This is a genomic window from Erysipelothrix aquatica, assembly GCF_009828775.2.
Classification (GTDB): domain Bacteria; phylum Bacillota_I; class Bacilli_A; order Erysipelotrichales; family Erysipelotrichaceae; genus Erysipelothrix; species Erysipelothrix aquatica.
In genome coordinates, this window is sequence record NZ_WTSY02000004.1 from 1 (window position 1) to 96,058 (window position 96,058).

Consider the following 96,058-nt stretch of genomic DNA (forward strand, 5'->3'; position numbering starts at 1 on the left):
CATCTTGAAATTGACTCAATAATCGGTAAGAAAAATGAAAGCGCGGCAATAATATCAATCGTCGATCGATGTTCCAGAATGAATTGGCTGATCAAGGCTGAATATCGGTTAGACTACTATACATCCTCATTAATTAGAAAATTTATAGAAGAAAATAAAATAGTAACGAAATCAATAACTGTTGATAATGGATTAGAGTTTAATACAATGGGAATTACTGCAAAACGACTCGGTGTAAAACTCTATAAGTGTGATCCTTACTGTTCTTTTCAGCGTGGTTCCAATGAACGAGCCAACGCGATAGTCAGAAGATTTATTCCTAAAGGAAAGTCACTTTACAACATTGGACAACAATATCTTGATGACATTGCCTTTAAAATCAACTCAATGCCTCGCAAAATGTTTGACTTTAAAACTGCTTATGAGATAGAATTTTTAAAAATGAATAGTGGTGCGGTTGAGATTTGATAAAAGAAAAAAGGCTCCTGACGGAGTCTTTTTTATTTGATTAATAAGAAATACGCGAGTACGATAAGTCCCAAGACAATGCGGTAGTATCCAAAGACTTTGAAATCGTTCTTTTTGATGTATCCCAGTAAAAGTTTAATGACAATCACTGAGACGATAAAAGCTGTTGCCATACCTGTAAAGAGGATAACGTACTCCATTAGGGTAAAGTTAAATCCTATTTTTACAATCTTGAGTAAACTTGCTCCAAACATGACAGGGATTGACATAAAGAACGTAAACTCTGCTGCGACAACACGTGACACACCAATAAGCAATGCCCCAACAATCGTTGCCCCTGAACGGGATGTTCCTGGGAAGACTGCAGCGATTAATTGGAAGAGTCCAATAATCATTGCTGTTTGGTACGTAATCTGTGAGATCTTTGTAACTTTAGGTTTACGACCCACATTGCGATTTTCCACCACAATGAAGAAAATCCCGAATAGAATGAGCATGATCGCAACTGTTACGGGATTGTAGAAGAGTGCTTCAAACACATCATCAAACAAAATTCCAATAATTGCTGCAGGTAAACATGCAAAGACAATCTTCATCCACATTGACATTATTTCTGGTTCAACATGTAGTTTTCCATTTTTAGATTTAAACGGATTCAGCTTATGCCAGTAAATTAATACAACGGCCAATACTGCCCCCAACTGAATTACCACCAAGAATAAACTCATAAACTCAGGTGATACGTTTAATTTTAAAAATTCATCAACGAGAATCATATGACCTGTACTACTGATTGGCAACCATTCAGTAACACCTTCCACAATTCCCAAGAAGATGGCTTTTAAAATTTCGATAATATATTCCATATTGCCTCCTGGTAATTTCCATACTTCGTTATTTTACCATATATTTAGAATCAGTTCCTTGCTTCACTTGAAATTTCGTGGAAACTTAAAACATGACGCCGTAACAGCGTCATGTTTTTTATTGAAGTATGGATGTTCTGGGTTTTATTTGTGTGTCACTTGCTTAGGCTGAATCTGGCTATTAACAATCAAGGAAACAATAATCCCAATCACCGTTTCCACAACACGCGATACCATATAAATCAACATGCCATCGAGACTTTGGTTGTGCGACATGAGGACTGAAAGTACCAAAATCGCTGACATTGAAGTTGCATATTCGCTAAAACTTAGCACTTTCGCCATTGTCATATCTACAAAAAGCACCAATGTTACAAGTAGAATATACGGCATTGTATTGGGACGTATGCCAAAGTAAAACGTTGTTACCAGAAAAATACCACCCAAAGTCCCGCCAAAAACAGTTCCCTTCACTCGGTTTATTCCATGCGTAACGGAATGCTCAGGTGTTGTCTTCATTATCAATACAGCAGCAATTGCTGCATAAAAGGGCGTATCATAACCAACCATGTAAGCAATAATTAAACAGATAAAAACTGCAATGGTTGTTTTCACAATCCGGAGTCCTGGAATATACTTTTTCATAGATGTACCTCGTTAATACTAGTATACCACAACCTATTTTTGACTTAATGCCCTTTGGACAAAAAAAGCAGGTTTCCCTGCTCTCCTTTTCTTACTTCAAATTTCTAAGTATCTCGCGTAACACTGGCATCCCAAAGACTTCATATTTTTCCTTAAATGCCGCCACTTCTTCTTTCGAATACAAAGACTCATCCAGAACAATAGCATGCGCCGGAAGGTGACGTACATTAGTAACCTTTACGTCTATTATCACCGGAACTTGAGTACCTTTTGACTTCTTGAGTGCATCCATAAGTTCATCGTATGTTTCGACATGATAACCCACACCACCACATGCTTCCGCAAATTTGGCATAATCCATTGGTGTTAAATCAACCCCAAGGGTATCGTTGTTTTCCATTTCTTGGGCAACTTGTATGAAGCCATACGACTCATTACAAATAACGATGTTTACCATCGGTAAGTTATATTTTAACTGGGTCATGTATTCTTGCATCATCATTGCGAATGCACCATCACCACTTAGGGTGTATACTTCACGTTCGGGATAACTAAGACGTGCAGCAATTCCGCCTGGTGTTCCTATCCCCATCGTTGCAAAGATACCTGAAGTCGTAAGTTTTTGTTTTCCTGTAAACATGAGCTCGCGGGAAGACAAGATGACATTATTTCCAACATCAACAATGAAAATCGCATCATCATCCGCAGTTTCATTCAAAGCTTTCATTATGGGTTCTGGACGCATCGGAACCGATAGATCATTTTCAAAATGATGAATCCAGTCTAACCAATTATTTCGGTTAATTTGATTCGCTTTCAACCATTGGGTTGGTGCTATTGCCTGTCCTTTTTCAATAATCTCGCGCATCACTGCCTTAGAATCTCCAAGTATCCCGACCGTTGCAGGTAAACGTTTCCCAATTGTTTTGGGATCAATATTGATTTGAATGGACTGGATATCTTGAGGGAACATTTCACGTCCAAACGGATACTCTGCCCCAACCATCACAATTAAGTCGGTATCTTGAATCGCTTCATTGGATGACTTAGAACCCAATCGTCCTAATTGTCCCATCATATTAGGATGAGCATCGGGCATTGCACCTTTACCTAAAAATGTGAGTACAACAGGCATCGCAAATTTTTCAGAGAGTTCTCGTAACTCATCTTGAGCGTGATGCGTCCCCCGTCCTGCAAAAATAACAGGGCGCTTTGCTTCTTGAATTAAGTGTACTGCTTTATCAATATCAACCGCACGATGTTGGGGATATGCTTTTTCAAATGCATTGGCACTTGAAATATAGTTATCATCAATTTCTGTGTAGCCGACGTCAACGGGAACATGGACGATTGCGACGCCATTTTCGCGATATGCTGTCCGAATCGCGTTATCAATTACAAAAGGTAATTGTTCTGCCTCAGTAACAAATCGATTAAAGACAGAGACATCGGAATAGAGCGGAACAGGATCCATCTCTTGGAAATAATCCGTACCTAAATTACGAGTATGCGTGGAACCGGTGATGACCAGCATCGGAACACGATCGAACTTGGCATCGTACATGCCATTAATTAAGTGTGTATGACCTGGACCACCTGATCCAAAACATACACCAATTTTCCCCGTTAGTTTCGCGTCAACACTTGCGGCAAGGGCACCCGCTTCTTCATGTCGAACTTGAATATATTGCAATTTGTCTTCGTAAACTTTTAAGGCACCCATTAATGAATTTGTTGAACTTCCGGGAATACCGTAAATGTGATCAACATCCCATTCTGTTAATATCCGTACCATTGCTTCTGCTGCTTGAATTTTTTTCATAGATTTGTTCCTCCTGATAAAAGTATGGTATCAAAATATAGTGTTTTTAAATGACACATGTCCTTAACACCTTCATATAAGGCACAAACGTCATGTGTCCGTATAGAAACTCCCCCTTTCGGTGCAAAAAAAGACGCAATTGCGTCTTACCAGTTTATGTGTGGATTATTTCGTTGTTGTGATTCTGCTTCATAGAATGCGGCACGTTCGCGCTTCGCAAGCTGATTCACAAGATTACCTGGAAAAGTATCTATCGTTGAATTAAGCGATTCAACTTTATGATTATATAAACGGCGGGCCGCTTGAATATGCTCCTCCGCATCAGTCAACCCACGTTGAAGATTAAGGAATTGTTGGTCCGCTTTAAGCTCAGGATAGCTTTAAGCTCAGGATAGCTTTCAGCAAGGGCTAGCAATTGTGACTGAACCGCAAGCACATCTTGATCATATGTGGCACGATTGGTTCCAGGCATCGTTCTTAAGGCAGCAACCTGTTCAAAAATAGCACGCTCGTGGGAAGCATAGCCTTTTACCGTTTCTACCAAGTTAGGGATGAGGCTATAGCGTTTTGCTAACGCGACATCTATGCCCGATGACGCTTCCAAGACTTGATTTGAACGTGAAACAATCGCATTAAAGCTATAAATGAATACTCCCACCAATACAAGTATCACAAATCCTAAGATGTTCATCACGACCCCCTAAAATAGTCTTTGTTTTCTGTTAGTGTATCAATAATATACTGAATTGATTCAATTTCAAGGCGTATCTCTTGAAGATAGCTCTCGTCAATGTCCGAAAAAATATTGGGTTCCATTGCATCCCTTGATGAATAGATACCTAAATAAACAACCCCATCTTTTAAGACCATGCTTAGTTCATGTCCAAGCCGCGTACGAAATGCATTTATTTTCTCCATAAAATGGGGTGTAAAAATACGATATGCTTCCTGCTCATCATTGGTAAAGGTCGCCCATTGATCGTTGAAACGGTCATCCTCAAACTTAATTTTACGAGACCGTTCTGTTTTGGGGCCATCACTAAATCTGTTGAACCAGCCCGCATCACGAATTCGAACATATCCACTCGTCTCTTTATGAAAATCAAATTTGATGACTTGTCCATGAAAATAGGTTGTCGTGATTGTTGTCTTGCCTGTGCTTGTCACATTTTGAGAAAGTACATCAGCACGTTCGAATGACACACCTGCATAATCTGCTCGTACAAAGTCGTTAGAATGATACTGGTTACCTGTTTCCATAACGCCTAACTCACGCATTGCATCCCGATCAAAACCGCGCGACGCGTCATAGACTACATGGTTGAATGCCGATTCAAACATTGATTTGTTTACCAATGTTTTGACATTTTCTTTATAGGTCCGAATTTTAGGCTTAATTAAGAGTGTCGATACCACAAATAACACAAACATCCATACAATGAATGAAAGAATTGTAAACGAAGACATACTTCGGCCAAATGGACCTTTGCCTAGGGTACTTGCTACTGCAAAGAGAAAAATAGTGACACAAAGCATAATCCCCGCCACCACAAGCATTGTTCGCGTGACGTCATCACGAAGTGGTTTTAGCTTCTTGTTGATTTCATCGATATTCATAGTTGGACCTCGACTTCGTTATTTTGCTTCTTCTTGGTCTTCATAATGCAACACATTGAGGACCGCATCCATACTTATTTTATTGATAATGCTTTTGACCAAAAGGTCTAACTCTTGACCACCACGGTAATCCGCTGCTGTAAAGTAACGAATACGGTGCTCATTAATCATTCGGAAGACTTTCTCTTTGTCTTTAGTGATTGGATTATAGACACCTACGGAGTGGCCACCATTCATATTAACAAGACGCATGCATGGAATATCCGTATCGCTATCTCCAATATAGATCATATTCGTAAATGGTATACGATGCTCTCCGGGTTTATAATAACTGTTTACTTCAGCATCGTTAACATCCAAAACGCCTTTTTCAATTCGAAAGAGAAACTGTGTTTTATTCGTATAATTTATTGCTTGAGCTGGCCATACTGCGAGTCCATTCTCATCGTAAAAAAACGAACTTGCATAGATACGTTTGAACACACCTCTTTCGCCTAACACTGTACCTTCAATCATTTCTTTTAATCCAGAAGAAATAATGTAGTGTTCGATGTCGATCCCCATAAGATCACCGTATTGATCAATACGTTCAAACCATTGTTCTACTCCTGGAAACAATTCAATTTTTGACCCATAATCGAGTAAACTCTCACGATTAAAGATATGTTTTCCTCGTGATGCCTCCATCATTTTGTACATGTAGGACAAGTTGGTGTCCATTTCGAAAGTTTTGGCCATCTCATTTACTTCGGTCCAGAAATCCTTAACATCATACCCAATCGACTGGATGAAGCCTTGGGCTTGCATATCATCAGGGGTTAATGTCTTGTCAAAGTCATAGCAAATAGCTACAACTGGTCTATCTTCAGGTTTTCGTTTCATAGTTCACCTCTCTAGGTCTATTTTATCACTTTTTCACATTTTTCGATACTGTTGAAAAAGACTCGCTTTCGCGAGTCTACATTATGCTACTGGTTTAAATTTTCCGAAGTCCGGGAATTCTAATTTTACAGCGTCATCATAACCGTTATAAACAACCTTGACGTTTGTGGTCACCGTTTCGCCTTCAGACTCAACCGTCACCGCAACATCTAATGTTTTAAATTCAAATGTATCAGAAATTGTCATATCAAATTTAACATCTTTAATTTTAACTGCTTCTGTTTCAGGTGTGTTCATTGCTTCTTCCAATGCTTTCACAACTTCGGCTTCCATGCCTGTTACGGTAAAGGCATAACCATCAGCTGTCTTGGTTGCAATCATTCCATTGAGAGATTCTTCAGTGAACTTAAATTCGTTCAAATCCGTTAAGTTCATTAATTTGGATATTTGACCAAACTCATCATTTGAAGCGACATCGTTAATCTTAAACTTTACAGCGTCTGACATTGGGCTTTCGATATACCCAACCCCATCTTTAGCGTACATTTTTGATTCCATATTAATGTCGTTTTTACCGATTTTAAAGGATGCAATGAATTGTAAATCTTGAGCACCTTTGAAATTTTTATTTCCTGCATACGTTGCAGATCCGGTTAGCGTTTCTTTGACATCACCAAGATTTATCTGAAAATCTGTAGATGCTGTTACGTCAATTAATTCGTGGGAGCGATGATTCTCGAGCGCTTTGTTGAAGACTTCGACTTTATTGAAGTCTGCGGGTTTTGCGCTGCATCCTGCAAGTGCAAGTCCGACTAATAATAATGCCATTATTTTTTTCATATTGAGCATTACCTCCTGTATGACTAGTATACGCTTCTTGGCGTTGACGTACGCGAACAAAAATGTCACTTAACGACACCATAAAAAAAACCCTTGATTGCTCAAGGGTTAATGTATCGATTGATTGCGTTCTGTGAAGCCATCGAGATACCACGCTGCATAAGCAACATCTCGATCCCCCATTTTTATGATTGCATATGGATTGTATCCAACTTCGATTAGGCGTTCCTTTTTGTACAAAAAATCAGCTTCGTTGTCACAGAAAATATAACTGTGATGGACATTGCGATCAATAGTACGGATAAACTCTGTAAAGATTTTCGTGACACGTTCTAAGTCTTCAAATGTTCGATCATGAAACACATCACGATCGCTTATTTCAAATTTCAAGACCGTCACAGTACCTTCGTTAGACATTGATAGCCGTGCCTCATAGACCTCATTTCCCATAATAAGTTCCATATCTGCATAAGCGGCACGGTACGATAAGCCTTCAATCATCGCATTCAATTTTCCTTCAAAAGAATCTGTACGCCAATCATTTGTATCGCCATCGTGTGGGTAAGTTAGCATAATATTATCTGCATACTCATTTAATAGGTCCAACGTATTTTCCACTTCAATCATGAGGTTATCATCATTCTCAATTACAATTCCTAATCCAATAAATGTATCCATCATCAATCCTCATTTCTACTCAAAGCATTATATCACGCTTTAAGTTTATCCCCAATTAAAATACTTGGAGTTTAACGAATTTCGTTTGGACTTTCGTTTGTTGTATTGAATGATTTTAGAGATGCAAGTGCCACTTCGACCATATCAGACACCGCTTGATCTGTATAGAATGCAGAGTGAGGTGTTACAATCACATTCTTGTGACTGTTAAGAATAGCAAGGTGGTGGTTTGCGTATGTTTTATTTCGTAAGTCTGTATGGACTATTCCAATTTCATTTGGGAAGACATCCAATCCACAAGCACCAACATGACCTGATTCAATACTTTCGATTAAAGCATCCGTATCAATGAGTTCAGCACGTGCACAGTTAATAATTGCAACACCTGGTTTTGTCATTGCTAATGTTTCTTTGTTGATAAGGTGGTATGTACTATCAAGTAATGGTGTATGAAGTGTAATAACATCTGCTTCTCGAAGTAATGTTTCTAATGGTACATAGCTCACTTTATCTTTAATTGATGCATTTTCATAAACATCATATGCTAAAATCCGACCATTGAATCCGCTGAGGTTTTCAACAACTGCTGCACCAATACGTCCTGTTCCAACAACACCAAATGTTAAGTTGTGCATTTCTTTTCCTTGAAGTCCTGCCAATGAATGGTCATGTGCAGCACCTCGAAGCATCATCGTTTTCATGTTGCGAATCGACATCAAGATAAGCATCACGGTAAAGTCTGCAACACAGTATGGTGAATAGGTTGCATTTGAAAAGCGAAGTCCGAGTTCTTTGAGCGCTTCCATATCGACATTGTTGAATCCTGCACTTCGTGATGCTAAGAATTTAACACCATTTGCTTTTAAAGCTTCAAGTACAGGGCGGCTTGCATCACAGTTTCCTAAGAATGTGACTGCTTCAAAACCTTCACTTTGTGCGACATTACTCATGCCTAATTGTTCATTAATATATGTTATTTCGAGTCCCATTGATGCCTCGAATTGGTGAAATGCAGCGATCTCATCGGGACGGACTGCGTATGCTAAAATTTTCATGTTTTTATCTCCTTATTTGAAATCTACAAAGTAATCTTGTGGTTCAACCATTTTTAGTTTCTTTTCAAAAATATAGGTTGAGACATAGCTCATAGCAACTGGTACAACAACGAATGCAACAACAGCAATCAATAGTTGATCCATACCATAGCCAACAATATTTAAGTGATTAATTGGTCCAATTAATCCACTAATACCAAATCCAGCACTTGCAGGTGTACCTTGAATCATCAATAAGCCCGCGACAGCACCGGTGACTGCTGCATTTAGAATAATTGGTAACATCATTTTCGGCTTTTTAATCATGTTTGCCATTTGCATTTTTGGTGATCCTAAGAAGTGTGCAATGCTGGTTCCAAATCCATTAACACTAAAGCCTGCAACAGCAAGGCCAAATCCAGCAGCACAAATTCCTAAGTTTGCAGCTCCTGAGGCAACACCTGTTAGTGAAATTGCCATTGCAACACCTGCTGTTGAGAGTGGTGATACAATCATAACAGCGAAGGTAATTGAAATAAGGATTCCTGCAACGATTGGTGTGAAGCTTGTAAAGCTATTAACCATTGCTCCTACAAATCCTGTAACAGATGCAACATAAGGTAACATAAATAAGCCAAGTCCACCAACTCCTACAGTTACGATTGTTGGAATTAAAAGAATTGAGTATGCCTTGAAACGACTTCCAATTAATTGCATAACGTAAACTGCAATTCCCGCAACAATTCCTGCGTTAATGACATCCCCGATTCCTACTAATGCGAGCATGCCGTCTTTGAATACAAAGGCACCTGATCCGATAGCCGTTGTAATCGCAAGTGTTGCTGATTGAATTGGCGTTAATTTGAATTGCATTGCAATCGTGAGTCCCATAATGACTGCAAGTAAGCGTGTTGCGATGGTTGTTATATTAACAACTTCAGTCCAGTTTAGTGCTTTTGCTACTTCCCCTAATAGCGCACCAGGAATTAATGCAACGACGATACCGACGCTCATTCCTGTCAATACTTTATTGATAAACGATTTAAAACTTTCCTTTTCCATATGCCCTCCTGGCGACAATTGTTATTGTCTTCACAAACAATGTTAAGGCATTCCCTTAGGGCATGGACAATCATTCTTAAACAATTCGAACTTGAATTTCTTGAATCATTTCTGCGTCAGCATTCACAAATGTGTAATCGATGAGGCTAAAATCATAGAAATTGCCGATCGGTTGATACCCATTTTCAAGGCACCAATCGGATAGCATTTGAACTGATTTTTCGTCAAAGTAGCCGCCTTTTTTGTACATACACGCATATTTACCGCCTTCTGCGTATATTTTATCAATATTCTCGATGCTTTCGGGTAGCTCAATAAACGCTCCAATTTTAGCGTACATTTCTGATTTATTGTTATCATCCTGGACTGAAACGGTACCATATGGCATTTGTGAAAATTTGTTCAAAGTATTCAAAGTTTTCAAAATTCGACGGTATGCAAGCATGACTCCCAGTGATTTTTCTTCTGGGTTGGCATACTCCACCGCAAATTCACGATCTTTGAAAAACTTAATATTGGGACGATACAAGTCTCTTTCATCCACTAAATCAGCCTGCTTATAGAAATCAAGGAGGTACCTAAGGTCATCCTTTTTGCGACGTAATGCTTCCATTTCTAGGGTAACCTCTTGTAATCGACGTTCCAGTTCTGTGATGAGCATTGTCATATTTCGATTTTCAAGCAGCTCACCAATCTCTACGAGCGTAAAACCTAAGTCTTTTAAGTAAATTATTTGTTTTAAATACGGAAATTGTTCGCGAACATAATAGCGATATCCTGTATCTTCATCAATTTGTTTGGGGACAAACAAACCGATACGATCATAGTAAAGCAATGTTTTTTTACTGATGCTGTGAAGTTGAGCAACTTCGGTAATCATAAAGAGTCGTTCCATAGTCGATACCTCATCGAACTCACACCTTAATTTTAACAGGTCATGCCGTTAGGCAGTGGAAATCACTGATTGAATTTTTTTATAGGTATGGCTTCGTTTCTTTCTATTTGGGGGTGGTCATGCTTTCGCATAAAGTCTTATAGATTGCGTTGAGTGCATGCTCGAGTTGTGCATTCGTAATACGTGTAATCGTGATACGAATGCCTTTTTTAGTTTCATGGGGATGATAATACGATTTTTCAATTGAAGAGACACTGATCGTTTGTTGTTTTAATTTCGCTATTACCCCATCAACGTCAATCAATTCATTAACAAAAATAGTGGAATAGTATCCCGATTGGGCTGGGAGGTGCCATGCTATCGTTGGATCCCATTTTCGGGTAATCATATTTAAAGTCTTTATTTTTTCATGCAAGCGATCGGATAATGTTCCCGCGTTGTTTTGGAGAATATCGCTTCGGATTGCGGCTTCAAGGGTTGCTTGTGAAACTAAAGATGGCATTTGGTAGGATGTAAAATAGGAATGCTCAATCGCTTCTTTAAATGTGTCAAGCAAGGCATCGCATACAACCGCATAACCAATTCTTATAAAGGGAAAGAGTTTTGAGTAACTCTTAAGATATACACATTTGTCAAAGTTAGCATAATAGTAAAGGGGCTCATATTTGGGAATATGAAAGGAGTCATTAAAATAGTCATCCTCAATAATATAAACGTCATAACGGTGCGCTAGTTCCATAATGCGACGACGCTGACTCGCAGGTAACACTGTTCCCAATGGGTTATGATTGCGGGGTACGACATAAAAAAATTTTATAGGCTCCGTTTTGAAAAGTAGTTCTAAACGGTCCATATCCAGTCCGTTTTCGTCGCGCGCAATCGTTAATACAGGTGCTCCATGGCTATGTAAAAGTTTATTTGCAAATGAAAATGTTGGTGATTCGACCAAAATTTTGGTTTTTTTATTTGGAAAAGTCATTTGGGTAAATAGCGTCAACATTTGAATTACACCTTGCGTGAGAAAAATATTGCGGGGTTTTGTATAGATATGAAAATCATTGAGATAATCCGCCAACAATCGAGTTAGTGAGAGGACTCCACGAATCTCTTGTTCGAGTGAACTCTTCCGATACGATTCCAACGCAACATTTAAAACATGTTTTGCTTCGGTAATTGAAAATGCATCGACTACTGGATTCCCTGAACTCAAATCGTACGCAATGTTTTCATCATGTTGGTACTGTTGCAGATCATTTGCGACATAATAACCACTTTGGGCTTTTGCATAAATGATGTGTTCATTCCGAAGGGTGTCATAAGCCTTGAGAACGGTCCCCTTGCTGCAGGCATACCGGTTCATCATTTCATGAAGTGAGGGTAATTTATCACCATACAATAAATACCCATCCCCAATTTCCTGTTTTACATCAAATACTATTTGTTCATATCGTTTCATAGCTATCTCCATTTGCCTTATCATACCACATTTTTGTACCAGTACAGTTGCATATTCCTATTCTTGATGTGGTAATTTCACTCGGCTATAGTATGTGGTGTAAGGGCTAACAACGGCCGAGTTAGTCAGTGCTACATCGATAAGGAGAAAATTAGATGGGATTAATCATGAAATGGTTGGAAGATAAATTTCTTCCAATAGCAGTGAAATTAAGTAACCTTCGTTATTTAGTTGCACTTCGTGATGGTTTTATTGCTATTATGCCTATTAGCATGTTTGGAGCGCTTAACATTATGGTTAAAGAAATCCTCCTCACACCAACATCACTATTCGGTGCATCATTGAATAAATGGTCTTTCTATGCAGAAAATATACAGCCGTTTTTCGACAGTGTATTATTACCGATTTCTAACCAAATTTGGTGGGGATCGCTCGCATTAGGAATTGTATTTACAGTATTTACGATTTCGTATAAACTTGCGGAATTTGACAAACAAGACTCACTCACTGCAGGTGTTCTCGCAGTTGTTTCATACTTTATGCTACTACCACAACAAGCAGGCCCTGATGCTGCATGGGGAACAGTATCATGGACATCGTTCAACTCAGAAGCGATTTTTACAGGTATTATTGTTGCGATTGTATCAACTGAAGTCTTTATGTTTATGAATCGTAAGGGTTGGGTAATTAAAATGCCAGAACAAGTCCCACCCGCAGTATCACGAGCATTTAGTGCCGTTATTCCTGCTGGTGTTGTCATGTTTATGTTTGGAATCTTCTCATATCTTACTTTAACAGTTCTTGGAACAACGTTAAAAGATATTATTAACACTTCCATTCAGATTCCACTTACAAGCCTTGGACAATCACCGTTTACCTTGATTTTAATTACACTTATTTCACAGGTTTTATGGTTCTTTGGATTGCATGGTTCCTTAATTGTTGGACCGGTTCTTGATACGATGTACTCTGCATCACTATCACAGAATGCTGAAGCAGTCTTAGTACACGGTGTGCAAGCACCCAATGCAATCACGCGAAATATTATTGATCTCTATGGGATGGCGGGAGGATCTGGTGCAACATTAGCGTTAATTATCGCAATCTTCATCATTTCGAAACGTGCAGACTACCGAGAGTTGGCGAAATTGTCATTAATGCCCGGTGTCTTCCAAATCAACGAGCCCGTTATTTATGGGTTACCGATTGTCTTGAATCCTGTACTTGCAATACCATTTATTATTATTCCACCGATTATGGTTACGATAGGTTGGTTCTTTACAGCAGTGATCCCATTTGCGGGACGTGTCTATATTGCCCCACCGTGGGTCGTACCACCAATTCTGAATACATTCTTAGCTACAGGAGGAAGTCTCAGTGCCACCTTCCTATCCATCTGTACATTGGCTTTATCAGTAGTTATTTATATTCCATTTGTAAACTTAGCAAATAAAATGGATTAACGTTTCCACAAACGTAGAAATAGGAGATTTTTATGAAACGATTTTTAGGAATAGATGTTGGCGGCAGTTCGATTAAATATGGCGTCTACAACGATCAGGGGATTGCATATGCTGACGAACAAGGTCAGTGTGTGACACCCAAAACGTCTCTAGACGATTTTGTTAATCAAGTTGTTGATATTATTGTGGGTTACCCAGATCTTGACGGTGTCGGACTGAGCATTCCCGGTGGTGTCAATACGGATACCCAATCGATTATTGAAGGTGGTGCGGTCCCAGTAATTGGGGGATCAGACCTGAGTGACATTCTTAAGGCACGCACAGAATTCGAGATTGTGATTGAAAATGACGCAAACTGTGTGGCCTTGGCAGAAAAATGGATTGGTAATGGTGTTGATGCACGTAACCTTGTCTGTATTACCATCGGTAGTGGTATCGGTGGTGGAATCATCTTAAACCACGAACTTTACACTGGCAGTAATTTCTTTGCTGGCGAGTTCGGATATATGATTCATCGTGAATTCGAAGATTATGCAGATATCGAGATTATGAGTGCAACCAGTGCTTCGATCCCCATGATTAAAATGGTCGCAAATGCCAAAAATGTTCCTTACGAATCGTTAGACGGTAAAAAAGTCTTCGCAATGCTAGATGCATGCGATCCAGATGTTGAAGCTATCTATAAGCGCTGGATCCGGGCTCTGGCAACCGGTGTTCTTAACATCGGCTTTGCCCTTGATCCCGATACAATATTGATTGGTGGCGGTGTAAGCGCAGTACCACGAATCGTTAATGATATTCGAGATCAAGTGGCACATATGAACAAATACTCAAAACATTGGCACATCGATGTTTGCAAGCAATTCAATGATGCTGGAAAAATCGGTGCCGCTTACAATATTATGATGAAGGTGACAAAACATGAAAAAGCTTAAAGTCGTTACAATTGGAGGGGGTAGCAGTTATACTCCTGAACTCGTTGAAGGTTTCATCTTACGTTATGATTCACTTCCAATCACAGAATTATGGCTCGTTGATATTGAAGAAGGTAAAGAAAAACTTGAAATTGTTGGAAAACTTGCACAGCGTATGGTTGAAAAAGCAGGTCTACCAATCAAAGTCATTTTAAGCCTTGATCGTCGCGAGGCACTGAAAGATGCAGACTTTGTAACTACCCAAATGCGGGTCGGCCAAATTGATGCACGTATCTTGGATGAGCGAATTCCAATTTCACATGGCATGATTGGGCAAGAAACGAATGGTGCTGGAGGCATGTTCAAAGCCTTTCGAACGATTCCTGTAATCTTAGACATTGTGAAAGATATTCAAGAACTCTGTCCTGATGCATGGATGATTAACTTTACGAACCCTGCGGGAATGGTTACTGAAGCAATCACTCGTTATACCGATTTTAAACGTACTATCGGTTTGTGTAATGTGCCTGTCGATATGAAGTTCCACTTTGCGAAGATTCTTGACGTCGACTATAACGCTTTGACGTTGCAATTGAGTGGCTTGAATCATCATGTCTTTATCACTGATATCTTCCATAACAACACCAGTGTCTTCGATACAGTCATCGAAAACTATATCCAAAAAGGTTCTGAAACTTTAGAAATGAAAAACTTTAGTACCTTGGCATATACACCTGAATTTATCAAAGGACTTAACGCAATTCCATGTCCTTACCATAACTACTACTATTTCACGCAAGAGCAATTAGCAAAGAACATTGAAGAGTTTAACAATGGAACCGTTCGTGGTGAAGTTGTACAAAAACTGGAAACAGAATTGTTCGAACAATACAAAGATGTGAATCTTGCCGTGAAACCAAAACAATTAGAATTACGCGGTGGTGCGCACTATTCTGATGCAGCATGTAGTTTGATTGATTCAATTTACAATGATCGTCAAGACATTCAATATGTTAATACATTAAATAACGGGGCCATCTCGAATCTTCCTTCAGACACCGTTATCGAAGTTGCTGCAACCATCACAAAAGATGGACCTGTTCCAATTCCTGTGGGAACCCTACGCCCTGCGATAAATGGAACAGTTCAAAACATTAAGGCATTTGAACTAATGACTATTGAAGCAGCCATCACTGGAAATACAGATCTTGCGATCACTGCGCTAAGCAGTAACCCTTTGTGCCCAAGTTCATACAAGGCACGTGAAGTTGTACTTGAGATGTTGGATGCTCATAAAGCTTACCTTCCTCAGTTCTTCAAATAATAAAAAACTCTGTTTCGTCATTTGACAAACAGAGTTTTTTTACATAAGATAGCCAATTATTATGAGGTTGCCATCACATTAGTTTTCCACTTATCGTGAATTACTATTCCCGCATGCGATAGACGTTTAGCATTATCGTTATGTTTTATTGTGCCATCAGATACCATTATGCCCACCAACATAAATGTATCTATGAACGCTCGAACCGCGCTAAAGTCCCAAGAACCTTAACAATGATTCTTTTGAATTATAACTTACTACAACCACTTTGCGGGTATGACGTCATCACTACAGCGAAATATGTCATCAAATGATTAAAATACCGTCGGACCTTGTCTTACTGATATTCATTGAAAATCAAGAACGATGGAAACTTTGGATCAAATGCGGTTGATTTGGGCGGCATAATCGCGCGCTTACTCGAGACAAATAAGACCTCCTCTTTGGAGATTGGTGCAAGCTCTAGCTGTACCGCTTGAATGTTGTGCTTGCATTTATCTTTGCATGATTTGGAACTTATATAGTACTCTAACTGGCTTGTATCATAAATTCCGAAAGCTTGTGACAGTATCTGCGTATTAAGTCTGTAGACATCATTATTCCAAAAATCATCCGATTCTAGATCAATCAATTTAACATTAACACTTTCAGTACCACGGCTCACTCGTACCACCCCTTTTGTCAATGGGGCGCTTGCATCAGATACTTCAAACTGATTTTTAATGAATGTCATTGCTTTAGCAAACAATGCATCATCGACTTGCGGAATCATGCGATCAATGCTATTAATTTCGATATCATCAATACTCATTAAGCAACTAAAGATTGTGCCTTTACGACGCCACAAAGAACTTGTATAGAGACGGTGATGACCATCACCTACTATAAGTGTCTCAATAACACTGAGTCGTTGCATAATGAGTTCGGCGTTGGCTTCATTGAAAATATGAACTGCCATTGTATCCATTTGAATTGTCTCATGGTCGTATGTATCGACAATATTTTTCAATTGTAAATCCGTTGGACTCATCAAAAATACCGGTGCCGTTTCTGCATTATATGCTTTAAGATTGCTGAGCATTCCCTGAATGATATCTGGCAACACAAGTTCATGGGTAATCAAATTACCCTCTGTATAATCACTCATGTCTACATTACAGATGACGCAATACTTCTCATCTCTTTCAACAATATATACAACATTCTCATAGGCTACAATGGCTTGCTCGTTTAGTTTGTCTTTCTCTTCTTGATTGAGAAAGCGGGTCTTATCATCAAAGTTAATGCAGTCGTCGGTTATCTTTGCAAGATTGATAAAGTCAGGTCCATAAATATGCCCACTTACATTCAAGTGGCTTTTTTTTAGAGGCGAAAGTTTCATGATTTGCGCTCCATGATGCTGCGTAGTCCATCCACAAGAATTTTATTTTCTTCAGGACGTTTTACTGCAATTCGAATAAACTCTTTCTTAAAGCCAGCTTTTGTTGATAAGTCTTTAATAAAAACATTATGCAGATCAAGGAGTTCTTCGGTAACACTTTGTGCTGTATGATCACCCAAAATTTCAATCATAATGTAGTTTGCCTGAGATGGGTAGACTTTGAGGTTCGGAATTGTATTCAACTGATCTACATAGTCGCGACGAACAGCCCTAAACTGAACCATTGCCTGTTTGAAGTCTTTCTTATACTTATCCACAATCTGCATGTAGTATTCTCCAAAGGAGTTGATGTTCCAAATGGACACATCTTTTTTAATATGGGCAATCATTGATGTATCTGCCGTTGCTAGGATGCCAAGACGGAATCCAGGTACGCCATACGATTTCGAAATACTTTTAACTAAGTACAAATTTGGATATGTATCTAAAATATCTGATTTTAAGAGAGTACCGGCATCATTGCTTTCTGCAAAATCGATGAATGACTCATCGAGGATGAGTCGAATATTTTTTTCCTGACACCATTTGACTAGTTTTATAACGTTCTCGTGTGTAATGTAGTTTCCTGAAGGATTATCCGGATTAATCAATATCAGTGAATCAAGGTGCTTATCTTCATAGAAATCGACCAGTGTTGCTGTATCGTATTGATAATCAACAACTGAGCTATCAAAAGGTATGACCTGCATATGACCACAGCGATTTGGATATTCTTCGAAAGTTGGTGTGATAACCCCAATATTGCCTTCTAGAGTTTCCATTAAAGATTTAATAAGTTCCGCAGCACCATTTCCGATTACAATTTGTTCCGGACGAATTCCAAAATGTTTGGCTGCTAATAATGTATTAACGCCCATACCCGATGGATAATCACGTACCAGACGATCAAAATTTGCTTTTACTTCATCCAGCAGACGCTCATTCGGGTAGAAAGGATTCACGAGATAACAGAAGTCTATCAATTGTGGATAACGCCAGTATCCGCCATAACGTTTTTGCATTAAATCCAGTTTCTGACGTGCTGTTTGTGCGAACATAACCTGCGCGATATCAAGATCTTGAACATCATCAATTTCATACCATGTGATGCCATCATTAAGGACAGCCTTAAATGAAACATCGGATAATTCAACCACAAACTTCAGCACGTTTTCGTAGTATTCATTAACGCCAGATGCCTTCATGTAAGCTTCCATAAACGGGACATACACGTTTTTCGAAAATTCTTTACTGAACTTATAAATATTGATTGTTTTGTAGTAAGTATCAGTATGTTGATAATTGAATGCTTGCTTGCCGATAAAATCAGTAATTGTTTTTTCATCATCAAGTGTTACAACGGTTCCATCCATCCATGCTTCGTATTTTGATACAAGAGCACTATTTGGATTTGAATCATTAAGAATGACGTCAAGCAATGCTTCATCAAAGATTAAGTCTGATTCGAGAAGAATCGTGTCCGATTCCAGTAACGCCTCATGTGCTAAGTAAAGCGAATAAATATTATTCGTTTGATCATAGATTTCATTTGTGATGAATTGGATCGGTGTTTTTATCTCAAATTCACGAATGAATGATTCTAAGACATCATTTTGATATCCGTCCACGATAATGATTCGCTCCAAATCTTTTGTATCCAATTGACGAAGTACGCGTTCAATCATTGATACGCCATTGACTTCAACCATACATTTTGGATGAACCTCAGTAAGATTCCCTAAACGGGACCCAATTCCAGCTGCGAGTATTAATGCTTGCATAATTGCCTCCATGCAAAGATTTGTATCTTTGTTCAAATATACTCTAATTCTAACATAATTGAACATTACATGGAAACCCTTGTTTCTTTACACCGCTATTTCCTTCCGCAAGTACGTATTTTTTCCCTCTGCATGTGTGACTTTCATGACATCTGTTCTATTATTACATTTCTTCACAAAAAACAGTCATTTTGCCATGACTTCAAAATAGCAATGCTCTCAAGTTTTGTAACAATTGTGTCGTGCTGCAATTAATCCAAACGTCGTATTGTTTTATCGCTCATCGAGATGGGATAAAAAAACTGAAACCTTTCGGCTTCAGTTTTTCGGTTATTGTTTTATTTTCTTATTCCGGAGTGAAAGTAAAATCAATCCAAGCCCCGCTACTACACCACCGGCTAAGATTGCTGAGTTGCTCGCGTACCCTGTCGCAGGTAAGACAGCTTCCTTCAAATCCCATTTCGCATACAGTGTCATGGATTTTTGTACGGTATCGGTATCAAAGTTCCACAGTGTTTCAAACGTTGGACTGGTGTACCATCCTGCGAATGTATAGCCACTTCGCGTTGGATCGTTTGGTTTCACTACTTTTGCACCGACTTCTAAATTGTGTTGGGGTGCGACGGCAGTTCCGCCATTACTCTCAAATGTCACATCATACGTGTTTACAATTGGATTTTGATTCCACTTCGCATACAGTGTCATGGAATTTTGTACGGTATCAACATCAAAGTTCCACAGTGTTTCAAACGTTGGACTGGTGTACCATCCTGCGAATGTATAGCCACTTCGCGTTGGATCGTTTGGTTTCACTACTTGAGCACCGGCTTCTAAATTGTGTTGGGGTGCGACGGCAGTTCCGCCATTGCTCTCAAATGTCACATCATACGTGTTTACAATTGGATTTTGACTCCACTTCGCATACAGTGTCATGGAATTTTGTACGGTATCAGCATCAAAGTTCCACAGTGTTTCAAACGTTGGGCTGGTGTACCATCCTGCGAATGTATAGCCACTTCGCGTTGGATCGTTTGGTTTCACTACTTGAGCACCGGCTTCTAAATCGTGTTGGGGTGCGACGGCAGTTCCACCATTGCTTTCGAATGTCACGTCGTAAGTATCAACTGCAAGTTCTTCCCATTTTGCGTGCAAGGTTATCGTCTTTTCAACATAATCTTGACCAAAGTTCCATGGTGTCGTGTATGTATCATCTGTGAACCATCCTTTAAAAATTGCATTGGATTTCATGGGGTCAGTTGGCTTCGTAATTTGGGCTCCGAGGTACACTTGAAGAATTGGTGCCACAGCGTCACCCCCATGACTGTCAAAATAAACATCGTACTTAGCATCAAATGCTGGCAGATACGTTGGTGTAATAACATTCGAATCGCGGTTAATGTCAAAGGCATTATAGGAATACGAGTGTAAGACAAGACCTTGATCCATTGCATAGAAGTCAGTATCCATGTACGATCCAATATCTTCTATATCAGCACGATCGTATGCTTCGTAGAGTTCAGAATTTTTTGCGAGTTGTTCCGCTACGATATCCATCTTCGCAACATAAAAGTCAATACGTTGAATACTCCCGACGATTGAATCCGAAGAATCATAATCATAGAAGAATGTATAGCGTTCATCATCGTAGTCCTTGTCGATATCATCACGATAGACACGGTCAGCTTCAAATGTACGACCATCCTCTAAGGTCGCAATCACTTTAAAAGGAATTGTCGTAACACCAGAATCGCCGAGATGGTCATCAACAAAGTCTGCAAGATGATCCAAATCAATACCGACAGTTTTTTGTGTGGCATTTGCTTTCTGGAATGTATTGCCTTCTTTTCGAATTACGGATGGTATATCTTCGTCTTGTAGTGTCATTGCATAGTACACACTATCATTCAATGTTTCAAGGTGGACAGGGCGTCTAATGTGACGCGTGACCATCTCTGCTTCAACGTCAAAATTAAGATTGCGGTTTAACCCGACCATCCAGTTTAAGTTTACTAAAAGCGCATCAAACCCATCCAAAGGAACACTGACACGAGGTCCACTATACTGCGTAGACATTGAGGTTAGCTCCGACACGAAGACGGACTGATATTCATTGAACTTCGCGTGTGCGAGTGTTTTTGCTGTCGCAGGATCCGAATCACCCCAATATGTATCCCCCAATTGTTCATAGGTTCCTGTATCCTTTGAGTACTCACCTGCAAAAATTTGGATTTCACCAGAGTTATCTGTAAATCCTTGTGGTAAAATCGTTAGATTTTGAATTTTCTTAGGTGTTCCTGATTCCCCCATGGTACCTAAATCAATCACAGCTGTTAACTCAGCTAAATTTTCAAAGTTCTCAATTCCCTTATAATCAAAAACATAATATGTCCTTTGATCTGTCGCTGAATAGTAACTTGGACCCACGGTGTGGATCATTTTGACATAGTCATCGATTGCTTGATCATCAATCAGTAAATCTTCTTCTTGATTATCACGTGCTGTTGCATAAACTAAATCTAAAATATCGTTCGAGTATGTTGAACTTCCTGGTCGATTCTCAGCATTCACCGGTAATGCCAAAACATACATTAAAACGACTAAACTTATGCTTAGTATTTTTTTCATTTTTACCCCCTTGGTTGTGAATACTATTTTAGCAGTGGAACTCTTAATAGAATGTGAAATACCTATGAATATAATACTATATTGAAGTTTGTGTTGAATTTTGTTTGATTTTTGAAGCGGGAAATTAACTCACTATTTTTACCGAACTCTTTCTTGTTAGAGTTCGGACTTTTTAAAGAGGCAAAACACCCCCATAACGGATGTCTTGCCTCTTTGTTTGATTATTTAATTTGATAACGTTTATTGTAGCGATAGAGGACAAATAAGAGGAGTATCAATCCAATCATCATCATACCCAGACTTTGAATACCAATTGTCTTTTGGCCCAATATCACACATGCAACACCTATGATAAACAAGATAATTTGTAAGCTATATGATAATACTGTTTTCATCATAGGACTCCCATCGTAATTCTTCACTTCTTAAAATCATACTATGAGGATTTCCATTGCCATCATAAACTGTTGTACGTTGCTCATCGGCGGTATTATTGATGATCGCAACTTTCCCAATCGCGGGGTACACATTCACTTCGCAATTGAAGTTTGTCGAGAACCAACGGTGTAGTTCTGTTTCTTTTCCCGCAGCATAGAATAAACTGCGGTAGAGAATTCGTGCATTTTCTGGCGAGTAAGGAAGACCGGATAAATAGACACCGCGACCGCGACCGTATGGGTTCGCCGCAATCGTTACATTCTGATCTTGGATATCGATGACTTCAGTCTCTTTATGGGTTGCATAAATATTCGTTACAGGCTCACCACTTTCGAATGGTCGCGTTTTATCTTCCGTAATGAAGTGTTTATCCATGGCAGTATAGAAATATTTATTTGATGAGAGTGTTAGACCACGTTCCCGCTCAACCCCTAAGATATCTGCAAGTTGGAAGAATTTTCCGGACTTATCGTATGCACTGGGTTCACCCACACCGACGAATCCATGACCTTCATGAACCCATTGGCGGATGATGCTGACCACTTCTGGATCATTCCAATTGCTTCCACCACTCATCGCGGTTCCTGCTTGACCGGCATTAATCACGACATCAATATTCGCTAAGTCCCCTTGTTTCACATCGTCAAAGTTTATAAACTTCACATCGACACTCATCCCACTTAAAGCATCCATCATGCCATAGAAAGAGTATGTTTGTTTGTACCATAACTCATGCGCAACCATAAAGGCTTGCCAGCTTCGTAAACGACCCCATGAGTTTAAAATTCCAACAGTTAAATTGGCATGCGGCTTCACATCTTCAATGTTTTCAATTATATCTCTAAATTGATCGGCAATCCGTTCGACATAATCGACAAATTTAGGGAATTGGTAAGCAAGACTTGGATAACCACCATAGCCAATACGATTCACAGGTTTACGCATGATTGCACGGCGTGCTCGTAACCAATTATCTGATGCTTCAATTACAGGGTCATTTCCCTCGCGGAAGGTATCAGGGAAGAAGTAAGGCAGGAAACGACCCTCAGTGTATTTAACATGTGGAATATCTGCAATAACACGAAGGCTCGCACCGCCTCCGACAGAACCAACAACGGCATCCAAACCAATTGAAGCGAAATGCTCACCATACGGTTCGGTACCAATCCAGTTGTCACCTAAGAACATCATCGCTTCTTTACCATGGGCATGAACCATATCGACCAGTTCTTTTGCACGACTTGCGACAAAGCGTTGTTGGAAATCAATGTAATCAAGGTAACGTTGTGTTGGTTCGTTAAAGGTTGAGTTGTACGTTCCTGCTTGGATGAAGTCTTCGGCAAGCAAACGATAACCGTGTTCTATTTCAAATGCTTTCAAAGCTGCGGGTGACACACTAGCACCATACCCAAACCAATCGACAAACTTATCTTTTTTCATATCGTTAAAAAATAACGTGAAATGGTAGAAGAAGGTGGTGAATCGGACCACATCTGTTTTCGGATTGTTTTCTAACCATGTCTGCAATGTTGCTTTCATGAATTCCCATGATTTGGGACCACGGGCATCAAACGGTATGTCTTTCGGAACATCACCCCAATTATTCGTTAAGTGGTTGTACATCTGTGTTGGATCCCACATCACAAAGGCTAAGAAGTTGACCGTGTATTCGTGGAAAGGTTGCACATTATTAATTGTGACAGATTGTGTTGCCACATCATAAGTCCATGCTTCCACAGGTAGTAATTCGCCCGTTGTTCGGTTATGTACTTGCCACCATTCTTTGGGATCTTCCAGAGTATTGGGTTGAATTTGTTCGGTAAAGAACCCTTTTAAAATTTCAATTGTCACGGACGTTGATGTCGCAATGGTGCGTTCACTCATAACAAAAATTTGTTGGGTTTCATCCAAGTGTTGTAAGGCAAACTCATTATAGTTTCGAGCTACAAAATACGTTGTATAGATTTTTGCATCCAAATCTTTCACACGTTCTTCTAACTTTGTCCCATCACTATCACGGATTGCATCAGCCCCCCATCGTCGCATCAATTCTTTCGTTTCATCATAAAACTCATGTTCGCCAGGTAATGTAAGTCGGCCTTTTGTATCGCTCATAATAATCTCCTAATCTTTCAATCCACCAAGAGTCATCCCTTGGGTTAATTTGTTTTGCACAAAGATGTACAAAATTAAGGTTGGAAGCATGACAATCACCAATCCCGCATACAACGGTCCTGGATTAGCAGCTCCTCGTGCAGCCTGTTGCAAATTGATCAAACCAACAGGTAAGGTTTTGGTTGCGCCGGGCATCAGTGTGAGGGCAATAATATATTCATTCCAAAACGATAGAAAATTGAATAGGATGACTGTCACAATGCTCGGTTTGGCCATCGGTATCATTATTTTCATCATCGTTTGAAAATGCGAAGCACCGTCAATGGATGCCGCTTCTTCAAATGCATGGGGTAACGTTTTGAAGTATCCGGATAACAGATAGATTGTGAACGGCAATGCTGTCGCCGCATAAACCAATGCAAGTGTGAAGCGATTGTTGATGAAGACATCACCAAACACGGCTTTAACCCCCTGGTTCCATTCCAGTAGCATTAAGAATATCGGAACAACAATATAGTTAACGTTAATAAAGAGACCTGCCATAAAAAGACTATTGATGGGTTTCTTAAATTTAAAGTCAAAACGCGATAACACGTATGCAGCCGGTATCGCCGTAACAAGCAAGATTACAATTGCCAATGCTGTCACGATAATCGATGTCATAAAATACTCGCCCATTTTGGCTTGGTTGAATGCATCGATATAGTTTTGAAAATGGAAGGATTCGGGAAGTTTCCAAGGATTCATAAAGAATTCCGCTGGAGCTTTCACCGATGCGAGAAATACCCAACCTAACGGAATAATGATAGAAATTGCCAGTGTTATTAACGCAACATATACAAACAGTTTGTAGAGTTTATCAATTGGCATATTTTTAAGCTTTGTCATTTTACGCTCCTTCTACATTTGTATGGTGTCACGCTTGGTAACACGATTAATAATGGCTGATAAAGCAAACGAGAATACAAAGACGATGACACCAATTGCCATACCATAGCCATAAGATGCATTGTCATAAGATTGTTTGTATAAGTAACTTAAGAAAACTTCACTGGATCCACCCGGTCCTCCCGAGGTCAAGACTTTTACAAATAAGAAACTCATATTAATCGTCGATATAACAAAGAATGTCAGTGTCGTTCGAAGATTCGTCCAGATTAGGGGTAAAGTAATTTGAAAGAATTGTCGTGTTTTTGATGCGCCTTCAATTTTAGCGGCTTCATACATATGCTCAGGTATACTACTAATGCTTGCCATATACATAACCATATAGTAACCAACTGCCTGCCAAACCATTGCTCCAATAATTGAATACAAGACAATATTCGGATCTCCTAGAAACTGTATGCTTTGCCAGGTATCCGGTTTAAATAATGCAATGATACTATTTAAGAGACCGCCTTGATCCACAGCATATATCTGCGCAAATACCGCTGAAATTACAGCTACCGATAATATATTTGGAATATAGAAGATTACGCGAAAGAATCCTTTCCCCTTCACATTTTCACGGACTAGGACATTCGCAAAGAGAATGGCAAAGGTAAACGTTACAAGCGTCACAATAACGATTAATAGTACGGTATTTTGAAACGACTGGATAAATTTTTGGTCTTCAAACAGGGTTACAAAATTACTCAAACCAACGAACGTTTTGTTGGCTGATAACCCACCCCACTTAAACAACGACATATAGAAGATATTGAGGGTTGGATAAACCATAAAGACACCAATTAGAATTAGAGCCGGCGCCAAACATGCAATGATAAAGCGATTTCGGGATTTTTTGTGGATCATAAGCTACCTCTTCTCATAATAAGGGCGATGAATAGACATCCATCGCCGTTAAACTTCGTACTAGTTAAATTTAGCGACTGCCTCAACGACTTCGTTGTACCATTGGTCTGCTGTTTTTTGACCTGAAACAACGGCATTTACAGTTCCATATAAAATACCTTCTGGTGATGTTAAATCAACACCTTCAACTGCATCGTGTGCAACAAAGCCAACAGTATTCGCTTTTGCACCATTATCATAGACACTGTAGAAGAGATGTTTTTCATCATCTGCTGGAATTAGACTATTTGCTTTTGCTGTTGGTTGGATTGCTCCACCATTAGTGTAGAGAAGCTCTACCGCTTTATCTGAATACATAAATGCTAAGAATTCTTTAGCAATATCAATATTTTTTGCTCCTTTAGGAATATACATTTCTTCGGTAAATGTTGATGAATATGCATCTTTCGTTGTTTTTGGAATTGCTGTGAATCCCCATTTAAATGAATCTGTACGTGGTGCATCTTTCATTTCTTCAGTGAGCCATGTTCCGTTCGGAATAAAGAGTGCTTTATTATCCAAGATTAATTGTTGGTTCTTTGTGAATCCTTCTTTATTTGCTTGGGCAACGGTGTCTTGGTGTGTATATGTTGCAAGCTTCCCTACGATATCAAATGCTTCTTTCACTTCTGGAAGTTTCCATGCTGCTTCGTCATAGTTCATCAGTTTGGCATACACTTCTGGTCCTGCTGTTGCATTTAAGAGTGACGAGAAGAATCCATCAAAATATCCGGTTGTTGGATATGTAAAGAGAGCAATTCCTTCTGCTTTTGCTTTATCCCCTAGAGCAAACATTTCATCCCAAGTTGTTGGAACTGTCCAGCCTTTTTCAGCAAAGAGTCCTTCATTGTAGAAAAGACCAAGTGGTGAATAGTTTTGAGGCATTAGGTATGTTTTACCATCTGCATAAGGTTGTGTACGAATGCTTTCTAGGAATCCTGGAAGCACTTTATCTTTGACCGTTACTTCTTCACCAGGAATTTTCAGATTAACAACATCCGAAATTTCTTCAATGTTTTTTTCTGCAATCATGGTATCTGTTAGTTTTCCTTCAGCACCAATACTTAAATGAATCACATCTGGAACATCACCGGCTTGAATTTGTGGTCGTAAAACGTCAGTGATATTTTTCGCTAAGGTGAGTTCAACTTTTACTGTCCCACCTTTTGTTTCCTCAAAGGCTTTGGCTACAGCTTCAAGTCCTTCATTTCCATAGCCCCCTTCTAAACCGGCAATTTTTAAGACTGTAGGTTCTGATGCCGATGGCGTATCTTTCGATTTAGAGCCACATCCTGTCAGAACAAGTAATGCTGTTACTGCTACAACAAATAATTTTTTCATCAGTAAATCCTCCTGTAAGTTCATCATACATACTTGAAAGCGTTCTCACTACGTGAATGTTGCCTTTGTCTTGTAATATCTTGTTTTTACCGGTTTACTAATAAATTTCATACATATCGTATTTCGGGGATACCTTTTCACATTCTTGACAATTCCAAAATATCTGCTGATAAAAGAAAAAACGTATGCTTATAGCAAATACGTTTCTCCTACTTTTAAAGTTGAATTGAATTTTCCACAATGGATTCCCAACGGAGTTCTTCACTTCGAAGAATCATCGTATGAGGATTTCCATTGCCATCATAAACTGTTGTACGTTGCGCATCGGCGGTATTATTGATGATCGCAACTTTCCCAATCGCGGGGTACACATTCACTTCGCAATTGAAGTTTGTCGAGAACCAACGGTGTAGTTCTGTTTCTTTTCCCGCCGCATAGAATAAACTGCGGTAGAGAATTCGTGCATTTTCTGGCGAGTAAGGAAGACCGGATAAATAGACACCGCGACCGCGACCGTACGGGTTCGCCGCAATCGTTACATTCTGATCTTGGATATCGATGACTTCAGTCTCTTTATGGGTTGCATAAATATTCGTTACAGGCTCACCACTTTCGAATGGTCGCGTTTTATCTTCCGTAATGAAGTGTTTATCCATGGCAGTATAGAAATATTTATTTGATGAGAGTGTTAGACCACGTTCCCGCTCAACCCCTAAGATATCTGCAAGTTGGAAGAATTTTCCGGACTTATCGTATGCACTGGGTTCACCCACACCGACGAATCCATGACCTTCATGAACCCATTGGCGGATGATGCTGACCACTTCTGGATCATTCCAATTGCTTCCACCACTCATCGCGGTTCCTGCTTGACCGGCATTAATCACGACATCAATATCTGCTAAGGCCCCTTGTTTCACATCGTCAAAGTTTATAAACTTCACATCGACACTCATCCCACTTAAAGCATCCATCATGCCATAGAAAGAGTATGTTTGTTTGTACCATAACTCATGCGCAACCATAAAGGCTTGCCAGGTTCGTAAACGACCCCATGAGTTTAAAATTCCAACGGTTAAATTGGCATGTGGTTTCACATCTTCAATGTTTTCAATTATATCTCTAAATTGATCGGCAATCCGTTCGACATAATCGACAAATTTAGGGAATTGGTATGCAAGACTTGGATAACCACCATAGCCTATACGATTCACAGGTTGACGCATGATTGCACGGCGTGCTCGTAACCAATTATCTGATGCTTCAATTACAGGGTCATTTCCTTCACGGAAGGTATCTGGGAAGAAGTAAGGCAGGAAACGACCCTCAGTGTATTTAACATGTGGAATATCTGCAATAACACGAAGGCTCGCACCGCCTCCGACAGAACCAACAACGGCATCCAAACCAATTGAAGCGAAATGCTCACCATACGGTTCGGTACCAATCCAGTTGTCACCTAAGAACATCATCGCTTCTTTACCATGGGCATGAACCATATCGACCAGTTCTTTTGCACGACTTGCGACAAAGCGTTGTTGGAAATCAATGTAATCAAGGTAACGTTGTGTTGGTTCGTTAAAGGTTGAGTTGTACGTTCCTGCTTGGATGAAGTCTTCGGCAAGCAAACGATAACCGTGTTCTATTTCAAATGCTTTCAAAGCTGCGGGTGACACACTAGCACCATACCCAAACCAATCGACAAACTTATCTTTTTTCATATCGTTAAAAAATAACGTGAAATGGTAGAAGAAGGTGGTGAATCGGACCACATCTGTTTTCGGATTGTTTTCTAACCATGTCTGCAATGTTGCTTTCATGAATTCCCATGATTTGGGACCACGGGCATCAAACGGTATGTCTTTCGGAACATCACCCCAATTATTCGTTAAGTGGTTGTACATCTGTGTTGGATCCCACATCACAAAGGCTAAGAAGTTGACCGTGTATTCGTGGAAAGGTTGCACATTATTAATTGTGACGGATTGTGTTGCCACATCATAAGTCCATGCTTCCACAGGTAGTAATTCACCCGTTGTTCGGTTATGTACTTGTCACCATTCTTTGGGATCTTCCAGAGTATTGGGTTGAATTTGTTCGGTAAAGAACCCTTTTAAAATTTCAATTGTCACGGACGTTGATGTCGCAATGGTGCGTTCACTCATAACAAAAATTTGTTGGGTTTCATCCAAGTGTTGTAAGGCAAACTCATTATAGTTTCGAGCTACAAAATACGTTGTATAGATTTTTGCATCCAAATCTTTCACACGTTCTTCTAACTTTGTCCCATCACTATCACGGATTGCATCAGCCCCCCATCGTCGCATCAATTCTTTCGTTTCATCATAAAACTCATGTTCGCCAGGTAATGTAAGTCGGCCTTTTGTATCGCTCATAATAAACTCCTAATCTCTATTTTCGTTCTACACCCATCATACCCAATCTTATTGAAGCCCGACAATGCGTAAATTGTGGACAATTTACGATATCTTGCTATAATTTCATTTTCTTAAGAATTGACATTCCTTTAAAAACATATAGACTAAGAGTAAGGAGCCTCTTCATTCATGAACAAAAAAAATCAGACCGTGAAACCTAAGCTTTTAAGCATTGAGCAGTACGCCTATGAAAAAAACTGGCACTCGATTTTGCACTCTCATTCATTCACCGAACTCTTCTACGTTGTATCGGGAAAAGGAAAGTTTCTCTTCTTTGATGGATACACCGTCAATGTTCAAAGTGATGATTTAATTATTATTGATTCGAATATTATGCACACAGAGATGAGTAGCAATGAAGATCCACTTGTTTATATCGTATTGGGAATCCAAGGGATGACTTTTATTCCCAATGAGGATGAATATCGTGGTTATTCCATGCACAATTATCAAGAATACAAGCATGAAGTTCTTTTCTATTTGCGCTCATTATTACAGGAATTCAAGTCACCTGACGCATTTTTAGAGTCAGTCTCTGACCATCTTCTCAATGTTCTCATTATAAATATTCTGCGACGAACGCATTTAAAAATGTCCATCAAACAAACGAAAACTGAAGGTAAAAATGAATGCATTTTTGTGGAAAACTATATTAATACACACTATAAACAGGATATTACATTGGACGAGCTTGCCGACTTAACGTTCTTTAATAAGTTCTACTTATCTCATATATTTAAAGACCACTCGGGATATTCGCCCATCGAATTTTTGCTTAATAAACGGTTGAATGAAGCGAAGAAACTGCTCTTACGATCCAACCATTCAATATCCGATATTGCCACCGCAACCGGATTTAACAGTGCCACCCATTTTTCTGCATATTTCAAAAAGAAATTGGGAATGTCACCATCAGCATTTAAACAACAAGGAGAACACCATGATAACACTTAAATCAGCCCGTGAAATTGAAGGAATGGAAGCATCTGGACAACTGCTTGCACGCGTTCACGAAGCGCTACGAACATTTATTAAACCTGGAATTACAACGCACGATATCGATCAATTTGTCCAATCAATGATCGAAGAGAATGGTGGAACTGCTGCCCAAATTGGCTACCAAGGCTATAAGTATGCAACATGCATTAGCGTCAATGATGAAATGTGTCATGGTTTTCCAACCTCACAAGTTCTAAAAGCTAATGATCTTGTGAAAGTTGATTTTTGTATTGATTTGCATGGGTTCTTATCCGATTCATGCTGGGCATACTGTGTTGGCGACAACGCACCCGAACCCATCCAGACACTTATGGATGCAACATTGAAGGCACTTGAATTAGGAATTGAACAAGCGGTTGCCGGCAATCGTACTGGTGATATTGGATATGTCATGGATGAGTATATCCAACAATTTGGTTACAAAATGTCCTTAGAGTTTACCGGTCATGGATTAGGACCAACAATTCATGAAGACCCAATGGTTCCCTTTACTGGTCAAAAAGGAACCGGTACACTTCTCAAAAAAGGCATGGTCATCACGATTGAACCAATCGTAAATGTTGGCACTCACTACGCGAAATTGGATTCCAATGGTTGGACTGCACGCACCGTAGATGGCTCACTAAGCTGTCAATACGAACACACCCTTGCAATTACCGATGGGAAACCCCATATTCTCACATTACAAAAGTAGGATCTCCTACTTTTTCTTTTTTTTGCGTTATAATTGATGTGGAGGCTTTTATGATATATACCAAAAATTTAACTTTTAAAAACATGTTGATGTATCCAGACATCACAATTGAAGCACTGTCTATGAGTTTCATCATCGGACCCAGTGGGGTCGGTAAAAGCACTTTTTTCAAACTTTTAAACAGTACTTTGTCGGTCGACAATCACCAAATTTATTATAACGACCGTGATATTAATACCTTAGACCCCATCGCACTGCGTCAAGATTTACTCTTATGTGGTCAATCCGTTTTTCTCTTTCCTGGTTCCATTCGCGATAACTTTAATCAATTCCGGGAACTGAGACATTTAGAATCTCTAACCGATACTGAAATTTCAGCGTTTCTTAAAATTACCGAAGCACAATTTGACCTTGGTAAAAATGTTGATGTGTTATCCGGAGGTGAACGACAACGTGTTTACATTGCAATCTTTGTATCACTTGCGACGACGGTCCTTTTATTAGATGAGCCAACGGCTGCATTGGACAAAGCAACGGGTTCCAGAGTTCTTGAGAATATTAAAAATTATATAAAAACCAAGCAGATGACCGCACTGGTTATCAGTCATGACCCTGACTTGGCGCGTGAGTACGCAGATGCATTGATTGACTTTAATGCTGTGAAACGAGGTGAAAACTCATGAATTCTGGCATTATTCAACTCGACATTCTCCAATTTTCAACTGTATACGTCCTACTCATACTTGTTTTAGCAATTATGAAATATGCAAAAATCGATCAAAGCAAACTGCTCTTCGTAGCGAGTTTACGGATGTCGATTCAACTCTACCTTGCGGGACTTGTGTTAACGTATGTTTTTGGCAATCCCCACCCTTTGTTTGTGGTCGCATATTTGGTTGCGATGGTTATCTTCGCGAGCCATCGCATCCTCAAACAAAATCAACGCCTGAATAAAGCCTTTCGTCGCCGTATTGTCATGGCCATCGCAGGTTGCGGCACTCTGATTCTTGTCTTTTTTGTTACACTGGTCGTTCGTACCGATTTCTTCAACCCACAGTACACAATCTCGTTGGGTGGTATGATTTTCGGAAACTCAATGACAGCCGTGAATTTGGGACTCAAGGCCTTTACACAGAACCTTGACCAAGAACGTGCAAAATCCGAAACCCTCCTTAATGCCGGTATCGAACCCAAAGCAATTCTGATGCCGCATGTAAAGAATGGTTTAGAAATGGCATTCATCCCAACATTAAATTCCATGCTTAATATGGGAATTATTGCATTACCAGGGATGATGACAGGGCAAATTCTGTCGGGTACATTACCACTTACGGCTATTATGTACCAAATTGCCATCATGATTTCGATTGCAACGAGCGTCACCTTGACAGCTTTTGTGGCTCTCTACTGGGGATACCCTACTTTAATTTCACAACGAAAACAAATAACATGGTATCAACATGAGCAATAGACGCCGTAAAAAACAACCAAGTATGATTGGATGGGTTCTGCTCGTTTTCGTCGTATCGATGGGTTTTATGATGATCCGGGAGCATTTTGCCCAGCCCAAGATATCATTTCAAGAACAGTTTATTGAAACCTTGAATGCCAATATGACTCCGCATCCAACATTTAAAAGTGTTGTCTATGCGCAAGCTATTCTTGAGTCCAATTGGGGTCAAAGTGAACTATCAACCGAAGCAAATAATCTTTTTGGAATTAAAGGTGACTATCACGGGGAATCCTATACTGTTACCACAACTGAGTTCGAAGATGGTTCCTTTGCCTCAATGGAGGATACCTTTCGACGATACCCCGATTATCGAACATCGATTGCGGACCATGCTGAATTGATGTATCTTTCGCGTTATGACGGTGTGCGAGAAGCGCAAACGTACCGTGAAGCTGCCCAAGCGCTACAAGACGGCGGTTATGCGACTGACCCTAACTACGCTTCCAAGCTTATCGAAATCATTGAGACATACCGCTTGTTTGAATATGACCATGCACAATAAAACCGCACGATAACGTGCGGTTTCTTTTTAATCGACAGTTGTTTCAAATACAAATTGGTTATTGTAAAGTTCCGCGTAATGATTGCCATCAGCAAGTAAAGACTCATGGGTCCCTTCTTCAATGATACGACCATTCTCGAGAACTACAATCTTATCTGCTTTGAGGATTGTTTTTAAGCGGTGTGCAATCACAAAACTTGTACGCCCTTCAATCACAACATCCATCGCTTTTTGAATGTCAGCTTCGGTTACAGTATCGACATTACTTGTTGCTTCATCCAGAATTAATAAATCTGGATCTACCAACATCGTTCGTGCAATACTAATCAATTGTTTTTGACCAACACTCATACGACTGTTGCTTTCGCTTACAACCGTATCATAGCCATCTTCAAGCGTCATAATAAAATCATGAACATTGGCTTGTTTCGCAACGCGTTCAATGGCTTCCTGAGATGCCTGAGGATCTCCAAAAGCAATATTGTCGCGAATTGTACCTGTAAACAATACAGAATCTTGGAGCACGATACCGACATGTTTCCGTAGCGTTGGTAATGAGATATCGCGAATATCGCGGCCATCAAACTCGATTCGACCTTGACGGACATCATAGAAGCGATTTAGAAGATTCATAATCGTTGTCTTACCAGAACCTGTATGGCCAACAAGTGCGACCATTTGTCCCTTATCCGCTGATATATTAATACCATGAAGAACCAGCGACTCGTCATAACCAAACGATACATCAACTAAATTAACATCACCATGAATACCATCGATCGCCGTTACTGTGCTGCGATCTTTTTCATCTTCTTCCTGAAGTACTTCCATGATACGCGATGCACCCGCAAACGCTAACTGCATTTGCGTATATTGTGATGCAATCTGTGATAAAGGTTGGTAAATCATTCGGACATATTGTGTAAATAAAAAGATGGTACCAGCAGCTTGTGCTATAGGAAGACGACCAACTGAGGTCATCCACGCACCGTAGAAGATTACAATTCCAGTACTTAGCATTGAAAGACCTTGAAGCGTAGGAAAGAGGACATTTGAATAAAATTGCCCTTTAAACGTTGCCTCAAACAAGGCTTCATTTTTTTCATGAAACTGTCTGCGCGATGCATCGTGCAGACCATTCGCAATAACCAGCTTTTGTCCAGAGAATTGTTCATCAACATAACCGTTCATTTCTCCGACACGTTTTTGTTGTAAGATTACAAATTTCTGCGCCTGCTTAATGATGTAGATGGCTGCACCAATAATCACGGGCGACATCGACAAAACTACAAACGATAATTCAACATGATTCATAAACATCATGATTATGGTTACAACGAGCATAAATGTATTGACCATTATTTGATGGATGGATTGGTTTAATGTGTTCGAAATATTATCCAAGTCACTGGTAAAACGTGACAATATGTCTCCATCATTCGATTTGTCAAAGTATTCAATCGGAAGTCCTTCGAGTTTTTCAAAAAGATCCTTTCGCATGTCATTAGTTGCATCTCCTGAGATTTGCGACATTAACACGTTTTGAATCAAATTGAATACCCATGATGCCACCGCAAAGATGACCATGAGCATAATAACTCTAAAGAATCCTGATTTATCTTGGCTACCCATGATATAGGCACCCAATTCATTAATTCCTTCACCAATAAATTCTGGTGATTTAACCGTCAAGAATGTACTTACGATTAACGCTGCAATCACAACCCACAGCTTGAGACTGTGAACTTTGATATATTTCCAAAAATAACCCAATGTGTTTTTCATAAGTACCTCCTATTCTTCTGACACAAAGAGGTTTTTGCCTTTTTGCGATTCAAAAATACGTTGATAGATTTCTGATGTTTTCATGAGTGACTCGTGGGTTCCTTGAGCCACCAACTCGCCATCATCAAGAACCAGAATGTTGTTGGCATGAATGATTGACGAAATTTTCTGAGAAACAATAATTTTTGTTGTATCGGGTAAGTCAGTCTTCAAGGCCTCTTGAACTTTTTTCTCACTCTTTGCATCAAGGGCACTCGTGCTATCGTCAAGAATTAACACTTTCGGATTACCAACTAAGCCCCGTGCTATTGATAAACGTTGCTTTTGCCCACCTGAGAAGTTAGCACCACGTTGGTAGACTTCTGACTCAAAGCCTTTGGGTTCTTTCGCAATAAACTCAGACGCTTGGGCAATATCCGCAGCGCGTTGCATCGCTTCAAGACTGGCATCTTTTTTCCCTTGGCGAATTGTATCCGCAATGGTTCCTGAGAATAGTGTTGGTCGCTGTAACACAAGTGCAACATCTTGACGTAAGACTGCTTCAGAAACTGCTTTTAAATCTTGATTTCCGATGAGTACACGCCCGGATGATGGATCATAAATACGCGCCATCAATTGGACCAATGAGGTTTTTCCAGCACCAGTGGCACCGACAATCCCCAATGTCTCACCATGTTTAACACTAAAGCTGATATGTTTCAAGGTGTCAGGTGTATCTTCTGCGTAGGCAAAAGACACATCTTCAAAGACAACATCCCCTGTCGCAATCGTCTCAGATTCACTGACGTAATCCATATCACGCACGGTTTCCATTACTTCTTTAATACGTCCTAAAGAAACAAAAGCACGTGATGAGAAGCTAACCATCATACCACCAATCATTAAGGACATCATAACCATAACTAAGTAACTGATAAAGGACACAGAGTTTCCGATGATACTTGGGTCTACTTCTGCACTACGTCCTACCAGAATCATTACGAGGGCAATCCCTGTATCCATTATTAGGAAAAAGGAAGGCATCATGATTGAGAAGATATAGCCAATTTGAATTGTTTCTTTAGTGAGGATATCACTTTCAGTATTGAATTTTGCTTTCTCTGAATCTTCTTGAACGAATGATTTTACGACACGCATGCCAATGAAGTTTTCTTTTGCAATCGCATTAATTTTCTCAATTAACATTTGGATTTTTCCAAAGCGAGGTCCCATTTTCCCAAAAGCTGCGCCGACAACAAGGCCAACTAAAGCAATCGCTAAAATAACGATCCACCAAAATTGTGGTAAAACTGTCATTGCAAGAATAAAACTTCCGATAAACATTACCGGGATACGTGTTAAGGATTGCAACATGATCATGATCAAGTTTTGAACTTGTTGGGTGTCGTTAACAAGGCGAATCACGAGATTACTTGCACTAAATTTTTCAATGTTACTGTAGGAGAATTCTTGTACCTTTTCAAAAATTTCCCCACGTAATTCACTCCCAACACGTTGTGCAATCCGTGCTGCGATGACGGTATTTAGAATCCCTGCTACAAATCCAAGCAATGCTAAACCGATAAGAATTACACCCAATCGTGTAATTGTACTTGTGTCCTGTTGAACAATTGCTGTAATGATTGTTGCAAGGATATTTGGTTGGATTAACTGTGCTGCTGCAGAGGTTCCAATTAATACAAATGAGGCAACAAACCACCATTTATATTTTTTTATGTATTTCCCTAAAATATCCATACACATTTTCTCCTCTTAAATATCATTTCGTTGGGTAAGTCTCGAACATTATACAAGACTTATTTTTTATTGTATACAGAGATGCAACGACGATCCTTTGATTTTTTATTTTCAGAAAATGAACAATAATGAACAACGTTCGTTTTCCCCACTGTTAGAGCCATATATCCACTGAACATGCATTATTAATGAACTTTCGAAACTTTTTTCACAAATGAAAAAAAGTGCGAATGCACTTTTTTAAAACTGTAACACGGTTAGAACGCCCAATGTTTTCTTTAGCGATGAAACCAATTCATCGTGATCAATTTCCTTGTCCAATTGGATAATAAACTGTGTATTATAAATCCGTTCTTCGCCATCTCTCAAGGTTGGAAGTTTATTGGATTCAATTTCAATAATTCGTGCATGAGCTGCTTCGAGTGAACTTACGAATTGTTGGAGATTGAAACAACTAGTATAGGATATGTAGATTTCAATAGTGGAAACACCATTTTGAAGAATCGACATCCGCGACAGTACTTTGAAGATTATGATTTCAAAAATTACGGATCCGATGGCTCCTTCATAAAATCCAATACCAACAGCAATCCCCATACAAGCACTAAACCAAATAGTTGCAGCAGATGTTAGTCCCTTAATTCGATTACCACCCATGACAAGGATGGTACCTGCACCTAGAAACCCAATACCGCTAATTACTTGTGCGGGCATTCGCGATAAATCCGTACTTCCCGTTAATTCACTGATGTACTGACTGGTGAGGATTACTAACGCTGACCCCACGGCAACCACACTGTGTGTTTTTAAACCCGCTGGGCTACCTTTTCGCGAACGATCGGTTCCAATCATGGCCCCAAGAATCATCGCTAAGCCTAACCGTAGTAAGATTGTAAAGAAGGAAAACTCATGCAACGCGTTCATAATTGCTACGAGACTATCGATCATCTTTTTGTGTTAAGTAAAGCGTAATCGAAGAAATTATCATTAATACGACTGTATAGACAAAGGACATTGCGATTGCATTGGTTGATGCAATATCATCACTTGCCGCCTTAACAATAACACCCAATGGTGAATAAAGTGGATGATAGAGGAATACTGTCAAATCATACTCAGCAAGAAGACTGTTAAAGTTTAACGCGATAACCGAAAGAAGTACTGGTAAGATGATGGGAATAATAATTCGACGTAACGTGTAGAACTTACTTGCGCCCATCGACTGCGCGGCTTCTTCTAAACTATCTTCAATACTATAGAATGCTGACCGAATCATTCTAAACGAAAACGGCAGTTTCACTACAATGTATCCCAGAAGAAGAATGACGAGTGTGCCTATCAAGACTTTATTTCCAACGATTAGTCTGGACTGATCATAAGTTAACATGAGTCCTAAGGCAATCAGTGTCGATGGTAAAATCCAAGGGATTAGCATACTGTATTCAAAGAATGCATTCGTCTTTGATTTTCCTTTGTGGACAATTCGCGATACGATCACTGCAATGGCCGTAACGATTACAGCAGCACTAATTGCATAAATCACACTAATGAGATATGGCTTGAATGCTGATGCATCCACAAAGAGACGTTGGAAGTTTTCAAGTGTAAATGAACTAAACGCTAAGTTTCCGGTTGTGATTGCTAATGAATTGGAGAATGCAAAGAGGATAACAAGAACAACTGGAAGTGTGTAAATAAAGAACAGAGCATAGGCTGTAATATGAGCTAAGATGTTAAGTCCCTTATTTTCAATTTTTTGTTTCTGTAATTTCGTCTTAGTTTTAGAAATCGAAATGTAGTTTTTTCCTTTTTCGAGCTTGTTTTGAATCATCAGCAAGAGAATCGTCGCCACACCCAGAATCACAGCTAGCAAAGCTGCGAGTTCTTGTGAACTCGGTGTTTTCGCAAATGCCATGATCATCGGGTTAATGGTTTGAAAGTTTGGACCTCCGACTATTAACGGCGCCGACATGGCCCCTAAACCTGTTAAAAATGTAAGGATTGTGACTGCAAAGAAGGTTGGTCGAAGCGTTGGCATCACAACTTTCATCAGAATACTTGTTCCTGACGCACCTAAGTTTTTAGCTGCCTCAATTGTATGGTAATCCAAACCCCTGATCGCATTTCTTAAGAAAATCATGTGATTTGACGTCACAGAGAACGTCATCACAAAGACAACCGCAAAATAACCTGTGAACCAGTTAGCATTCATGGCTGGAAACAATCCTGTCAAAAGATTTGTAACGATCCCCGTAGGCCCATAAATGAATTTATATCCACTTACTAAAACAACCCCACCATAAATTAGTGTACTCATATAGCCCAGGCGAAGTATTTTCGCACCTTTGATTTCAAAGTACTCCGTAAAGAGAACAATCAATGTTCCAACAATATTTACAGTGATTACCAAGGTAAATGCAAGAACGAAACTATTCATCAATGCTTTCATAGCACGTTCTGATGTTAATATTTTCCCAAATGCATCTGTGGAAAACTGTCCATTTTTGAAGAAAATACTGACTAATAGATTTGCATTCGGGTAAATTACAAACGCGATTAAGAACCACGCAATTACAAGTTTAACGGCAAGGCTACCGAGTTTAATATTATGAAATTTTTCTTTTATTGTTTCCATAATCCCCCCTAAAACTGCATGACATCTTCAGGATTGATCGCGAAAGTAAGGACCTCATTGATGGCGTATTGGCGATCTGTCATATTTTTTTCAATATGTTTGAACTCTTGACCAAATGCCGATACAACATATGTGCTAACTTGTCCATTAAACATGACTTCTTTAATTTCACCTTCGAATTCAAAGTGTTCATTTTGACTACGATGAATGCGTTCAATACGAATATAACCTGGTTTTGTAACGTCAAGCTTTGATGTTGTAGCAGAAATTGCCTCAATAAAAGGGACCTCAAGTTTATTGATAGCACCAATAAACTCACAGACAAATTCAGTTTGAGAATTATTGTATATTTCGAAAGGGGTTCCGACTTGTTCGATTTTTCCATGATTGAAAACAGCGATTCTATCCGATAACTCAAGTGCTTCATCTTGATCATGTGTTACGTATAATGTGGTGATGCCTAACTCTCGTTGCAAACGTTTGAGCTCCTGACGTAATCCCACGCGAAGCTTTGCATCAAGATTTGATAACGGTTCGTCCAGGCAGAGAATTTTGGGTTCCATGACAATAGCACGGGCTAGCGCCACACGTTGTTGTTGGCCACCGGATAATTCCGAAACATTTTTATAGAGCTGTTCCTCTTTTAATTCAATTTTCTGAGCCACATCCATAATTTTCTGGTGAATCACATCTTTAGATAGTTTTTTGACACGCAATCCAAATGCAATGTTCTCGTATACGTTCATCGTTGGAAAGAGTGCATAACTCTGAAAAACCATTCCAATTTGACGTTGTTCAACCGTTTGCTTTGTAATGCGATCATCCGCCACATAGATATCCCCTTGTGATGGTGATAAGAAGCCAACAAGTGCTCGTAAAGTTGTAGTTTTACCACAACCTGAAGGGCCTAGAAAGGTGAAAAATTCACCCTCCTCAACCTCTAAGTTAAGATTTTCAATAGCAACGAAGTCACCGTATTTAATTTCTATATTCTCAAATTTAATCATAGTCTTCCCTTCCTAATTCATACTATTGAACAAATTCTAATTCAGCTTTTTCCACCCATTGGTCAATATTTTTGGTTACAAATTCCCAGTCAATGTCTTGTGCATGGACTGAATTCATAAATTCTATGACGTCTGCGGAAGCATTTTTCATTGCTTCTGGATGAGCAGGGATTGTTCCAAACTTTTCACTCCATGCCGCTTGTGTTTCGGCTGATCCGAACCAGTTTGCGAATTCTGTTGCAAGTTCTTTTTTCGAATCATTTAGAATTGCGACTTGTTCAACGACATACGGTACTCCAATTTCTGGTGAGATAACACCAAACTTGTAATCACGTTCGCCTTGATGTTGCATGACCCCTGATCCCCACATCATGGAAATTGGACGTTCTCCTGATATTACATTTCCAATGTAATCTTCACCTTTTATTTCAAAATGAGCATTTTGAATGTAAGCTTTCGCAACCTTCCAGCCTTCTTCTGAGACTCCAAGAACGCCACTTGGATCTGCATAACGAACAAGAATACTTGAGTATAATGTTTTTCCTGTACCGCCACCTAAACTAAATACATTGTATTGATCTTTGTATTTTGGATCTGCAAATTCAACAATATCCTTTGGTACATCGTTACCAACTGCACTTTCATTATAAATAAAGACTAAAGGTTGAACGACGATTGGATAGTAATGCTTTCCGTCACCTAATGATGTATCCACATCCTTCGCCCACGTTGGTGTATATTCAACAAGCATGTCCTGTGCTTTTAACTTCTCAAATTCAATCGTATTCAATCCATAAACCATATCAGCAATCGCGTTGTTTTTTTCAGCGATAAGACGGTTTGTGAGATCACCAGCTGGGATTGGAACAATTTCAACTGTGAAGCCTGCTTCTTTTGCTTTTTCAGTTAACCATTCGCCCCGACCATCGCTTGCCGAGTTCGAATAAATAACCAGGGAATCTTTTTTCTCTGCAGTGCTACCACATCCTGTCAATACCAATAATGTTACAAGAATGCTTACTATAATTTTTTTCATCATAATCTCCTTTATCTGTTTTTGATGAAATTCTGAATCAATGCAGGCCAATCGGTTTGAATCATATCAAATCCAAGATCAATAAAGTGTCCCCATACCGCTTCGTAATCACCGGTTTCAATCGCACGATTATCGTCACGGTGTGCCGAGAGAATCGTTTTATCATCCAATGTAATTGTGTTAATCCATAAGCTGTATCCTTCAGCCTTAAGGGAACTGAGGTATGCTTTATCTGCTAACGTATCCGTATCCTTGGCCACAATCATTTCAAAAGCTACTGTATTTAATGCCATAGCTTTCACTATTTCGACATCCGTAACACTTTTGGTAATCGGCATGTACATGATTGATGGTCCTTTTTCCTTGAGTGTTGTGAGTAATGTTTTGTCGACTGGGGACTTAATAATAATCTGTGACGCCATTGCCGCCTCGTTGATGTATTCAATAATGTCTTCCCAATAAAACCATGAACGATCAATGTTGATCAAACAATCAGGTGTTTCTTTTACAAACGCAAGGACATCATCCAGACGTTCGAGTTTGTAATGTGTTGGTGTGGCATTCGATCCGCTAATGTACAAGGTTTCGATTTCCGTAGATGTTGCCTCACGAATATCTTTATCAAATCCAAGTACTGTTTTCTCAAGACCGTTGTGAAATGCATAAAAAATGCCATCTGAACTTCTGATTACATCAATTTCGAGTATATGAGCACCATGACGTAATGCATTCTTATACGCGAGAATCGTATTTTGGGCAATGTACCCGCCATTCAATCCACGGTGGGATGCAATTAAGACTCCATGCTTTTGGAGCATTTGTTTTAAGTAATTATTTTCGGACATAAGCTTCCTCCTACATCAAGATTACCAATGAAATTGGAACGTGTCAATTTAAAAAAATGTTAAAATAGCGTCAATAATGAAAGGGATTACATTAATATTCAGTTAAATAGCGGTTTTTACTCAATTGTGTGATTTGAACGTTCCAATATAAAAGAGAAGGCTTTACCTTCTCTTGTTTAATGTTTCGATTGCTCGTTCTAATGCATCGTCTAGTGTCGAGACCCCCAAAATATAGGATCGAATCGCTTCTCCCAAAATCATTTCGTAGCTGAATTCATCAATACCAATATCAATCAGCGATTCTTCACGACGTTTTCCCTTTGCAAAATATTCGGGATATTTCTCTATCCACGGATAAATACGGAGCACATCAACGTTTTCATGAACTTTGTTGGTTAAAATACTTCCGCCAAGATATGTAATTAAAGCCGATATCTCGGGACTGTAAAGCCATTCCAAAAATTTGATACCCGCTGCTTCATGGCTTGTAGTTTTTGTAATACCAATTACACCCCCACCAAGCATTGGTTGTCCACCTGGAATATCTGCATAACCAATTCGATGAATGCCTTCTTCTGATTCAATCAAAGATGACGCATGATTCGAATAGACTGTTCCCATTGCGGTGCTGCCACTTGTAAGATTATTTAAGACATCACTCCACCAATGATTCGTATCTCGATCGGAATATTTTTTTGATTGAACATACGCTTCAATAGCCCCACGCATCACCGGGTGCTTTAGATCATACATCTTGATATCCACTTGTTTCTTTTGACTGTAGTCACGAACTCGCGGGATAAAATCACTTGCTGTGACGATATTGGAGCCATACACCAAGGATGTCCCGTAGTGTGTCTTCGACTTGTTGTTGAACTCACGCGTAAAAAATTCGCTGATTTCATCATATTCCTCATACGTTGTGGGAACCGTTAAATTACGTTTGTGCATTTCATAAAAACTACGTTTGATGATCGCATCTTCAAACAAGTCTTTACGATAATACAAGACTTGGACCGATGCATCGAGTGGGACTGTATACATGATGCCATCGATGTGTGTATAGTCATCCGGAATATATCGCGGTACACGAGCTTGAAGAGTATCTATTTTTAAGTTATCCAGTTTCTTAAAAATTTGGGCACCAACACGGGTCATCCATCCCATATCGATTCGGATGAGGTCATAATTTTTTACCGAGTCAGGAAGCGATACAGTCTTTAGGAGCTCATCGTATGTCAGTTCCACGATATTAACACGAATGCTGTGTTGGGTCGTAAAATCTGCGACAATTGCGCGAATGGCATTGGTTGTCGGTGACTTCAGCATGAGAACATTAATTTCTTCCAACTCATCCGGTTTCGTCACGGTTTCGTATTTAAATCCATCATCTGCTAGTATCAAATGACTTACAGGTGCTTCAAAATCGAGTTGGGTCACAATTTCTGCAGCTTTTTTCCCAAGTTGTTGATAATTCACATCCATACGATAGGCCGCTTGCGGATCAAGAAGTCCTGTCGCCCCTACAGTATAAATATTGGGCATCGTGGCATGATTCGTAAAGCGTGTTAGCTTCATGGCATTTTCAACAACATCTTCATCCATCGCAATAATTGCATCATACAAATGATGTTGTGACAAAATGTCTAACGTTCCTTTCATCAGCAGAAGATCGTCTAGACGCTTGTGAGTCATGGCAACGTCTTCATCTTCCAAAACGTCACTCACGCCTTCAAGAAATTCCCGATACATGACTTTTGATTGCCCCGTCACAACAACAATGTTGCGACGGTTGTCCTGGATTACTTGTCGTGCAAGCGCATTTCCTAATGCCCGATAATCAAAACTAATTGAATGAACCAAAGGGTGCGTAGATGTTAAGTCTCGATTTAAAATCATCACCGGAATATCCAACGCTTCATATTCTTCAAGTCGCTTTAATACACTATATGCAATGACGCATGAGGCACCCGAAGATGCAATTTTTTCAATAATATTTAATTCAATCTCGCGATTTCCATTTGAAAAGTAGACATCAAATTCAAATTCAGTTTTCGCGATTTCGAATTCAATACCTTTGTAGATTTCATTATATTTATGGAGCATTAAACTCGGTAGAATCAAGCCGACCTTTCGTGCACTTCCTTTTCGAAGTTGCTTGGCCTGGACGTTCATGACGAAGCCCAATTCTTTGGCCGCTTGTTCCACACGACGAATTTTTTCCACACTGACATTGCCATTTTTATTTAAGACGTTTGAAACTGTTCCATGCGAAACGCCTGCGCGTTTTGCGATATCTTTGATCGTTGCCATCGTTTCACCTCATAGTTTAATAATATGCGATTTTAGCTTTTTTTAATAGACCTCTGGTGATTTTTAAATATGTAGATACAAGCCGTGAGTGATCCTGCCATATTTACAACGATGTCTTTCATCGTATCCCAAAGGACTTCATGACCACTCCGATCCATATAGCGTTGTAGATTCAAATCCATCAAGCCATCAGCCGTATACTCATAAAGCTCCCAGAAGATTCCCAAAGTCATTGCAAAGCAAAAAACAAAAATCATGATAACTATGATTGGAGCAGGTTTCTCTTGCATAAAATGACACCACACCTCATAACCAATCAACGTCAGTAACGCGCCACTTGAAAAATGAAGGACTGAATCATAATGTTCAAACGTGGAATAAAACCCGAATCGTTCCCCTGCATAAAGTGTTGCAAGTATGAAGAGATAATAGAGAATATAGATACTGTCATCGAGCTGTTTAAACCATGATTTTTTTAGATGCCATGGTACTGAAATTGCCACAAGTCCGATTGCAAATTTCGAAAGTGGCAAAAGATTGGCCATAAAATTCGTACTGTATGTCACGATATTGTAGGAAAAGAGTCCAATCCCCACAATCATTAATAACTTCGCTATTTTTTGTTTCATTTTAAACTCCTATCAAGACCAAAAAGATTCCAACGCCACCGGTTAAAAGCATCACGACTGTGGGATCCCACTTTAGTTTTCGAATAATAATAAATGCACCTATGAAAATAAATGCGTTGGTAACATCAAGCGTATCAATGGCTACAGCGTTTCCATTCCACATCGCATTCATAAAAATAGAAACACCCGCAACAGCGATTAAGGCCACGACCGTAGGACGAACTGCATCTAATGTTGCTTGAATTGCACGGACTTTCGAGTAATTAAAGTATATATAAGCCAACACAGATACAATCACGATGGATGGGAACACATTTCCCAACGTCGCAACAATTGCACCGGGAATACCGGCGACTTGAAGCCCCACAAATGTTGCGGAATTTAATGCAATTGGACCGGGTGTCATTTGAGATATGGTAATAAGATCTGTAAATTGTGCAAGCGTCAACCAACCATGTTTATCTACCACTTGAGCTTGAATCGGCGCCATTGCAGCATAACCACCTCCAAAGCTCACCAAACCAATCTGCAAAAAACTGATAAACAATTCCCAATAGATCATCATTTCTGTGACCTCACGGTCATTTCAAAAACACCCATCAAGCCCGCAACAACAATCAGTATTAATGCGTTGATTTGAAACAGTAGCGATAAGGTAAACGTTGCAACCATAATCATGAGATACATCATATTTTTTGATTGGATGATTTGATGCCCGAGCGTCATGACGACATCGAGGATTACCGCAGCCACACCTGCTTGCATCGTGTGTAAAGCAGCTGCAATATAACGATTTGCTTTAAAAGCATCATAGTAGCGCGAAATCACGGAGAGCAAAATTAGAGGTGGTAAAACCGTTCCTAAAGTACAGACTAATGCACCCGAAATACCCGCAATTTTATATCCAATCAAAATGGATGCATTCACTGCGAGCGAACCTGGTGCAGATTGTGCGATGGCAGTCATATCCATCATTTCATCATTACTAATCCAGCCCAAGTTATCCACAAATTTCTTTTGAAGTAAGGGGATAATGACATACCCTCCTCCAAACGTAAATGCACTTAAGTAAAATGAGGAGGAGAATAGTTGCCAGTATTTTTCAGTTCGTTTCATGATATCGCCTCGATTTCTTCATTAATCATATACTTTTTGCGCGTTGCCTTCAAATTAGGTACATAAAAAAGAGAGCATTTGGCTCTCTTTTTATATGAGTTGTGAATGCGTATCTTTTGGAGCGTCAAGATGGGCACTGATGCTATGCCAAATCCATCCTGAAGCAACCATTGTCAGTACTTCCGCACCAATGACTGCGAACCAAATACTCGTCGGTCCAAAGAACAATGGTAAAACAACCAATAAAACCATGAGAGGAACCGTTGAGCGCATCAGTGATAAATTCGTTGATGCTTTCTGATAATCCAATGCTTGAAGAACTGTTGCAAGCACGATATTAACAGCTGCAAAGACAAGATTCAAGAAATAGATATTGGCAATTGCACTTGCGTTGGTGATTAAAAGTGCATCGTTTGTAAAGAGACTGATAACAATAGGCCCAGCCAACCACATAAGAGCTGTAAAGGCGAACGCCAAACCAGCATTAAACCAAAGCGTTGATCGTGTTAAAGACACAATCCGGTCATTATCACCACTTCCGGCAAAGAAACTAATCGCAGGTTGAATCCCTTGAGATGACCCCAGGAACGCCGTCAATGCAATCAAGGCAAGATAACCAATGATTACATAAGCCGATAATGTCGCCTCACCCATACCTTGATGTGTGATTGAAAGGTTATAGAAGAGGGTTACTAAGCCGATAGAAAAGTTGGTAATAAAAGCTGCCATCCCCTTTACGGTAATGTCCCATACATCTTTAAGCGAGAAGGTCATGAATTTGAATGACAAGACACCTTTTTTTCGTAAAAAGTGTGGCAATAAAATCATGACACTAAACACCGGACCCAGGGCTGTCGCAAGAGCAGCTCCTGCCATTCCCATATTCAAGGGATACATAAAGACCCAATCGAGCAAGATATTGGATAATGACCCCACAATAAGTGCCCACATTGCAAGTCGTGGTGCATTGTCATTTCGCGCAAAGGTACTCAACGTAAAACTAAAAATTAAAAACGGTGATGCAGTTATAAAGTAGCGCAAGTAAACCATCGTATCGTTTAAAATCAGATCGGTCGCACCCATAAAACGGGCCAACGGTTCTAAGAATAGGTTTCCTAGAAGAACGACACTCGCTGCGAGAATCAACGTAATCATATTTGCTTTATTAAAAATTTGGTTTGCAGAATTGGTATCATTTTTACCTAAAGATGATGAAATAACAACCCCCGCCCCTACTGAAATTAGCATGGATATCGCTATCATAATTTCCACAACCGGAATCGCTACTCCTGCCGCTGCAAGCGCGTCAGGCCCCAAGCGTCTCCCAATGAAAATGCCGTCAATAATAAAATAGATAGAATTGAAAATGAGTCCAATCATTTGTGGAATCGCAAACTTCCAAATAATATGCCGATTGCTTATTTTCGAATAATTCATAGTTCCTCCTCAAGCATATAAAAAGGCCAAAGTAGCATTTACTTTGGCCTTGCATGCGTTTCTTTATGACACCGTACGACTCGGCAGTCTTCCGGATGTGTTCTTCCCGTATTTTAGCACACTGACATCATATGTCAATAATGGCGTGCGGATGCATCCTCGATAAACAAAAGCACTTACTTCGGGGAAAGTAAGTGCCTTCATGTTTGATTTAGACTGATAAATCGAGAATTAAGAGAGATAAAGTAATGTTAGTTTTGTGCTAAACGCATGAAACGTTTAAAGCCAACATAACCCATTATTATTGTGAATACAACCATACCCAACACACTGAACATAAGTGGCATAGACGCTACATCCACATACATCAATGCTCGAAGTGCTTCGTTAATATACACAAGCGGGTTTACAAGGACAAGCATCTGGAATACTGGTAATGCGGACAATGCATCCCATGTAAAGAAGATTGCTCCTGTAAATACCATAGGCATTAAGAATCCTGGGAACATTGCAGCAATTTGCATTGGCTTCACGATTGTTCCTACTAACAATCCTAGTGTTGCGGATGCAAATGATGCAAGAATCAAGACACCGATAAGTCCAATGATTTGTCCGAATGTGAAGGAGAAGACAAGGTATTCGTTCATGAATATGAGTGAAATTGGTAGTACGATTAACGCACCAATCCATGATTCGATGATACCAACAATCATTTTCGCTATCGCAATGTATCGTGTATCAATTGGTGCTTGAAGACGGTCTTCAATTTCTCGGGAATTATTGAAGTCCATTGTTAAGGGAACTGCAGTACCATGGATACCTGTAAGGAGTAAACTCATTCCAACCATACCAGGGAACATATACTGTGGAAAGTCTGCGGATACGACACCAATTTTAGGAAGCACATATCCATAAATTAAGATAAGAATAAATGGTAACATCCCAACTCTAAATATAAATTCATATTTGTCGCGGGCCTGAATCACTAAGTCACGTTTGACCATTGTTGTGATAATTTGACGTTTGCTAATATTTGTTTCCATTATTTTGCTCCTTTTGTTGTTAAGTGTACGAAGACATCATCCAAAGTAATGTTGCTGAGGTTGAAGGATCGCATTTTTAAGTGGTTCTTGTTAATCCACTCAAGGACTGCTTCTGATGCTGCAGGTTTGTCTTCAAGATAGAGTGTTAAGCTCGTTGGCGATGTTTCGGATGCTGAACTGACTTCGGGTAGGTCAGCTAACGCATCTTTGAGTGTTTGCTCAATCGCTTCAAACTCAACGTTGATAATTTGGTTACCAGGTGTTAATTGCTTCAATTCTGCCGAGGTACCAATCGCTTGGATGACGCCATTACTGAATATCGCAATACGATCTGAGAATCGTTCGGGTTCTTCCATATAGTGTGTTGTCAAGAACACTGTTGTTCCCTCACGATTTAGCTCCAACATTTCTTCCCATAAAACTTCACGATATGCTGGATCAAGACCTGTAGTTGGTTCATCTAAGAATAATATTTCTGGCTTGTGAACCATAGCTCTTGAAATCTTCAAGCGTTGTGCCATCCCACCTGAGAAACTCTTCACGTATTCGTGTTGCCAATCTTTAAGTCCGAATTTTTCCAATAAGAAATCCGCACGAGATTCAGCCTCTTTGCGACTCATTCCGAAGTACAACGCATGGTAGATGAGATTTTCACGTGCAGTGAGACCTCGATCTAAATTGTTGTGTTGTGCCACGATACCAATTTTGCTTCGTGCTTCGATTGCGTTAAGACGCAATGGCTTACCGTCAATGAACACGTGTCCATCGGTAATTTCTTTTTGTGTCGTCAGCATTCCAATTGTTGTCGATTTTCCTGCTCCGTTTGGTCCTAAGAAACTAAAGATTTCTCCACGTTTTACTTCAAAGCTAATCCCTTTCACGGCTTCGAAGATTTCGCCATTCTTTTTGCGGTAGTGCTTCACGAGATCGCGTACTTCAATAATGTTGTCCATAACTTCCTCCTGTCGTTTACGTTTGTAAACACATCTATAGATTACAAGTGTAAACGATATTTGTCAAGCCTTTTGGCAAATATTTCTAAAATTATTTTTCGCATGAAAAAACACGAACTGAAGCGTCCGTGTGTTTCGTAAGAATTTAACCATTGGATGTGCTCGCAATCTTTTCTTTAATTGCTTCAATAATGGTAGGCTGTGCTAAACCCATGTGCCCTGAAACCATTGTGGCAGTCTCAAAAGATGCATACTGGTCTAACGTTGCGATATATGTTGAAACATCCAAGTCTAAGTCGGGAACGATGTGTTCCAGGTCATCACCCAGATTATCTCCGACGTTTAGAACTTTCTCAATACGGTCATAGACACTAATTCCATCAGCGGTATGACCTGGTGTATGAAATAGATAGATACCATCATCTTCGAACTCGTAATCTTGGGTAAATGTATCCGTTGGTAAACACTTTGGCGGCAGCGCACTTAAATAATTTGAAGCCTCTTTGACACGTGTATCCCACGAGTTACTAAGAATTGTGGCCGTTTGCTGGTGCGCCATAATGCGATCTGCAGGAATGGCATAATTCCCCAAGACATGATCCCAATGATAATGTGTATTAATGAGAACGAGTGGTTTTGAAAGTGTTGCTAAGATGGGCAACAAGGGCTCTAGTGAAATATGGTCAATGCCGCTATCAATTAAATAGTTTCGATGTTCTCCTCGAATGAGATGAAGATATAAAGCCCATTCCGGGTACTGCCACTTGAATAATTGATGACGTTCACTAATGACAATCTGTTCCATTTTTCTTTATGCTTCTACTTTGTAGTTAAAGGTATACGTTTTGCAGACATTTCCTTTAGCTGCATAAACTGTTCCCTCGTAACTTCCAACATCACCAGTATCGACAAAGCGGAACATCATATCTTGTGGTTCGTTCCCACAGGGTACTTTATTGAAAGATGCTTCATCATAATCAGAGGCTTGTATATCGATGATTGACGCAACCGTAATTGTTGGTAATGCAGGATCAGGGGTTTCACCTTCATCTTCAAATGATTTTTGACCAACTTTAAACGTTATATTATCTTTAAAGACGAGCTTAGGTTCCGGTTTCAGATTTACACGTTGCCATGTGAACCAGAAGCCTATACCGACGAGTGCAACTGCGATAACGATGGCGATGGTCTGTACTTGTTTCTTTTTCATGGTAATTCCTCCGTTTTTTATAGTCTAACAAAAAATTACATGCTGTGCGAATTGCATTTTGAACCACGAATCGAATGTATGATTTTATGTGATATTTTACATTTTAGGACCGTGTTTTTGTATGATTGCGTCATATGCTTTGATAATCGCACGTCCTTCGTCGGTGATGACATAATTACGAATTGTAAAAGACTGCTCTAATATCTCATCACTGACATTGTCACGAACACGATCCAACACATCTTGTTTTTTTCCTTTTTTGTCCAATTGGTTTTCCGTTAAGATTCGTTTGAGCACTGGAATACTTAATGTGTCCAAAGACTCTCTCGCACTTGCTTTGTATGCATACCCTTTACGAACGAGCAATTCTAAACTTTCATCGCTGTCGATACCATACTTATATTCGAAATAGTTAGGAATCATGCTTTGTGAGTTGAATGTGCCCAAACCTATACGCCACAACATAATCACGTCACCGGGTAAAAGCCCTTCTGGAAGACGCTCCATATTTTTCTTTTCGACTTTGGAGTAGGGAAATTCTTCTGGATATTGTTCCCATCGCGCAAGATCTCGTTCAGGTGATATATACGGATACTCCGGATAATTATCATAGACTGGATGTTTAATTTTGGTCATTGTGTTTACCTCGCTTTATCCCTATTTTATCACATTGCTTCACCACGACATCTTCTGATGCATGAAAAAACACACTAACATTGCTATTAGTGTGTTCGAACTGATTTAACTTTTAATGATAGACGCTCCAACATTCCCGACTCACGCATATAGGTTATCAAATGAATGCTTACACCAATCAATGCTATTCCCGCAAGAACCATCGTAATAACGCCAAATTGGTAGGCAATTCCAAAGAATAATCCTGCGAGCAAGACTGTTTCTATCAAGTATAGAGGTGGCGCAAGCATTTGATTCCGTCGTGAGACGAATTCCAATACCGCGACTGAAACAACGATAATTAGTGATACGACAGCATTAAACATTGGAACACTTATAAATTGGGCTACGCCTTTATTAATCGTATCATCTGTAAAACCATTGATGATCGCACCGACATCAAGAGACTCGACTCCAAATTGTTTTAAGACTGTATTCTCATCAACATATTCTGGAAGTTTCACACCAACATATGTCAACGGATCCTTAATCTTACTTGGAACTTTTAAAAGAATATGGCCATCTTGATTGGGTGTAAAGTCTAAGACATAGGAAACGTGAAAGTTTTGCTTCATATCATTGACGACAACACGTGTCGTAACCAATCCAACACTCATAACCGCCATAACGGCAAATGTCGCGATAAGACCATTTCGCGTATACTTACGTGCGCGTTCATGCGTCCACAGTTGGCGCAAGTCAAAACGCCCTTCGCGATGAAGTCCATATAATAATGCAATAAATCCAGCAATCTCCAACGCGATGACCCAACGCATCACTGTATCCTTTTGCATCACTGTAGGACTGGAAAACATCCGTGTTAAGAACATGCTGTTTGGTGTTGTCATCCACATCGATATTAAGATAATGAGTGTGGTAACAGCTGCCAGAAGGGCATGATCATGCTTCACGATGTATCGTTTCATCATCATTACCACAATTTGAAAGATGACAAATGGAACGATAAAATACAAGGCATCTACCATGATTAACGGATTAAAAATCGATGTCACAAACCCTCTTAAATCAATGAGTTGTGTTGCTTTCGCATACGAATAAGCTAAGTTACCGACATAAGGTATACGATCAAAAACGGCTGTAAGTGCACGATAGAAGAGTGCTGAACTTGAACCTATTAGTGTTACTGCCAATCCAATTCCCGCCACCATTGCTAATACCCAAAAACTATTAAATAACACATTTATCCGCTTAAACAGATAATTTTTTGAATCACTCATAACATCCCCCTGTCATGCACGTTCGTGCAATTTGAATGATTAAAGCACGTTGCGACTCATTGTATCCACTGTTGCTTTCGCATCGCGTAGACTCACACCATACTTATCAATAATATATTTAATAGCCCGAACTTTTTGCATTTCTTTGATGAGCCCTGCGACATATACTTTATCATCAGCATCTAACTCAAATGCACCTGTAAACTGCTGATTCGGACGTTGTTGATTTCGTTTCATCGCATTGAAATGCGATTGATTAAAATCGGACTTCTTTTCTTCGTGTGAGTGAAGATGACCATCATGAGTCGTTGTAAAACTAGTATGACTTGTGATGCCATCCGGTTTTAGATTTCTTGAACGATCGTATTCTACAAAATCATCGTGAGATTCTCGTTTACGTGATAGAACCAATAATACAATAATTACCAGTAAAATCGCGATTAGTATCCATTCCATATCTAATCCCCCTTATAACTATAGTTTACATGATTCCTCGACGTAACGCACCTGCTACCTTTTATATTTCTTGAAAAATAGGGCAGTTAAATGGCATTGGTGTTTTCGAGATGTGTCAGAAGCGCATTCACGATTGCTTCCATCGCTTTTTCATCATCCGTGGTAAAACGATCCAGATCGGGTGAATCGATGTCCAACACGCCAAAAGGTACCCCGTTTAAATACATCGGGACAACAAGTTCACTCATCGATGCTGCATCACAGGCAACATGCCCTGGAAATGCGTGCACATCCGCAACATTCATTGTTTTATTTGCTTCCAGCGCAGCGGCACAAACCCCTTTTCCTGGATAAAGGTGAACGCAAGCTGGTTTCCCTTGGAATGGTCCTAAAATTAAATGTTCGTCTTTAAACAGATAAAATCCCACCCAATTAATGCGGTCCATGTTCATATTAATGAGTGCCGAGATATTTGCAAGATTGGCAATTAAATCTGTCTCATTTTCGAGTAATGCTTCTGCTTGTTTTGTAAGTAATGACATACTGACTCCTTTTAGACCTGTGTCTTTCTCATTTTATAATTAATCAAGTGGACTGTGCCTCGATTATGCTCTTGTATAGTATAAATTTTATATCCCTTTCTTTCAAAAAAAGATACTGCATTTTTTGATGCATCTACTTCTAGATTGGTTTGACTTGGTATTGTGGCTTCAAGTTTGGCGAGTAATTTGCTGGCTATACCCTGTCTTTGATACCTTGATGCTACGAACATCATATCAATATAGTAACCGTCAACAAGATTCGCAAACCCTACCACTTGCCCATCATGATACGCGACTACTGTGCGTGAGTTCTGAAATCGTTGATGCCAGCGGTCACGGTCAATATCCTCGAATCGTCCAGTCCAAGCATGGCGCTGAGCCGCATCGTACATTTGTTGGGATGATTCGTGGACCGCATCAAAGAAAACACAAATCATTGACTCGAGCATATTTCGTTCATATTTTCTTAAATTTATCATAGTTTATCCTTACCTTACTGAAATATGATTTAAGTGTACCATAATAAAAAAGGTCCCCGCATTCTTTCATATTTTTTTAAGAAGCGGATGCTATAATTTAAGAACAATGGGAGGCGATGCACTATGGCCCAACAATATACCAAATGTCTCATTCGCGATGCGTTCATCACAATGTTAAATGAGAAACCACTAAAAAAAATCACAGTTAAAGATATTGCTATTGCATGTCAAATAAATCGTAATGCCTTTTATTATCATTATAACGACGTCTACCAACTCCTCGAAGAAATTTTTGAGGATGAGCTGAATGCCGTTATCCAAACCTATAATGACACATTATCGTGGGAAGAAAGCTTTATTCTTGCCGCCACCTTCGCTTTGGAAAACAAAACCGCAATTTACCACGTGTACGATTCAATGCAGCGCGATTTCTTACTCAACTATATTTATCGGGTTTCTGGTAATGTCATGGAGCAATATGTTCACAATGCAAATGCTCAAATTGGGGCTCATAAACGAGATGTGGACCTTATTGCCTCATTTTATCAATCAGCCCTTACAACTCTTGTTATTCGTTGGATTGAAACGGGGATGAAAGAAGATCCCCAAGAAGTTGTAGGTCGTATTGGATACTTGTTTGATGGCAACATCCAAAACTCATTAGAACGAAGTGCAAACTAGACACACTCGCAAGAGTGCCTAGTTTTTATACAAAAAAGATGGACTGTCCGAAACTTAGACATCCATCTTTTTTTGTATAATGCAGCCTCCTTTTCAAGGGCGTAGACTATTTATGTAAGCAAGTTGTAACGTCATATGGTCACGACGTTTCTTGCACAGAAAGAAGGAATTACAATGGAATTAAAAACACATGACCCTCGATTAACGTTAACCAACGGATCGTATCATTCACTCGTGAATGCACGAAAACCAATCGGCATTGAAGATAAGAGTGCTTATCTTATCGGTACCGGAATTGGTTCATTAGCAGCAGGATGCTTCCTTATCCGGGATGCACATATGGACGGAAGCAAGATTACTTTCCTCGAACAACTGGATTTACCTGGTGGCTCACTGGATGGAATCGTACGTCATAACGCAGGATATGTTTCCCGTGGTGGACGTGAAATGGGACACCATTTCGAAGTCTTGTGGAGTCTTTTTAGTTCACTCCCTTCAACCGAAGATCCAAGTGTGAGTGTACTCGACCACTTTTTCTATACAAATTATGATGATCCAAACTACAGCAATTGCCGGGTCACAAAGAACCAAGGAAAACGTTATGATAACGGCAAATTCAACCTTGGTCAAAAACTCGCAAAAGAACTTGCTGAGTTTGTAATGATGAGTGATGCTTCACTTGAAAATAAAACGATTGATGACGTTTTCTCAAAAGAATTACTTGCGAGTGATTTCTGGGTATACTGGCGTACCATGTTTGCATTTGAGAACTGGCATAGTGCCCTTGAAATGAAACTCTATATGAATCGTTTCATTCACCATGTTGATGGACTTCCTGATCTTTCAGCATTGCAATTTTCAGAACACGATCAATATACGTCATTTGTATTACCAATGGTCAATTACTTGAAAGACCATGGCGCACAGTTTAGATATGGTGTTAATGTTGAGAATGTCGAATTTGATCTTAGTGACTCCCGTAAAGTAGCCAAAAAGATTGTTGCTTACGACAAAGCGGGCAATGATATCTCCATCGACTTAACGGAAGATGATTTCTTATTCATTACGAATGGATCAATGACTGAAGGATCCGGCTATGGTGACGATGATACCCCCGCACCTTTTGAAACAGAAGCAAAAGGCGTTTGGACATTGTGGAAAAACATTGCTGCACAATCTCCTGAATTTGGACGTCCTGAAAAATTCTGCAGTGACCCTGAAAAATCAAATTGGGAATCGTGTACCGTTACATGTCATGATGAACGTGTTCCTAAATATATAGAAGCAATCACCAAACGTTCCCCTTATGGCGGAAAGGTCGTAACAGGGGGAATTGTATCCGCTGTTGATTCATCATGGCTCATGAGCTGGACAATCAACCGCCAAGGTCAATATATTGGCCAACCTGAAAACGATGTTGTAGTTTGGGTCTACGGACTATTCTCCGATGTTCCTGGGGATTTTATTAAGAAACCGATGCGTGATTGTACTGGTAAAGAAATTACAAAAGAATGGCTATACCACATTGGAGTTCCAGTTTACGACATTGATGAACTCGCTGAATCGTGTACTGCCGTTCCTGTCATGATGCCATTTATTACATCACAATTCATGCCACGGGCTACGGGCGATCGTCCTTACGTTGTCCCTAAAAATTCTGTAAACTTTGCGTTCCTTGGTCAATTCGCCGAAACGTTAGACGATCCAGGACGTGACACTGTCTTTACCATTGAGTATTCGGGACGTACCGCTATGGAAGCCGTCTATGTACTCGCAGGGGTTGAAAAAGGTGTTCCAGAAGTTTACAATTCTCGTTATGATTTGCGTTATCTCATGTATGGTGCCGTAAGTTTACTTGATGGTGAACAACCTGAACTTCCATTACCAAAACTTGTAAAACACCAGGCCTTAAAGAAAATTAAAGACACAGATATTGAACTTATGCTTAAAGAGTATGGAATCATTGACTAGTCTTTATCTAAAAAAATCTCGAATCCAAAGTTCGAGATTTTTTTGTTTAATAGTGCATGGTTATGCCTGAATTTCACCAGACATTTCAAAAGCTTTCTTCGCAACAATAACAGCGATGACTTCATTGATGACTGCAGCTGCAGCAATGGTTCCTTGAATAATCATGGCAGAATTTGGATCAAATGGCATAATTGTTGTTACAGCTATACCTGTAAATACTAAAGATACGCCCGAGTGCGGCAACAAGGTAAACCCAAGGTACTTCTGAACCGTTTTCGGCATCTGCATTAATTTTGCACCGGCAGTTGCTCCAAAATACTTTCCAATCGCACGAGATACGATATAAACAACCGTAAAGAGTCCAGCACTAAAGATTAAATGGTAATCTAGCGGCATTCCCAAGTCCAAAATCACAATAATTAAAGCTGCACCAATGACTGGTGATAAGGACTTAAAGAGTGCTTCTTGTTTTGTTGTTTCGAGCATATTTGCAAATCCTGCTGCGAATGCCATCCCCAGCAACATAAAATTGACCAACGAATCTTTAAACACTACAATGTTCATGAACAATCCAACTGCTGTCACAAATGCAACTGCGACCATAACTGTATAGAATGAATGTTGGTTATCTTTGATTTTTCGAAGAATAAACCCTGTTCCAATACCTAAAACTAATCCAATAGCAATTGGAACAACAATCATGATAAACAATGTTGTACCTAAAGACATTGAACTCGCACCACTTGAGGCACCTATTAAGGACACTGTCGTAAAGAAAATGATAATTCCAATAATATCATCAATTGCAGCGAGCGGTAACAGTGTATCCGTAATTGGACCTTTGGTATTGAACTCTTTCACAATAGATAACGCAGGTGCTGGTGCAGTCGCTAAAGCAATAGAACCCATGACAATCGCGACATACAATGGAATCCCCATCATTTTAAAGACAAGTGCAAATGCAGCCGATACTACTACAAATGTAACCAGTGACTGAATAATTGTCGTTACAATAACTGCTTTCCCAGATTCCTTTAATTTACTTATGATTAGTTCACTACCAATCATGACACCTACAAATGCTTCCAAGAAAGAAATCATGACATGGTAGCTATTCACATCCATGACAGCTTCATTTACAATACCTAACGCATGCGGTCCGACGGCCATACCCGCAATTAACCACCCAAGGATTTCAGGCAAGCCCAGTTTCGCAACAAGTTTCCCGGTCACAACCGCTAAAGCAATCGCAACCACAAGTCTCAATATTTCAATAATTCCCATCTCTATTGCCCTCTCTTAATCGTTCCAAACATCATCATGTTAATCACCAATTCAATATCTTTGAAGTGTTGATCTATATCGACTGAATCAATTTCATGAAATCTTGCATCAAATGCATCATTCACTACCAGATAGTATTCAAGTACATCTTCAATAGATAAACCTTTTTCCAATGTTGCATGTTCCAATACCGTTCGAAAATAGTTTAAGTTAAAATCTAGAAGTTGTTGCTTAATACTTCGGATTGGTTCACGCAATTGTTCTGGAACGTTGTAGCGCGTGTGAATAAACAACCGCGAATGATCTGGATACTCTTTTCCAAATGCATAACGTGCATCCAGATATTGGCTTAAACCCTGTTCATAGTTTGAAATTTTTTCAGTATGATCCACAATATAGTGCATCATTAATTGATATGTTTCGTGGACACTTTCGAGATACAAAGCTTCTTTACCCTCAAAGTAGTGATAAAGATGCCCTTTACTAATGCCATTATTCTTACAGAATTGGTTCAGTGAAATTTCAGTATAGCTTCCCTGTGAAAACTCAAGGATTGCTGCATCAATAATTTCCTTTTTACTAATCTTCCCTTTTGGTGTTAGTGACATGTGACCTCCATAACAGACCAATTGGTCTGTTATTACTTTAACACGATGAATTGGTCTTTGCAAGTGACACCTTAGTGAAAAAACAATATGCCTCCGTATCGGTACCTTCGCAATCTTCAGCCCTTGTAATTCCAAGAGCATTCGATAAATGTATACATCAGTTCATGCGTCGTCGCTTTTCGATTCTGCAGTGATAAAGAATCTTTGTTTTTAATACAATGTGCGTAAGTCCACTCCCTATTGCTAATATCTGCTATCAAAAATATTTCTTGTTTTTGCTGCCGCAAATCTCACTTGACACACCCCAATTCCTTTGAGAAACTAGGGTTACTTTAGCGGAGGAACAACGATGAATTACATTGAAGATCAACACTTTACAGATATTGAGATGCGTGATGCATCACTCGATGATCAACGTTATATTGACTGTACTTTTGAAAACTGTAAGTTTGAGAATATTGAATTAAATAGTACCGTGCTGCTCAACTGCACCTTTAAAAAATGTACGATTATTAATCCGACATCAAATTTTGGGGAAGTAAACAATGCCTCATTTGAAAATTGCAATCTCATCGGTGTTTCCTGGGGAATGTTTACTGGACCAAGCAAACATCGACGCGTTTTGAACACAATCACGAATACGTTTATGAAGTATAATTCCTTCATCAACCTTTCGTTGAAGAAGCAACATTTTAAGACGAATAGTTTTCAAGCGAGTAGTTTCGAACTTTGTGAACTTACTGAAGCTTCATTTAAAGGGTGTTCTTTAGACGCCACAACGTTTACAAATTGCGATCTAAAAAAAGCTGATTTTAGAGATGCACGAGCGTATATTGTCGACATATCAAGTAATCAGCTGAAAGGCTCTAAATTTAGTTTTCCTGAGGCACTCACATTATTGGAACAAACTGGCATCATTATCGACTAGTATCGGGCGAAAACAATAACTGTCGATTGAAATTCTGGTCCCAGCGTCAGTTCGTCTGTAATTTGTAAAACATAAACATCAGAAGTGGGTGCGATTTCATCTGCTTTGCATTGCGTCAGAAACGCCTTTATGGGTAGTTCAAGGTCTTCTAGATCGCACGGCAATACCATGCCCACAATCGGTTGCGTTTGACCCGACTTGTTTGTAGGCGTAAAGATGCGTGCGCAATCATTACTTAACGAGACACGAATCCCAATCATCCAACTTACAAATATAGCTTCAATGTCTGGTGATGTTCGCATTGCTGCCAGCGTTTCAAAGAAATTGTCGTTGGTAACGAATTGGGGGTATGTGTAGAATTGACCCATATCCCAAGTTTCAAAAAATAGTGTGTTGAATGGTATCGTCTCAAACAATTGACGGTAACGATCACGACAATCTAACATAAAACGTGTTTGCTCCAAATGATGAATAGTATGGCTGATACGTTTTTTTTAAGGTTAACTTGTGTGTTTCATAGGAATCTTGATCATTCAGTATGACTTTAATCTCACTAAGGGAGTATCCCATTTCTCGATATGCCTGAATCATCAGGAAATTATTTGCTTGCATCGGCGTATAAATGCGATAACCATTATCCTTTCGAAACGCCGGCTTAAAGAGATGAATCGCATCATAATGAATCAGTGTATCTTTGGTTGTCTTCATTAAAGTGGCAAATTCCAATATCGTAAGTTCTTGTTTCATAGTTTCTCCTTGACCAAGGGGTTACCCCACCCTTTATTATACAGTGGAGGTGATATTATGTTAAAGAAAATGAATTTAGAGACAGACTCTGTTTTTGAGGTCGCGCATTACATTTATACGGCTGACCCTAGTATTTTTAACTTTATATTTGGGAATGAAATGGGTGCATTAAAGGCAATCTCTAAACTTGTCCGTTTGGATAACAATGCATTCTCGCATCATCATATTTATCTTTATTATGATGAAGGAAAACTACTTGGATGTGTGTCTATGTTTCATACAGCGCGCATTGATGGATACCTTGAATGGCGTGATTTATCATCCGTTCTTAATCTATGGGGTAAGGTCCGACTGATTTTTGCGTACATGATGTTGCATCGAATTATTGATATCAAATATCTCGATGTTATTTATATCCAAACAGTTGCTATCAATGCAACGCATCGCGGAAGTGGACACGGTTCCCGGATGGTACAATGTGCCCTAGAAACCATACGAACCAGTTCTAATGATCCTATTTATTTGGATGCCTCACTTGAAAAGCCCCATGTCAAACGTTTTTACGAGCATTTGGGTTTTACAGAGATTGGAACGCATACTGCATTGCTTGGCGGGGAAGGTGTCACACGAATGCAATTGTCTGTATAGATGTGCCATTTAAACACGGGCATCATCATGTTAAGCGCCGTGAGCTCTTACGAGCATTTTATGGGTGTATAATAGAATCTAACTAAAGTGAGGTAGTTGTCGCATGAAAAACAAGTACGTGATCAGTGTTCTTGCAGTTATGATTGCCGATGTCGTTCTGTATATTTTGGGTGTATTCGACCCTACAGATCCACTTTCATACATTCTATATTTTATGGTTCCACTCATTGTTTCGGTGCTCGCTTATGATCAACCAAAAAACTACGTTAATCGTGGTTTTTTAAACTCTTGAAAAAAAGTTCGTGGTGATGCACGAACTTTTTAAAATAGAGATGAATTAACGAGCAACTATTGATCGCGATCAACAATTCCGCCCATGGCATTAATATGTTGTTTAATAAGGGTGTAGTCCAACGCATGTGGATCTACCGCTTGAGCTGCAGACAATGCAGCAATGATTCCTGCCGATTGCCCCAATGCCATACAAGTTACACTTACACGACTGGCCGCGTGCGCTGCATGCGTTGCACTGATTGGACGTCCAACCACTATTAAGTTATCCACATTTTGAGGTAAACACATGTCCAAATCAATTTCAAAGTTTCGAACAATGTTTTCTTCAAGAAACTCCATGATTGATGAATCTGGAGAATGAATATCTATTGGATAACATCCAACAGCGATTGATTTTTCTTGTTTAGCACCGCTTAGTACATCATATTCTGTTAGTTGTTTTCGACCAACGATATGGACGGATTCGCGCACACCAATGTCGCCAACATCTTTGATGTATGAATCTTTAAAAGCTGGAATTTCCGCTTTCAGCCATTTGAATAGTGCCAATACTTGTTGGTGACCTTCAATGGTTGCTTGTTGCAATTCCTCCGGATTCAAACTTGAGAGATTCATGATTCGCGTTGTATTCATTCCGACTTCACCCTCTTGGACGCCTTCAAAGAATAAGAGACGATCGCGTTGGATCGGGAACGTTTTGCTTGAACGAACTTCATCAAAGTAGCCTGAAATTGCAACATAGTCCATGCGTTCACCGTTACGAATCGCATCGCTCACCGCAAAGTTATCGGGGTTCTTTGCAACATCATCACGGACGCGTTCAAGATCCACATTGCCCACGTTAAAGCACATTGTCATCGGTTGACTTTTGTGATCAGACTCACGCCCGATATTGACAGCTTCTCCACTCAATCGCGTAACATCAGCATCTCCACTCGCATCAATAATAACGGCAGCACTATAGCGATTCGCAGTTCCATATTCATTTAACGTGTTGATTGCTTGAATACGACTGCCCTCGCGTTCTACTGCAGTAACGCTTGTGCCGGTCACAATCTCGAGATTTGACTCAGCATACAATTTATTTGCTTGAATAATTTGCATTGCCTTAAAATCAACCGGTGTCAGCGAGTAGGCGAAATCAATGGGATCATCGACATGGCCTTTACTACCACCAATAGCAATGAGTTCATCGATAATCTCTTGGGGAATTCCTCCTACAATGGGTGTTTTTGATTCTCCAAGAAATGGTACAAGTGGTCCCACTAATGCATTGGTATTGGTCCCACCAAACGTTGTTTTTGACTCAACTAGGAGTGTTTTTGCGCCACTACGTGCGCTAGAGAGTGCTGCAATTACACCTGCACTTCCTCCTCCAACAACAATTACATCATATGTTTTCATAAACTAAATCTCCTTCATTGCCACTTCAAAACTTCGACCCCATGGTAAATACGCTTGGAATTCAGGTGTATCTAAGAATGGGTACTTTTGTGCTGTATCGTTTAATAACGTCGTTAGATATTCATTAATGGTGTCACTATAATTCTCAGCCCACACATCAAATCCCATTTCACGCATTTTAGCATTCACCAGTAATCTTATGTCACCCTGATAGAGGGCATCATCGATCACTCGATGTTTGATATAAGTAGGGTTCGTATCATAATACATCGCAATAACCAAATCAAGAACCAACGTTCCAATTGAATTACTACCTGTATTCCACGCACTGTATCCTTGCAAAGTTGCATCATCAAGTGTACTCAACAAACGCTCAAGGCTGCGAATATCGCCACCATTACCATATTGAACATCTAAAACAAACAATGATTTGCCATTGTAACGTTTATAATAATCTAACTGCTCAGTTGTTAGCGTTGGTGTTGCGAGTTTCGGTTCAAATGCCAAATCAATGGTCTGACCTGTTGCTGGAAGTGCGAGAAACACATACGGTGTTTCAATTTCAGCAGCCTTCATATTCGCAACTTTAAAGGCACCTGCAATATTCTCAATGATTGTTCGGTCTTCAAATTTTGCAATATACTTTGGGTCAACAAATGTAACATCAACATTAAAATCTTTTGTATTCTGATTGAGATCTCGAGCGACCAAAAGAGCCACCATCTCATCTGTACCATTTTTAATCGAGACACGATCTTGTAATGCATAGGATTCGATCATAGCATGCAGTACGTCTTGTTCCCGAACGTGAAGTCCGAATTCATGCGTATCTTCTTGTACTAGTGAAACATAGTCAAGAATTCCCTCATTCGCTAAGTCCACGCACGCTTTATTAAAATGGTGATTGCGTTGACGAGCCGCCAAATAATCATTGAGGACTGGTTGGGGGATTCGTTGTGTCACGCTTTGAAGTTGGTCTTCAAACTGTGGTTCATGGGTAACACGGTGTACTAACTGAGAGTATTCAAAGAGATCTTCCCAAATTTGAAGTTGACTGGAATCGGTGACGGTTGTGGTGAGACGCACAATAACTGAGTACGCCAATATTTTAATATTAGGATTGCTGTACTTCACATCCCGAAGTGTTTGTAGCAGGACCTCGTAATCTTCCTGAGTCTTTGTGGTATCCATGGTCCGAGATTGCACCAATCCCCCAAAAAGTAACGCATCAATCGAAATAACAAGTGTATCCGCTTGAACACAATGATCCAGTAAATACTTACGAATTGCTAATGTATCGCCTGGATGGGTAAAGTGACCCAAATATGATTTGGGAACCATATCGATCTGAACATCGCGAATGTTTCGGGTCGCTTCAAGAATAAAGTCAGTATGACATGGGCGATCATCAATCGGTAAAATTAAAATTCGTTTCATAGTGCATCAATGGCTGCTCTAAATGATTTAATGGTTTCAACAAAGCCTTCATATTCATTACCTGTAACAACTGCACCAATCATAATTGCTTTGAAGCCGAGATCCTTAATGTTTCCAAGTTCTTCGATTCGAACTTTCTTTTGCGTTGGTAATGCTGCTGGTATGTCAATTGCACCAATAATTTGCTTATAATGCAGCAAATCTCGCATGTTCAATGGTTTGCCATAATCATCCGGATGGACAATGCTTAATTCAGCAACTTCAGCACCAATTTGTGACCACATTTTGATTTCATCTAATGAGTATGCGTAGCTGCATGCAAACATCCGTGTCAGTTTATCTTGATTCACAACTTGAGGCGTTGCATCGTGAAGGTATAGAGACAAGAATTCGAAATCGTGAGCTAACACATTTTTCAAATCATCGTTAACAACTTCTGGACTTCCCCCAACAACAACCCCAACTGGGACTGGTGAGTTAGCAATTACTTTTTCAATAAATGCACGTTCTTGTGCGGCACTTCCAAAATCGGTTCCACTTGCATGATGGTGAACATTAAGATGAATTTTCACTGCATCTGCACCATTTTCCCATGCTGCTTTTACATACTCATAGTCATTTTTAGGACAGCTGACTACCAATTTTAAACCTTCTTCATTGAGCAAATCGATAAATTTCATAATCTTGAACCCTCTCTTTTAAATACGTCGCTAGTGTTTCTTTTGTATACGAACCTTCCTGAATGGCAATTACATACTCGGCAATTCGTGGATGTACTGGACACCCACTTTGCAGTTGCGAGTAATAAATAGCAGATACTTCAGAAATGCGATGGCGTTGGCGATATTTTAATGCATCGTACCAGACACCTTGCATTTCAATAACGTGATACACTTCATGCATAAAATGTAGATTGTATGCTTGTTTTGCATCCATAATTTGTTCGTACTTTCGTAACCATTCGTTATTAATTGTGATTGTTTGAGTATTTGGATTGTATTGAGCGTGAACCGATGCTGGATCCGTATCGACCGTTTCAGTTCTAATATTTTGCGCATCAAGTAGTGCCGTTGGATCAATTTGTATCTGTTGGGTCACTGCTTCAGCAATCTGAGCCATTACGCGATTACTATTTTGGGTCATGTTCAACTCAAACCAATAAATATAGTCGGTTAAATCTTGAACCTTAACCTCTTCTTGTAACCAAGAATACAATGCGTTCATCATCTTCCAGTCCTTCCAAATCCATCCATGATATATCTTCAATTTGGTCTTTGTTCATAAGTCCTGAATAGTTAAATGTTCGGAACTTGGCGAACATATGTACCTCTGGGACTGTTTGTCCAGCATCACTAAAAGTTGAATACTCGTCCATGATGAACGCCATGACTTCTTTAAATTGTCCTTTTGTACCATAGACAATTTTTCCATTGGGACGTCTAAACTTCACAACACCATCTTTAGTTAAGATAACTGCAGATGTTGTTTTTTTCTTGAAGAGTCCTAATGCACGTTTTTCACTATGGGTCACTTCAACCCCAACAATGCGTTCATTTTCAACGACGATGGTTGCTTCAGCCGATTCATATCCAAGTGATTGAACCGCAATTTTTTTAAGTTCTTCATGCGATTGGACTACGACGGCAGCATCGTTATTTTTTATTTCATTGGTACCGGACGCATTCGCAATTAAGACATTATTTAAGGTATCCACTTCAATCGAAACTTCAATTGTCTCGCGTAGTGCGCCCATTTCCAACATTTTGTCGATAATGTCACCGCGTATTCGTTTAATATCATCTTCATTGGGATTGACGACACTGCGCTCAATTTGTTCCGTAATCATGGCTAATGCAACACCAATTGTGGAAATGTAAGGAGCATTATTCACAACCTTGCTCTTTAGGTCATACTTTTGACCTAAGTAGTGTGTAATAACGCCGGCACTTCCACCACCACCGTAAAGCGTAATGAAAGAACGCTCAAGTTCATAGTCTGCAATAAGTTGTTCAATGATAGCCCAAATTTGCTCCGAAGCACGGTCCATACACTGTGTCGCAAGTGTTACTGGATCCATCTTCAAGTATTGTGCAAAAGCTTCCCAGGCATGGGTATATCCCTTGCTCGTAGCACATGAGTAATCTTCCGCGTGAACACATTGAAGATAATTTGCAGCTCCAGCAACCGTGAATGCATACGTCTTACCAGTACTGTCTTCACAAACAACATAATCATCAGGATCACCCGCCCGTGGTTGAATCCTCTTTATGGTAAAGGTCTCCCCTTCAGGAATATCGAAACACTCATAGGGTAAGTGCGCAAGGTGAGCCGATCGTGGTCCGACTACAATGCCTTGATTCGTGTGACGAATCATCGTACCACCAGCGATTGCGGTCGTTTGAACATCAACAGATTTCAAGTATGTTTTATGTCCACCAACACTGGCATTTTTAATCATAACTTGGCCATCTTTAATGACTGAAATATCGGTTGATGTTCCACCAATTTCCAAGAAGACACCGTCAGATATTTTTTCATGCATAATCGCACCCGCAACACCTGCTGCAAGGCCTGATAACATCGTCAAGATTGGACGCTTGCGAACTTCATCAATGGACATAACACCACCATCAGCACGCATAATCATCAAATCGCGTTTGATTCCTAAGTCTTTAATGACCTTTTCTGTCATGTCGGATGTTTCCATCATTTTTGGAATCAATGATCCGTTAACAACCGCCGTTCTTGTACGCAATTTTAGTCCATACAGTTGCGAAATTTGGAAACCACCAGTTGCATAAAAACCACGTTCTTGTGCAAGTTCGATGACACGAATTTCATGTTCTGGGTGTTCGATAGAGAATGCTTCACTCGCTACAATAACTTCTGCACCTTTCGCAATCAACGTATCAATGGCTTGACCTATCGTCGAATCAGAAACTTCTGAAGACGGGATAAACTCATGAAAGACTTCCAAAAATTTATTGGGTGCAAGTTCAAGTTTTTCTACATTGGTTTCATTGCGAGCTGACGTACCATCACCCATCCCCACGATACCAATCCGCGCAACATCACCTTCTAATAAAGCATTCGTTGCTTGCGTTGTACCATGCGAAATAAAGACAACATTTTCTGCATCAATGTGATACTCATCTAAGAGTTCACGAACAATGTTTATAATTCCTTTTGCTACACCTTCTTCACTGTCATGAGTTGTCGGTGTCTTTTTCAATGCAATAACATCCATTGTTTCATTATCGATAACAACAGCATCGGTAAAAGTACCACCAACATCAATTCCTATTCGTACTTGTTTCTGATTCATATAAGCCTCTTTTCTAAAAAATTATTAGATTACCAATGGAATTTTTGCTACGAACACTGCATAACTTAAGATAAGCAATGACATAAGCATTCCGTAAAGTAATACTTCTTTTAAGATATCGTTCACATCCACGTTGACAAAGTCTGCTACCCAGATGTTTTGTGAGTTGGTTGGATCTCCAAACCCTTGCATGTTTCCATTTGCGCGTAATGCCCAAATGATTGCCATTGGACTGAATCCTGCAGCACCAAATAATGCTGGTAGGGCACCACCAATACCATAAGTATTTAGAGGTCCACGATACAATGCAAGTAATGATCCTAAAGTAAACCCGATAACGTATGTTAGTGGATTTTGTAGATATTGGACTAAGAATTTGATTGAAGGTCCGACAACCGTTTGTACTGTTTGGTATTGAACCCCTTTAATTAAGATTCCTAACCCAATCATTAATAAGATAACACCCGCAACATCTTGGGTTCCTTCAACAAAACTTTGCGTGACTAATTGGAATACATTTTTCGCTTTTGTTGTGAGGAGTAAGTAAATAATCCCGACTACAATCGCAATTTCAGCTGGAACAGCATATTTCATTAATTGAGCACCGATTAAAATCACAACCGGAACGACAGGTGCAAACATTGCGAGGGTTGAAACATTGTTGCCTTTACCACCGATGTTTGAGTCTGTTGTCCATGATTTAACGGATTTAGTGCCTTTGATATTTTTAAAGATGTAGATAAGCGGTACACAGAATGCAACAATATAGATTGGCAATGACATCGCGATCAAGGCTTGCTGTGCTTGAGCTGCATTGTCTCCAAATGAAGGTGCAAGTAATGGAATAAATGCTGAGTAGTTCATTGGGTTAAAGACACCACCGGAACTAAATGAGAATAAGAAAATAGTTGCAGCATGTAAAGGTTTAATACCTGCTGAAAGCATAATTGGTAGGATGATTGATCCAACTAAGATAATGCTTCCCAATCCCCCAATAGCCATAAAAATGACAGAAACAACTACATAGAATACTAATGCGAGCACGAGTGGGCGGTCCCCAGCATATTCAGCTGCAGTTTTAATAATCTTTTCAACAACGTTTTGCTTCATTAACATTTTTGAAAATGCGGATGCAAAGATAACCGTAGCAATCGCTCCAGCCATCATTTTCACACCATCAGTAATAACAAAACTAAAGATACCTGGTGTCATTTTTTCGACGCCGTCGACCATAACGGGATAATCAAATAACCCTGCCATTGGTACGACACCAATTGATGCAACCAAGGCAACGAGGAATCCCATCATTGGCAATGCAATAATTGTAGGGATTTTCTTTTTCATCATCATTGCGATGAAGAACACAATAATTCCGAAAATTAATAAAAGTCTAACTGTATCCATTTTTTCTCCTCCTTAATGGATTAGTGGTAGCGCTTACCATCTACGACAAATATATCAAATATTATGATTAATAAAACATGCGCCCATACACTTGATAAAATTTACATCCCTTTCCACCTATTCAGTGCGTAAAATGTAGATTGATTTACACACAAATATATATTCTTGTAAATATTTACATATTTGTATATGATATTACTAACGAAAAGAGGACCTATTATGGACAATCTCATCTCATATTTGGAATATAACTTATCCGAGTTTACGCAATCCGAACAAATTATTGCACGTTTTTTCTTATCAAAAAAAGATTTAGAAAACACGGGAATTGTGGATGTATCTGAACGTCTTTTTGTATCCACCGCAACAATTAGTCGCTTCGTCAACAAGATCGGATTTGAAAACTATAAATCATTTTTATACGAGTTCCAAAAGTCGCTGGAGTCCAATAAAAGTGATGGCATTGCCATCAATAGCGAAGCGCGAGACTTATGGAATGTCCACAACACTTACTATAAATCGTTATATGAGAGTGTTGCAACGATTGATTTGAATTACCTTGCCAATCGATTTATCAACAGTAAAATGATCTACACCTTTGGGTTTGGGAAAACACAAGAAACAACGAACATGATGATTTATCGAATCGAGAATCTAATTCAGAACATTCGTAGTATTCCTCACTTCGAACATCTTATGTACACACTTACGAATGTCATGAGTTATGAACACGTTTTAGTCATCTTTTATCAACACGAGTATTTTCGCGACGACCTAGAAAAAATCATCATGATTGCGAAACAGCGTTTTGTTCCAATTATCGTGGTGACCTTGTCAGCTCAGGTTGACAATCAAAACTATGCTGAAGTCATCAAGCTTTATCCACATGAAGATGATACCGTGGTTAAGTATTCTACAACGATGTACACCCCATACCTTCTTTTTATTGATATGATGTACCTCGCCATCCAACGGAAGAAAAATCAACAACAGTTTAACTACGTATAAAAAAATAGCACGTATCGTGCTATTTTTAGTAACTGGGAATCAATGTACCATTAATAATATCCTGTTGAATTTGCGTAACGACATCGACACTAATCAGGGCATTCATGACCGCCCCTAACTCTTTTCGATTTCGATTGATAACAACTACCGCGATCCGGTTATCGTTATTCTTAAGATTTAGCGGAATGGTATTGAGCGCATTGAGCTCAATAGCACGGTCTTCTTCATTCCATACTGTTGCGTCAATAACGCCATTTTGTATCGACTCTATCAACTGATTATATTTAATTTCTACAAACTCCACATGCTTGCCTGCACATATTTCTCGGACAAATGACGATTGATCGATGGAATCATGATCAATCCCAATACGCATTCCATCCTCAATATCACGATACGAATCCTTCGAAAACAGAATAATATGACCCGATAAATAACTTCGGTCAGAGAATTCTTTAATGATTTCAATGCTAGTATCGTGTTTTAGAAATGCTAGGGCTGCATATTTTGACATGATTGCGAAATCATATCGACCATTAAGCATCATTTCAATCCGCTGTTGTGCACCACGCATATACGCCATATTGACAGGAATATTTAGCGTATTTTCCATTGTTGTTAATAAAGCGGTACTCAGCCCTTCGTAGGTTCGAGAATATGGTAGTGGCATTACCCCAACCAAAAATGAAATTCCAGCAAACTCAAGTAACAACTTCAAATCTTTGTGAGATAAGTATGTTCCTAATTGACCACGAGATTCTACCGCAATTGCACCACTATCGACCAACTGTTTAATGGCATTTTGAATTGTACCTCGGGCAACATCAATCATTTTTTCATACTCAGAAATTGTGAGAATTTTAGAACCAATATCTCTACTTATGAAGTCCTTTGCTAGATATTCAATTGCTAAGGCGTTTTTTGTCATCAATTTTCTTCTTGGTGTCATAAAACTTCCTTTCTTTAATATATTATAACAAATATGTTTGATGCTTCCTATGTTAAAAAAAGCACTTTCTCAGTGCTTTTCAATTTCAGATAAGAAGGAGGTTCCAAACTCAATTTCTGTGCCAAAATAATCAGCAACAGTTTGACCAACATCCGCCATTGTACGCCGTGTCCCGATGTCTGTTAGACCTTCGTGACCGATTCGCTTAATAAGTATTGGAACATTTTCCCGTGTATGTTTACTATGACCTATGGTCGGATCATTTCCATGATCCGCCATGACGACTAGAATATCGTCAGCTGTTAGTTTGGACATTAAAACACCCAATCTTTCGTCCGCAATATTTAAAACATCGATATAGCGTTCCGGGTTTTCACCATGACCCGCCAGATCCGTTTCCTGAATGTTTAAGAAAAAGAACCCTTCATCATAAATATCCAAATCGTTAATTAAGGCATTAAGTGTATCCGCAGTATCGACACATGGATAGTTTGTACCAAGTGGGTTGTGAACAATATTTTCAACCTTACCGTAAAAATGGTTCTCAATTCCAATGCGTGCAAGTGCAAGCGGTACCTGTTTGGTATGGTCCACACCGTACCCAATATGCACAACATGATAATTTGAGTCGTAGACCCCAGATGCTGGTGCATCAACACCAATAAACCCATCCTTCGTGATGATATTTGCTTTAATGCGGTCGATCGTCACATCAGACCCACCAAAAGCAATTACACGGGGAACTTTGACATGTTCTCGGACAATATGCCCCACTTCTTGTATCATTTCGAATCCACAGGTATCCATCGCTCCCACAACATTAATCGCTTGTCCTAAATCCGTTTCCATATTATCGCCAATAATAATCATATTATTGACATTAAGAACTTGTAATCCGTCCTGTGCAATGCGACTAACTCTAAATCCTGATGCCGTTAAGTCTTTCTCGATGTCATCCAAATGAATTTGGATATGTGTGAACAATGGTTTTTTAGGATTTGTACCGGATATTTCCTGGTGCCCAAAGTAGGAGTCAGCACCAAAATGTTTCAGTTCACTCCGGCCAAAAATAGCATTGGAACTCTTCGCAAAGCCAACGACATCTTGATTTAATGCGTTCATAAGACCCAATTCTTGAAGATGGGGCCAAAACTTTGTATGAGGATATTCAAGCAAATGAAGGCATGTATTTGAACCAATGTCATTCGGACGCACTTTCACAACATCGTCCATCGCACCAATTCCAAAACTATCCAAGACTACTACGATGAAGCGTTTCTTACTCATAAGGTTTCCCCAATCCATCATACACGGCCATGATGCGTGGTGAATTTGAATGAATGCCTTCAACAAGTGCAACTTTACTACGTGTCACGAACATTTGAAAACGAAAGGCCATGATAACCGTCGCACTCACTTCATGTTCATGCTCTAATTCAAAATAGTAGTCAATACTATCATCATCTACAGGAACCACAGTATCTATGATTTCAAGTTCATGGTGATAAACAAGTGCATTTTTAACATGCGAACGACGATAATGTCCCCCACCATAAGCATAAGCTTTTTCTCTAAAATTATGTGAGACTTCGCTGAGATAAAGTACAGCTGGCAACTCTTCCAAATCACGATATGCGTGGGCTGGAGTGGTACCGGTTAAACCATGACCTGGTTCACCCATTGTCCCTTTTCCTTCAGCCATAATTTTTAATGTTGAGACCGAGGTTGTGGAAGGAACGTTAATTTGCTTAATTTCAAGTCCTTGGGATTCCATCATCTCAGTTGCGGTAATGACAGTTTGATAGTTCGGTGTTGCTTGTGTCTTATGTGTTTGGGTGTCGTAAAGATAACAAGGAAAAGCAGTAGCCCCAACAATACGAATATGCGTCATTTGTCGTGTCGCTGCTATGAATGCATCAAGTTCCGTTAAGTCTACCCCTGACATTTGACCACTGTAATACAAATCATTTTCTGATGCCACTTTCACAATCACATCTTGAATCATATCTAATTTTTGTGCTGTCTCATTTATTTCTCGAACCTTATCCAAAGAAAAGACGGTAAAAACCTCAGTTCCATAGGCCATAACACGCTCAAGCATATGTTTGGGTGTTTGCACGAGATGACCAACATTTCCAAGTGGAATATTATGGCGCATCATAATTTCCGCTTCACGAAAATCTACGACGACCGCCCCGCGATAACCCATTGCCACCAGTTCTTGTCCAATTACGGGATTACGTCCCAATTGTTTAAGCATGAAGTACAAATCAATGTTTGCAGCAGAAGCCTCAGTGAGTATTTTTTGCGCATTTTGGCGTAAGATGTCCATATCGACAACATAGGTATCCGGCTCTAATTGTCCTGTTTGGTGCATCTTTCGGACGGTATCTAAAAATTCTGGATTCCGGCGTTTTAAAACATCTATAAACATGATAACACCTGCTCAACTGCACTTTCTAAAATACGTAATACTGTTTCATGACCGCTACGCATTGGATTAATTCGAATCCAATATGATTCAAATTGATCGTCGGATTGAAGCATTGTTTTGGAAACACGATAAAACATCGGAACTACTTCAAACTTACTTTCAGCCCCTACCGGATATGCTGCAGCACCTCGTTTTGCTGCTTCTTCCAAAACAGCCTTAGCGATCGGTTGATCAAAGCGAACACACACTACTTTTGACTGAGCATTCACGATGACAGCTTCTGCAACACCTTTAACACCGACTGTGTTAATGTGATTTGCAAGTGCTTCTATTTGCTTTGCCTGAATGGCAAGTGATACGGGTGCGTAAACTAACGAACGCATAGCATCCAATGCTTCGAATCCCTGAACTTGACTTCCCCCTGAATAATGAAATTTTCGTATCGTTTCGACGTATGCTTGGTTTCCAATCACACATCCGATACCTTGAGGACCTAATAGTTTGAACATTGAGAAACATGACAAATCAGCACCTAATTGTGCACCCGTAAAAGGGACTTTCATGACTGCATAATTATCATCGGTGATAACGACGCAATCGGGGCTAACATTCTTGATGGTTGTGATCACTTGCTCCATGTCATAACTATCCGCTAGTTGTTGGCGTGTGTACTGCACTAAGACCGCTTGAACCGTTGGGTTCTTTCGCAATGTCGATTCGAGTTCCTCTAAATCGTTGAAATTACAGGATAGTGTTTGAATTCCAAGCATTTCAAAACTTGTGATGGTGGTGGAGTAAACTGGAGCCTCATGTACTAAAACCGTATCGTTCGCTTTCACGACACTTGCAAAAGCTTCTCGTATTGCTGCAGTTCCTGCACCACGAACGAAACACGCATCTTCGACCTCAAAAAATTCTGCGAGAACGCGCTCTACTTTACGGGTTGTTTCCGGTTGGTTCCCTGATGGATGAACCCCCAAGTCCCCTTGTTGTAGAATTTCATACCCATTAAAATACTTTGTAATACTATCGACGAGTTTAAACTGCATTTTAGTCGCTGCTTCAAGATTCATACTTTGTAACGGAAATGCTTTCATGTTATTGACCTCCAAATATTCGTTGCGGATTCTCCACTAACATCTTGTGGATTGAAGCTTCGGTGATGCCCCTTTTTTGTAGCATTGGTAAAAAATCTGTAAAGAGGTATGTATAACCAATACCACCTTGGTATTTAAAATTTGATTTACGGGTAATGTCTAGCGACAACGTAATGAAATCCAATTTCCCAAGTTCTTGAAGTTCAAAGAGAAAATCTGCACGCGTTGCATCCGGAAAGTAATTATTTTTTCCGATTGTATCGAACGCAACATTGAATCCTTGATCAATGAGAGATTTAATTTGATCAAGATTTCCTGAAAGATCTTGATGCCCGATGATAACTCGTGACGGATCAATACCGTTCTCAACAAAGAACGAAGCTTGTTCGAGGGCGAGTGTTCCTAACGAAGTGTGTGTCGAAATAACGGTATTTGTACGTTTTGCTGCAATCACGGATGCTTCGAATACCTTGCGTTCCATCGGTTCAAAGACGTCTTTACTCGTTCCGATTTCTCCAATTAAAGCTGCACGTGTTGTTCCCCCATCAATTCCTGACTCGATTTCAGAAACCATAAAATCTGCCAGTTCCTCGATACTCATTGTGTAGACAAAATCTGGAAGGAAAGGTTCTTTATAAAAGCCGGTTGCCTGTAAAATATTAATACCTGTTGCCGCTGCAACATTATTAACGTACTCAACATTGCGGCCCATTCCGTTTGCGGTCACATCAACGATATTACGAACACCCAAATCGTACAATTCTTTGTACTCTTGAACGGTTTCGTCAAAACAATCGAGGAAGCAATCCGGATTGTTTTTCACCTTTGATAAATCAATTGTTGTATGTTCATGAATTAGTGTGATGCCATCTTTAAGTAATGTCATATAAGCCTCCTTACTCTTGTGGTGTAAAATAGCGACTTTCAAGCGCAGATCGCTCAAAAGGAATTTGTTGCGCAAAAGCCATCATCGCCCGAATGTAAGTAGGGTCACTTTTGCAAATCATTAATATACTGGTACTGAGTTGCGATGTTGGAATGCTAATTGCACTGAGTCCTAACATGTTAATCACTTTCAGATAATTTTTATGTGACTGTGACTGCTTAGCAGTGGTTAGTGCATCATAGTGTCCTGATAAAGAATCACCATATTCAATAAAATCAATCGGACCTTCAAACGTAATTAACACCGATGTATCAAAGTCAAAATGACGAAGCTCATCGATCATCATTGATCGATTGGTATTGATATAGCGTAGGTTCGTATAATTCGAGACCTCTAAATGGTGTTGGACTGTTTGCAAACATTGTTGATACGGTTCAAAATCTGGTGTACTCACAACAACGTTACACAATGTCTGGCTCTCTGTTGGCAACGTTAGCGCAACCACATCCCGTAACACCTCAAACTCTCGAGTCATAAACCCAATGGATGGTTGAAACGTGATGTTGTCGGTTGATTTTTTTGAATATTTTGACAATGCATCATTACAAATTAAGGGACTGATAAATCCATACAAGTTAAGCGCCGCTGCTGGTGCTAAAACGGAGCCACCACCATCAGTACCAATTCCTATGTCATTAATCCCTTTGAAAACATTTATCGCTGTACCACTTGATGATCCCGTCATGTAGCGACCTGTAATTGGATTAACAAGCTCTAAGTCGATTGCGCGTCCGTTCAAGGCCATAGCATCGCGAGTATGCATTAAATAGCCATGTGTCTCAAGCATTTCTAAGAATTCAAGAGGAATTACGTTGGTGTTTTTCACACCAACGTAATAACATGTTTCTTCACGATTGAGCCATTGTTCACAATCTACAATTTTTTGTACATTAGTTTCGACAACAGATTTTTCACCGAGCGCTTGATAGGTACGTAATGCAAATGAAGAAACTTTGTTTGTCATACTACGCTACGACTGGTAATGCCCAAAGTCCGATAAGCAATAAAATATTCAAGAGAATACCGAAGATAATCGCCGCGACCGGTCCAACTGCAAGATCCACAATAGGTTTTTTGGATTGTTTGTTTAACAAGTAGAATCCGATAACGAATAAACTACCAATACCTGCAGCCATTTTATCGGCAGCAATAACCCCACCAACAAGCAATGCAACTTCAAGTACTCGACTCATTGCAGTACGAATATGTTCACCCATTTCACGAACACCTGGGAATTTATCCATTGCTTTCGCAAAGATATTAATTAAGAATACTTCAAGAACCATAACAGCTGCACCCACAACAAATGCAAGCAGTGGATTACCATGTAATGCAATACCCACTACGAAGACGAATGTTGCTCCAGCAGGACCGTAAACGCCTGTAACGATTCCCGTTGTAAACACGAGTGGTACAAACCCAATTGCACGCGCAAAGGCTGCCATCGCTGCACTGGTCATTTGACCTTCAGACATTAATGCTAAAGATGTTGGGTCACCCGCAATGATAAGAAGACTTGTCCCTGCGGCAATAAGTCCACCCATGATTCCAAGAATCCACCAGTTTTTTTGGATGCGCGCAACTTGGCCTGAGAATACATTGGTTAAATCTTGATTTGAAGTACTGGAGTCTTGTTTGTTCTGTGTTGCGAAAACAACCATAAGAATTGTTCCAACAAGCATTGAGATTCCTTCAGCATTTAAAGCAACTTTAGCGCCACCAAGTGTGAAGATTCCAAATTTCTTAACGACGAACCACACAAGAACAGTAATAATTCCTGTAATCATTCCTTTTTTGAATCCATGTTGCATCGCAATTGCTACCGCTGGGAACACTGCGAACGCGACGGTAACAGGGGCACTTACGCTTCCAAGTGCTGTTAAGAAGTTAAATGGCATCGCTGCAAAAAGATCAACAACGAACTGTAATCCACCAAGGATTGCTGCGCCATAAATAGCACCTACAACACCCGACAGAATTAACCCTGTTAAATCATCTTTAAAGATCGTACCAATAATATCAGTTGCCAATAAGATTGAGTGTATGAGGATAATTGAAGCAGCAATTGACGTTGGAATTCCAAATCCGACGACAAGTCCAAAACTAATTGCAAAACTGGTTGCTGCTAATTCTTTACGGCTAATTTTACCTTCAAAATATTGTGGCACAACGGGTCTAAATCCGTCGTTAAAGACTGCAATACCTTTATTGGCAAGAATTGATGCCAAAGCACCAATTGCCATGATAATAATATATTCCATAGTTCTTCTCCTTTAGGTTATTTGATGAATTCTCGAATGAGAATTGGCACAACCACTTCAGCGTGTTGTGCAGTAAAACCAAATGCTTTTTTCCCTTTTTGTATTTCTTCAATCATGAATGACTCATCCTTGATTGATCCTGGCATGGATACTGTTGAACACAGATCTGAACCAAGTAATGCCATCGCCATAGCAAGAGCGCCACCGCCTCCAGTATTGCATGCACCTATGTAATAGTCGTATTGACCACTCTTCATTGCCATAGCAGCATCAAGATCACTTTTTACTTCAATCGATACACTGTCTCCTCCTATCTTTTTTGCTAACTCCGCAATTGCTTGTTTGTCTATTTGTCCACCAACGACAATTTTAATCATGTTTAGTCCTCCTGTTGACTATTAAGTACATTGGTTAGATGTAACCAAATGTATTGCTTTTCTGATTCCGGGAACGGAATTTGTGAGTGTTCGAGAATCTTTTCGGTGACTTCAAGAACTGATGCGAAATGATCACTTTCTTTTATTTCATTAAGAATGAAATCATCCATTGGTGCAACTACGTCATCATTTCGAATCCGTTGTGATGCCATCGCAAGATGTGTTAAGAAAACCTCAGTAGCAGTTTCATTCCAGTTATGTTCCAGTGCATACTCTTGAAATATCTTCATTGCGTACTCGTAAACCTCGGCATCAATGACATTATTTTCAAGCAAAATGTTCAATCTCGTTTCCACAAAACCTCCTATGTACAAAATATTGTATATTCAACTATAATTTCATTATATTCAGTCAAAAATGCTTTGTCAATCGAAATGTAATCGTTTACTTTAATTATTTAAGCGCTATCATTATTCATTTTGCTTCTTTTTGTTCCGAATCACATAAAAAAAGAAACAGCGGGAATCACTGTTTCTCCTTCAAATCATCAATTTAATTACAACTTCCATTGCTTACAGTCACAGATACATGATCTTCCATCGCCACATACTGACTGTACTTGCTTGCACCAACTACCGTACCTTTCGCTTCGCATCCAGCAGGCGACACATATGAGACAGAGTAACTAATATTTGCGCCGCGATCTCTAAATGCATAGAAATAAGCAGCAAGATCATTCTCTTTCATGCCAACAAGGTCCCCTACATAAGGTTTTCCAATTGAATAATAAACTTTGACTGATGCGTCTTGCGTTCCGGCGATATTTGTTCCAGCAGGAATGCTTTGCTCTAAGAAGGTTCCATAAGCATATCCACTGTACCATTCCTTCAACATTGCATTGACTCCCGTTGGAGGGTTTTCCTTAAACTCGCCCATAGAAATCTGGGAAAAGTCCGGAACATAAATTGCCTTACCTTTTGAAACAACAAACGTTAACACATCATCTTTACCCACTTGAGTATCAGGAGCTGTTCCCTGGGAAATAATCATGCCAACTTCCAGTTTGTCATCATAGCCTTCTTCGTAAACAAACTCCGAAATAAACTTCTTATCTTTATACCACGCTTCGACATCCGTTTTTGTTTTTCCTTTAAAGTCAGGAACTTTGATATCTTTGGTGTATACTTCTGCACCTTTTGACACAAAAATCGTTACGGTATCTTTACGTTTCAAAGTCTCAGGGGTAACGTCTTTATCACGAATTTCTTGACGGATAAACTTTCCTTTTGCAACATTAGTACTGTATTCTTGGACAACTTTAATGTTCTCCATTTTGTTTTCTTTAACCCATGTGTTGATTTCCGATTCATTCATTGCAGTCAGATCAGGAAGTGGTACAACTTGTTGCGGGTCTGCACCCTTGCTCACAACAAGTTCTTGTGTGCTCCCTTTCTTAACACGTTTGCCTTCAGAAGTTACTTGTTTCATTATTATTCCAGTATCATCTACAAGCGAATATTCTTCAGTAATTGCTGCTTTAATACTATTCTCTTTAGCCCATTGTTGGAATTCTGTAACTGGTTTCCCCGCAAAATTAGGATACTTCACCGTGGTCATAAAATAGAAGAGTATAAAGCCGAGGATTAAAGCCGTCGTAACGCCTGCACCAATCATCATGTATTGTTTTCGTTTTCGTGCCTTGTAGGTATCATCAATTTCGACTTCTTCATCGCCCTTCGAGTCACTCGCATCCTCACGTTTATAGTCATCCAACGATTTGCGCGTGGTTTCTGTTTCGAGAGCTGGTTTTGCAATCTCAATTTCGGTAGTATCTTCGTATTTTTGTTCCATTTCTGAGTCTATAGGTGTTGAATTTAAAGTGTTGTCATCGAGCTTTTCATCATTGGTGTGTGTTTCTTTTTCTTGATTCGTCGTTTTTTCATAATTCTCTTGACTAAACTTTTTGAGGAAGTCACTCATCACTGCCTACTTGAATCGGACGCATCGTTCCTTTTCGAAGGTAAAATCCTTCATCTGCTTGCGATGCAACCTCGTTTGAGTGTGTAACGACAACAACACACTTATTATGTTCATGCGCTAATGATTTGAAGATATTTATAATTTCCATTTCCATTTCTTCATCTAGGTTACCGGTTGGCTCATCCGCAAGGATAAGATCAACATTGGTTGCTAGTGATCGAGCAATCGCTACCCGCTGTTGCTCCCCACCTGACAGTTTCGTAACTAAACGATCCGCCTTCGATTTTGTAATACCAATATAATCCAGCAGATTGTAAGCGACCATACTTTCACCATCTGGCAGTTCATTATCCGTAATCCCCATTGCCAGTAAAATATTTTCATGAGCGGTGAGATGGGGTATCAAGTTGTAACTTTGGAATATAATACCGACATTGTTACGGCGATAAGACTCATAGCCGATCGTCTTGAGGTCGTCCCCTTCATACAAAATTCGCCCGCCAGCCGGTTCTTCCATCGCACTAATTAGCGACAACAGTGTTGTTTTTCCTGAACCCGATTGGCCTAGGATTGCATAAAATTTTCCTTTTTCAAAACGGACATCCACATCCCGAAGAATATAGCGACGCTGATCTCCGTCTTGATAATAAAACTCTACTTTATCAACTTCGATTAATGACATAATTTACCCTCCCTACATCATGATTTTCTTTGGATTAAGTCTTGTAATATATACCGTCGGTACGATGGTACTTGCTGCTGTTACAGATAATCCAATAAGATAGAAAAGACCAACATATTCTGGTGTTAACTCAACTTTATAAGCTTCCAGCACATCGCCTTCGTTGAGGTCCGATGCGAATTCGTTGTACATCGGCATCCCAAACATCGGATCATCCGATGGTTTCATAAGATTGGATGATAGCCCTTTTGCCAAGTAATTTCCTGTGACCAGTGACAAGGTCAGCCCCACAAATGCAACCATCATCACTTCCATGACAATCTGACCCACAACACGTCCACGCCGATCACCAAGCGATAAGTAAACCCCAAGTTCATGTTTTCGATCTCTTAAGAAAAGGACAATCACTAAACTTAGAATGAGAATCGTTGCACTGACTGCCACAATTAACGTAATCTGCGCCATCGAATCCATAGCTTTTACTGGGCCTGCGATGGAATCATACGCATCACTTGATGTATTGACTTTATAGAATTTTGGTAAGGTTGGATCAACTGCTGCTCTGAAGGATTCTACATCTTTAGGATCGTTTAAGGCAAAAACAGGCGATACATATTGCATAATAAACTCTTCCGTCGTTAGTGTTTGATTTTCAAACATTTCTGGATATTGTTTTTGGAATCCCTCTAATGCATACGCTGCTTCTTCATAAGCGACTTTGTTCGGCGTAAGTAGTAAGTTATCATACTGACCTTGGAAGAATTGCGCATTGATATCGTTCTCTTTTTTTTCTTTAATGGTTTCTGATGTGAAGGTTCCAATAATTTCAAAGGTCACATCACGTTTTTCAACATCTGTCATTTCACCATTTTCACTACTTCCAGTAATAATGTTGCTGAGTGTTAACATGTCCCCAACAGATAGATTGTTTTCTTTCATAAACGGCTCTGATGCCATAACCACTAATTTTCCAGCCTTGACTTCATCTGCATTAAAAACACGACCATTGGTAAGGCTGATTTTTCCTTCTGTTATCAACGTAACATTCGGATTGTTGATGCCTCGAAGTTCAAACATAGAACGTTGTTGTCCTTCCGTTGGACTTTGACGAAGCACTCCTGGATTATTCGACTCAACATTTTTTATCGTATCCGACTGAAGTGTTGCCATGATTGAATAGTCGTAGTATTTAACGCTATCTGTGGCTCCAATCGTCTCAATGTCTTTAACACTGAGTCCTTTAATTGAGAAATCAAAATCAGGGTTTGTTTCCATCTCTTTCATGATGGCATCATTATCAAGCGCAATTGTGGCGATTGACCCTAACTGATACTTAATCGTTTTTTCAACATTCTTTGAAGCTTGTTGAATCGAGAATGCACCGGCAATGACATTTCCCAATACAAAAATAAGGACTAAAAGAATTAATGATTTGCCCTTACGACGAATGACACTAAGCCATGCTCTTTTAAAATGATTCATTGTATCTCTCCTTAATCGTAATTATCTACAGGAAAGTCATCATCCAATATAATATGTCAGCGTTATATTGCTGCTGAACCCGTTATGAATTATGCCCACCCATACATTCATACATATGTACCGTTATTATAGCATTGAACGTCTTATGCAGAAAACATAATTCACATCTTGAGGCGAGAATTGTATGAAGTTATTGTGTATAAAACGATGAAATATTAAAAAAAGCACCTTGGGTGCTTTAACGATTTTTTTGAAGATATTGGGTCACAAGTTCCTGAAGTCCATCAGGGGAATCGGATTCTAAGACATCACGATGTTTATGCATCAATTGTGTCATGATAACATCATGATCAAAGGCAGATTGAACCAATTGGACAATGGCCGGATGATGCGTTTCGATTGCACTCGCTTGAAGCCGATGGTCCAAACTTCCCACGACAACTTTTTGACCATCACAAAGAATCGAAAAATTACTATGCTCTCCTTCTTTACGGGTGTCTTCATCCACAATTAGATTATTAAGTGTGGTCGAAACTGGTTCAAATGTAGATAAATAAACGGTGACACCTCGATCTTGGGCTTCTTCTAGAAGTGGCAAAATCATTGCAAGATCTTCCGGCCACAAATCCGCAATAATTTGAGATTGTGCTTTTGATATATTCGTTTTGATTACTGCCATTACAGCGTCAGTCCCTTGCGAGCTGTAAAATCCAAAATTTACCTTTTGTTTCTTTTGAAGTTCGCGTTTTAAAATACTTGCGGAATGCTTAAATTCTTGTTTCAAGCGATCTAAGACATCTTCGATTGGAACGACACTATAGGTGGTACTTTTGCCTTCTTGGACACGGCAAATCCCTTTATGAGTCAATGCACTCAATGATGCATAAACATTCGATCGAGAGACACCAATGTGCTTTGAAACTTCATATCCTGTTTGGTTAGGATTATCATTTAAGAAAAGATAACATTTCGATTCAATCTCTGTCAGTCCCAGAGCCATAAGTTCTTTTATCATTACTTACTCCTTATCCCTAAATTGAGATTCATAAATTTGTGCATAACGTGCTGATTTGTTGATAAGTTCATCATGCGTTCCTTCTTCGATAATTATACCACCTTCAAGCACAAGAATCTTATCCGCGTTACGGATTGTGCTCAATCGATGTGCTATGACTAAACTTGTTTTGTTCACAAGAAGTTCGTCTAGGGATGCTTGAATATACCGTTCTGACTCGTTATCAAGGGATGCTGTTGCTTCATCCAAAATCAGAATGGGAGCTTGTTTCAAGAAAGCACGAGCAAGCGCAATCCGTTGCTTCTGTCCACCCGATAATTTAAGACCGCGTTCACCAACTTGTGTATCGAATCCATCCGGAAGCAATTTAATAAATGATAGAATGTTGGCCGAACGCGCTGCACTCACAACATCTCGCATGGATGCACTGTAAGCTCCATAGGTAATATTTTCATAAATGCTTCCATCCATGATATCCACATCCTGAGTAACAATTGCGATATTTTGGCGTAATGAGGCAATTTCGTAATTTCGAATATCCTCATCATTAATCAGAATTTCTCCAGATACGATGTCATAATGACGCATTAAGAGTTTCGTAAGTGTCGTCTTGCCGTTTCCCGACGCACCCACAAGGGCAGTCATCTTACCATGTGGTATCGTCACATTTAAGCCATTGAGAACCGGCTCACCATCGCAATAATGAAATACTACATTGTTAAATTGAATCTCATTACGACGCACCATTGGTAATGCCATATAATTGTTCACAATCTTAGGTTGGACTTCAAACAAACGTTGGATACGATCAAAAGAAACGCGCGCTTGTTGAACACGATTCACAATCGAGCTGAACGAACGCATAGGCCGTTGTAGCAAGACAAGGTAAGACATATAGGATACCACAACACCAAGTGTCATCGTTCCATTCATGACTTTGGGTGCACCATAGGCTAAAACTAAGATTGTACCGATAACATCCACCATTGAAAGGGTAGGACCGTAAGCCGATTGGAGCGTTGCCGCAACACCAATATGGTAATCGTAATCCGCAGTCAATGCCTCAAATTTTTGAACCTCCCCCTGTTCATTCGCATAATTCTTTATAAGACCAATAGAAGTCAAACTAACATGTAAATGCTGATTGATCTGCGATGACGCATGGCGCACAGCTCGATATGCTACTTTAAGACGCTGCTTAAAGAAACGGTTAATAAAATATAGAAGTGGGAATGTTACAGAAATACAAAGGGCAAGCAACCAATCCTGAATAAAGAGATAGGTTAGGACCCATATAAAAGTGACAATGCTACCAACTAATCCAAAAGAATTGTTGGAAAATAATTCTTGCACATTCGTCACATCTGCTGAAATATGTTCCATGATATCTCCTGTTTTAATCGTCTCGAAGAAGCCATAGTCCTGTTTCATAATATGTGCATACAATTCATTTCTTAAATCAGTGATAGCACGCTGACTTACAGTTGCAATTGCATTGTTTGAGATATAATTAATAAGCGCAAGTCCCGCCGTTAATGCGAAAAGAACGCCAAGTTGAACCCACAATTCATTAGCTGTGCCATTGGGAATGATATCATCGATAACGGAACGTGTTACTTGTGGAATAAGAAATTGAAGATACGACATCACCAATAATGCAACCACAATTATCATCACGGTAATCTTTTGATCGCCTAAGCGATCGATCACAAATTGGGCCATACTTGTTTTATGTTTAGGTTTATTTTTCATACACAACCCCCTAGTAGTACTTATTGCAACTACTAGTATAGACCTATCTCTAAAATTGTCAATCTTTGTGCTAAATGTTTCATTATCTATGCTTAATGATTTTCATTTTTAGGGAAGAAATTACTCGATTTTTGTCTGGTTAAGCATCCTACATTTGAATGGACTCTTTTATAAAAAATAAGCTCACTAATCAACAAAATTCCAAATGAAATTATATTTCTGTTTTTTATATATTTTTGAGAAATTATTTTGTCGTTAAACCCACTCATACCGCGGATATCCACTAATTAGTGGATTGTATGCACTTTCATAAATTTCTGTTTTTGATTGACAACCGAAAATATATAGGCTAATCTATGCATGTGGCGTGCCATTAAGTTGCAACTTAAGCAAGAGCCCAGGGATTTTACCTTGGGCTCTTTTTATAATTTTAGAGGAGGAAATTATGAAATATGTAAGTAAAGTAGTGTCGAGCACATTACTCGTTTTCGCAATGCTTTTAACGATTGTAACACCTATAAATGCTGAAACATCAGCACCTGTTGCAAAGCCTGAAATGTTCGAACTTCTTGATCAAATAATTACCGCTGAAACGCGATATGGACTTACGGGAGTTCAAGTTGCCGTAACTAAAGATGGGTCTTTAGTCAAAAACTCAGCCTATGGATACACGAACAACTACAAAAATGTTTACGACGAAAATGGCGCAAGCATTCTCGACCAAATCGAGGTTTTACCTTTGGCACAACGAACCAAGGTTACACCCGACACGCTATTCGACCTTGCAAGTAATACTAAAATGTACGCAACGGTCTATGCAATGCAACGACTTGTAGATCAAGGAAAAATTACGCTTGATACAACCGTCGTATCAATTTTTCCTGAATTTGTAAATGATGGGCGTGGCGTTCAATCGAAACACCTCGTCACTGTTGGTCATTTACTCCGACATGATGCGGGATTCACCCCGGATCCACAATATCACAACCAAAATTATACTGGAAACCTCGAAAGTGATGGATCAAACTATCTCTTCTCGCAAGACCGAGACTTAACTTTAGAGATGATGTTGAAAACGCCTTTACTTTCGGAACCAGGATCAGTTGTTAAATACTCTGATGTTGACTTTATGTTACTTGGAGCTATCGTTGAAGCAGTTAGCGGACAACGCTTAGACACCTATGTGTACGAAAACTTTTATCAACCACTTGGCCTTGATTCATTAGTTTTTAATCCGTTAGACCATGGTTTTACAACACAAGACACCGTTTCATCCGAACTGCACGGAAATACACGTGATGGGCGAATTTCTTTCGAAAATGAGCGAACAGAGGTTGTAACTGGACAAGTTCACGATGAGAAAGCATTCTACTCAATGGGTGGAATTTCAGGACATGCTGGGTTATTTGGAACAGCTCAAGATGTTGCAATCCTTGCAACAGCAATGTTAAATCAAGGAACTGTCAATGGTCAGACTTTCTTTACTCAAGATACTATTGATAAATTTGTAGCGCCAAGTACCCTTAATGATACCTACGGTTATGGATGGCGTCGTCAAGGTGATACTAATGGTTACGGTTGGGCATTCTCCAATTTTGCAAGCAAAAACACTATCGGACATACTGGATGGACTGGAACATTAACACTCATCGACCCTGATAATAACGTAACATTAGCACTAATGACCAATTCTCGAAACACACCTATCATGGGACCTGGAGCCAACGATTTCTATACTAAAAACTTCAATACTAATGCATATGGCATGGTCTCTGAATTAGTGTACCAAGCGTTAGGTTTGGGAGATGATACAACAGCTCACGAATATCTTGTGGGTATGATTCAATCTGAATTCAGCACCTTAACATCAACCTCAACACCAAGTAAACGTAACGCCTTAAGAGCACTTATCAGCGTTCTTGAAACACGAGCTCCGCATGATACACAAGCCAGTGCTTATCTACAAAGTGATGAGGTTCAAAATATGATTACAATTTTAGAACCAACATTTGCAGAAGATACGAAATATTTAGTCTTTGAGGATAGCGTTGATGTCAGTGGACTTGAAACACTCCTTGAACAAGCAAAGGCAATTGATACAAATCTTTATACGCCAGAAAGTGTTGCTACTTTAACAGATGCAACAACAGAAGCGACGACATTACTTGCAACCGGTAATTATACACAAGAAGCAGTTGATGCTCTCATTGTGAAATTACAAGCAGCACTTGATAACTTAATTGATATTGAGGTTATTCCAACTGTCGACAAAGCAAATTTAAAAGAAGCTATCGAAAGAGCCACAGCAATTGACACCGCAATTTACACAAAAGACACTCTCGATGCCCTAAAAGTTGCACTCGAACAAGCACAAATCATTTTCAAGGATGATACTGCAACACAAAGTGCAGTAGACCAAACAACTCTAACTTTAAATAATGCAATTCGTAATTTAAAACTTACTACAGACAAAGAAACACCAACGACACCAGAAGGGACACTTCCTGCAACTGGAATGCAAGCAAGCAATCTCGTATTCGTCGCTGCAGCCTTTATTGTTCTTGGCGTCATTTTGAGAAAATACAGTTTACGACAAAAATAGAATTATATTACTTCGATAAGAAAAGGTACTGACGAATCAGTACCTTTTTTTGTGATTAGATGGCAGAAAGAAGATATTTTTTGAACAATTCAATATCCACATTAAGGGCAACATTTACAGAATGCGCCTGCTGATCCTCAATATTTGCTAAATCGAGTACGGTTCGACCGAATTGTTTCTCTTCCGTTAATACGGTTACGGGAACCGTAATTGTACGAACGACATCTTCATGCAATGCGACGACTGCTGCAAGTGGGTCATGCATTGCAGCACCACCCCATTGGGGATAAATAAGTTCGTGTGCCTTGAAGTAATGATCCATAATTTGTAACAACACTTTTGACACATCATTCTTTGATTCCCATTGCTTCAAATCATCGCGACTTAAAATCACACGAGAGGTGACATCCAACCCAATCATTGTAATTGGGATACCACTTTCAAAAACCACTTTCGCAGCGTGTGGATCTTGAAAAATATTGGCTTCAGCAACTGGACTAACATTTCCTACAACAGTAAACGCTCCACCCATCAAAACAATTCGCTGGTATCGTTGCATCGTCGATGGGTCCTTTTTAATCGCCTGTGCAAGATTTGTCAGTGGACCACTTGCAACAATCGTAATCTTTTCATCATGGATATGAGCCATGTTAAGAAGAAAGTCGACAGCCGACACTGTCTCAATTGCACGATCACTTTGTGTTAACTCAACGTCGCCGATACCGTTCAGTCCATGGAAAACTGCACCCCCACGTTGTTGGGTAAATCCCTCAGTATGCAACGCGTGTTCCGCACCTTGATAAACACCGACATCATCCCTACCCAATAAACTTAGAAGATTCTTCGTATTACGTGCTGCCGCTTCTGAATCAACATTACCATAAACTGTCGTGACACCCAAGAGATCGACGTCGTGTTGTCCACAAATATAAGCAAGTGAAATACTATCATCAATTCCTGTATCCACATCTAAGATTAGTTTCTTCATCACTTAGCCAATAATCCATAATCCGAGTTGCGCAATAATTGCACGACCAAGATAACTTCCTAAGAATACAAACAATGCAACAATAATAAATTTCCATGAGTTCTTCGATAAATCACCCAAGTTATTCGCTACTGAAATTCCCGCAAAAGCCAAAACCGGTGTCGTAATTGATAAGAAATCAACACCACCAATTGCCGTAATAAAAAATGGTGAAATAAGGCAGAAAACTAAAGAAGTAATTGATACCCAACCAAGAACGGGAAAATCTGCCAGAATCTTAATGCCCGTTTTTTTCATAAGTTCAGTAATTATTAGACCTGCAAATGAGAAAAGTACAAGAACTCCTAATCCCATGAACGTTTCTTTTGTGATAGGTGTTGATGCAGGATTTTTTATCAGTTTAATTGACTGTGTGAATAAAATTAAAAACGCACCTACTAATAGCATTTTCAAACGTGGTAATTGTTCTTTTATAATTGTAATCATGATGGGCCTCCTAGTTTATAGCTCTTTCTTTTTTAAAGATTTTATACATAAAGTTCATCAATGGAATCGAGAGGAATACCATGATATAGGTTCCCATAAAACTCGTTACGAGCTGGCTTGCACCGGCAAATGATGTAATGGTATCCGCAAACTGTGGGTGTAGTCCAACAATTGAGCTAGATGCTGCAGTCATCATACTTGCAGATCCTAAACCAGAAGCAATGGCTAATGCACGATAGTCAAAGCCTACGGCATTTAAAATTGGTGGAATGAAACTGAAGAATAATGCACCAAAGAGTGTTCCAACAAGATACATGGATAAGACACCACGACCCTCTTCACCATTTAGTCCAAATTTTTCAGAAATATACGCTAACTCGCCTTCACGACCAATTCCTAAAGTTGCACCAATAGCCTCACGTTTTAGACCTAATAACAGTGCAATTGGTAACCCTAAGATTACTGTTCCAATATTCCCTACAGATTGTAATAGGAATACCCATCCATATTGCATGATTTCGTTAATCTTTGGTGCTACATCCGCGCCATAACGAGCCATCAACGGTAACATAATAAAAATTAAATTACTCCCCGCAAATTTGATATTTGCATCAGAATAAATCTTTTGGATAATTCCTTTACGCCATGCTGGTATCCCAATAATCATTGTAATGAGTACCGCAAAAACCAATGGCAGAATGAGAATTGTAAGATTTCCCACTTTGACGAATTGCATACCGATTAGTTCCGATATTGCAATAACGATCATGATATAAACTATAAATAAGATGTTACTGTCCTTTTTCATTGTTTTCTCCCTTTAGACTATATGTTTAATCATCTTGATGTGTGATGTTCCATAGATTTGGAAGTTATTTCCACTCACTTCAAAACCATGTTTTTCATACATCGGACTGACTTGTGTTTGTGCAAAAATTGATATCAATAATGCACTGCTTGACTGAATAAATTTAACCGCTTCTTGAATGAGTTGTTTTCCTAGCGATTGATTGCGATAATCCTTGGCTACGGAGACACGTTCAATGTAGGCAACATCACCCTCTTGGCGAACACGACAACTTGCCACAACTTTACCTGCATCTTCATAAAGTATATGGATGCATGTTTCATCATGGATATCTTCAATGACACATTCATCCAAACCTTGTTCTAAGACAAAGACTTCTTTACGAATTGTTTTTAGAGCATTCCATTCGGGCATACTTCTGACATTTTGAATAATCGTTTTCATGCTCTCTTAGTCCTCAACTTATCCTATAAATAATGGCTTTATTTCTTTTGCACTAACTGCTACGAGACCTAAGTCTGACATCTTCGCTTCAGGAATCACGATTAGTGATAAAGTCGTAATTCGCATCAATGGATTCACAAAATCGGTCATTCCCAATGAACGGTTTGCATCTTTCATCTTTCGATTTTCAATAGCCAATGCTTCAGCTTCGAGATGTGACATTAAACCAAAGACTGGTAAATCCAATGTGTGCAAGACCTCATTATCCTTAACTGCTGACATACCGCCACCCTGATGCATTAATGCGTTTGCTGCACAGAGTGCATTCTCTGCATTGTTGTATACAATCGTAAGGTTGTGCGAATCGTGGGATACTGTGGATGCTAATGCACCACCTTGCATGCCAAAATTCTTTACAATGCCTAATGCGATACCGTTGTTATTCTGATGACGATTCACAACAGCCACAAAATTGAAGCTTTCAGGAAGCATAACTTTTGAATCAACCACTTCCATTTCAAACTGAGATACTGTTGTGATTGAAGAATGTGGTGAATGATATTCGATACCATGCATCATGATTGTTCCATTTTCAATTGGAGCTACGATTTCAAAATCACTCAAATTTAGTTCATCGACAAATACTGTGTTTTCTAACTCAATTGGATCCATATGTGTTGGAATTTCGACATCTAATGAACCCTCAGATGCAACTTGTTTTCCTTCGTAGAAAACGCGTGATGGATGAATTGCTTCCAATGAGTCTACAACAAGCATATCCGCAATATGACCTGGTGCGATAGCTCCAAGATTATCAATTTGGACTTCGCGTGCTGTATTGAATGATGCACAACGAATCGCATCTATTGGGTCCATCCCATAAGATATTGCAGCATTCACAACCTCATTCATATGACCATGTACTAAAACATCTTCAGCTTCTTTATCATCTGTGCATAAACATAAGGTATCTAAATAGCGTGAACCCTTTACAGCTTCCCAAATGTCTTTGACATTTTTCGTAATTGAACTTTCACGTGCATCCACAAACAGACCCGAACGAAGTTTTTCCAAACCTTCGGCACCAGATCGTGACTCATGACAGCTACGTGGTCCTCCACAAATGTATGCAGACAAATCACGACCGGACACTGATGGTGCATGGCCTTGGATAAAGAGACCACGTTGTTCAGATGCAGCAATAATATCCATCATGCGTGCTTCACCATTAATGACACCCAAATAATCCATAACCTCTGCAAGGCCGATAACACGATCCAACGATGCAAGAGTCTCAATTTCTGGAACCCCAAACTCGGCACCAGAATTTTCAAGTCCGAGTACTGACGGAACACAACTCGGAATATCTACAAAATGGCGCATCGGTAGACCCTCAGCACTATCATGCATATATTGAACGCCACGAACACCTGTAACGTTTGCAGCTTCATGCGGATCTGTAATAATCGTTGTTGTCCCATGCGGTAATGCTGCCTTCGTGAAGTTTCGCGGCGTAAGCATTGTGGATTCGATGTGCATATGTGCATCAATCAATCCTGGAATAACAAATTTGTTTTCCACATCAATAATTTCTTTTGCATCAACCGTGTCGCGATTTTCATATTCAACGTGCGCAATCGCATTGTCTGAAACATAGATGTCGCCTAAACGAATCTCTCCAGTAAAAACATTTAGAACTTGAGCATTTTTAAGCACGATATCCGCTTGCACGTCCCCACGTGCAGTCGCAATCAGCTTACTTTTATTTATGTATTTTAGCTTCATAACGAGCCTCCCAACTTAAACTCAGCAAGGACAGCATCTTTAACACTTATACTATCCAATGTTGTTTAATCCCGTAATTTTAAACGAACATCGGCGCCTTTAACGCAACAAAAAAAGAACCATTTTCGTGCTTAGTTTGCATCATGAAGCACGCTTTGAAGCATGCCTCGAAAAAGGTTCTTTGTTTTTTTAATTCTTAATGTCGATAAAAGCGATTGAATTGCCACACATGCAACTGTGTCAAAGTTGATAAAAACTGATGTTTGCAATATCTTGTTACTTACAACAAAAAAATCAGAATTAGAAATGAATTCTGTAAACTGATTGCTTTGATGTAGGTTTAGTGTTTCACTGTTTGAGAAACAAGAAAAACAAGATATCTGATTCATCAGTATCTCCTTACTCTAATTCCGATATCTCAAACGTAGAATACGTCATAGTACTTAATTTACGGTTAAGTGTAGAGACTGTCCACCAATTTGGACATTATATAACGGAATACAGACAGTATACCATACTCAAAGGGACATACAATATTTATGTCAAAGATTCGTCTTCATAATTTGTTAAAGAAAAATCAACTTATAGCACATAACGTATTACGAGTTCATTTTGAAATGTTTATTCAGTTTCTTATATGCCCACTCATAATGACTAGAGGTAGCAGAAACACAATAACTTCCCACTGTTGAAGTTGGGGCCCAACTGAAGTAAGCTTTCGAAAATAAAGCATCATTACTTAATGTATCGATTAGAGTCATAACTTGTGTATGGCTTTCAATGAGCATTGCTTTTGCCGTTTCAAAAGATGTCAGCTGATGCTTTTCAATGAACGTCACATTCATCGCACCATAACTTTTCCAATTATATGGCTCAGGAAGAAATGGTACTTCATTCCCTTCAAGATTATTTTGAACCCAATGGAGCAGTAGTTCATGCCACTCATATAGATGGATAAGGACATCTTTTACACTCTTATCACGGCGCCAATGAGCCTCTTTCAATTTGTCGTCATTAAATTGTAGTGGTGTTAAAATCACGGCTTCAGGTATCGCATTGATACACGCCAGCAGTTTTTGAAATGAGTTTTCAGCAGCACTTTGTAAATCTTTTTTTGTTGTTGGTCTTGCCATTCTATTCTCCTTTTAGATTAACAATAATATATTTAAATTATACATCAGCAACAAATGTTATGTATTCAATTCTAAATAAATAAAAACTCCCGATTTAGGAGTCTTTATGTTCTTTTCCTTTTATACTTACAAACAATGTCAGTAATCCGCTTAAAATCACGAGTGTTGCCAAAATAACATTACTACTTTGATTCAGTCCCGTTTGCGGAAGTATTTCTTCTACAATGACCTCATCTTCATTGTCAAAACCAATTCCAGGCTTGTCGTTATCGTGATCCGAATCACCAGGTTGTTCCGTTATTTCAGTACTTGTTTTGTGCCATTTTGCATAGAGAGTTGTATCCGCATCGATTGCTGTAGCAAAGTCAAAACTTTGAGTCAATAAAGGATCACCAAACCATCCCTCAAAGGTGTAACCTTCGCGTGTTGGGACACTTGGTTCAGAAGCGTTTCCTTGGTCAAGGACTTGTTGTGATGCTACGTCACTTCCACCATTACTATTAAATGAGACGGTATGATATACTTCAATCTTGTGCCATTTTGCATAGAGAGTTGTATCCGCATCGATTGCTGTGGCAAAGTCAAAACTTTGAGTCAATAAAGGATCACCAAACCATCCCTCAAAGGTGTAACCTTCGCGTGTTGGGACACTTGGTTCAGAAGCGTTCCCTTGGTCAAGGACTTGTTGTGATGCTACGTCACTTCCACCATTACTATTAAATGAAACAGTATGATATACCTCAATCTTGTGCCATTTTGCATAGAGAGTTTTATCCGCATCGATTGCTGTGGCAAAGTCAAAACTTTGCGTCAATGAAGGGTCAGCAAACCATCCCTCAAAGGTGTGACCTTCGCGTGTTGGGACACTAGGTTCCGAAGCGTTTCCTTGGTCAAGGACTTGTTGTGATGCTACGTCACTTCCACCATTACTATTAAATGAGACGGTATGATAAGTGGGTTCAGGAAGATCGACACTGTTGATACGAGTCCACATAATACCTTCAGCATCGTAAGTGCCGTCTTTAGACACAAACAAGAAATTCCCTGCTGAAAAATCAATGTAACCAGAGTCAATAATCTCTTCAACGTGGTCTTTATCATAGACAACGCGGGAATCACCATCAAAAGTAGCATAGTACGGAATATGGTAGTCTTTCAATTTGAGCGGCTCGTATCCAGGTGATGCAGTCGGTGGAATGATGCTATCTAAATCCAAATAATACACATCGTTTTCGGCATCGTATGTCATTGTTAACATAGGCGTAAGACCATCAACATAGAGCCTACGGCGCACACCTGTTTCTGAATAAGGGTACATCAAAGCACTAAAATCTGTAATTTGATTTCGTTCGCGACCTCGATCTCCAACCCCAACATTAAGCGTACTCAAGTTATGCATGGATTCAACTCCTCTTAAATCCGTTAACTGTGAATCACTCAAATTCAATGCCTTTAAATTTGTTAAGTTTGCAATTGGTTCAATACTTGTAATCATCGAATGCTTCAATGTTAAATTCGTCAGCGATTCAATATGTGATATCGAATGCAAATGCTCATCATTAAAAGGAGCAAATAAAGATGTCAATGTCAGTAAATTTAGATTTTCGATTGGAGCTAAAAAATCTCCATTTGTCGCAATCGCATTGTGAGTGACAGTTGACTGTTCCGTAAACGTTAATGTTTGAAGATTTTCAAGTTCTTCCAATGGCGCGATATCTTCAATTAATAGATTTGCAAGACTCAGTGACTTTAACGAGTTTTGCAACCCGCCAATACCCTCTAAGGAAGTCCATCCAGTGTTACTTAGAGACAGTGACTCTAAATTTTCTAATTGTTCTAAGTCAGTATCAAAAAAGTCATAACCATCGGATTCGTACAGTGATAGTTGTTTCACAGTTCGTAAATCATTTTCGGTAATATTCTCGTTCTTTTTAAGTTCACGACCTACAGCTTGCGCTGTTTCAGGTCTACTAAAATAATCTTCAATCGATTTACCAGATGCGTTTACACTCATAATTGGCATCAATAGGAATACCATACAAAGTGCAAATCCTAATTTAGTAATTTTCTTCATAATGTTCACCTCTTAATAGTATGTTAATAAGAAATGTAGTTTAAATGTACTCGATGTGTTAAAAAGCCTCAACCATGTCATAAACATGTCATTTCAATTATTAAATCAAAATCGCCGCGTCAACTACAACCAATTTTCATCAAATGAATTGATACAATCATAATAGTGTGAATTCATCATATTGTCATAGTATTTTAACTAAAATAAGATTATGATAAAG

Annotated in this window: 90 protein-coding genes, 1 pseudogene and 1 riboswitch; of the genes and pseudogenes, 16 read left to right on the forward strand and 75 right to left on the reverse strand. The window is 39.4% G+C overall.

Annotated elements, in window-relative coordinates; all coding sequences use genetic code 11:
* On the forward strand, positions 1-468 hold a 468-nt coding region (locus tag GVV20_RS01765; protein WP_250690167.1), incomplete at its 5' end, for an IS30 family transposase.
* A 32-nt stretch (positions 469-500) separates the two neighbouring features.
* On the opposite strand, the gene GVV20_RS01770 is transcribed toward GVV20_RS01765, so the two are convergent.
* The 13 genes from GVV20_RS01770 to GVV20_RS01830 form a co-directional block, all read right to left on the reverse strand.
* A complete protein-coding gene (locus GVV20_RS01770; protein ID WP_159741288.1) occupies positions 501-1,334 on the reverse strand; it encodes an undecaprenyl-diphosphate phosphatase in 834 nt (277 codons plus the stop codon).
* 144 nt (positions 1,335-1,478) lie between these two features.
* Complete coding sequence (locus GVV20_RS01775; protein WP_159741289.1) at positions 1,479-1,979, reverse strand: FUSC family protein; 501 nt, start codon at positions 1,977-1,979, stop codon at positions 1,479-1,481.
* A gap of 91 nt (positions 1,980-2,070) precedes the next feature.
* The gene (spxB, locus tag GVV20_RS01780) at positions 2,071-3,801 is read right to left on the reverse strand and encodes a pyruvate oxidase (protein WP_159741290.1); all 1,731 of its coding nucleotides are present in this window, start codon (positions 3,799-3,801) and stop codon (positions 2,071-2,073) included.
* A gap of 146 nt (positions 3,802-3,947) precedes the next feature.
* On the reverse strand, positions 3,948-4,130 hold the full coding sequence (locus GVV20_RS01785) for a LemA family protein (RefSeq protein WP_236261974.1): 183 nt from the start codon (positions 4,128-4,130) through the stop codon (positions 3,948-3,950).
* The gene (locus GVV20_RS01790; protein ID WP_159741291.1) at positions 4,127-4,492 is read right to left on the reverse strand and encodes a LemA family protein; all 366 of its coding nucleotides are present in this window, start codon (positions 4,490-4,492) and stop codon (positions 4,127-4,129) included. Before GVV20_RS01790 ends, GVV20_RS01785 begins: the two co-directional genes overlap by 4 nt.
* Entirely contained in the window at positions 4,492-5,418 is a 927-nt protein-coding gene (locus tag GVV20_RS01795) for a DUF3137 domain-containing protein (RefSeq protein ID WP_159741292.1), read from the reverse strand. The genes GVV20_RS01790 and GVV20_RS01795 overlap by 1 nt, the downstream gene beginning before the upstream one ends.
* Positions 5,419-5,436: 18 nt before the next feature.
* Positions 5,437-6,300, reverse strand: a complete 864-nt coding sequence (locus tag GVV20_RS01800) for an HAD family hydrolase (RefSeq protein WP_159635775.1) — start codon at positions 6,298-6,300, stop codon at positions 5,437-5,439.
* 81 nt (positions 6,301-6,381) lie between these two features.
* Positions 6,382-7,140: a hypothetical protein gene (locus GVV20_RS01805; protein ID WP_159741293.1), complete on the reverse strand. Its 759-nt coding sequence runs from the start codon at positions 7,138-7,140 to the stop codon at positions 6,382-6,384.
* 108 nt (positions 7,141-7,248) lie between these two features.
* Entirely contained in the window at positions 7,249-7,821 is a 573-nt protein-coding gene (locus GVV20_RS01810; RefSeq protein ID WP_159741294.1) for an Imm64 family immunity protein, read from the reverse strand.
* Between the two features lie 68 nt (positions 7,822-7,889).
* Entirely contained in the window at positions 7,890-8,873 is a 984-nt protein-coding gene (locus GVV20_RS01815; RefSeq protein WP_159741295.1) for a D-isomer specific 2-hydroxyacid dehydrogenase family protein, read from the reverse strand.
* A 12-nt stretch (positions 8,874-8,885) separates the two neighbouring features.
* Positions 8,886-9,914 (reverse strand): PTS sugar transporter subunit IIC, encoded by a 1,029-nt coding sequence (locus tag GVV20_RS01820; RefSeq protein ID WP_159648823.1) that lies wholly within the window; start codon positions 9,912-9,914, stop codon positions 8,886-8,888.
* A 76-nt stretch (positions 9,915-9,990) separates the two neighbouring features.
* The gene (locus GVV20_RS01825; RefSeq protein WP_159741296.1) at positions 9,991-10,809 is read right to left on the reverse strand and encodes a MerR family transcriptional regulator; all 819 of its coding nucleotides are present in this window, start codon (positions 10,807-10,809) and stop codon (positions 9,991-9,993) included.
* Positions 10,810-10,912: 103 nt separating this feature from the next.
* Positions 10,913-12,265, reverse strand: a complete 1,353-nt coding sequence (locus GVV20_RS01830) for an aminotransferase-like domain-containing protein (RefSeq protein ID WP_159741297.1) — start codon at positions 12,263-12,265, stop codon at positions 10,913-10,915.
* Between the two features lie 155 nt (positions 12,266-12,420).
* Here GVV20_RS01830 and GVV20_RS01835 point away from each other — a divergent pair, with 155 nt between their 5' ends.
* Genes GVV20_RS01835 through GVV20_RS01845 form a run of 3 tightly spaced genes read left to right on the forward strand, consistent with a single transcriptional unit; the run spans position 12,421 to position 15,966 of the window.
* Positions 12,421-13,728 (forward strand): PTS sugar transporter subunit IIC, encoded by a 1,308-nt coding sequence (locus tag GVV20_RS01835; RefSeq protein WP_159812864.1) that lies wholly within the window; start codon positions 12,421-12,423, stop codon positions 13,726-13,728.
* Between the two features lie 32 nt (positions 13,729-13,760).
* The gene (locus GVV20_RS01840) at positions 13,761-14,663 is read left to right on the forward strand and encodes an ROK family protein (RefSeq protein WP_159741414.1); all 903 of its coding nucleotides are present in this window, start codon (positions 13,761-13,763) and stop codon (positions 14,661-14,663) included.
* The gene (locus tag GVV20_RS01845; protein WP_159741415.1) at positions 14,650-15,966 is read left to right on the forward strand and encodes a 6-phospho-beta-glucosidase; all 1,317 of its coding nucleotides are present in this window, start codon (positions 14,650-14,652) and stop codon (positions 15,964-15,966) included. Before GVV20_RS01840 ends, GVV20_RS01845 begins: the two co-directional genes overlap by 14 nt.
* 337 nt (positions 15,967-16,303) lie before the next feature.
* Here GVV20_RS01845 and GVV20_RS01850 read toward each other — a convergent pair whose 3' ends face one another.
* The 9 genes and pseudogenes from GVV20_RS01850 to gnpA (GVV20_RS01890) all read right to left on the reverse strand — a co-directional run bounded on the left by GVV20_RS01850 (position 16,304) and on the right by gnpA (GVV20_RS01890) (position 29,918).
* A complete protein-coding gene (locus GVV20_RS01850; protein ID WP_159741416.1) occupies positions 16,304-17,347 on the reverse strand; it encodes a DUF1015 family protein in 1,044 nt (347 codons plus the stop codon).
* On the reverse strand, positions 17,344-19,167 hold the full coding sequence (locus GVV20_RS01855; protein WP_159741417.1) for an aminotransferase class I/II-fold pyridoxal phosphate-dependent enzyme: 1,824 nt from the start codon (positions 19,165-19,167) through the stop codon (positions 17,344-17,346). The genes GVV20_RS01850 and GVV20_RS01855 overlap by 4 nt, the downstream gene beginning before the upstream one ends.
* A gap of 330 nt (positions 19,168-19,497) precedes the next feature.
* The gene (locus GVV20_RS01860) at positions 19,498-21,792 is read right to left on the reverse strand and encodes an InlB B-repeat-containing protein (protein WP_159812862.1); all 2,295 of its coding nucleotides are present in this window, start codon (positions 21,790-21,792) and stop codon (positions 19,498-19,500) included.
* Positions 21,793-22,013: 221 nt separating this feature from the next.
* Positions 22,014-22,187: a DUF6903 family protein gene (locus GVV20_RS01865; protein WP_236261803.1), complete on the reverse strand. Its 174-nt coding sequence runs from the start codon at positions 22,185-22,187 to the stop codon at positions 22,014-22,016.
* Positions 22,165-24,345 (reverse strand): 1,3-beta-galactosyl-N-acetylhexosamine phosphorylase, encoded by a 2,181-nt coding sequence (gnpA, locus tag GVV20_RS01870; RefSeq protein WP_250690168.1) that lies wholly within the window; start codon positions 24,343-24,345, stop codon positions 22,165-22,167. The genes GVV20_RS01865 and gnpA (GVV20_RS01870) overlap by 23 nt, the downstream gene beginning before the upstream one ends.
* Before the next feature lie 9 nt (positions 24,346-24,354).
* On the reverse strand, positions 24,355-25,233 hold the full coding sequence (locus GVV20_RS01875) for a carbohydrate ABC transporter permease (RefSeq protein ID WP_159741653.1): 879 nt from the start codon (positions 25,231-25,233) through the stop codon (positions 24,355-24,357).
* Positions 25,234-25,245: 12 nt separating this feature from the next.
* Complete coding sequence (locus tag GVV20_RS01880; RefSeq protein ID WP_159741654.1) at positions 25,246-26,142, reverse strand: carbohydrate ABC transporter permease; 897 nt, start codon at positions 26,140-26,142, stop codon at positions 25,246-25,248.
* A gap of 60 nt (positions 26,143-26,202) precedes the next feature.
* A complete protein-coding gene (locus tag GVV20_RS01885) occupies positions 26,203-27,522 on the reverse strand; it encodes a carbohydrate ABC transporter substrate-binding protein (RefSeq protein WP_159741655.1) in 1,320 nt (439 codons plus the stop codon).
* 215 nt (positions 27,523-27,737) lie between these two features.
* Positions 27,738-29,918: pseudogene (gene gnpA / locus GVV20_RS01890) on the reverse strand (1,3-beta-galactosyl-N-acetylhexosamine phosphorylase).
* A gap of 171 nt (positions 29,919-30,089) precedes the next feature.
* On the opposite strand from gnpA (GVV20_RS01890), the gene GVV20_RS01895 reads away from it, so the two are divergent.
* From GVV20_RS01895 to GVV20_RS01915, 5 genes are read left to right on the forward strand one after another with little or no spacing between them, the layout of a single operon-like run.
* Positions 30,090-30,914: an AraC family transcriptional regulator gene (locus GVV20_RS01895; protein WP_159648839.1), complete on the forward strand. Its 825-nt coding sequence runs from the start codon at positions 30,090-30,092 to the stop codon at positions 30,912-30,914.
* Entirely contained in the window at positions 30,901-31,653 is a 753-nt protein-coding gene (gene map, locus GVV20_RS01900) for a type I methionyl aminopeptidase (RefSeq protein ID WP_159740383.1), read from the forward strand. The genes GVV20_RS01895 and map overlap by 14 nt, the downstream gene beginning before the upstream one ends.
* 50 nt (positions 31,654-31,703) lie before the next feature.
* Entirely contained in the window at positions 31,704-32,336 is a 633-nt protein-coding gene (locus tag GVV20_RS01905; RefSeq protein WP_159740382.1) for an ABC transporter ATP-binding protein, read from the forward strand.
* The gene (locus GVV20_RS01910) at positions 32,333-33,124 is read left to right on the forward strand and encodes an ABC transporter permease (RefSeq protein ID WP_159740381.1); all 792 of its coding nucleotides are present in this window, start codon (positions 32,333-32,335) and stop codon (positions 33,122-33,124) included. The genes GVV20_RS01905 and GVV20_RS01910 overlap by 4 nt, the downstream gene beginning before the upstream one ends.
* On the forward strand, positions 33,114-33,668 hold the full coding sequence (locus tag GVV20_RS01915; RefSeq protein ID WP_159740380.1) for a glycoside hydrolase family 73 protein: 555 nt from the start codon (positions 33,114-33,116) through the stop codon (positions 33,666-33,668). Before GVV20_RS01910 ends, GVV20_RS01915 begins: the two co-directional genes overlap by 11 nt.
* Before the next feature lie 27 nt (positions 33,669-33,695).
* On the opposite strand, the gene GVV20_RS01920 is transcribed toward GVV20_RS01915, so the two are convergent.
* The 21 genes from GVV20_RS01920 to GVV20_RS02020 form a co-directional block, all read right to left on the reverse strand.
* Positions 33,696-35,453 (reverse strand): ABC transporter ATP-binding protein, encoded by a 1,758-nt coding sequence (locus GVV20_RS01920; protein WP_159740379.1) that lies wholly within the window; start codon positions 35,451-35,453, stop codon positions 33,696-33,698.
* A 9-nt stretch (positions 35,454-35,462) separates the two neighbouring features.
* On the reverse strand, positions 35,463-37,190 hold the full coding sequence (locus GVV20_RS01925) for an ABC transporter ATP-binding protein (RefSeq protein WP_159740378.1): 1,728 nt from the start codon (positions 37,188-37,190) through the stop codon (positions 35,463-35,465).
* Between the two features lie 240 nt (positions 37,191-37,430).
* Positions 37,431-38,138 (reverse strand): MgtC/SapB family protein, encoded by a 708-nt coding sequence (locus GVV20_RS01930; protein WP_159740377.1) that lies wholly within the window; start codon positions 38,136-38,138, stop codon positions 37,431-37,433.
* On the reverse strand, positions 38,128-39,825 hold the full coding sequence (locus GVV20_RS01935) for an ABC transporter permease (RefSeq protein ID WP_159740376.1): 1,698 nt from the start codon (positions 39,823-39,825) through the stop codon (positions 38,128-38,130). The genes GVV20_RS01930 and GVV20_RS01935 overlap by 11 nt, the downstream gene beginning before the upstream one ends.
* A gap of 8 nt (positions 39,826-39,833) precedes the next feature.
* On the reverse strand, positions 39,834-40,832 hold the full coding sequence (locus GVV20_RS01940) for an ABC transporter ATP-binding protein (protein ID WP_159740375.1): 999 nt from the start codon (positions 40,830-40,832) through the stop codon (positions 39,834-39,836).
* Between the two features lie 22 nt (positions 40,833-40,854).
* Positions 40,855-41,868, reverse strand: a complete 1,014-nt coding sequence (locus GVV20_RS01945; RefSeq protein ID WP_159740374.1) for an extracellular solute-binding protein — start codon at positions 41,866-41,868, stop codon at positions 40,855-40,857.
* A gap of 11 nt (positions 41,869-41,879) precedes the next feature.
* On the reverse strand, positions 41,880-42,713 hold the full coding sequence (locus tag GVV20_RS01950; protein ID WP_159740373.1) for a glycerophosphodiester phosphodiesterase family protein: 834 nt from the start codon (positions 42,711-42,713) through the stop codon (positions 41,880-41,882).
* Between the two features lie 162 nt (positions 42,714-42,875).
* The gene (locus GVV20_RS01955; RefSeq protein WP_159740372.1) at positions 42,876-45,026 is read right to left on the reverse strand and encodes an extracellular solute-binding protein; all 2,151 of its coding nucleotides are present in this window, start codon (positions 45,024-45,026) and stop codon (positions 42,876-42,878) included.
* A gap of 32 nt (positions 45,027-45,058) precedes the next feature.
* Positions 45,059-45,655 (reverse strand): DUF2238 domain-containing protein, encoded by a 597-nt coding sequence (locus GVV20_RS01960; RefSeq protein WP_159740371.1) that lies wholly within the window; start codon positions 45,653-45,655, stop codon positions 45,059-45,061.
* A gap of 1 nt (position 45,656) precedes the next feature.
* Positions 45,657-46,217, reverse strand: a complete 561-nt coding sequence (locus GVV20_RS01965; protein WP_159740385.1) for a chromate transporter — start codon at positions 46,215-46,217, stop codon at positions 45,657-45,659.
* Positions 46,217-46,771, reverse strand: coding sequence for a chromate transporter (locus GVV20_RS01970; protein WP_159740370.1), 555 nt, complete (start codon positions 46,769-46,771; stop codon positions 46,217-46,219). The genes GVV20_RS01965 and GVV20_RS01970 overlap by 1 nt, the downstream gene beginning before the upstream one ends.
* Before the next feature lie 90 nt (positions 46,772-46,861).
* A complete protein-coding gene (locus GVV20_RS01975; protein WP_159740369.1) occupies positions 46,862-48,208 on the reverse strand; it encodes an MATE family efflux transporter in 1,347 nt (448 codons plus the stop codon).
* Between the two features lie 251 nt (positions 48,209-48,459).
* Positions 48,460-49,251, reverse strand: coding sequence for an ABC transporter permease (locus GVV20_RS01980; protein ID WP_159740368.1), 792 nt, complete (start codon positions 49,249-49,251; stop codon positions 48,460-48,462).
* Positions 49,251-50,204: an ABC transporter ATP-binding protein gene (locus GVV20_RS01985; protein WP_159740367.1), complete on the reverse strand. Its 954-nt coding sequence runs from the start codon at positions 50,202-50,204 to the stop codon at positions 49,251-49,253. Before GVV20_RS01985 ends, GVV20_RS01980 begins: the two co-directional genes overlap by 1 nt.
* 145 nt (positions 50,205-50,349) lie before the next feature.
* Positions 50,350-51,009: an MBL fold metallo-hydrolase gene (locus GVV20_RS01990; RefSeq protein ID WP_159740366.1), complete on the reverse strand. Its 660-nt coding sequence runs from the start codon at positions 51,007-51,009 to the stop codon at positions 50,350-50,352.
* Positions 51,010-51,015: 6 nt separating this feature from the next.
* Positions 51,016-51,414: a hypothetical protein gene (locus tag GVV20_RS01995; protein WP_159740365.1), complete on the reverse strand. Its 399-nt coding sequence runs from the start codon at positions 51,412-51,414 to the stop codon at positions 51,016-51,018.
* A 96-nt stretch (positions 51,415-51,510) separates the two neighbouring features.
* Positions 51,511-52,050, reverse strand: a complete 540-nt coding sequence (locus tag GVV20_RS02000) for a hypothetical protein (RefSeq protein WP_159740364.1) — start codon at positions 52,048-52,050, stop codon at positions 51,511-51,513.
* 86 nt (positions 52,051-52,136) lie between these two features.
* A complete protein-coding gene (locus GVV20_RS02005; protein ID WP_159740363.1) occupies positions 52,137-53,327 on the reverse strand; it encodes a hypothetical protein in 1,191 nt (396 codons plus the stop codon).
* A gap of 39 nt (positions 53,328-53,366) precedes the next feature.
* On the reverse strand, positions 53,367-53,783 hold the full coding sequence (locus GVV20_RS02010) for a hypothetical protein (protein ID WP_159740362.1): 417 nt from the start codon (positions 53,781-53,783) through the stop codon (positions 53,367-53,369).
* An 86-nt stretch (positions 53,784-53,869) separates the two neighbouring features.
* Entirely contained in the window at positions 53,870-54,325 is a 456-nt protein-coding gene (locus GVV20_RS02015; RefSeq protein WP_159740361.1) for a GAF domain-containing protein, read from the reverse strand.
* 11 nt (positions 54,326-54,336) lie between these two features.
* Positions 54,337-54,804, reverse strand: a complete 468-nt coding sequence (locus GVV20_RS02020; RefSeq protein WP_159740360.1) for a GNAT family N-acetyltransferase — start codon at positions 54,802-54,804, stop codon at positions 54,337-54,339.
* Between the two features lie 123 nt (positions 54,805-54,927).
* On the opposite strand from GVV20_RS02020, the gene GVV20_RS02025 reads away from it, so the two are divergent.
* Both GVV20_RS02025 and GVV20_RS02030 read left to right on the forward strand, forming a co-directional pair.
* A complete protein-coding gene (locus GVV20_RS02025) occupies positions 54,928-55,485 on the forward strand; it encodes a TetR/AcrR family transcriptional regulator (protein ID WP_159740359.1) in 558 nt (185 codons plus the stop codon).
* Positions 55,486-55,659: 174 nt separating this feature from the next.
* Positions 55,660-57,456, forward strand: a complete 1,797-nt coding sequence (locus GVV20_RS02030; protein WP_159740358.1) for an oleate hydratase — start codon at positions 55,660-55,662, stop codon at positions 57,454-57,456.
* A gap of 60 nt (positions 57,457-57,516) precedes the next feature.
* On the opposite strand, the gene GVV20_RS02035 is transcribed toward GVV20_RS02030, so the two are convergent.
* Positions 57,517-58,740 (reverse strand): cation:proton antiporter, encoded by a 1,224-nt coding sequence (locus GVV20_RS02035; RefSeq protein ID WP_159740357.1) that lies wholly within the window; start codon positions 58,738-58,740, stop codon positions 57,517-57,519.
* Between the two features lie 2 nt (positions 58,741-58,742).
* On the reverse strand, positions 58,743-59,348 hold the full coding sequence (locus GVV20_RS02040) for a TetR/AcrR family transcriptional regulator (protein ID WP_159740356.1): 606 nt from the start codon (positions 59,346-59,348) through the stop codon (positions 58,743-58,745).
* A 349-nt stretch (positions 59,349-59,697) separates the two neighbouring features.
* Between GVV20_RS02040 and GVV20_RS02045 the strand changes: the two genes are divergently transcribed.
* Positions 59,698-60,276 (forward strand): pentapeptide repeat-containing protein, encoded by a 579-nt coding sequence (locus GVV20_RS02045; RefSeq protein WP_159740355.1) that lies wholly within the window; start codon positions 59,698-59,700, stop codon positions 60,274-60,276.
* Here GVV20_RS02045 and GVV20_RS02050 read toward each other — a convergent pair.
* On the reverse strand, positions 60,273-60,722 hold the full coding sequence (locus GVV20_RS02050) for a hypothetical protein (RefSeq protein ID WP_159740354.1): 450 nt from the start codon (positions 60,720-60,722) through the stop codon (positions 60,273-60,275). The two genes, GVV20_RS02045 and GVV20_RS02050, sit on opposite strands and share 4 nt — an antisense overlap.
* On the reverse strand, positions 60,706-61,023 hold the full coding sequence (locus GVV20_RS02055) for a MerR family transcriptional regulator (protein ID WP_159740353.1): 318 nt from the start codon (positions 61,021-61,023) through the stop codon (positions 60,706-60,708). Before GVV20_RS02055 ends, GVV20_RS02050 begins: the two co-directional genes overlap by 17 nt.
* Positions 61,024-61,080: 57 nt before the next feature.
* On the opposite strand from GVV20_RS02055, the gene GVV20_RS02060 reads away from it, so the two are divergent.
* Together GVV20_RS02060 and GVV20_RS02065 are read left to right on the forward strand one after the other, a co-directional pair.
* The gene (locus GVV20_RS02060) at positions 61,081-61,671 is read left to right on the forward strand and encodes a GNAT family N-acetyltransferase (protein WP_159740352.1); all 591 of its coding nucleotides are present in this window, start codon (positions 61,081-61,083) and stop codon (positions 61,669-61,671) included.
* Between the two features lie 103 nt (positions 61,672-61,774).
* Positions 61,775-61,963 (forward strand): hypothetical protein, encoded by a 189-nt coding sequence (locus GVV20_RS02065; RefSeq protein ID WP_159740351.1) that lies wholly within the window; start codon positions 61,775-61,777, stop codon positions 61,961-61,963.
* 56 nt (positions 61,964-62,019) lie between these two features.
* Here GVV20_RS02065 and GVV20_RS02070 read toward each other — a convergent pair whose 3' ends face one another.
* Genes GVV20_RS02070 through GVV20_RS02095 form a run of 6 tightly spaced genes read right to left on the reverse strand, consistent with a single transcriptional unit; the run spans position 62,020 to position 69,535 of the window.
* Positions 62,020-63,369 (reverse strand): FAD-dependent oxidoreductase, encoded by a 1,350-nt coding sequence (locus GVV20_RS02070; RefSeq protein WP_159740350.1) that lies wholly within the window; start codon positions 63,367-63,369, stop codon positions 62,020-62,022.
* 3 nt (positions 63,370-63,372) lie between these two features.
* Positions 63,373-64,806: a DUF4127 family protein gene (locus GVV20_RS02075; RefSeq protein WP_159740349.1), complete on the reverse strand. Its 1,434-nt coding sequence runs from the start codon at positions 64,804-64,806 to the stop codon at positions 63,373-63,375.
* Positions 64,803-65,486 carry a hypothetical protein gene (locus GVV20_RS02080; RefSeq protein ID WP_159740348.1) on the reverse strand — a complete coding sequence of 228 codons (684 nt, stop codon included), beginning with the start codon at positions 65,484-65,486 and terminating at the stop codon, positions 64,803-64,805. The genes GVV20_RS02075 and GVV20_RS02080 overlap by 4 nt, the downstream gene beginning before the upstream one ends.
* Positions 65,461-66,033, reverse strand: a complete 573-nt coding sequence (locus tag GVV20_RS02085; RefSeq protein WP_159740347.1) for a hypothetical protein — start codon at positions 66,031-66,033, stop codon at positions 65,461-65,463. The genes GVV20_RS02080 and GVV20_RS02085 overlap by 26 nt, the downstream gene beginning before the upstream one ends.
* Entirely contained in the window at positions 65,993-68,131 is a 2,139-nt protein-coding gene (locus GVV20_RS02090; RefSeq protein ID WP_159740346.1) for a hydantoinase/oxoprolinase family protein, read from the reverse strand. Before GVV20_RS02090 ends, GVV20_RS02085 begins: the two co-directional genes overlap by 41 nt.
* A 24-nt stretch (positions 68,132-68,155) precedes the next feature.
* Positions 68,156-69,535 (reverse strand): transporter, encoded by a 1,380-nt coding sequence (locus GVV20_RS02095; RefSeq protein WP_159740345.1) that lies wholly within the window; start codon positions 69,533-69,535, stop codon positions 68,156-68,158.
* Between the two features lie 219 nt (positions 69,536-69,754).
* On the opposite strand from GVV20_RS02095, the gene GVV20_RS02100 reads away from it, so the two are divergent.
* Complete coding sequence (locus tag GVV20_RS02100) at positions 69,755-70,543, forward strand: MurR/RpiR family transcriptional regulator (protein WP_159648877.1); 789 nt, start codon at positions 69,755-69,757, stop codon at positions 70,541-70,543.
* Between the two features lie 25 nt (positions 70,544-70,568).
* Here the strand turns inward: GVV20_RS02100 and yhfZ are convergent, their stop codons facing one another.
* From yhfZ to GVV20_RS02170, 14 genes are all read right to left on the reverse strand, one after another.
* On the reverse strand, positions 70,569-71,492 hold the full coding sequence (yhfZ, locus tag GVV20_RS02105; RefSeq protein WP_159740344.1) for a GntR family transcriptional regulator YhfZ: 924 nt from the start codon (positions 71,490-71,492) through the stop codon (positions 70,569-70,571).
* A gap of 69 nt (positions 71,493-71,561) precedes the next feature.
* Complete coding sequence (locus GVV20_RS02110; protein WP_159740343.1) at positions 71,562-72,779, reverse strand: phosphopentomutase; 1,218 nt, start codon at positions 72,777-72,779, stop codon at positions 71,562-71,564.
* On the reverse strand, positions 72,772-73,926 hold the full coding sequence (locus GVV20_RS02115) for an alanine racemase (RefSeq protein ID WP_159740342.1): 1,155 nt from the start codon (positions 73,924-73,926) through the stop codon (positions 72,772-72,774). The genes GVV20_RS02110 and GVV20_RS02115 overlap by 8 nt, the downstream gene beginning before the upstream one ends.
* Positions 73,917-75,023 (reverse strand): aminotransferase class V-fold PLP-dependent enzyme, encoded by a 1,107-nt coding sequence (locus tag GVV20_RS02120; protein ID WP_159740341.1) that lies wholly within the window; start codon positions 75,021-75,023, stop codon positions 73,917-73,919. The genes GVV20_RS02115 and GVV20_RS02120 overlap by 10 nt, the downstream gene beginning before the upstream one ends.
* Before the next feature lies 1 nt (position 75,024).
* Positions 75,025-75,909 carry a phosphotriesterase family protein gene (locus tag GVV20_RS02125; RefSeq protein WP_159740340.1) on the reverse strand — a complete coding sequence of 295 codons (885 nt, stop codon included), beginning with the start codon at positions 75,907-75,909 and terminating at the stop codon, positions 75,025-75,027.
* Between the two features lie 10 nt (positions 75,910-75,919).
* Positions 75,920-76,933, reverse strand: a complete 1,014-nt coding sequence (locus GVV20_RS02130; RefSeq protein ID WP_159740339.1) for an amidase family protein — start codon at positions 76,931-76,933, stop codon at positions 75,920-75,922.
* 1 nt (position 76,934) lies between these two features.
* Positions 76,935-78,230 (reverse strand): YhfT family protein, encoded by a 1,296-nt coding sequence (locus GVV20_RS02135; protein WP_159740338.1) that lies wholly within the window; start codon positions 78,228-78,230, stop codon positions 76,935-76,937.
* Between the two features lie 17 nt (positions 78,231-78,247).
* Complete coding sequence (locus tag GVV20_RS02140; protein WP_159740337.1) at positions 78,248-78,607, reverse strand: DUF2620 domain-containing protein; 360 nt, start codon at positions 78,605-78,607, stop codon at positions 78,248-78,250.
* A gap of 2 nt (positions 78,608-78,609) precedes the next feature.
* Positions 78,610-78,963, reverse strand: coding sequence for a PRD domain-containing protein (locus tag GVV20_RS02145; RefSeq protein ID WP_159740336.1), 354 nt, complete (start codon positions 78,961-78,963; stop codon positions 78,610-78,612).
* Positions 78,964-79,159: 196 nt separating this feature from the next.
* The gene (locus GVV20_RS02150; RefSeq protein ID WP_159740335.1) at positions 79,160-80,587 is read right to left on the reverse strand and encodes a PASTA domain-containing protein; all 1,428 of its coding nucleotides are present in this window, start codon (positions 80,585-80,587) and stop codon (positions 79,160-79,162) included.
* A complete protein-coding gene (locus GVV20_RS02155; RefSeq protein WP_159740334.1) occupies positions 80,580-81,269 on the reverse strand; it encodes an ABC transporter ATP-binding protein in 690 nt (229 codons plus the stop codon). Before GVV20_RS02155 ends, GVV20_RS02150 begins: the two co-directional genes overlap by 8 nt.
* A gap of 12 nt (positions 81,270-81,281) precedes the next feature.
* Positions 81,282-82,751: an ABC transporter permease gene (locus GVV20_RS02160; RefSeq protein WP_159740333.1), complete on the reverse strand. Its 1,470-nt coding sequence runs from the start codon at positions 82,749-82,751 to the stop codon at positions 81,282-81,284.
* Positions 82,752-82,989: 238 nt separating this feature from the next.
* Positions 82,990-83,766, reverse strand: a complete 777-nt coding sequence (locus GVV20_RS02165; RefSeq protein ID WP_159740332.1) for a TrmB family transcriptional regulator — start codon at positions 83,764-83,766, stop codon at positions 82,990-82,992.
* 3 nt (positions 83,767-83,769) lie between these two features.
* Positions 83,770-85,518 (reverse strand): ABC transporter ATP-binding protein, encoded by a 1,749-nt coding sequence (locus tag GVV20_RS02170; RefSeq protein WP_159740331.1) that lies wholly within the window; start codon positions 85,516-85,518, stop codon positions 83,770-83,772.
* A 445-nt stretch (positions 85,519-85,963) separates the two neighbouring features.
* On the opposite strand from GVV20_RS02170, the gene pbp4b reads away from it, so the two are divergent.
* Positions 85,964-88,120, forward strand: a complete 2,157-nt coding sequence (gene pbp4b / locus GVV20_RS02175; protein WP_159812798.1) for a penicillin binding protein PBP4B — start codon at positions 85,964-85,966, stop codon at positions 88,118-88,120.
* Positions 88,121-88,175: 55 nt separating this feature from the next.
* Here the strand turns inward: pbp4b and GVV20_RS02180 are convergent, their stop codons facing one another.
* The 8 genes from GVV20_RS02180 to GVV20_RS02215 form a co-directional block, all read right to left on the reverse strand.
* Entirely contained in the window at positions 88,176-89,108 is a 933-nt protein-coding gene (locus GVV20_RS02180) for a nucleoside hydrolase (RefSeq protein ID WP_159741140.1), read from the reverse strand.
* A 3-nt stretch (positions 89,109-89,111) separates the two neighbouring features.
* Positions 89,112-89,594 (reverse strand): hypothetical protein, encoded by a 483-nt coding sequence (locus GVV20_RS02185; RefSeq protein ID WP_159636023.1) that lies wholly within the window; start codon positions 89,592-89,594, stop codon positions 89,112-89,114.
* Positions 89,595-89,604: 10 nt separating this feature from the next.
* Positions 89,605-90,402, reverse strand: a complete 798-nt coding sequence (locus GVV20_RS02190) for a DUF3100 domain-containing protein (RefSeq protein WP_159636026.1) — start codon at positions 90,400-90,402, stop codon at positions 89,605-89,607.
* Positions 90,403-90,414: 12 nt separating this feature from the next.
* A complete protein-coding gene (locus GVV20_RS02195) occupies positions 90,415-90,846 on the reverse strand; it encodes a GNAT family N-acetyltransferase (RefSeq protein ID WP_159741141.1) in 432 nt (143 codons plus the stop codon).
* Between the two features lie 18 nt (positions 90,847-90,864).
* Complete coding sequence (gene ade, locus GVV20_RS02200) at positions 90,865-92,631, reverse strand: adenine deaminase (protein WP_159741142.1); 1,767 nt, start codon at positions 92,629-92,631, stop codon at positions 90,865-90,867.
* 131 nt (positions 92,632-92,762) lie between these two features.
* Positions 92,763-93,020, reverse strand: a complete 258-nt coding sequence (locus tag GVV20_RS02205) for a hypothetical protein (RefSeq protein ID WP_159741143.1) — start codon at positions 93,018-93,020, stop codon at positions 92,763-92,765.
* 28 nt (positions 93,021-93,048) lie between these two features.
* A riboswitch (purine riboswitch) is annotated at positions 93,049-93,145 on the reverse strand.
* 85 nt (positions 93,146-93,230) lie between these two features.
* A complete protein-coding gene (locus GVV20_RS02210) occupies positions 93,231-93,764 on the reverse strand; it encodes a ClbS/DfsB family four-helix bundle protein (RefSeq protein ID WP_159741144.1) in 534 nt (177 codons plus the stop codon).
* Between the two features lie 94 nt (positions 93,765-93,858).
* Positions 93,859-95,838 carry an InlB B-repeat-containing protein gene (locus GVV20_RS02215; protein ID WP_159812800.1) on the reverse strand — a complete coding sequence of 660 codons (1,980 nt, stop codon included), beginning with the start codon at positions 95,836-95,838 and terminating at the stop codon, positions 93,859-93,861.
* Positions 95,839-96,058: the final 220 nt, after the last annotated feature.

Bases quoted from the DNA above. Each gene is read 5' to 3' on its own strand.
- GVV20_RS01915 (WP_159740380.1), top strand. From the start codon at position 33,114: ATGAGCAATAGACGCCGTAAAAAACAACCAAGTATGATTGGATGGGTT.
- GVV20_RS01980 (WP_159740368.1), bottom strand. From the start codon at position 49,251: ATGGAAACAAATATTAGCAAACGTCAAATTATCACAACAATGGTCAAA.
- GVV20_RS01995 (WP_159740365.1), bottom strand. From the start codon at position 51,414: ATGAAAAAGAAACAAGTACAGACCATCGCCATCGTTATCGCAGTTGCA.
- GVV20_RS01935 (WP_159740376.1), bottom strand. From the start codon at position 39,825: ATGGAAACAATAAAAGAAAAATTTCATAATATTAAACTCGGTAGCCTT.
- GVV20_RS02015 (WP_159740361.1), bottom strand. From the start codon at position 54,325: ATGTCATTACTTACAAAACAAGCAGAAGCATTACTCGAAAATGAGACA.
- map (WP_159740383.1), top strand. From the start codon at position 30,901: ATGATAACACTTAAATCAGCCCGTGAAATTGAAGGAATGGAAGCATCT.
- GVV20_RS01770 (WP_159741288.1), bottom strand. From the start codon at position 1,334: ATGGAATATATTATCGAAATTTTAAAAGCCATCTTCTTGGGAATTGTG.
- GVV20_RS02205 (WP_159741143.1), bottom strand. From the start codon at position 93,020: ATGAATCAGATATCTTGTTTTTCTTGTTTCTCAAACAGTGAAACACTA.
- GVV20_RS02165 (WP_159740332.1), bottom strand. From the start codon at position 83,766: ATGATAAAAGAACTTATGGCTCTGGGACTGACAGAGATTGAATCGAAA.
- GVV20_RS02115 (WP_159740342.1), bottom strand. From the start codon at position 73,926: ATGTTTATAGATGTTTTAAAACGCCGGAATCCAGAATTTTTAGATACC.
- GVV20_RS01920 (WP_159740379.1), bottom strand. From the start codon at position 35,453: ATGAAAAACACATTGGGTTATTTTTGGAAATATATCAAAGTTCACAGT.
- GVV20_RS01895 (WP_159648839.1), top strand. From the start codon at position 30,090: ATGAACAAAAAAAATCAGACCGTGAAACCTAAGCTTTTAAGCATTGAG.
- GVV20_RS02070 (WP_159740350.1), bottom strand. From the start codon at position 63,369: ATGAAAACATATGATGTAATTGTTGTTGGAGGAGGAAGTGCAGGTGTA.
- GVV20_RS01830 (WP_159741297.1), bottom strand. From the start codon at position 12,265: ATGAAACGATATGAACAAATAGTATTTGATGTAAAACAGGAAATTGGG.
- GVV20_RS02160 (WP_159740333.1), bottom strand. From the start codon at position 82,751: ATGAATCATTTTAAAAGAGCATGGCTTAGTGTCATTCGTCGTAAGGGC.
- GVV20_RS02150 (WP_159740335.1), bottom strand. From the start codon at position 80,587: ATGAGTGACTTCCTCAAAAAGTTTAGTCAAGAGAATTATGAAAAAACG.
- GVV20_RS01805 (WP_159741293.1), bottom strand. From the start codon at position 7,140: ATGAAAAAAATAATGGCATTATTATTAGTCGGACTTGCACTTGCAGGA.
- GVV20_RS02185 (WP_159636023.1), bottom strand. From the start codon at position 89,594: ATGATTACAATTATAAAAGAACAATTACCACGTTTGAAAATGCTATTA.
- ade (WP_159741142.1), bottom strand. From the start codon at position 92,631: ATGAAGCTAAAATACATAAATAAAAGTAAGCTGATTGCGACTGCACGT.
- GVV20_RS02000 (WP_159740364.1), bottom strand. From the start codon at position 52,050: ATGACCAAAATTAAACATCCAGTCTATGATAATTATCCGGAGTATCCG.
- GVV20_RS02190 (WP_159636026.1), bottom strand. From the start codon at position 90,402: ATGAAAAAGGACAGTAACATCTTATTTATAGTTTATATCATGATCGTT.
- GVV20_RS02130 (WP_159740339.1), bottom strand. From the start codon at position 76,933: ATGACAAACAAAGTTTCTTCATTTGCATTACGTACCTATCAAGCGCTC.
- GVV20_RS02215 (WP_159812800.1), bottom strand. From the start codon at position 95,838: ATGAAGAAAATTACTAAATTAGGATTTGCACTTTGTATGGTATTCCTA.
- yhfZ (WP_159740344.1), bottom strand. From the start codon at position 71,492: ATGACACCAAGAAGAAAATTGATGACAAAAAACGCCTTAGCAATTGAA.
- GVV20_RS01950 (WP_159740373.1), bottom strand. From the start codon at position 42,713: ATGTCCGAAAATAATTACTTAAAACAAATGCTCCAAAAGCATGGAGTC.
- GVV20_RS01865 (WP_236261803.1), bottom strand. From the start codon at position 22,187: ATGAAAACAGTATTATCATATAGCTTACAAATTATCTTGTTTATCATA.
- pbp4b (WP_159812798.1), top strand. From the start codon at position 85,964: ATGAAATATGTAAGTAAAGTAGTGTCGAGCACATTACTCGTTTTCGCA.
- GVV20_RS02065 (WP_159740351.1), top strand. From the start codon at position 61,775: ATGAAAAACAAGTACGTGATCAGTGTTCTTGCAGTTATGATTGCCGAT.
- GVV20_RS02140 (WP_159740337.1), bottom strand. From the start codon at position 78,607: ATGATTAAAATTGTCGTTGGTGGACAAATAGACAAACAAGCAATTGCG.
- GVV20_RS02180 (WP_159741140.1), bottom strand. From the start codon at position 89,108: ATGAAGAAACTAATCTTAGATGTGGATACAGGAATTGATGATAGTATT.
- GVV20_RS02085 (WP_159740347.1), bottom strand. From the start codon at position 66,033: ATGATGAACGCATTGTATTCTTGGTTACAAGAAGAGGTTAAGGTTCAA.
- gnpA (WP_250690168.1), bottom strand. From the start codon at position 24,345: ATGAGCGATACAAAAGGCCGACTTACATTACCTGGCGAACATGAGTTT.
- GVV20_RS02045 (WP_159740355.1), top strand. From the start codon at position 59,698: ATGAATTACATTGAAGATCAACACTTTACAGATATTGAGATGCGTGAT.
- GVV20_RS01835 (WP_159812864.1), top strand. From the start codon at position 12,421: ATGGGATTAATCATGAAATGGTTGGAAGATAAATTTCTTCCAATAGCA.
- GVV20_RS01960 (WP_159740371.1), bottom strand. From the start codon at position 45,655: ATGAAACAAAAAATAGCGAAGTTATTAATGATTGTGGGGATTGGACTC.
- GVV20_RS01840 (WP_159741414.1), top strand. From the start codon at position 13,761: ATGAAACGATTTTTAGGAATAGATGTTGGCGGCAGTTCGATTAAATAT.
- GVV20_RS02060 (WP_159740352.1), top strand. From the start codon at position 61,081: ATGTTAAAGAAAATGAATTTAGAGACAGACTCTGTTTTTGAGGTCGCG.
- GVV20_RS01990 (WP_159740366.1), bottom strand. From the start codon at position 51,009: ATGGAACAGATTGTCATTAGTGAACGTCATCAATTATTCAAGTGGCAG.
- GVV20_RS02110 (WP_159740343.1), bottom strand. From the start codon at position 72,779: ATGAGTAAGAAACGCTTCATCGTAGTAGTCTTGGATAGTTTTGGAATT.
- GVV20_RS01875 (WP_159741653.1), bottom strand. From the start codon at position 25,233: ATGACAAAGCTTAAAAATATGCCAATTGATAAACTCTACAAACTGTTT.
- GVV20_RS01885 (WP_159741655.1), bottom strand. From the start codon at position 27,522: ATGAAAAAATTATTTGTTGTAGCAGTAACAGCATTACTTGTTCTGACA.
- GVV20_RS01800 (WP_159635775.1), bottom strand. From the start codon at position 6,300: ATGAAACGAAAACCTGAAGATAGACCAGTTGTAGCTATTTGCTATGAC.
- GVV20_RS02100 (WP_159648877.1), top strand. From the start codon at position 69,755: ATGGACAATCTCATCTCATATTTGGAATATAACTTATCCGAGTTTACG.
- GVV20_RS02125 (WP_159740340.1), bottom strand. From the start codon at position 75,909: ATGACATTACTTAAAGATGGCATCACACTAATTCATGAACATACAACA.
- GVV20_RS02050 (WP_159740354.1), bottom strand. From the start codon at position 60,722: ATGTTAGATTGTCGTGATCGTTACCGTCAATTGTTTGAGACGATACCA.
- GVV20_RS02155 (WP_159740334.1), bottom strand. From the start codon at position 81,269: ATGTCATTAATCGAAGTTGATAAAGTAGAGTTTTATTATCAAGACGGA.
- GVV20_RS01855 (WP_159741417.1), bottom strand. From the start codon at position 19,167: ATGCAAGCATTAATACTCGCAGCTGGAATTGGGTCCCGTTTAGGGAAT.
- GVV20_RS02120 (WP_159740341.1), bottom strand. From the start codon at position 75,023: ATGAAAGCATTTCCGTTACAAAGTATGAATCTTGAAGCAGCGACTAAA.
- GVV20_RS01965 (WP_159740385.1), bottom strand. From the start codon at position 46,217: ATGATCTATTGGGAATTGTTTATCAGTTTTTTGCAGATTGGTTTGGTG.
- GVV20_RS01945 (WP_159740374.1), bottom strand. From the start codon at position 41,868: ATGAAAAAAATTATAGTAAGCATTCTTGTAACATTATTGGTATTGACA.
- GVV20_RS02080 (WP_159740348.1), bottom strand. From the start codon at position 65,486: ATGAAATTTATCGATTTGCTCAATGAAGAAGGTTTAAAATTGGTAGTC.
- GVV20_RS01775 (WP_159741289.1), bottom strand. From the start codon at position 1,979: ATGAAAAAGTATATTCCAGGACTCCGGATTGTGAAAACAACCATTGCA.
- GVV20_RS01985 (WP_159740367.1), bottom strand. From the start codon at position 50,204: ATGGACAACATTATTGAAGTACGCGATCTCGTGAAGCACTACCGCAAA.
- GVV20_RS01790 (WP_159741291.1), bottom strand. From the start codon at position 4,492: ATGAACATCTTAGGATTTGTGATACTTGTATTGGTGGGAGTATTCATT.
- GVV20_RS02030 (WP_159740358.1), top strand. From the start codon at position 55,660: ATGGAATTAAAAACACATGACCCTCGATTAACGTTAACCAACGGATCG.
- spxB (WP_159741290.1), bottom strand. From the start codon at position 3,801: ATGAAAAAAATTCAAGCAGCAGAAGCAATGGTACGGATATTAACAGAA.
- GVV20_RS01820 (WP_159648823.1), bottom strand. From the start codon at position 9,914: ATGGAAAAGGAAAGTTTTAAATCGTTTATCAATAAAGTATTGACAGGA.
- GVV20_RS01940 (WP_159740375.1), bottom strand. From the start codon at position 40,832: ATGATTAAATTTGAGAATATAGAAATTAAATACGGTGACTTCGTTGCT.
- GVV20_RS01975 (WP_159740369.1), bottom strand. From the start codon at position 48,208: ATGAATTATTCGAAAATAAGCAATCGGCATATTATTTGGAAGTTTGCG.
- GVV20_RS01825 (WP_159741296.1), bottom strand. From the start codon at position 10,809: ATGGAACGACTCTTTATGATTACCGAAGTTGCTCAACTTCACAGCATC.
- GVV20_RS02195 (WP_159741141.1), bottom strand. From the start codon at position 90,846: ATGAAAACGATTATTCAAAATGTCAGAAGTATGCCCGAATGGAATGCT.
- GVV20_RS01845 (WP_159741415.1), top strand. From the start codon at position 14,650: ATGAAAAAGCTTAAAGTCGTTACAATTGGAGGGGGTAGCAGTTATACT.
- GVV20_RS01925 (WP_159740378.1), bottom strand. From the start codon at position 37,190: ATGGATATTTTAGGGAAATACATAAAAAAATATAAATGGTGGTTTGTT.
- GVV20_RS01905 (WP_159740382.1), top strand. From the start codon at position 31,704: ATGATATATACCAAAAATTTAACTTTTAAAAACATGTTGATGTATCCA.
- GVV20_RS02090 (WP_159740346.1), bottom strand. From the start codon at position 68,131: ATGAATCAGAAACAAGTACGAATAGGAATTGATGTTGGTGGTACTTTT.
- GVV20_RS01815 (WP_159741295.1), bottom strand. From the start codon at position 8,873: ATGAAAATTTTAGCATACGCAGTCCGTCCCGATGAGATCGCTGCATTT.
- GVV20_RS01850 (WP_159741416.1), bottom strand. From the start codon at position 17,347: ATGAAACTTTCGCCTCTAAAAAAAAGCCACTTGAATGTAAGTGGGCAT.
- GVV20_RS02170 (WP_159740331.1), bottom strand. From the start codon at position 85,518: ATGAAAAATAAACCTAAACATAAAACAAGTATGGCCCAATTTGTGATC.
- GVV20_RS02075 (WP_159740349.1), bottom strand. From the start codon at position 64,806: ATGAAACGAATTTTAATTTTACCGATTGATGATCGCCCATGTCATACT.
- GVV20_RS02010 (WP_159740362.1), bottom strand. From the start codon at position 53,783: ATGGAATGGATACTAATCGCGATTTTACTGGTAATTATTGTATTATTG.
- GVV20_RS02210 (WP_159741144.1), bottom strand. From the start codon at position 93,764: ATGGCAAGACCAACAACAAAAAAAGATTTACAAAGTGCTGCTGAAAAC.
- GVV20_RS02025 (WP_159740359.1), top strand. From the start codon at position 54,928: ATGGCCCAACAATATACCAAATGTCTCATTCGCGATGCGTTCATCACA.
- GVV20_RS02035 (WP_159740357.1), bottom strand. From the start codon at position 58,740: ATGGGAATTATTGAAATATTGAGACTTGTGGTTGCGATTGCTTTAGCG.
- GVV20_RS02020 (WP_159740360.1), bottom strand. From the start codon at position 54,804: ATGATAAATTTAAGAAAATATGAACGAAATATGCTCGAGTCAATGATT.
- GVV20_RS01910 (WP_159740381.1), top strand. From the start codon at position 32,333: ATGAATTCTGGCATTATTCAACTCGACATTCTCCAATTTTCAACTGTA.
- GVV20_RS01810 (WP_159741294.1), bottom strand. From the start codon at position 7,821: ATGATGGATACATTTATTGGATTAGGAATTGTAATTGAGAATGATGAT.
- GVV20_RS02055 (WP_159740353.1), bottom strand. From the start codon at position 61,023: ATGAAACAAGAACTTACGATATTGGAATTTGCCACTTTAATGAAGACA.
- GVV20_RS01860 (WP_159812862.1), bottom strand. From the start codon at position 21,792: ATGAAAAAAATACTAAGCATAAGTTTAGTCGTTTTAATGTATGTTTTG.
- GVV20_RS02040 (WP_159740356.1), bottom strand. From the start codon at position 59,348: ATGTCACTAACACCAAAAGGGAAGATTAGTAAAAAGGAAATTATTGAT.
- GVV20_RS02135 (WP_159740338.1), bottom strand. From the start codon at position 78,230: ATGGAATATATTATTATCATGGCAATTGGTGCTTTGGCATCAATTCTT.
- GVV20_RS01930 (WP_159740377.1), bottom strand. From the start codon at position 38,138: ATGATCGATAGTCTCGTAGCAATTATGAACGCGTTGCATGAGTTTTCC.
- GVV20_RS01795 (WP_159741292.1), bottom strand. From the start codon at position 5,418: ATGAATATCGATGAAATCAACAAGAAGCTAAAACCACTTCGTGATGAC.
- GVV20_RS01955 (WP_159740372.1), bottom strand. From the start codon at position 45,026: ATGGCAACGATCAAAGATATCGCAAAACGCGCAGGCGTTTCGCATGGA.
- GVV20_RS01970 (WP_159740370.1), bottom strand. From the start codon at position 46,771: ATGAAACGAACTGAAAAATACTGGCAACTATTCTCCTCCTCATTTTAC.
- GVV20_RS02005 (WP_159740363.1), bottom strand. From the start codon at position 53,327: ATGAGTGATTCAAAAAATTATCTGTTTAAGCGGATAAATGTGTTATTT.
- GVV20_RS01880 (WP_159741654.1), bottom strand. From the start codon at position 26,142: ATGATCCACAAAAAATCCCGAAATCGCTTTATCATTGCATGTTTGGCG.
- GVV20_RS02095 (WP_159740345.1), bottom strand. From the start codon at position 69,535: ATGGATACAGTTAGACTTTTATTAATTTTCGGAATTATTGTGTTCTTC.